The sequence below is a fragment of the Marinomonas sp. AWM4_232 genome, assembly GCF_056158325.1.
Map to the genome: position 1 here is coordinate 2,513,187 of NZ_JBSWTA010000001.1, position 115,343 is coordinate 2,628,529.

The following is a 115,343-nucleotide window of genomic DNA, read 5'->3' on the forward strand; positions in this document are numbered from 1 at the left end:
CTGTATTCACATTAAAATCGCGCTTATCAATATCTCCAAAATAAAAGAATACTTCCCCGTCTCGGCTATGAATCATCGAACCGATACTATTTTTGAAAGTTTGGCGGCTTCGCAAATCACCTAAGAAGGCTTGTGATGCAAAAATAACGATATCATTTTTCTGAACTACAAAGGTGCTGTATAAATCTTTACTTTCTTCAAAACCTATCGACTTTACATGAGGGCGGTCGATATTATTCTGAAGTGCAAGGGGTGCTTTAATTCCACTCAAATGCCCTGTTATTAAAGAGCAAGTCACTTCATTACCTTTAACTCTACCGATATCTCCAATAAAGTAATATTTTCTAATAAGGTCGCTTTGTATGGAGAGCTCTGAAGGGGAACACTCTGTAACATTTGAGCTTTCTAAGCGTTCAATCGCCCTGTCGGATTGAAATGCTAAGCGCTCTAACTTCTCAAAATTAAATTTCGAGTGAGCTTCTAGCTCAGGTCGATCGAAATGAATGATGATGATATGCAAAACAATGAATGCACAACACATAAACACGCTAAGAAAGAGTAGGTAGCTAAGTATGACTCCTTTCCGCTTTTCTCTATTCGCAATAAATGCAATGATGTTTTCGTTTTGCATGCAGACTAAGAATCTCTTACTTTCAAACTAATCATATCAATACATTAACATAGTCCATTAAATGAGCTTTCTAAACAAGTCGTTAGACGGTTTAACAATAAATAACATTCTAAAGTGCTAAATAATCTGAAACACTAGTCAGTTCCGCTAACAAGGCAGGACTGGCTAGTATTTGAGCCCTATTTACTAGGCTCTCGAGTGAAGATAACGAAGCTCAACGAGTCAGCTTATCTTTTTTATAGTCAAGAGCGCTTTCTTCACAAGGCCCTTTAATGCTTACCACTTCATGGCGCTTTTTCAACATGATGTAGATAAAGCAGCTAAAGTAGAGGCTGATCACCAAGGCACCCACCCACTCAATTTTTAGGAAGTTGAGTTGGAATAAGAGTGTCAGCGCACACATTAGAACCAAGTTACACACGATGTAAGGCATTAAACCGAAGCGTTCAACGGTAAGGTTTAGATTGTCTGTATAAAGTCGGATCAATGAATCCAATGAGTTCACAACCATTAAGATTCCCACCACAATCATCATAACGTTGATAAAGCCAGCGACCTGTAACCCTTCCATGTGATAGTGATAAAGGATGGTGAACCAGACTCCAATGGCTACGGATGGGAAAACCATCATCGCCAACAGTAATTGCCAAGTGCGAATACCGCTGACAAAACGTGCTGTGAACTGTCCTATCATGATGCTCCAAGAGAACCACCAGAATAGGTAGAACGCATGATAGTCATTTAGAGGTAGCATAAATTGATAAATGTTCGTGAAGTATTCGCTGATTAGCCCAGCATTGCTGAGGAAGTCTTCTGGATGGCCATTATCGGTCATATAAGCTCTAAACCACATAATCACGATTAACGCGATAAACAGAAAGCTAGAGCCTAAGCTTAAGAGCCTTAACAGTTTCATACTACTGCTTGAATACACTGCCAAAGCAATCGAAGCCAAAACGATCAAGTAGAAGGTGGGGACTACGGATTCACCATCGCCAATTTGAGGCAAATACCAAGGCAAGTTTACGAGCAGCAAGTAAGCGGTGAATGCACAGGTGCCGATGATGACGATGTTATTAATCAGCTTCACCAGTGGTAGTTCAAAGAATTTCACTCTTGGCTCGATGATGCAGAAGTAAAAGCAAGTTAGAAAATAGAAGCCCCAGATCAAAAAGGCCCAGTAGCCGAACTCAATCGCTAATGGATTGGCGAAACTGTATTCTGGGCTCTCTGTCAGATTTGCGTAGCCTGCAAATTCAGTAAGAGGAAACATGATCAACCCCACATCCAGCCCAGATGTGAACAGAATTGCGATAAAGGTAAGGGTATGTACTGGCGTGACGCCAACGCATTTGATATTCCACCATTTCAGTAGAATGACCGCGATAGCGGCAAAAGAGAAAATCAGACCGGACGATAAAAGGAGATTCATACAGCACCAGTTTTTTTAATTAAACGTTTAATTAAAAAAAGACTATAAGATGATTGGATGTATTTCAATCATGCGAAAAAGAGGGCAATGTGAATAGTGAAGTATAAAAAGTCCCATTTGATAGCCTAATACGTTGATTTGCTTATAAAATGAGTAGTTAGACGTTTGCGAGTACGAAGTCTTAAAATATTATGATTTTGAGGGTGAAATGAGTTTATTTAAGGGTTTTTAGGCCTTATTTACTGCATTTTGTGGCGTTAGAATTTCTATATTTTATTCTCTAATTATGTAGGTGGTTGCTTCTTCCTCGTCGTTTTTGATTCTTTTCAGTAGGGGGGCAAGGTTGATATTGTGTCGCATATAGCAGGAGTTATGGTCGTTGCTAGATAAATAAAATGCAATATCTGACCTCTGATGTTTTAGAAAACAAACTGTAAACGTGCAGGAGTTACTTATATTGAATACTTGAAGACGCTACACTAAGGGTTTAATTCATTAAGAGCTTTCGCTATGAAAACCATTCTTACAGCGTGTTTTGCGCTGATTTTAAGTGGCTGTGCCACTCTTTCAGAACTCTCCACTTACTCTATTTCTAACTCTGAGCTAGAGCAGGCGTTAGACAGCCAACTGGCTAAGCTTCAGACCAATGCCAATATTGGTGGCATTCCTTTGACCTTAGCAGTGGATGATATGTCTGTAGACATCGGCCCAGAAGGGCGTGATGTGGTGCAGCTTGGCACAGAGGCAACGGCAAATATCAGCGTATTTGGCTTTCAATATCCTGCCAAGTTGAATTTAGAGCTGGAAGGGACACCGTATTACGATAGCGAGAAAAAAGCGATCTTCGTACGTTCGTTAGCACTGTTAGACAGCACCATTGATGCAGGTGGTTATAAAGGCAACCTTGCGCCGTTGAGTAATGAAGTGATGATGTTGATTAATGGTTACTTAGCATCAAACCCAGTTTATACGTTAGATACGAGCAATGACGTGATGCGTTTGTTGTCGAGTGTGCCTCTCAATATGACGATTGAACAGGGGAAGTTAGCACTGCAACCACGTCAGCAATAATTAGATGTGATATTGGGTAATGATTAATGTCAATGCCGATGGCAATAAAAAAGCCCTGACTCAATTAGAGCCAGGGCTTTTTATTTAGTTAGCTTAAGCTGTACTAAAGAAGCTTGGATTACGCTACTGGTGTGATCGCGATATCGCCACCTTTCACACTTAAGTCTTCACTTGGTGGCGCAAAAGAAGTCAGGTTGATACCTTGAACCGCTTCTTTGTACTCATCAAGTGATGGGAAGCGACCAAGGATACAAGATAGAACCACCATAGGTGTTGAACCTAGTAACGATTCACCTTTTTTCTCAGCAGTATCTTCTACGACACGACCTTGGAACAGACGAGTTGAAGTCGCTATTACTGTGTCACCTGGCGAGGCTTTCTCTTGGTTACCCATACATAGGTTACATCCTGGACGTTCTAGGTACATGATGTTCTCGTATTCCTTACGAGCTGCTTCTTTTGGATTCACATCATCAAACTGGAAGCCAGAGTATTTTTCAAGTATTGCCCAATCACCTTCTGCTTTCAGCTCATCAACGATGTTGTACGTTGGTGGCGCAACAACTAGTGGTACTTTAAATGTAATAGGGCCTTTTTTCTCAAGGTTACGCAGCATGGCAGCAATGATTTGAATATCACCTTTGTGCACCATACAAGAACCCACGAAGCCTAGGTCGACTTTACGGCCGTCGTAGTAAGAAGCCGGACGAATCACATCGTGTGTGTAGCGCTTAGAAACGTCTTCATTGTTTACATCAGGGTCGGCAATCATCGGCTCGTCAATCGCATCTAGATCAACCACTACTTCTGCGTAGTATTTAGCGTTATCATCCGGAGCTAGGGCTGGCACTTCTCCAGATTTGATTTCAGCGATACGCTTGTCTGCAAGATCGATTAGGCCTTGAAGCATATTTGCTTCGTTATCCATACCTTTGTTAATCATGATCTGGATACGAGACTTAGCAAGTTCTAGAGACTCGATCATGGTTTCGTTGGTGGAAATACAAATAGAAGCTTTCGCTTTCATTTCTGCAGTCCAATCCGTGAATGTGAAGGCTTGGTCTGCAAGTAGAGTACCGATTTGAACTTCGATCACGCGGCCTTGGAATACGTTTTCGCCTTGGAACTGTTTCAACATCTGCGCTTGTGTAGCGTGTACGATGTCGCGGAAGTCCATGTGTGGCTTCATCTTACCCTTGAAGGTTACTTTAACAGACTCAGGAATCGGCATCTCAGCTTCACCAGTTGCTAGAGCCACCGCAACCGTACCAGAGTCAGCACCGAACGCTATACCTTTGGACATACGAGTGTGTGAGTCACCACCGATGATGATCGCACGATCATCAACTGTGATGTCGTTCAATACTTTATGGATAACATCTGTCATTGGTGCATAGACGCCTTTAGGGTCACGACCAGTGATAACGCCGAAGTTATTCATGAAAGACATTAGCTTAGGAATATTCGCCTGAGCTTTTTTGTCCCATACAGACGCTGTGTGACAGCCCGACTGATAAGCACCGTCTACTGTAGGAGATATAACTGATGCCGCCATTGACTCAAGTTCTTGGCAAGTCATTGGGCCTGTTGTGTCTTGAGAGCCAACAATGTTTACCTTAACGCGAACGTCAGAGCCAGTGTGAAGAGGTGTCTTAGACTTAACGCCTACAGCATTACGGTTAAAGATCTTCTCTACTGCTGTCAGACCTTGTCCTTCGTTAGAGATCTCTTTTGATTGTGCATATACTTCTGGAGCATCAATACCAAGTGTTTCCGCTGCAAAAGTCTGTAACTTCTTACCGAATGTTACCGCATAAGAACCACCCGCTTTCATGAATTCCACTTTTTGTGGTGTGAAAGAAGCGGATACGTCAACCAGCTCTTTGTCGCCGTTGTAAAGCTTCTTAGCCTTGGTATCAATCGTAAGAACAGTGCCCGTTGCAACAGAGTAAGCTTCCTCTAGTACTGGGTCTCCGTTTTCGTCACGAACTACGTTACCGTTGGCGTCAGTTTTCTTAACCCAGTTTTTCAAGTCAAGGCCGATACCGCCTGTTACACCAACAGTCGTTAAGAAGATCGGAGCGATACCATTGGTACCGGCAACAACCGGACGGTTATTTACGAATGGAATGTATGGAGAAGCTTGCTCGCCTGCCCAAAGTGCTACGTTGTTCACACCAGACATGCGTGAAGAGCCTACACCCATGGTACCTTTCTCAGCGATCAGCATTACTTTAGCATTAGGATGTTTTTTACGGAGCTCAACAATGTCTTTTTGAGCTTCTGGGCTGATCATACATAGGCCGTGTAGTTCACGGTCAGCACGCGAGTGAGACTGGTTACCTGGAGATAATAAATCAGTCGAGATATCACCTTCGGCAGCTACGTAAGTTACAACGTCAATCTTCTCAGGAATATCATCAAGTTTCGTGAAAAATTCCGCTTTCGCATAGCTTTCTAAAAGCTCTTTTGCGATCGCATTACCTGCTTTGTATGCAGCAGAAATACGATCATAGTCAGCGTCATATAAGAATACTTGAGATTTAAGTACTTCGCCCGCCGCCGCTGCTTGAGCGTGATCTGAAAGAGCGACATCCAATAGCGCAGCTACAGATGGGCCACCTTTCATGTGCGAAAGTTGCTCTAGAGCGAACTCTGGAGAGATTTCAGCGACGACTTCATTACCAAGAACGATGTCTTTTAAGAAAGCAGATTTTACAACTGCTGCTGGTGTTGTACCTGGCAGGGTGTTGTAGATGAAGAAGTTTAAAGAGTCTTCACGGTGTTCGTTAGCCGTATCTTTAATCTGCTCAATGATTTCAGATACCAATTCAGCACCGTCGATTGGTTTTGGTGCAAGACCTAGTTCGTTCTTGCGAACCTCAATTTCTTTTAAATAGTCAGTATAGTAACTCATAGCGCCAATTTCTCATTCCGATCCGGTTATGGTTGATTAACAAGATATTAAAAAGCGGCAAATAGCTCAATGGAAACTAATGACACAAAGTTAATACCCATCATCATTTAAAAAAATAAACCCATAATTATAGTAGGCGAATCGAAATAATATGCACGTTTGGAGGATAGGTTATTATAAGTGCCTGATATGCAAATAATTCTCAATAATATTTGAGAATTGTTATTGTATTTTGTTTTTGAAAGGTTTTGCTATTAAGAGCAATATATTGAAGCCGGAAAACAGAAGTCATGGGAGAAGCCATGTGGGCTGATTTTATTCAGCATCCATGGCTTTTAAAGGAAGCGATTATTCGTTTAGGAGCCAGATTTGAAAAGCTTTTTGATCACTCTTTGATGCCTTTGCAAACCAGAATCCGAGCATTTCAAAAGCTGTGCTCTCTGTTTTTGCCTGATGAGAGTGATCGACCATCCAGATGCGCATGTCTTTGCGCGTACTGACATCTGCTTTGTTATACCAAAACTTCAACATTTCTAGTTCTTCTGTTGCTGCAACGGTTTCACTTGCTGGTGAAGGGGTGTCTACTATTGGAGTTTTATAAGTGGCAGAAAACTCGCGAATGTCACGCTTGTAGTCTCGCAGCATTTGTACGCCTGACTGCTTTGGTAAAATATGTACTTCGTAATCGAGCTTGGCATCGCTCGCTTCATTTACCAATGTAATTTCTGGGGTTTTGGCGAAGGCTGCTGCATCGTTATTACGGAAAAAGTAGGGTGCTTCAAGCATGATTTCAGCATCTTGGGCAACATCGATCTCTATTATCATGGGCTCTGACTGAAACTGCTCAGCATTGCTGCCACCACCAATACGTTGGTTAAAGCGGACCACTACTTGGCGCTTACCTTCGTCTACATCGGTTTTAAAGTCTCCACCGAAGTTGCCCGGGCTTTTAAGGTCGACATACATAATTTCAAAATTTCTAGGGACTTCAAATGTGGCAGCATGAGTTGAAAAACTGAATATCCCTAACAAGGTTCCTATGACCTTAGTAACAGACTGTAACCTCACTTTAGTAGCTCCTATTAAAATCAAATGGTTATCGTGTACAGAAGTGAGTTAACCTACCACAAAGTGGTTTAAGCATTAGTTTTACAATCCTCTAATTTTTAAAATACTGAGTTTTATCTTTTTGCTGACATATTCAGTTTTAAAAGAGGAAACATAACAACTGTAAGTAGCCATATTTCTTAATAAACATGAATAGCCGTTGCGTGCGGCTTCAACCTACCACGAACTTGAGTGAGCAGATTGAAGCAACTCATTTAAACGGATCAATGGTCAATTTTTGTGATTTTTAAAAACAGAGTCTAGGAATTGGAGAGCTGCTGATACCTCATCATTAAAGGCGTTGCCACCATGCTGACCGTTTTCCACATATCTAACCTCAACAGATTCAACACCAGAACGCTTCTTCATCTCAGTATACAAACGTTCGGTTTGTAATGGAGAGACAACAAAATCTTGTTCACCGTGAACAAGCAAGCTTGGTGGAAGTTGAGTAGTTAAAGGAAGTTTTAGTAATTTACGATATGGGCTAGCAGCATCAGCAAGCTCTAAATTTTGAGCCACAGGTTGCCCAATTAGTAACGATTCAGGTGTTGGTTCCTGTGCTAAATTTCCGCGATCTGGTACGTCATCGTATTCTCTATCCGCTACGATATTTCTCAAATCAGAAGGTGCATACCATGAGACTAGCGCATCTAATCGTGTATTAGGGTTCTGAGCTTGATCAAATGCCGCCCATAGGGCTAGGTGAGCACCAGATGATTGGCCCCAAACAGCGATATGTTCTGCGTTATAGCCGTATTGGTCACCGTTTTCCCGAATAAAGTCAAATGCATTTCTTAAGTCCTTAAGCTGGGCAGGCCAAACTGCTTCGTTACTAAAAGTATAATTTATGGCTGCAACGGCATAACCCGCTTCCATAGCTTGTGGGATGCGGTTATAGAGTTCAAACTGAGTCTTATCATTTCGAAACCAACGGCCGCCGTGGATAAACACAATGATGGGTGGGTTAGCAGAGGATTTCTGGGAGTCAGGCAGATATAAATCAAGTTGATTTCTTGGTTTTTCGCCATAAGTTAGGTTTTGAATCAAATCCATTGCGTGAACGGCTCCTGAGCTAACTCCGACTAGAGTCATACTGATTAACATTTTTTTAAATGAGCTAATCAACGTCATAATCTGCTTATCCTTCTATGCTTGTGGTTGTTATTTTGATTTATATTGTAAACTGTTATCGGTATAAACAGTTTAAATGCTTCTGGCAAGAACACAACATGAGAAATGTATATCAGGGGAAACAGGTCTATACAGATTGGTAAAGTGTATGCGAAGTTTAGCAGCGTAGAAAAATTTGATTGTTGATTAAACAATCGATAAGTTCTTGTTTAAAAGAACTTATCGATTTGAACAGGCTTGATCTAGTTTATTGTATTAGACCATTTAGCTCCTGTAGCTCTTCGCTACACCAAATCTTACGTTTGAAACGAGGGTTTTTCGAAGACATATCAATTTTGTAAGGGTTTTGTTCTTCACTAAGAGGAAGATTAAGAATCTTACATAGTTCTTGGCCAAGCCATTTCTCAACTTTCAGAACGACCATCTTCTTACGCAGACGGCCTTGCTCGTCGCGGTTTAGAATCGTAGGTAATGTGTTCAGCGTTAAGATTTCACCTAGTGCTGGGTGCGCCATACGCTCACGACCTTCGTTACTAGCGTAGAAGTGTGACACAGCAAATACCATGCGCTCTGGGTTGATCTGCTTAAGGAACTGACAAGATTTGATGATGGTCGAACCTGTACGCACCATGTCATCGAACAATACGATGCTTGCGCCGTCTAGACCTTCAAAAGTGTGCTCGCTCTCTTTGTGTAGCGTGATTTCAACTTTACGTTCAGCAGTACGCTCTTTGTCCAACATGATGAACTTCGCTTTCGTTAGACCAAGCGTGTTGTACATTTGTTTAACAAAATCACGAGCACCTTTATCCGGTGCACACAGTACTAGGCCTTCACCCTCTTCACCGTAACTTAGGATGTTAGAATTTAGAAGGTAGTGAGCGTAGATGCCGTATGGGATTAGATTATGGAAATCACCGTCAAACACTTCATTGAAAATCTGCTGCACAGAGTCTGAGTGGTTGTGGATCGTCATGACCGTATCAACACCAGACAGCTTCAGCATTTGTGCGTACAGCTTAGCAGTGAATGGTTGGCCATCAAATTTCTTGATGTCCTTAATGTCACGTTCAAAGCTAGTTTTGCCCAGGTCTTTGCTTGGACCGCGGTCTTGAGCGCTGTAGAACAAATCTGGCTCAACTAGGACAACACGTGCTGCGCCGTTTTCTTTTGCTGCACGAGCAATGATGAAGTTCGCCATCGCTAATTCTTGGCGGCTTTGTACATGGCTTGTCGTGCTGACAATCACCACTGACTTACCTTCGAGCTTACGTCCGATGTTCTCGAAGTCCGCTTCGTCCGAGATAAAACGCGGGCAAAATTCGGAGTTCATAAATTGCTTCATACTGATGATATCAGCGATATCTTCATGCTGGCCCATCGCATATGCGACATCAATGGCAAAAGGGTTGTCAGAAGAGTTGCTAACAACAATAACGCTAGGTGACTGGCTGCTCGGCGAAGTCATGGACGATCCTTTATTAGAGGGAGGTGATTTTTCAGATATTTTAACATGGCTAGGTTAAGAAAATCCCTACTGTCATACCATCGACTTTAGTTCTAATTCGATTTTTTACAAAAACTGCGCCTTCACTTATGTGAATTTGGCTTGATCTACAAAACTCAGCCCCAATCACTATAAGTACCTTCACAGTAAAAGAGTTTTTCTATGTCTTTTAAAACAGTGGTTATAACTGGGGCAAGTCGTGGTATCGGCTTATCATTTGCTAAGCTTTATCAAGCGAAAGGCTATTGTGTCTATGCCGTGTGTCGTTCCGCCAGTGCTGAATTAAGTGCACTTGGTGTGAATGTGATTGAACATATCGATGTCACGAAAGACGAAGACATTGGTAAGTTAGCAAGCGCTTTAAGCGATGTGTCCATTGATTTGCTAATTAATAATGCAGGCATCCTATGTGATGAGCAGTTAGGTTCGATTGATAAAGACTCGATTCGCCGACAGTTTGAAACCAATGCATTGGCACCTCTTGCTGTCACGGAAGCCTTAATGAATAACTTTAGCGAAAACGCCAAGCTTGCTCTAATTACCAGTCGTATGGGGTCGGTCGAAGATAACACCAGTGGTGGCCGTTACGGTTATCGCATGTCGAAATCGGCTCTTAATATTGCCGGAATGTCATTATCTCACGACTTAAAACCACGCGGTGTGGCGGTGGCAATTTTGCACCCTGGGCTTGTCGGTACTGAAATGATCGGTGGTTATGGTGATATCACCCCGGATCAAGCGGCTGAGCGCTTAGCCGAGCGTATTGAAGCGCTTAATTTAGAGAATACAGGGACATTTTGGCATTCCAATGGTCAAGTACTGCCTTGGTAGAAATACCATACACAAAGGTTTGGATTGATATTCTATAATGCTGCAATTAAAGGATCTGAATATTAGGCAGTTAGAGTTGAGTAACTTAGATAAGCAAACCAAATTTTGGGTGATGTGCAGTGACTGTTTGGGACGGGGCAAAAGAAGCCGTCGTATTCGTAAGAAAGTTCGCCTAGAGTACCAAAAGGCATTAGAGGCGTTTAAGCAGGACAGTTCGAAGCAGCCAGAGCCGGTGAAGCCCAAAGGCCATTTAGAAATGTGTGCCAGTTGTTCTGGCTTGGGAATAGTGTTGTCGGATGAGGCGCTCCCTGTTAATGAAAGTCTTCCTAAAGTGGCTATCATTGGTGCAGGCATTGGTGGTATGGCTCTAGCGGTTGCCTGTAAACATCGTGGTATTCCTTTTACCCTCTACGAGCGTGACTCCAGCTTTGATGCTCGATCGCAAGGGTATGGCTTAACCTTACAACAAGCCAGTCGCGCTATTTCCGGATTAGGTATTACCGAGCTAGAGGAAGGTGTTGTCTCGACAAGACACATGGTGCACAACACAGAGGGTAAAGTCGTTGCTGAATGGGGAATGCGGCGCTGGCTTGAAGGGCAACCTAGTGCGCTCCCGAAACGCTCTAATATTCATATTGCTCGCCAGTCTTTACGTTTTCAGATGATGGAACAGTTGGGAGGGGATGACGAGGTACATTGGGGACACCAATTGGTCTCGTTTGATCAAACTAGATCGGATAAGGTGCAGCTGACTTTTTTGGTAAAAGGTGAGCAAACATGCGCGGAGGCAGACTTAGTGGTTGGCGCTGACGGTATCCGCAGTGTCGTGCGCCAGAGCATCATAGGTGATGAAACGACACCATTACGCTCACTGAATTGCATGGTGGTCTTGGGAATTTGTCCACTATCTTTATTGGGAGACTTAGAGTCAGAACTGTTGGACGGTGCCACCGTGTTCCAAACAGCCAATGGTAATGACCGTATCTATATGATGCCGCTTAATGCCGAGTCCGTTATGTGGCAGCTCAGTTTTCGTATGAATGATGATGAGGCCAAAGCGCTCAGTGAACAGGGTTCTGATGCCCTTAAAGCGGAGGCGATTCGACGCTTACCTTGGCATTCTCCAATCCCTGAGATATTAGCCGCTACACCAGCTGAGTTGGTGTCCGGTTATCCCGTTTATGATCGTGAACTGCTTACGGCTGAGCACTTTGCTAACAGTTCCAAAGCAACGTTAATTGGAGATGGTGCACATCCGATGACACCGTTCAAAGGCCAAGGCGCTAACCAAGCGATTCTGGATGCCTTATCGTTAGCACGAGAAATTACCAACGGCTGTTGGTCTGAAGACGTTTGGCGCAACAAAGGGCTTCGAGAAGCAGTACTTAATACCTATGAAGCGGAAATGCTTGAGCGCAGTGCTGTTAAAGTAGAAGGTTCCGCCGCCGCCGCTGAATTCCTGCACTCAGATGTTGTCTTAGAGCCGGTTGATCAGCCACGCCGGATGTCTCCGAAAAATTAGCGACGTAGAGTTGAGTTTCTTCGGATTAGAGCGAAAAATTCGAAAGTTCGAACTAATCGTTACCATCAAAAATAGGCGTTGGACGTTTGTTTTCATCAATGGCGACAAAGTTGAAAACGCCTGTGATGGCTTTCTCACGCTTATCACTGTATAGCTCTTCCAAGAAAATGTTCACTTCCACTTTTAATGAAGTGCGGCCAACGTGAATTACACGCGCAACAAGTTCGACTAGAATGCCTGAAGGGATAGGGCGTTTGAAATCCACTTGCTCCGTTGAGATCGTAACAACCTGTTTACGGGCGAAACGGGTCGCAGCGATGTAAGCCACTTCGTCCATCCATTTTAATGCTTCACCGCCAAATAAAGTGTCATAGTGGTTGGTTGTGCTCGGAAACACCATTTTTGCAACACGTGTTTCTGAAATCTCTTCACGCTTTTGAATTAGTAGAGTATTCATCATGAGGTTACTGCTCTCTCGTAAATCAGTGGTATTACTGCTTCTAGGGGTTCTGCTCGTTAGTTGCGACCGCCGTTTTGCGCCAGAAGGTTTATTAGAAAACTACGTCAAGGATTTGAATCGATCTGAGTTCGTTCAGATCGAATTGGGCTCCACGAGTTCTATGCTACCTTTGCCAGCCTTAAGAGATCGACAGCTAGCGCTGAGTCAGTTTGATGTAGGCTTATTAGAGTTTTTGTCATTACAGCAATGTGATGTTGGTGCGGTGGCCGGACAGCGCAATAGTATACTGGGCCGTGTCATGGCCACAAGCCAGCGCTTTATTTATGAGCTGGACATCATTCGGGCGATACGTACCTGTGACATAGATGATATGGAGTTACGTACCAAGCTCTTAGATGTGGCGCAAACTAAGCAAAATGAGCTACCGCTGGCGTTTTCAAATGTGTTGTGGGCTGGGGATGAAACGCAAACGTTTTTCAGTTTGGCTAATGGCTATTTACCCTTGTCTCCAGAGTCTTCTCAATATCAGGCACTGATTGCCGCTTTACAGCACCTCAATCAAATCCAAACTCACCTACAAGATGTGCCCAACATTCGTAGCGCGGATATTGAAGCCGACATGAAGGCTATTTATGAAAGTGAGTATTTAGGGAAATTGCTATTTAGTGTGGTGCATTTGCACGATTATCTTGACCAGATCACACAAGCTCTAGCGCCGCTGAGCCTGAGTCAGGCAGTTTGTGGCCCGCCGCTGAATTTTCTAAAGCAGCAGTTTGAAGCTCATTATATTAAGGTGCTGCAACCTTATATGGCGCGTATCAACAAAGTGGCTTATCAGGTTTTACCTTTGATCCATTCTTTGGGCGTACAGAGTCCAATAAATAGCCCTGAATGGCGCGCCTTTATCCATCAATTTGATTATCAAAACTCTGACAGTGCTTGGCAGGCGTATCTTCAGGCCTCGAGAGAGCACGGCCGAGCTTGGAGTCAAATCTTTGCAGTATGTGGCGAGTCTGTTGGTTAGGCTTGTGTAGAAATCAGGTTATCAACCGCCGCAACGGCATCATAGGCTGCGAGGTTACCTTGAGCGAGAGGCTCGTGACTGAGTGCTTTGAGCAGGGCTAAATTCGCAGTCGGGTTGGCGCCGATGTTACCTGAGAATTGAATGGGGCGAGTAACGGCATGAGGCTCATGCTTGCTCAACGTGTCTTCTTGATTGTGAATACTAGGGCCTGGCTGCGTAAAGAGACTCATGAGCAGCGCAAAGTTGGCGTTACCGGAAACTCGGCCACCAGCTTTCACCTCATGGGTTAATTGGGTCTCTAAAACGTCTCTAATATTCATAATGTTCACATCTGACTGTTAGAGTGGTTATCGGCTTTTTATAAGAAACTTTAATAAAGTCAGCAAATTAAGCTAAAGTTTTTCATAGACAGAACGTTTATAAGAGTATTGAATATCGAAACACATTGCGCAAAAACTAGACACATGCAAAAGGATCGTGTTTATCTGGCAAAGCGCCTCACGCTGAGACACTGATTAGGTTGATTGGATGCATTCTATTGATGAGCTGATCGAGAACGTTAGACATAATGAGCAGATTGCGATGAAGTTTTTCGACATCGAACGCTGCATTTTGTCTATTGGACGTTGCGATCAATTTGTATCGACACTGACGAAAGAAGTGCAAAAGCAGTTCAATGTGCCGTTTGTATGGGTCAACTTGATCAACGAAGCGCCGCTATCACATTTGGTGGAAACTCTAGAAAAAACGGTCGGCTTAAAAGACAGAGTGCTGTTCACCCGACGCAGTGCGATGATCGATGCCATTGGTGTTGGCAACAAGACCGTGTTAGTGAATCAAGATATTGGCCGCTATTGGGAAGTGATTCCCCAAGCCTACCGCTCCATTATTGGCTCAGTGGCGGTCTCTCCTTTAACAATTGATGGTGAGTTAGTCGGATTGTTTTGTCAGGCAGATCAAGATCCCGCTCGTTACGATCCTAGTGCCAAGGACACCTTTTTACTGGATCAGCTCTCAATCAAAATCTCTATTTGTCTAAGTAACGTGACCGCAAGGGAGAAGCTAGAATACCTAGCTACCCGCGATCCATTAACGGGATTGTTAAATCGCCGCCAACTCGAGTTAATGCTAGAGCGTGAATTTGCCCGTTGTAAGGGACAAAACCGCGATTTAACCGCCGTTTTTCTAGATTGTGATGCATTTAAGTCGATCAACGATACTTTAGGCCACAATTGTGGCGACGAAGTGCTAGAATACATAGCGAAACGTCTTTTGAAGCATGTGTATAAACAAGGTTTAGCGTTCCGCTTTGCGGGAGATGAATTTGTGTTTGTGATGCCGGGCAAGAGCTATGATCAAGCAATGAGTATTGCTGAGTCGATTCATGATTATTTACAATCGAACCCGCTGCGCTACAAAAACAACTTAGTTCCCATTACCGTCAGCTACGGCGGAGCAAGCGTTTTATCTGACGCCCCAACCAGTTATAAACATCTGCTGAAATTAGCGGACGAACGCCTCTATAACTACAAAAACAATCGCAAGCGATCTGTTCCTACGAAAGTCTTCAAATTTCTGAATAAAATTCGCTAATATGTAATTAAATTACACTTGAGACGGGATTATTTTTGTTTTCTGGTGTTTTTACACGCTTTTTCGTTGTAAAATTTCAAAAAAATTAAAACTCCAAAGAGGTTTACTATGTCTCATGCTTTGATCGCAGATTTGGGAGGGACGAACGCACGTTTTGCCTTAGTGCCCATCAACCAATATCTGCCGCAAGAAGTAAGTGTTTATTCTTGCAAAGAGTACCAGTCTTTTTTTGATGCTGTGTCCGCTTATGTTGATCAATGTAGTGTAAACTTCGATTCTATCGATGCCATTGTGCTAGCGATTGCTGGCCCGGTTAACCAAGATGTTATCCGTTTCTCAAACAATCCTTGGCACTTCACTCGCCAACAGATCCAAGACCATTTCGGTCACGACAAGAAAATCGCCTTACTTAATGACTTTGATGCGATTGGTCACAGTCTAGAGGTCATTCCGAAGGAAGAGCTGATCCAAATTGGTGAGCCTTCTGAGATCGATCCGAAAGCTGCCTCATGGGTGCTGGGGGCTGGAACCGGATTGGGTGTGGCGTGCGTCGTACCACAAGAGAATGGTGCCAACATTGTCTTGCCTGGCGAAGGTGGTCATGTTGATCTCGCCACGTGCAATGACCAAGAAGATTATATTTTGCGCTTTTTACGAGAGCGTCATAAACGTGTCTCAGCTGAGCGTGTACTGTCAGGTATGGGACTGGAAAATATTTATGAAGCTTTGGCCCACCGCCAAGGCATTGAAAAGCGTTTAACTGCACCAGAAATTGGTGCCGCGATTGAAGCAGGTAATGATCCACTAGCAGAGGCCACATTGGATCAGTTTTTTACCTTCCTTGGACGTGTGACAGGGGATCTTGTCCTATCGGTTGAAACACGTGGTGGTGTTTACATCGCTGGTGGTATTGTGCCTCGTTATCTTGAACAAATTAAAGGCAGCGCGTTCCGTGACGCGATGCAAGACAAAGGTCGTATGAAAGCGTTTGTATCACCTATTCCTACCTTTGTTGTAATGTCTGAATACCCTGGGCTGATGGGATGTGCTAACTACGCATCGTATCTTGTTAATCAAGCCTAACTGAACCGGAGAGAAAATGATGAAGGCAAGTTTAAAAGCCTGTGATGTGGTGATTTTTGGTGGCGGTGGCGACTTGGCCATGCGCAAGCTTCTTCCAGCTCTCTATCATTTGGACCAAGACGGTCTGCTGGCGAAAAATACTCGCATCATCGGCGCATCACGTCGTGATATGAGTGCTGAAGATTACCAAGCAAAGGTTCGTGAAGCGCTAGACGAATTCGTACCGAAAAGTGTTGGCGACGAGAAAACTTGGCCACGTTTCAAAGAGCGTTTGAGCTATGTTTCCGTAGACGCTCAACAAGAGTCAGACTTCGCTCGTTTCAACGATAGTGGTGTGGGTTCTGACGACAAAGATGTGGTGTTCTATCTAGCGACTTCACCTGACTTGTTCGGTTCTATTTGTTCTTCTTTAGCCAACCATGGCCTAAATGAAGAGCGTATGCGTGTGGTACTTGAAAAGCCATTGGGTCGTGATTTGACGTCTTCTCGTGCGATCAACGATGAAGTGACGCAGAACTTCGGCGAGAAACAAATTTTCCGTATCGACCATTACCTTGGCAAAGAAACAGTACAAAACCTATTGGCGATCCGCTTCGGTAACACGCTGTTTGAACCGCTTTGGTCAAGTGCGCACATCGATAACGTACAGATCACAGTGTCTGAAACCGTTGGCGTAGAGGGCCGTTGGGGCTACTACGACAAAGCCGGTGCGCTACGTGACATGGTTCAGAACCACCTTGTGCAATTACTATGTTTGGTGGCGATGGAGCCTCCAGGTCGTAACGATGCTGACTCAGTACGTGATGAAAAAATCAAAGTATTGAAAGCTCTGCGTCCGATCGAAGGTGCCAACGCTTACACGAAAACCGTACGCGGTCAGTATGCGAAAGGCATGATTAACGGCAAAGAAGTAAAAGGCTACTTTGACGAAGAAGGATCAAATCCTGAGTCTCGTACAGAGACATTCGTGGCGCTTCGAGCTGATATTGATAACTGGCGTTGGGCCGGTGTTCCGTTCTACCTACGTACTGGTAAGCGTCTAGGTCAGCGCTATTCTGAAATCGTGATTCAATACAAAGCGATTCCGCACAGCATTTTTAATGATGAAAGTAACCGCCAGCTACAGCGTAACCAATTGATCATTCGTCTTCAGCCTGAAGAGAAAATCTCGCTAACGGTTATGAATAAAGTACCGGGTGCCGGTGAAGGTATGAACCTTCAGCCAGTAGACTTGAACCTAAGTTTGAGTGAAGCCTTCCAGAACAAACGTAGCCCAGAAGCTTATGAGCGTCTGTTGCTTGATGTGATGCGCGATGATGCAACTCTGTTCATGCGCTACGACGAAGTAGAAGCGGCTTGGAAATGGGTAGATGGCATCATGGCCGCTTGGAACCAAACCAGCGAGCGTCCAAAAGAATACGCATCAGGCTCTTGGGGGCCAGCTGCGTCCATGGCATTACCAATAAAAGATGGCCGTAACTGGCACGACTATTAAGCAAAAGGGGATTTACCTATGACGACTTACACAGCAGCTCAAGTCATGACTGCCACACCAGTTGTTCCAGTGATTGTTGTAGACGATGTAGAACAAGCGGTAAACCTAGGTAAAGCGTTGGTTGCAGGTGGCGTTCCAGTTCTTGAGGTAACACTTCGTACGGAAGCCGCGTTGGAAGCGATTACGGCTCTTCGTAAGGAAGTACCAGAAGCGATTGTTGGCGCTGGCACGGTTTGTTCACGTGAGCAATACATTCAAGCGGTTGAAGCGGGTTCTCAGTTTATTATCAGCCCAGGGTTAACGCCTGATCTGTTAAAAGTAGGCAAAGAATATGATATTCCTTATCTACCTGCTGTGGCGACGATTTCTGATATTTTGCTAGGCCTTGAATACGGCTACGACCATTTCAAATTCTTCCCAGCGGAAGTGAATGGTGGTGTGAAAGCCCTTAAAGCATTCTCAGGCCCACTGCCGCAAATCCGTTTTTGCCCAACAGGTGGCATCAATGAGAAAAACTTTAAAGACTATCTAGCCCTAGACAGCGTGCTATGTGTGGGTGGCTCTTGGATCGTGCCGACTGATCTTGTTAAAGCAGGTAAATGGGACGAGATTACTGAATTAGCGAAGTCTGTTCAGCAGTAATTACCCATTTTTATTGAGCTATGAGAATGCCTCACGATTTTCGTGGGGCATTTTTTTGCTCTGAAAATACTTCAAGCGATAATAGAGGCTACACACTTAAAGGATGAGTCACATGCCTGAATTGAAAACATTAGGGTTATTTTTGATCACAGCGTTGGCCGAAATAGTAGGGTGTTATTTGCCTTACTTATGGCTGCGTGAAGGGAAAAGCATTTGGCTGTTGTTGCCTGCTGCGTTGAGTCTGATGGCCTTCGCTTGGTTGTTAACGCTTCATCCAACGGCCTCAGGGCGTGTTTATGCGGCCTACGGTGGCGTCTACATTTTTAGTGCGGTGATGTGGCTTTGGTTGGTGGATGGTATTCGCCCCAGCACATGGGATGTTGTTGGTTCTTTAGTCGCTGTGCTGGGGATGGCCATTATTATGTTTGCACCAAGGTCCGCTTAGTAAAGCGTTCCATGAGTAAGTAGTTCGTTAGGCAAAACGGCTTTCAAGATAATGAATGATTTCTTTAGAATCATACATCCACTGGACGTTGCCGTTTTCTGAAATACGTAAGCAAGGGACTTTTACTTGACCGCCGCCAGATTGCAATTCTTCACGGTAAGGAGAGCCTTCAGAAGCACTGCGCTTCTCAATAGGAAGGTTGAGCTTGTACATAGCGCGTCGAGTTTTAGTGCAAAACGGGCAAGCTGTGAATTGGTATAAAGTTAGGTCTTTAGCCGCTTCGTTGACAGCTAATTGTTCTGCCTCAGGACGCTTCTTTTTGCTCCCACGCGTTACCACATCGACCAATACAATAAGGCCGCCTAAAAGGTTGCGAATCAACTTTACCAAGTATTTCATCTCGTACTCTCTGTTTCACTGGAATGTTCGGGGGCTCATTCTAACGATAAAGTCGATGTGGTTTAAGTAGTGGAACGCTTAATTTTTAATCTGAGCAACGATGGCATCTACACGCTCTGGCGATAGTGCAATTTTAGAGCGTAAGCGTGGGTACTTTTGTTCAATGACGTTGATATTACTTGCGTTTCCAACTTGAATAACCCCAATCATGCCCATCATCAAATGCGGCGGGCAGTAATACAGGTGAACCCCTTCTTGCGCAAGGTTTAACGTGTAGGTCTCATTGAGCGGGCTAGTCCACTGTTTGGCTTGCTCAGGAACCACGTAGGATTTGGCATTATGACCCGATTGTGTTGGTACAAAGGTGACAGTATCACCGACTTGAGCATGGACGTAGCTGGGTTCAAATACCATGGAACCGGCGTCACCGTAGTTTAACATTTGGATTTGCCAATCTTTGGCAGAGGCGAAAGAAGAGAGCAGCGCTAGACACAACAGAGAAAGTATTTTGGACATTCTTAACCTCATCAGAAATTTTTGATGGAACACTCGATAGCGTCAAAGACTAGACACTATCGAGTGTTAGGAAAATGCTGTGAACAGGGCTTATTTCGTCAGGCTGACAGCAAATGTTCCTGAAGGCGTTACAGGTAGGTAACGCTGGTAGAAATCTAGGTAGTTTTGTTCAGGCGTTAGGTCGGCAAACAGCTCTGGGTATTGAGCTTTGGCGATAAATTGCAGCATGCTACCGTCCAGAATGGTACGCGAAGCGCCTTGATAAATACCGTATACGCGCTGAGACTTAACAGCGCTTAGGTCTTCCCAACCAGGGCGTTTGGTAAAGCCTGCAAGACGTTGTTGCGCAACCTTACGATCGATGCCTTGGCCCATCACCATAGCGTCTGATTTTTTACCGCTTTCGGTACCTGCGATGAAGATCACTTCAGGGTTAGAGGCAATCACTTGTTCAGGGTTAATCGGCCCCCACCATTCCACAAACGGCGCAGCGATGTTATCACCACCTGCGCTAGAGACCATGGCACCCCACATGTTTTTGCCGTAGGTAAATGAGTACTCACTTGGGCCTTGGTTACCGAACTCAATGTAAGTGCGTGGTTTCTTTAAACCTGCGTCTGCAATCTTAGTGTGGATATCCGTAACCAGAGTCTCGTACTCGTCAGCGATTTTATCTGCTCGAGTTTCTTGGCCAGTTAGTTCACCGATGATGTGTGTACTTTGTAAATGGCGCTCAAGAGTTTGCGCATTGTAATCCACCACAACGATTGGAATGCCTGCATCTTCCAGTGTATCAACGTCCATACCTAGGCCTTTGTACTGCCAATCAGCTAGTAGTACAACATCAGGATTTAGGCTGAGCACTTTCTCTACTGAGAAAGTTTGTGATTCGATTTCACCTACGTCTGGGATGTCTTTTAGGGAAGGGCGGTAGTCTGTGTAAAGCTTCCAGCTCGCTGGGCGCCATGCTTCCCATGTATCACGGGAAATACCGACTACGTTGTCAAAGGCTTGCTCTGTACCGATGGCCATATAGTCTTCAGCATAAAAACCTAAGACAACACGTTGAGCTGGGACATCAATGTCGACGGAACGGCCTAAAACATCCTTGATAGTGGTCATTTCGGCTTGTGCAGCACCACTTATCAAGGCGGCACTTAGGGCGGCTAGAGCAAAGATTTTCATATGATCCTAATCCTATTGGCGTGTGAAAGCTAAGAAATGGCGTCATTAAACATTAGGATTGGTTTTTATGCAAATAATTCTCGTTATTGATTTGCATCTTGTTTGTTGGTTTTGCGTTTGATCAATTCTATTAGCTGAATAGTACAAAGCAGCCATTAGTCTGCACCTACACATTCTAAGAACTGATTTAATATTTGGTTAAACTGAGCGCCACGTTTTGTGGTGAGATTAATTTCTGATTCGAAATAATATTGCTGGGGCAGTAAGGCTTTCATGCGACCTTTAGATACCCAATATTCTGCGTAGTGCTCTGGCAAAAAGCCAATGTAAGTCCCTGTGAGTATCAAGAAAGCGATACCTTCGTGATCTGATGCCGTCGCACAGCAGTTTAACTTTTGATGCATGGCGATGGCATCAGGGGTCATTCGGTGACTTGTTACCACTGTGTTGCTGTGGTTCAAAGTGGACTGGTCAGGTTGCGGTTGCATGAACAATGGGTGTTGGTCGCTACAAAATAAATAGTAACGCTCGGTGTAAAGTGGGCGATACTCAAGCCCAGACACTTTATTGGTAGAGGGTACTGCTCCTACGTGAAAGCGACCATCGATCACGCCTTTTTCAATGTCGCTCGGTGTGGACATGGTAATGTTGATGTTAATTTTGTCACTCAAAGCACGCACATCCTTCAGTGCATGTGTGATACGCATATGCGGTTGTGTGACGAGGTTATTTACCAACGCGATGTTTAAATCGCCACGTAGATCATTGTTGATCTGATTCACATCACTGCGGAATTGCTCTATCGATGCCAAGAGCACTTCCGCTAGATTAAGCACCGCCTCACCTTCTTCAGTAAGAGTAATGCCACCTCTGCCTCGATGGCAGAGTTTCATATCTAAGCGCTTTTCTAAGTCACTCATTTGAATAGAAATAGCTGATTTAGTGATGCCTAAAATCGATTCTGCTGCGGTATAGCTGCCACACTCAATCACGGTTTTAAACAAACGAATCAGCTTGATATCAAAATCGGTAATTTGATTAATGATGGCGCGCTTCTTTTTGTTTTGCATTTACTTAACCTGAGTGTAGTAAGTTTGTATTTAACTTAACTTAAATCCGTGAGAAAAAATAGCTGTACCAACTTACGGAGTGTTTCACAATGAGTCTGTTTCAATTTTCAAATGGTGAGTCGGCTGACCTTAGCGCACACTGGATGCCGTTCTCTGCTAACCGTCAATTTCATCAGACGCCTCGTATCATCACGCAGGCTTCAGGCTCATGGTTTAAAGACAAAGATGGCCGTGATATCTACGACTCTTTATCTGGCCTATGGACCTGTGGTGCCGGTCACTCTCGCGCAGAAATTCAAAAAGCCGTCGCTGAACAATTAGGCACATTAGATTACTCGCCTGCGTTCCAATTCGGTCATGAGCTGTCTTTTAAATTGGCTGAGCGCATTGTTGCCAAAACCCCCGCAGGCCTTGATCACGTGATCTTCACTGGTTCTGGTTCTGAAAGTGCGGACACTTCGTTGAAGCTTGCGCGTGCATATTGGCGTGCCAAAGGTAAGCCAAGCAAAACCAAGCTGATTGGTCGTGCTCGCGGCTACCATGGGGTAAACATTGGCGGTACTAGCCTAGGTGGCATTAACGGTAACCGTAAAACATTTGGTCAGCTGTTCGATGCCGATCATATTCCCCACACACTTCAGCCAGAGCTAGCGTTTACAAAAGGCATGGCGCAGACCGGTGGTGTTGAGTTAGCCAATGAATTTCTGAAACTGATTGAGCTGCATGATGCATCGAACATCGCCGCGATTATCGTTGAGCCAATGTCTGGTTCAGCAGGTGTGATCGTACCGCCAGTTGGCTACTTACAGCGTCTACGTGAAATCTGTGACCAGCACGATATTTTGCTGATTTTTGATGAAGTCATTACAGCGTTTGGTCGTATGGGGAAATGGACTGGTGCAGAGTTTTTTGGTGTCACGCCGGACATTATGAACACTGCTAAGCAGATTACCAACGGTGCGATCCCTATGGGGGCGGTGATTGCCTCTAAAGAGATTTACCAAACCTTTATGGAGCAAGATCTAGCAGGACATGCCATTGAATTTGCTCATGGTTACACCTACTCAGCGCACCCAGTGGCCTGTGCGGCAGCGTTAGCAACACTGAATCTTTTAGAGCGCGATCACTTGATTCCACAATCAGCTGAACTTGCACCGATTTTCGAAGACAAGCTTCATGCACTCAAGGGTACCAAGCACATAGTCGATATTCGCAACTGTGGTTTAGCGGGGGCATTGCAGATCCAGCCTAAAGACGGTGATCCAACTGCCCGTCCTTACCAAGCGATGTTGGCATTGTGGGACAAAGGTTTCTACGTTCGCGCTGGCGGTGACACGTTGCAATTTGGGCCAACGTTCAATGCCCAAGCAGAGGATTTAGAGCGCTTGTTTAGCGCTGTTCACGAGACATTGCAGTCTTTGGATTAAGTTTTACACATTTGATTTTTGACGAGTTAAGAAAAGGTATTGAACACAATGGAAACAGTAACGCATTTGATTGCCGGCGAAATGGTCAGCCACAGCAACGAAACAATTGAAGTTTTTAACCCTGCAACCGGTGCCGTAACGTGCCTAATGGAAATGGGTAATCAAGAAACAGTAGAGCAAGCTATTCGTGCAGCGGAAGCCGCATTACCTGCTTGGAAGAAAACGCCGCCGCTAAAACGTGCTCGTGTGATGTACCGTTTTAAAGAGCTGTTAGAAGCCAATAAAGACACCATCGCTAAAATGATCAGCGAAGAACATGGTAAAACCGTGCCGGATGCGCTGGGTGAATTACAGCGTGGTATTGAAAATGTGGAGTACGCTTGTGGCGCGCCGGAGTTTTTGAAAGGTGAATACTCCAGCACAACAGGTCCAGGTATCAACGCTTGGAGCGACAGCAAACCAGTCGGTATTGTTGCAGGTATCACGCCATTCAACTTCCCTGCGATGGTGCCACTGTGGATGTACCCGCTAGCGATTGTGTGTGGTAACTGTTTCATCTTAAAACCTTCTGAGAAGGATCCAAGCTCTACTCTTTACATCGCTAAGTTGCTAGACGAAGCGGGTCTACCAAAAGGGGTGATGAGTGTCGTCAACGGTGGCAAAGATGTGGTGGATGCTTTGATTCAAGCGCCACAAGTAAAAGCGATGAGCTTCGTTGGTTCCACGCCAGTCGCGGAATACATCTACTCACAAGGCACAGCGAACGGTAAGCGTGTGCAAGCGCTAGGTGGTGCGAAAAACCACGCGATTGTCATGCCAGATGCAGAGTTGGACGGCGCTGTCAGCGCATTGATGGGCGCTGCGTTTGGTTCTTGTGGTGAGCGTTGTATGGCCATTTCTGTTGCCGTGTGTGTGGGTGATGAAACCGCTGATCGCTTGATTGCAAAACTAACTCCTCAAATCCATGAGTTACGCGTCGGTGCCTATACTCAAGAGGGTGCTGAAATGGGGCCACTGATTTCGAAAGAACACTTCGAGAAAGTGACGCAATACGTCAATGAAGGCGTAGCAAGTGGCGCTAACTTGTTGGTTGATGGCCGCAGTTTAAAAGTAGAAGGCCATGAAAACGGCTACTTTATTGGCGGTTGTCTATTCGACAATGTGACCACGGACATGAGCATTTACAAAGAAGAAATCTTTGGCCCAGTGCTATGTGTGGTTCGCGTGAACAGCCTTGAAGAAGGTATCGCTTTGATCAATGAACATGAGTACGGCAACGGTACTTGTATCTTTACTCGTGACGGTGAAGCGGCCGAACTGTTCTGCGACGAAGTGGAAGCCGGCATGGTGGGTGTTAACGTACCTCTTCCTGTACCAGTAGCTTCTCACAGTTTTGGCGGCTGGAAACGTTCTTTGTTCGGTGACCTGCATGCTTACGGTCCTGATGGCGTACGTTTCTATACTCGCAAGAAAGCCATTAGCCAACGTTGGCCGAAACGCGCTTCCCATGAAGCGGCGCAGTTTGCTTTCCCAAGCCAGCAGTAGTTGATGTACCAAACCTCCGGGGCAGGATAGTGTGACTGTTATCTGCTCAACCTTGAATGGCGTTGTCTCTTAGAGATAGCGCCATTTTTTATGCTATTGGCTGACCAACTGGTCAAGCGCTTTTGGCTAACTTTCCTTTTAACTTTAGGTTTAAACCAATTCAACTTGGTGCTAGCTACAGAGTTAAAGACCATTCGTAGATACTTGCCGACTTTCTTTTGAAGCTATCGTGACCAACGGGAGTTAGGTGCATGTCTTTGCGAATATTTTCTGTCTTGTTTTTAGCAACTGTCTTAGTTGGCTGTACGGCTGAGGCGGATTCAACGGTTGCTACGCAGCCCCCAGCTCAGCCTGTTGATGTGGCAAAAGTGGTTTATGCCCAATACAGTCCTGAGTACACCTTTACCACACGTTTAGAATCGCCCCAGCAGGTGGATTTACGTCCGCGTGTGTCAGGCGTCATTGATGCGGTGTCGTTTAAAGAAGGGAGTCGCGTCAAACGTGGTGACCTATTGTTCAAAATCGATCCGCGACCCTTTTCAGCTGAAGTTGCTCGCCTGACCGCAGAGTTGAATCGCGCGCAAGCGGCTTTAAGCCAAGCGCAATCCGAAGCAGATCGCGCCAAAAGCTTACAAGGTCGTAACGCGATGTCAGCGGAGCAAGCGGAGTCGAGAGTTTCCCTTGCACAGCAGCGTCGTGCCGAACTTGCCTCCGTGCAGGCTGCATTGGAAGCTGCTCTGTTAAACCTGCAGTTTACCGAAGTACGTGCGCCGATTGATGGGCAAGTTTCAAATGCTTTCATCACTGTGGGTAACAACGTTCAAGCGGGCCAAAGTGTGCTAACGACGTTAGTCGCGACAGACTCTTTGTATGCGTACTTTGATGTGGACGAGCGCACTTGGAACAGTGCTTTCTCTCAAGTCAAAGCAGATGGTCAAACTAAAGCAACGATGATGCTGTCTGGTCAAGCTCAGACGGAGTATCAGGGCTACCTAGATTTCATTGATAACCAGATCAATGTTGAGAGTGGCACTTTACGTGTTCGAGCTTTGTTTAAGTCAGACAGTGAAGCGCTTCGCCCTGGAGCCTTTGCACGTATCCAGCTGCAAGCAGTGGCTAGCCAGCCAACTATTTTAGTCCCAGATCGCGCCGTTGGAACCGATCTAGAGAATCGTTTTGTATTGGTCGTAAATCAAGACAATGTTTTGGAATACCGCCAAGTACAGCTAGGCCGTAGAGAGGGGGATTTACGAGTGATTGAATCTGGCTTACAGCCTAATGAGCGCATCGCGGTTAACGGTCCAGCTCGAGTGGGACCAGGTATGACCATTGCTCCTAGGGATGTGTCGATTAAAACGGCTGAGTTGGCCTTAGCATCCGCTAAACCATCGGCGTAACAAGAGCTTTTCTAACATGAAATTCAGTCACTTTTTTATCAGTCGACCTATTTTTGCGGCGATGCTGTCTTTGCTGATTCTGATCGGCGGCGGCATTTCCCTATTTCAGTTGCCTGTCAGTGAATACCCAGAAGTTGTCCCACCGACTGTGGTCGTGACGGCCAACTATCCTGGTGCTAACCCTAAAGTCATCGCTGAAACCGTTGCCGCGCCTTTGGAACAAGAAATGAATGGTGTGGAAAACATGCTGTACATGTTTTCTCAAGCGACGACCGATGGACGCATGACTCTAACCCTGACGTTCGCTTTGGGAACGGACTTGGATCGTGCTCAGGTACAAGTGCAAAACCGTGTCTCCAGTGCTTTACCAAGATTGCCAGAGGAAGTGCAGCGACTTGGGGTGGTTGCCGAGAAATCGTCGCCTAACTTAACCATGGTGGTGCACCTGTTTTCGCCTGAGGGTGATCGCGATATTAGCTATCTATCAAACTACGCAGATATTTATATCAAAGACGCTTTGGCGCGTTTGCCGGGCGTGGGCGATGTGCAGATGTTCGGTGGTGGTAAATACTCCATGCGCTTGTGGCTTGATCCTGATGCTTTAGCTTCCCGTGACTTGATTCCAAGTGATGTGGTGCAGGCCGTTAGGGAACAAAACCAGCAAGTCGCTGCGGGCAGTTTAGGTGCTCAACCCGTTTCTAACGACAGTGAATTCCAAATCTTATTGAATGTGAAAGGTCGTCTTGAAAGCATTGATGAATTTGAAAAAATCATCGTTCAAGTCAATGATAATGGCGCTATCACACGTCTAAAAGATGTGGCTAGGATCGAGCTTGGGCAGGATTCCTATTCTCTTCGTGCGCTTCTGAATGGTCAAACTGCGGTCGCCATTCCTATTTTCCAGCGACCAGGTTCGAATGCCATTGAGTTGTCGAACCAAGTTCGAGCGCAAATGGACGAGTTGTCCCAGAGCTTTCCTCAAGGGGTAGACTATGCAATCGCTTACGACCCAACAGTCTTTGTGCGTGGCTCCATTGATGCGGTGATCAATACGTTACTGGAAGCGATTGTCCTCGTCGTAATTGTGGTGATTCTATTCCTACAAACATGGCGCGCCTCGATTATTCCATTAATTGCCGTGCCTGTTTCCTTAGTTGGTACTTTTGCCGTCATGCAGTGGCTTGGGGTCTCAATCAACACCTTGTCTTTGTTTGGCTTGGTTCTAGCCATCGGTATCGTGGTGGATGATGCCATTGTAGTGGTGGAAAACGTTGAGCGTAATATCGAACATGGATTGTCGCCTGTGGCTGCCACTCGACAAGCTATGAGTGAGGTCACCGGACCAATCATAGCCATTGCTTTAGTGCTGTGTGCGGTGTTTATTCCAACAGCGTTTATACAGGGCTTAAGTGGCCAGTTTTACAAACAGTTTGCCTTGACGATCACGATTTCGACACTGATTTCTGCGTTTAACTCACTAACCTTATCGCCTGCGTTATCCGCTATTTTGCTGCGCTCTCATGATGCCAAGCCTGATGCGTTAACACGTTTAATGAACGCCATATTTGGTCGTTGGTTGTTTACACCGTTTAACCGCCTATTTGATCGTGGTGGGCGAGCTTACGAGAAAGGTGTGAAAAAGCTGATCCGTTTAGGTGTGGTGGTTGGCGTTGTATACGTGGGCTTGCTTGGCGGCACGTTCAAATTATTCGATGAGGTGCCAGGTGGTTTTATCCCGATTCAGGATAAGCAGTACTTGGTTGCGATTGCTCAGTTACCAGACGCGGCAAGTTTAGATCGAACAGAAGCCGTGGTACGTGAAATGGAACAAATTGCATTGGCGACACCTGGTGTCATGCAAACTGTGTCATTCCCAGGCCTTTCTGTGAATGGTTTTACCAATAGTTCAAACAGTGCCATTGTCTTTGTGACACTGGATGAGTTTGCTGAGCGTAAAGTGCCAGAATTGTCTGCTGGAGCCATTGCAGGCCAATTGAATGGCCGCTTCAGCACCATTGATGAGGCATTTGTGGCGATCTTTCCACCGCCGCCTATTTTGGGGCTTGGTTCGACTGGGGGCTTTAAACTACAGATTGAGGATCGTGCCAGCCTAGGCTTTGATGCCTTGTTTGCCAATCTGCAAAAAGTCATGAATGCGGCTTACCAAGATCCAGCCTTAACCGGCGTATTCTCAAGCTTCCGTATTCAAGTGCCGCAAATGGACATTGAAGTGGATCGCGAGCAGGCTTTATTGCAAGGCATTCCCTTGGATCAGGTATTTGAAACACTGCAGATCTATTTAGGTTCAGCGTACGTCAACGATTTCAATTTATTTGGCAAAACCTATCAGGTAAATGCTCAAGCTGAAGCCGAACATAGGGTAGACCCTGAGCAGATCTTGCGCTTAAAGGTTCGCAATAATGCTGGAGCGATGGTGCCGTTGGGATCGATTCTAACCGTGGAGCCAACCATTGGTCCGGATCGTGTGATGCACTACAACGGTTACCCTACTGCTGAGTTAAATGGTAATCCAGCACCCGGGTACAGCTCGGATCAGGCACAGGCGGCCATTGAGAAAATTCTAAATGAGCAGCTTGATAAAGGTATGGCGTTTGAATGGACAGAAGTGACGTACCAACAAATATTGGCAGGTAATACTATGGTGTATATCTTCCCGTTGGTGGTACTGCTTGTGTTTATGGTGCTGGCAGCACAGTACGAGAGTCTCACGCTGCCGCTAGCGATCATTTTGATTGTACCGATGACCATTTTATCTGCTTTAGCAGGCGTATGGTTAACGTCAGGGGACAACAATATTTTCACTCGGGTAGCCTTAATCGTACTGGTTGCTTTGGCCAGTAAAAATGCCATCCTGATGGTTGAATTTGCGCGTGATAAACGTCATCAAGGTGAGTCTCGCTTAGAAGCGATACTGTCTGCCTGTCGTTTGCGTTTACGTCCGATCCTGATGACATCCATTGCCTTCACCGCAGGCGTTGTGCCATTGGTGTTGGCTACCGGCGCAGGGGCAGAAATGCGTCAAGCGATGGGGGTGGCTGTATTCTCTGGCATGATTGGTGTTACGGTGTTTGGTTTATTGTTTACACCGGTTTTCTACATGGCCATGACCGCTTTGGAACGAAAGAAGTCCTAGTCAAAAGAATAGTGATGACTCTGTAAAAAGGGGGGCTCCAATTTTGGAGCCCCCTTTTGTTTTTTATAGATTGTGAATCATATCTTCGAGTTCATGAGGACACTGGTCTTTTACATTCGCCAGCATGTAATCAATAAACACACGGGTTTTGGCTGGTAGGTAATGTCGTGAAGAATAGTAAATCATGACGCGGATTGGATCGGCTTCGTAGTCTTTCAAAATACGACGAAAACCACCTTGCTCTAGGCATGTTTCATAATTGCCGACGCCAACGGCGGCAATACCGACACCCATCTCCACGGCGGTCATGGCAGCTGAGAGGTTGTTGACGATTAGATTGCCTTCCGGTTCCATTTGAATTTGCTCACCGTCGATTCGAAAATTCCAGATTTTCTTTCTTCCAGTGGTGTCTGAACGGTAGGCAATGCAGTTGTGTTGTAGCAGATCTTGCGGGCAGCTAGGTTCGCCATATTTATTGATGTATTCACGACTGGCAACCAGTACTGGTTGTAGTGAGTAAAACTCCCTAGCAATCAGGGCACTATCGATATTGCCTAAGACACCAATACCAACATCGGCTCCTTCTTTAACGAGATCCCCCATACGGTCGTCAAACTTTAAGTCCAACTCAATATCAGGGTACTTCTTCAGAAAATCAGGCACTAACGGCAGTACAAACATGCGTCCAAAGCTGTCCGGAAGATTCACTTTCAAACGTCCATGTGGGGCTTTTTGCTTGTCTGTACTGAGACGAATTTGATCCTCAAGTTGCTCTATCAAATGCCCGGTGCGTTTGTAGAGTTCCTGACCGTCTTCGGTCAAGGTGAGGGAGTGAGTAGAGCGATGAAACAGTCGTAATTCTAAGTTTTTCTCAAGCTGCGAAATGGATTTACTGATGGCGGCCGAAGACACGCCCAGTAATCTTGCTGCACTGGAGAAACTGCCGTTTTTCACCACCGTGTTAAAAATATTTAGCTGGTTTGGAATCATTGACGGGCCTTCCAAGAAAAAAATAAAGCCAAGCGGAAGAGGGTCCGTAGGGGCTTCTGATTGACTGAAAATTATACCATCTTCATGCTTAGTTTGGCGGATTTAATGGACTCTAATGCCGAGTTAAATGAGGAAAAAAGCGGGCTTAATTTATGAATTGATAGGCTTATCTATGGCTTTTCACAGAGAGTATGTCAGGCTGAATAGATCAACGAAAAATAGGAGGTGGCTATGCAGTTTAGTCGATTTCAATTTCGAAAGTGCGCTGAGTCTAAGGACAAGAATCGCGACTTTATCGCCGAAGAACCTATTTCCCTAGATCAAGCAGCGCAAGAGTATGCGGTAAAATATGATGAGCTCAACTTTTGGCAAAAATGTAAACGCTATGCTAATCGCATCGGGCGAGCGGGATTAGAGAAAGTATTCAGCCTCTATTATGCCACCCAACATAAGGACTGTACCCTAGCACAAAAAGCAGCAATCTATGGGGCGTTGGGGTATCTGCTCACGCCGATTGATGTGATCCCCGACTTGACGCCGTTTTTCGGTTACAGTGATGACATCAGTTTGATCAGCAGTGCCTTGATTGCTGTGGCTTCTTTAATCGATGAGGGTGTCAAAGAAAAAGCTAAGGTCAAAGTGGAACAATTAATGGGAGAAACGGAGTCAGAATGAAAACAATCGGATTATTAGGTGGTATGAGCTGGGAAAGCACACAGGGATATTATCGGGCCATTAATGAGGGGGTGAAAGAAGCCCTAGGCGGTCTTCACTCTGCCAAGGTGGTTCTGAATAGTGTGGATTTTGCTGAAATAGAAGCCTGCCAACAAAGTGGAGACTGGCGCAAGGCCGGAGAGATACTGGCTCAAGCTGCCCAAGGAGTCGAAGCAGCGGGAGCGGACTGTCTGCTAATTTGTACCAACACCATGCACAAAGTGGCAGAGGACATTGATGATGCGATCTCCATTCCACTTATCCATATCGCAGATGCCACCGGTGAGGCTTTAAAGCAAGCCGGCGTTAAACGGGTCGGGCTGCTGGGGACCGCATTCACTATGGAGCAAGGCTTTTATAAAGGACGTTTAAGCGAGCGGCACGATCTAGAAGTATTGGTGCCCAAATCAGAAGATCGGGCTTTGATCCACCGAGTGATTTTCCAAGAGCTATGCGTTGGCATTACAACGAATGCCTCAAAAGCTGAATACTTGCGCATTATTCAATCGTTAAAAGAGCAGGGCGCCGAAGCGGTGATACTAGGATGCACTGAAATTGGCATGCTGGTCACCCAGGCTGATACCGATACTCCGTTGTTTGATACCACTGAGATTCATGCGGGCGCAGCGGTTACTTTTGCATTAAAGTAAATAATCCATTAACTATCTGGTTTTCTTTTGCCATATTTGATCCTTAAAAGCGTGCTATGTTTAAGGTCTATTGTTAATAACCATGTTTACAACACATCTGAGGGATTACCAGTGAAAGTATTAGCCTTTGCTGCAACAAACCACAAAGCATCAATCAACAAACAACTAGTGACTCATGCGGCCAACATTGTGGCGCAAAATACGGGTGCTGAAGTTGAAGTGCTGGATCTAAACGATTACGAATTACCGCTCTATAGTATCGAGCGCCAAACGGAAAACGGTATGCATCCGTTGGCTCAACAGTTCTTCGATAAAATTGGTGCAGCGGATGCGGTGCTGATTTCATTTGCCGAGCACAATGGTTCTTATGCCGCAGTGTACAAGAACTTATTTGACTGGGCGTCTCGTATCGATATGAAGGTATACCAAAACAAACCAACCGTTTTATTGTCAACTTCCCCTGGTCCTGGTGGTGCTGGAAACGTGTTGGCGGGGGCAGTGAACTCAGCGGGATTCTTCGCAATGGATTTAAAAGGTAGCTTGTCTGTGCCTTCATTTAACGACAACTTCGATACGGATAAAGGTGTTTTGGTCAACGAAGAGTTGTCTGCAAAACTAAAAGACATACTAGCGACACTAGGTTAATGATTTAGTCGTTGCGAGCTTTACAGTAGCGGTGTTTAGGGTATGAAAAAGCGGCTTTTTAGCCGCTTTTTTTGTATTAACGCCCTCATCTTTATTTGATATTGGTTTTCATTTGATACTTGTTTTTACAAATTTTATATGGATAATGCTGGCTCGAAATTTGAATATAAAATGGACAATTTGATATGGATACTTCAGTTTCTACTGATGAACGCATCAGTTATATTTCATTTACGGCCAGTAAATGGGAATACTTCAAACTCTGGATTGTTAATATGGTTTTAACAGTCTGCACCCTCGGTATTTATAGTGCCTGGGCCAAAGTACGTAATACTCAATATATCTATGGACATACTCAAGTCGAAGGTCATCGTTTGCAATATTTAGCAACTCCCATGCAGTTGCTAAAAGGGCGTTTAATTGCTTTGATCTTCTTTATTGCGTATTCGGTGCTGAGCTCTTTGATTCCAATGTTAGGTTTGCTTTTAGCGCTATTGGTTTGGTTGGCATCACCTTATCTCATGTATCAAGGTCTACGCTTCAATTTGCGCCAAACGGCTTATCGCAACGTTCGTTTTGGTTTTGCGGGTTCAGTTAAAGGCGCTTATGTAAATTTTTTGCTGCTTCCATTATTGTCCATATTGACACTTGGTCTGGCGCTTCCTTGGGTTCTATGCAGAATCAATCGCTATATTTACAATAATTTAAAGTTCGGTGAGCATGCATTTACGGCAAATCTTAGCGGCAAACTTTTTTACAAAGCTGCTTTAATTGCATTTCTGACTTTCTTAATTCCTGTAATTATTCTTTTCGTTGTAGCTTTTCAAATGCTCCAGTCTAGTGGTCCATCCTTTGCGATGATTATGACCAGTTATGTTATGTTTTTTGTAGCTTTCGGTGTTTACAGCGTCATGGTTCGTAACCACATTCTAAATGCGCTTGAAGCACATAACTTGGTTAAGTTTGAATCTAATTTACGTTTAGACAGTTATCTTGGTGTGATGGCCACGAATGCTTTGATCGTTACTTTTACGCTTGGTTTAGGTTTTCCGGTTGCAGAAGTTCGTCACAAAAAAATGCTGGCTGATGCCACTAGGGTGCATTTGTATCCTGAAATTGATAATTTGGTGGCGTCCTCTGGAGAGCTAGACTCTGCCTTAGGAGAGGAGCTTTCTGGCTTCTTCGATAGTGATTTGTCGCTAACCTAGCGGATGATTAAATTATGCAGGTTGCCTCATCGATAAAGGTAAAAGGGCATTTTCAGTACGCAGCATCGTCACAAGTCGATGCTGCTGCGCTGACTTTAGACCTTGAAAGTGATCAGTTGACCGTTTTCCATTACTCCTCAGACGAAGTTCTACATAGCAATCGCTATTCTAACTGTACGATGTCATCACGATTACCCAGTATCCCTATGACATTGTACTTTGATGATGGTGCTAGTTTTATCCCCGATAACCCTGATTACTGCTGGCCTAATAGTCGCAGATCTTCATCGTTTATCTATTGGCTAGAGACAAAGTGGCATTATGGTGCTTTAGCGATAGCTCTGATGGTTGTGTTTTTAATCGGTATGGTCAAAGTGGCGATACCTTTTGCATCCTTGCAAGTTGCAACAGTGATGCCTGATTCTATTTCACAGGAAATGGGGCAACAAAGTCTAGCCATTCTAGATGAACTGTATTTTGAAGAGTCTAGTTTAAGCCCAGACGCTAAGTTTCAGGTTATGGCTAGTTGGAATGAGTTGTTTAAGCAATTTGATTTCCCTAAAGAGAAGTATGAATTGCAGTTTCGCGACTGGAATCTAGGGCCAAATGCGTTCGCTCTGGCGGATGGAACGGTCATTGTCACTGATGGTATTGTTGAGCTGATGCAAGATGATTTGCATTTATTGGATGCAATATTGCTACATGAGATTGGTCATGTTGAACATCGACACAACCTACAGGCTGTGATTCGAACAACGATTACGACTGTACTTTATTCGACTATGTTTGGCGATATAGAGGGGGCAGGTGAAGTCATTTTAGGGGCGGGGGTTGGCGTAGTTGATTTATCATTCTCCCGTGAAATGGAAAGAGAAGCCGATCAATTTGCCTACCAACACTTGCTTGCCATGGGGCGGTCAGCCGACGACTTCGCTAACGCTTTGCGTAAATTGAGCACAGTCTACTCTAGTGTTGATGAAGAGGGTTGGGGATATCTACAGTCCCATCCAGATGTTGAAGAGCGTATAAAGGCAAGACCACAGTAGTGGTCTTGCCTTTAATTTATTACAAGTTTTCTTCGGCAAATTCTGCCAAACGGCTTCGTTCGATGCCATTCACATGCATGATACTGGTGTATTTAAAGGCCTTACAACGTTCTACCAAATAGGTTAAACCTGAGGTAAGTGGGGTGATGTATTTGTTATCAATTTGGGCAAGGTTGCCTAAAACGATGATTTTTGAGTTCGCTCCCACACGAGTGACGATGGATTTCAACTGAAACTGTGTTAGGCCTTGAGCCTCATCAACAATGATTAACGCGTTATTGAATGAACGGCCACGCATAAAGTTTAGGGATTTGAACTGGATGTTGGCTTTTTGTTTGACGTAGTCAATGCTGCTGACGGCATGCTCATCGCTGCCGTGTAGAATCTCAAGGTTATCGTCAAAAGCTGCCAACCAGGGGGCCATTTTCTCTTCCTCGGTTCCGGGCAAGAAACCAATGTCTTCGGCTAAAGGCGGTGTGGAGCGCGCGACGATAATTTTATTAAAGCGTTTTTCTTCCATGGTCACATGAAGACCATAAGCAAGCGCTAACAATGTCTTACCAGAGCCTGCAGGCCCCGTCATAATCATCATATCGCTGTTGTCGTGACGCAGAAGATAGAACGCCATGGCTTGTTCTAGATTGCGAGGGGTGATGCCCCAGAAAGATTGGTGCATTAAGCTTGAGCGATTGATATCGAGTAAGTACACATGGCTGTCATCAATATTCACTACAAAGCCACTGAACTCATCGTTGTCTATTACAAACATATTTAAATAGAGTTCTTCGGGAAGCTCAGATCTGGAAATCTTATGGACCGTATGAACGCCGTGGGTTTCGGTGGAGACATTGGAAATACTATCCCAGAAGCGCCCTTCAATACTAATGTAACCTTTGTTTAGTAGGTCAACGTCGTCTAGCACTTTGTCTTTGCGATAATCTTCTACACGCTCTAAGCCTGAACCTTTGGCTTTGATACGCATGTTGATGTCTTTAGTAACGAGGCAAGCGCTGGCTCTAGGGTTGGTGGCTTGAAGGCTTAATGCAACGTTGATAATACGATTGTCGTTGGCATGATTATGATTGCCATTTAAGAAGGGGACATTGTCCAGTTGCGTGATTTGTTGGTCTGGATAAATAGCCAGAGTGCCATTGCCTTTACTAATTTGTTCGCAGTCTGGTGAATGTATTGGAACGCCATTTTGCAATTCTTTTGGGCTAGCATCCCCGACTATTTTATCAATGATGTTGATGGCTAGGCGTGCTTCTCGGCTAACGTCTTTATCTCTGCGATCCTTTATCTCGTCCAACTCTTCGAGCACTGTCATGGGAATGACGACTTTGTGTTCCGCAAAGGCGTAAATGGCCATTGGGTCATGAAGTAAAACGTTGGTATCTAACACATAGATCTTTTCCATGGTACTTCTCTCCTCTATATAGAGATAAAAATCCATTCACTGTGTACTTATATTCTTATCGGGAAGGGCCTCCGCTTCATTTGAGAGTATTTTGAGTGTATGACAAAAATGCGACAAGCGCTAAGTAGCGCAACAAATTTATACAAAGTGATGGTCAATAAAAAAGCCCCAATCGCAATACCGATTGGGGCTTTTAATGTGCTTATGCGTGAGTAAAAAATTACTCGTCTAGGAAGCTACGTAGATGCTCAGAGCGGCTTGGGTGGCGTAGTTTACGTAGAGCCTTCGCCTCGATCTGACGAATACGCTCACGAGTTACGTCGAACTGCTTACCCACTTCCTCAAGAGTGTGGTCAGTGTTCATATCGATACCGAAGCGCATGCGCAATACTTTTGCTTCACGAGCAGTTAGACCTGCAAGAACCATAGTCGTTGATTCTTTTAGACCTTCGATGGTTGCGGTATCGCTTGGTGATACTGCGCCATCGTCCTCGATGAAATCACCTAGGTGCGAATCTTCATCATCGCCGATTGGTGTTTCCATAGAGATCGGTTCTTTAGCGATCTTCAGTACTTTACGGATCTTGTCTTCTGGCATGTCCATGCGCACAGCCAACTCTTCTGGCGTCGCTTCACGACCCATTTCCTGAAGCATTTGGCGAGAGATACGGTTCAATTTGTTGATCGTTTCAATCATATGCACAGGAATACGAATGGTGCGCGCTTGGTCAGCAATCGAACGCGTGATGGCCTGACGGATCCACCAAGTTGCATAGGTCGAGAACTTGTAACCACGACGGTATTCGAACTTATCTACCGCTTTCATCAGACCGATGTTACCTTCTTGGATCAAGTCCAAGAACTGTAGACCACGGTTGGTGTATTTCTTAGCGATCGAGATAACCAGACGTAAGTTTGCTTCAACCATTTCTTTCTTAGCACGACGAGCACGTGTCTCACCGATAGAAATACGACGGTTGATTTCTTTCAATTCAGCCACTGATAAACCAGTGTCTTTTTCGATGCCGCGTAGTTTACGCTGGCAACGCATAAATTCTGCTTCGTTTTCACGAAGGCCATCCGCGTATGATGCACCTGAATCAATGCACTCTTGAATCCAGTTAGGGTTCGTTTCATTGTTCGGGAAACGCTTCAAGAATTCTGTGCGAGGCATCATTGCTTTGCGAACACAAAGTTGCATGATCAAACGCTCTTGCTCACGCAGTTTGCCCATTCGAGAGCGAATACGATCTATCAAATCATCAAACAGTTTTGGTGCTAGCTTGATCGGCGCGAACATGATGCTTAGTTCTTCTTGCTTAGCCGCCACTTCTGGCGTACCGCGTTCATGCTGCTCAAGCAGAACTAGAAGCTCTTTGTAAACACGACGGATTTCACCGAAGCGTAATGCCGTTTCCTCTGGGTCAGGGCCGCTTTCTGTTTCGCTGTCATCGTCATCGCTGTCATCATCGTCGTCAGAATCATCATCACTGTCTTCTTCGACTTCTTCTTCAACGCTTTCTTCAAGCTCTTCGAAGACAGGTTCTTCACCATCACCATCGATAAAGCCGCTAAAGATATCGCTTAAACGACCTTCTTCTTCCAATGTTCTGTCGTAAGTGTCGAGTAGTAAATCTACCGCACCTGGGAAGTACGACAATGCCGCCATCACTTCACGAGTACCTTCTTCGATACGCTTCGCGATAGCGATCTCTCCGGCACGAGTAAGCAGTTCAACGGTACCCATTTCACGCATGTACATTCGTACAGGGTCGGTGGTGCGGGTCACATCACCTTCTACTGCGGCTAATGCCGCGGCTGCTTCTTCAGCAGCATCATCATCTGTTGAATCACCTTCTTCCATCAGAAGGCTTTCTTTATCAGGCGCGTATTCAGAAACCACGATGCCCATGTCATTAATCATGGCAATGATTTCTTCAACCTGCTCTGGGTCAGAAAGGTCATCAGGTAGGTGGTCATTAACTTCGGCAAAAGTTAAATAACCTTGTTCTTTACCTTTGGCGATCAGCTCTTTAAGACGTGACTGTTGAGTGTCTGGCATTCGACAACCTATCGTTTAGAAATTCGTTTGGGAGATTAGCAAGCCGCGTATTATAACAAAAAACTTGGATTTTATCCAGATATTCTCTCGACAATTGGGCAATAATTAGTCAATCATTTTGATTTCTTTCTGCGCAACTGTTCCATTAAAGCACGGAGTTCTTGCTGTGTTTCAGGATTGTTTATGGCGTCATTACCACGGCTTTTCAACCGTTGGATACTAGAATTTAATCCTAAGGCTTCAGATTGCAGTGTAATCCAGTCCTCAACTTCCTGTTTTGCGTTGGCGATTTTTTGTTTCGTCGTGGCGTCCGGATGATTTAATAGAGCGTAGACAGTATCTAGTAAGGCCTGATTTTTCTCTTGAATAAGGAAGTGGCCAGTATTGTGACTTGGGTGCTTAGAGAAATAACGCCAAACACGACTAAACGCTTGGCGATCCGGTGTTTCACCTGACAACAGTGGGTCTGGAACATCCACTTCTTGAGCAATGGCTGGATGCATCAGTAGACATAAAGTGGCATGAGCAATCCGTCCTAATTTAGGCTGCATAGAGAGTGGGGCAAAGGTCTCTTGGTTTTGCCACTTACCCTTTCCTTTCCATTGGCCTTGTCTCTTCTTGCCCTTAAAGCCTTTGTTGTTAAAGCCTGGCTTTTGGGTCTGCGCTGTTTGAGCAGGCACCATTTGACCGTCATCAGGGTAAGGTTGGTAGCCTGCATCATCGTAGCCGTGCGGTGCGTAGCCATCGTCCATTTGATCATAGCCATAATCATCGTAATGATTGTTGTCAGAGGCTTGCGGCGCGTATTGGCTTGGCTGTGAATGGTCGTATTGTTTTGGTGCTGGGGCCGCTGCAGCTAATGTGTCTGAGCTCAGACCAGACTGCTCTGATAGCTGCTTGATTAATAATGAACGTAAGGTTGCTTCCGCTGGAATGCTTTGAATAAGTGACATTGCATTCTGGGTAAACTGTGCTTCGCCTTCTTCATCGGCCAAAGTCACCAAAGAGCGTGCATGCTCAAACAACACGTGTGCTAGGGAAGAGGAATCTTCTAATAGATTCTGGAAGCCTTCGGCGCCTTCTTTACGAACCAGTGAATCTGGGTCTTCTCCTTCCGGTAAAAATAAGAAGCGTACTTGCTTACCGTTCTGGATAACTGGAAGAGTCGCTTCTAATCCGCGGATGGCGGCCGCGCGTCCGGCTTTGTCCCCATCAAAACAGAGTGTGACTTTATCGACCAGTTTGAACAGTTTTTTGAAGTGTTGGCTGTTTACCGAAGTGCCAAGAGTCGCCACGGCATTGGTGATACCGTACTGTGCCAGTACGATAACATCCATGTAGCCTTCCACAACGATGATATGGTCTAGCGTTGTGGTATTTTGCTTGGCTTCATAAAGACCATAGAGCTCAAGATTTTTATGGAAAACAGGGGTTTCTGGAGAGTTTAAATACTTCGGCTTCTCATCGCCAAAAGCACGCCCACCAAAGGCGATGACGCGACCGCGAGTGTCACGAATCGGGAACATGATGCGATCACGAAAACGATCGTAGTAATGTCCTGCCTGTTCTTTCTTTTCGATCAGCATACCGCCTTGCAGTAGCTGCTCTTGTTGCTCGGCACGTGTGCCCAGCTTTTTCAGTAAATTGTCCCAGCCAGGCGGTGCAAAACCAAGGCCGTAAACTTTGGCGATCTGTCCAGTTAAGCCACGATCATTGGCTAGGTAGTGGCGTGCTTTGTCTTTGTGTGGGCTTTGGGTGAGTTGCTCTTGGAAGTAGGTCGCGCACTCACTTAAACGCTTGAGTAGTTCACTGTTTTGCTCATAACGGTCTGGAACGCCTTGTTCACGTGGTACTTCCATACCCGCGTCTTTGGCCAGGACTTCAATTGCTTCAACGAAATCTAGATGGTCATGTTCCATGACAAAGGAGATGGCATTGCCACCCGCACCACAACCAAAGCAGTAGTAAAACTGCTTATTTGGATTAAGGCTAAAAGAAGGGGATTTTTCGTTATGAAACGGACAAAGAGCGGAGTAGTTTTGGCCGGTCTTTTTTAAGGTGATACGAGACGCAACCACATCAGTGATGTCGGTACGAGCCAATAGCTCATCAATGAATTGATCCGGTATGCGTCCCGCCATGGTCTTGGTATTAACCTAGTAGCGCTTTAACTTGTTTGCTAACAACCGACATGTCACCACGACCTTGTACTTGCGGCTTAACAATGGCCATTACGGCTCCCATTTGCTGCATGCTGGTTGCACCTGTTTCAGCAATGGCTGCTTTGACGATGTCAGTTACTTCTTCCTCGGTAAGTTGTTGCGGTAAGAATTCTGCAATGACGTCCATCTCTTTCTTTTCGATTTCCGCTAGATCTTCACGGCCACCGTCGGTGAACTGTTGGAAAGAGTCTTTACGCTGTCTAACCATCTTATCCAGAATTGCCAATACGCGATCATCTTCCACTTCGATACGTTCATCAACTTCTACGCGTTTGATTTCAGCTTGGATAGAACGAATGATGGTAACGCGCTCTTTTTCTTTGGCACGCATAGATGTTTTAAGAGTATCGGAGATCAATTTTTTCAATTCTGACATGGTTGTCTTCCTCAGGAATGGGCAATCGTGTTATTGAAACAAAAAAAATCGGCTAGTTATAGAACTAGCCGATTTCTTATCGTAAAGCTTTTCAACTCTACTGCAATCGGTATTGCTTAAAATTAAGCAATGAGCAATTGCTTAGTACAGGCGTTGGAATTTCTTCTGTTCGCGAGATACTTTCTTAGCGTGACGCTTAACAGCTGCAGCTGCTGCGCGCTTACGTAGAGTCGTTGGTTTTTCATAGCACTCACGGCGACGAACTTCAGCTAGGATACCTGCTTTTTCGCAAGAACGCTTGAAGCGACGTAGTGCAATGTCAAATGGTTCGTTATCTTTAACTTTAACTGCTGGCATATCTATTTACCTATAAAAAATTTAGTCGTTTGTATACACAAAACGGCGCGAATCATACCGATTTTTCAACATAAAATAAAATGGTACGAGCCGTAATGTGCGGCTTTCACAGTGTGTGTACCCAAATGTTGTACAAAAATTCTCTTTGGGTGCCCCTAAACTTAGTGATCCCTAGCTCTGATTATAGAGTCTTAATAGGGAGAGGGACGGGAAAAAATCACCTGCCTTTTAATTAAACGATCAAATCGGGCGGCATTGTACAGTAATTGCCCTGCCATTGTCTAATGCTTTCCTTACTTGCTTTGTTATCTACAGCAATACTCTCTACGTTGTCTACGCAGTTTGAGGTACAATGATTGCATTAGCGAACAGCGTAGGAATACCATGAAAGTTTTAGGCTTAGAGACGTCTTGTGACGAGACCGGTATCGCCATTTACGATACTGATAAAGGTCTTCTGACCCATAAGATCTACACTCAAATTGCACAGCATGCGGAGTACGGCGGTGTTGTGCCGGAATTAGCATCACGTGATCACGTGCGCAAAACCTTACCTTTAATCGACGAAGTGTTGGCGGATGCTAACCTGAAAAAGTCGGATCTGGATGCAGTGGCTTACACCTCAGGCCCAGGCCTGGTTGGAGCATTGATGGCGGGGGCGACTATCGGACGCTCTATGGCATATTCCTTAGGCATTCCTGCTTTAGGTGTGCACCATATGGAAGGCCACTTGCTGGCGCCGATGCTGGAAGAAAAGCAGCCTAAAATGCCGTTTATTGCATTGTTGGTATCAGGTGGCCATACACAATTAGTGCGTGTTGATTCGATCGGGCAATACAAGCTCTTAGGTCAGTCTCTAGACGATGCAGCTGGTGAAGCATTCGATAAAGCCGCGAAGATGATTGGTTTGCCCTATCCTGGCGGCCCTTACATTGCGAAGTTGGCTCAGACTGGTAATCCGGATGCGGGGATTAAGTTTCCGCGCCCGATGACAGACCGTCCAGGTTTGGATTTTAGTTTTAGTGGCTTGAAAACAGCGTTTCTAACGGCTGTGCACGATGCGTTGGATCGTGATGGTTTCAATGATCAATTCCAAGCGGACATCGCTTTGGCATTTGAACAAGCCATTGTTGATACCTTAGTGATTAAGTGTCGTCGAGCACTTGAACAAGAAGGTCTGACGCAACTTATTATTGCTGGTGGTGTAAGCGCGAATAAGCGATTGCAAAGTCAGTTGGAAACTCAGTTGGCGAAAATTAACTCAAGTGTTTTTTATGCCCGTCCTGAGTTTTGTACCGATAACGGTGCCATGATTGCTTATGCCGGCGCTCAGCGATTGTTGGCCGGTCAGCATTCGCCTTTAAATCTGTCGATCCGTGCCCGTTGGCCGTTGTCAGATTTACCTGATATCAATGAGGAAGTGTAAGCATGCAAGATATCGTGTTTATTGAAGGTCTGCACACCAAAGCGGTCATCGGTGTGTACGAATGGGAAAAGGTGATCTGGCAAGATTTGGTATTTGACGTGGAGATAGAGCACGACAATCGTGTGCCCGCCGCCAATGACGATATTAACAAGACATTGGATTATGAAGCGATTTCAAATGCCATCACTGGCTTTTGTAAAGAGCACCAATTTGAGTTGATTGAAACGTTAGCTGAACGCTTGTGTGCGGTCCTGATTGATCGCTTTGGTCTTACCTCAATCACTATGACATTGCGCAAACCTGGCGCAGTGCCAGCTGCTCGCGCCGTTGGTGTAAAGATTCGCCGTAGCGCCTAGCTAGACTTTTAACAGGAGCGGATTGTTAAGCTTTGCAATGGCTTCAATCCGTGCTTGTTTTAATGCTTGCCCCAATTCTGCCCCAGAAAATCCCTGCTTCATTAAAGTTTGTGCATTAACTTTCGCGATGCTGGCGCGAAGAGCTAGCCAATGTTTTGCTTCCGTTTCGGTCAAATGGGCCAAAATGCTGATGAGCTTTTCAAATGGCTGTGGCTTCTTGATCGCTGCAACACTGCTTAACCAAGCTTCCCAAGTCACGCTATCCAATGGCAATGTATTGGTTTCAATAAACAATCGGCTTTGTTCGCTGAACCAGCTGAATTGGTTAGGTGCTCGTAAATAGGCGTTAAGCTCGGTCAGCGCCGCGACAGGTGTCTCAGCGGTGATTAAGCTCCAGCGAGCATGCTTGTCCCATTGTTTTGCAAGTTGCTTTGTATGGTATGCCAGTTTAGGGAAGAGGTGCTCAAGTGCACCGACTTCTTGCAAAACGTCAAAATATACTTGGGCATGGTCGCTTTGCAGGGCATTTTCGGTTTCACGCCAAACACGCTCAGGTGTCAAACTGTTGAGCTCACCTGATTCTGCGATGGCTGCCATCAGAGCTTTTGTTTCTGGCGCAATGTGAAAGCCAAAACTCGCGAAGCGTGCCATAAATCGTGCCACGCGCAGTACTCGAAGCGGGTCTTCAATGAAAGCATCCGATACATGACGTAGCACCCGTTTTTCAAGATCTTGTTGGCCATGAAAAGGATCAATTAAGACACCATCATCTGTTTTGGCAATGGCGTTGATGGTTAGATCCCGGCGCTCGAGGTCTTCTTCTAGGCGAATATCAGGGGCAAAGTCGCACACAAAACCTGTGTAGCCAATACCTTGCTTACGCTCTTTGCGGGCCAGAGCGTATTCTTCTTTGGTTTTAGGGTGAAGAAAGACTGGAAACTGCTTACCAACTTGTTGGAAGCCTTGCTGCAACATATGGTCTGGGGTGGCGCCTGTCACAACCCAGTCTTTGTCTTTCACTGGTAAGCCAAGTAACTCGTCTCGAACTGCGCCACCAACGAGGTAGACCGTTGCTTTTGGCAGCATTAACCTTGCTCGCACTGCTCAGGGAACATGGCGCTCCATTGGCTAAAGCCGCCATTTAATGAATAAACTTCTTCGAAGCCTTGGCTGGCTAAGAATTCCGCTGCGCCTTTGCTGCTGTTGCCGTGGTAGCAGCAGACAATCACAGCTTGGCTTTTATTGCTTTCTTCAATAAACGCTTGAACGTTATCGTTGTTCAGGTTGATAGCAGTGTTCATATGGCTGGTTTGAAAACTCACCGCATCGCGGATGTCGACGACGATGGCATTGTTTTCTAGTAGGGGAAGGGCATCATTGATATCGATACAAGAATAGGTGCTCATGGTTCTCTCAATTAATGTTACAAGGAGTGCTGAAACGCTGGTTATCATCCAGTCGTAAAGCTGTCAGGGCTCCACCCCAAACGCAACCAGTGTCCAATGCATGGACATTAGGCGTTTGAGTTATGCCTTCTAATGCTGCCCAGTGACCGAATACGACACGTGTGTCTTTTGGTAGTCGGTTAGGGAAGGTGAACCAGGGCTGGTACCCTTGACGGGCGCTCTCCGGCCCTTCTTTGGATTTTAGATCTAGCTTGCTGTCAGCACGACAAAAACGCATACGGGTCAGGTAGTTGGTAATGGCTCTTAAGCGATCCATACCGTTAAGTGACTCTGACCATGTATCCGGTTTATTACCATACATGACCTGAAGAAATTCCTCCAGTTGCTCTGAACGCAACACGGTTTCAACCTCGCGGCTGTAGCGAAGAACGTCTTCTATATCCCAACATGGCGGAACCCCAGCATGGGTCATCAGCACATTAAAATCAGGATCATAGTGAGCCAGGGGCTGCTGCCTTAGCCACGTCATCAGTTCGTCACGGTCGCTGGCTTGCAGGATGTTCATTAAGGTATCACCACGCTTTAACGTAGCAAAACCGTGGGCAACGGCTAACAAATGTAGATCGTGATTACCCAGCACAACTTTGCTTTTCTCCCCTAGAGAGCTTACAAAGCGCAACGTTTGTAGACACTCTTTGCCGCGGTTTATTAAGTCGCCTGCAAACCAAAGAGTATCGTTCTGATCGTCATACTGGATTTGTTCAAGGAGCTTCAGGAGGGGAGTAAAACAACCCTGCAAGTCTCCGATGACGTAAGTTGCCATATTTCGCCTTAGTGAACTTTATTGGGTACCGCTAACGTGAACGGTGGGATCGGTGCATCAAATTCGCTACCGTCCTCACTTTGAAAACGGTAGCTACCATGCATTACGCCTACTACCGTATCAATAACTGTGCCACTTGTGTAATCGTAGGATTCGCCAGGCGCTAACAGAGGGTATTCACCGATGACGCCGGCACCTTTGACCTCTTGAACCTTCTCATCACCATTGGTGATAATCCAATGGCGTGATAAAAGTTTAGCGCTCTCAGTACCACAGTTGGTCATGGTAATGTGGTAGGCAAATACATAGCGGTCATCTTCAGGCACGGATTGCTCTGATAAGTATTCCGTACGGACTGTGACGATAATGTCTTGCTCAGGCAGCATGATTAGCCTCTTTTGCTCACAAGGTTGGCAATACGGACGAAGTCGTCTACATCCAAACGTTCTGGGCGTAAGCTTGGATCGATGTCTAAGGCTGCAAACTCCTCGTCGTTGAGGACCCCTTTGTAGTTGTTGCGAAGCGTTTTACGGCGCTGCTGGAAACCAATTCGTACCATGTCTTCAAGCATTTTTAGGTCTTGAGCGACACAAGGTAGCGTTTTATGAGGCACCATACGAACGATTGCCGAATCTACTTTTGGTGGCGGGTCAAAAGACTCAGGTCCCACAATAAACAGAGACTCTACGCGACAATAGTACTGCGCCATCACACTTAAACGACCGTACAGGTTGTCACCTGGGCGTGCCGCAAGGCGGTCGACCACTTCTTTTTGTAACATAAAATGCATGTCATCGATTTGCTCAGCAAAACTGAGCAAATGGAAGATCAGCGGTGTTGAAATGTTGTACGGTAGGTTACCCACCACGCGAATGTTGCCGTCCTGTGCCAGACTGGAAAAGTCGAATTTCATGGCATCGGCTTCATGGACGTTTAAGTCTGGGTAACGGAATAAATTGACACGCAAAATAGGAATCAAATCGCGGTCTAGTTCCACCACATCCATGCGTTTCGTAGCACTGATGATACCTTCCGTCAGTGCACCTTTACCTGGGCCGATTTCAACAACGCGCTGGCCCTCTTTGGGTGCAATACAAGCGACGATACGGCGGATAATGCCGACATCATGAAGGAAGTTTTGGCCAAAGCGCTTACGGGCTTTATGGGGATGTGATTTACTCATTTAATGTCTTTTTTGGGCGTTAGTTGCCATGGTAATGGCGTTTTCAATGGCAACCTTCAAGCTGCCATCACTTGCTTGTCCGGTTCCCGCAAGATCGAGAGCCGTTCCGTGATCAACGGAAGTTCGGATAATCGGTAGGCCAAGGGTGATGTTCACCGCATTGCCAAATCCTGAGTACTTTAACACAGGTAAGCCTTGATCGTGATACATGGCAAGAACACAGTCTGCTTGTTCAAGGTACTTGTTCTGGAACAAGGTGTCAGCAGGGAGTGGACCGATCAAGCTAATTCCCTCTTCGCGTAGCTCGTTGAGCGTTGGGGTGATGATCTCTATTTCTTCACGGCCAAGGTGGCCGTCTTCGCCAGCATGAGGGTTTAAACCACATACCAAGATACGTGGTTGGTCACAGCCGAAACGTGTTTTTAAATCCTGATGCAAAGCACGTGTAACGGTTCTAATGGTATCAGGTGTGATGGCTGCTGGAATGTCTTTTAGGGGAAGGTGAGTCGTCACCAATGCAACACGCATGGCTTGACTGGCAAGCATCATCACGACTTTCGGGCTGTCACAAAGGTCTTGGAAAAACTCGGTGTGTCCCGAAAAGTGTACCCCTGTTTCGCACAACACACCTTTGTGTACAGGTGGTGTTACCACTGCATCAAAGTCGCCATCTAGGCAACCTTGACCAGTGATTCGTAATGTCTCTAGTACATAAGGAGCGTTTGCTACATCGAGCTTGCCGCATTCCACGTTTGAGCCCAGCAAGGTTGGCAGAATTTGCACTTGCCCAGCTTGATGATCACTGATCTGAGTGAGATCGTTGCAAACTTTGATCTCCAACTCTAAACCAAGCTGTTGTGCTCGTTGCCGAAAGAGCTCTGGATCTCCGACGACGACCAATTGCGCAGCAAAGTTGTCTTGCAACGCGCTCAGAATAATATCTGGGCCAATACCAGCTGGTTCGCCAGATGTGATGGCAATGCGAGGGCTCACGTAATACTCCTAAATTTAGTCGTCTTTACGGTCGATGAAGGCATCGGCACGTAGTTCAGACAACCATGTGTTCAAGGCGAAATCTTGTTTTTGTGCCATGATGGAGCGTTCAGCATTACGACGTTTTACTTTATCACTGATGTCGTTTTGACGACGGCCATCCACTTCTAGAATATGCCAGCCGAACTGAGAGCGGAAAGGTGCGCTAATATCGCCAACTTCCGTTTTATTCATCATGTCCTCAAACTCAGGCACCATGGTTCCTGGTGTTACCCAACCTAGGTCACCACCTTGCAAAGTAGAGCCTTGGTCTTCGCTGTATTGTTTTGCAATGTCAGCAAAGTCAGCACCTTGCTCAAGGCGTTGATAAAGCTGCTCAGCTAAAGCTCGAGTTTGCTCATCATCGCGGATTTCATTTGGACGCAGTAGCAAATGGCTAACCTTGGTTTCTTGCTGGTATGCCACGTCTTGCGAGCGCTTATCAACTACCCAAAGTAGGTGGAAGCCAGCATTACTTTGTAGCGGTCCTACTAGGCTTCCCTGTGTTTGTTTATTGATCGCTTGGGTGAATAGGCGCGGTAACTCATTTGCTTTGCGCCATCCTAAGTCACCACCTTGAATCGCAAACTGGCCTTCTGACTGAGCAATCGCTTGATCAATAAAGTCTTTTTCCGTGTCGATTCTGCTGGCAATATCTTCGATCTTAGCACGAGCTTGTGCGACATCGCTGGCTCTAATTACAATGTGGCGCAAGCGGAATTCTGCTTGGTTTTGACCGCTACTTTGTTGGTTCTGTAGGAAGTCATCGATTTCTTGCTCAGTGACGGTAATACGCGACTGTGCAACCTGCTGACGAGCTTTGCTGATAAGCAGCTCATTCTCAATTTGTTGACGGTAACGACCATAGTCAACGCCTTGATTTGCCAGAATATTTCGTAATCCAGCTAGATCAGTGTTGAAATTGCCGGCAACCGTCAAGATGGCTTTATCCACTTCTTGGTTGCTAGCACGAATGCCTTGTTTGCGAGCATAGTTTACTTGTAATGCTTCTTCGATTAGTTGGTTTACTATCTGGCGATGAATGCTGTCAGTAAGTACGCCACCGGGTACGCGGTCTTTTACTACTTGGAAGCGGGCAGTGACATCACTGTCGAGAATAGGGCGTGAATCAACGACTGCCGCTAGACCGTCAATTTTTACAGGCTCTGCCGAAACGGGCGCTACAGACCATACTGCAGACGTCACTAACAGTGAGCAAATAAGCTTTTTATACATCATTAATATCCGACCTTGCCTTGGTTCCAATAGTCATCAGCAATGGTAGTTAGATCAGAATTCGTCTGATCTACGCCGCTGAGACTGCGTAAAATAAATTGTATGAATACTCCTTCGTCAAAAATACCATCATCATCGCGCCAGCGTTGATAACTGAAGGAGGTTTTTATACAGCAGTTTTCATAGCCAAACCCTTCCACTTGAGCGGTGTGTTCGCGCTCAACCCAGTCGTAGGATTGTTGATGAAAGAAATGCCAATTGTCGTTAATCGGGATAATGGCACCGAAACCAGACTGCTTGGTCATGTCGGTCTCATCTTCATCATATAGATATGAAAAACTAAGATTGAAAACAATGCCACTATCTGGTCGATATTTCAGTGCGGTTTGCGCAAGATCTACACGATTGTCATCAAAATCATAGTTTAAGTGGTTGGCAAGCGTAAAACGGTCACCATTGTAAGTGGCACTAGAAAGTACGGCGCTGTGACTGCTGTCATCCACAACTGAGCCAGTATCACCCTCTAGGCCAACTTTACGATCAGCCAAGTAGAACACCTGGCCACCTTGTAGAGTCCAGCGATTAACATTGTTGCTATCGTAGAAGCGGCTCTCAAGACCGAGTGCAACTTGCTCGGTATCACCGATGCGGTCGTTACCACTGAAGCGACGATGAGAAAAAGCTTGCGCATAGGTCATGTCCATTTCATTCGCGTCGAAGTCAGGGATGTCAGACTGATCTTGATAAGGCGCATTAAGGTATTGCACCCTTGGCTCCAATGTTTGGCGCCACTGATTTTCCAACGAACGATCAAATACCACACTGGTATCTAGGTAATAGGTTAGATGATTTACTTCGGCATCACTGTCTTGACGACTATCGTAGTCGTGCAGTGAATAGTTGCGGTATTGATGCAGCATACCTGCAGTGATGTCACCCCAAGCGTTACCGAATTGCACGTTAAAGTCTTGGTTCAGGGCCAAACGCTGTCCATCTTCACCGGTTTCATCTGGCTCGTAGAAGTCAGTAAATTCTACATCAGGTTGATAGCTATAACGTGTATCAGCATAACGATAAGAAGCACTGACCCGAGGCATCCACTCTAAAGGCTGATTTTCGGTTAGGTCAGGAGTCTGATAGCGCTTTACTTGAACATTCGAACTAAAATTACCTAGGTCATAACGAGCAAATGCTGTTCGAACGTAGTTATCTTTTTCTTGAATTGAGGTGTTATTTACCTCTGGCTCACGGTTTTCCGTAGGGTTACCCTCAAGATTTACACCAACGTTTAGATTTTTTGTCAGCTGCTGGTTGCTTCGTAATGCCCGTAAGGTGCCCTCGTCACCATTTTCATCATAGAATGTCGATTGTTCGAAGACAGTCGTGCCGTATTGGCTTAGGTGTCGGATTTCGATATCAAGGCCTTGGCCATACTGGTCTTTATCGGCATCATCCGATCCTGCGACAGGGATGACCAGATTTGGGGTCACGGTAGCATCGTAATCAGGGGCTAGGTTCAGATAGTAAGGTGCTGAGAGGGTTATGCTTTTACCGCTAAAGCCAAAACTTGGGAATAAGAAACCAGATTGACGACGCTCATCTAGGGGGAAGCGCAACCACGGGAAATAGAATACCGGAATATCATGAACACGAATCTGCACGTGCTTTGCTGTGCCAAAGCCGCTGTCAGGGTTCAGTTCAATGCTGGAGCCGTAAAGTGTCCAGCTGTCTTGCCCTGGTTCACAGGTTGTGTAAAAGCCTTCTTTAATAAAAATAAGACCGTCTTTTGAACGAGCGATTTCACTGGCTTCACCGCGAATACGGCTGTCGTGAGCAAGGAACTTGGCATTTTCAAACTGAGCACTTTGATTGCCTTCGGCGGTACTTATATAGGCGCTGTCGCTGCGAATCAGCTGACCGCTGGCCCGAAGCGAGACTTCCCCTGCTGCTTGGTAATATTCATTCTGCATACCTTCAATTAGATCTGCATTCAGTTCCGATAGGGGTTGTCGAAGGGTGGCTGCCCCTTCCATATACAAAGTGCCTTGTTCATCGCGATAAATCATGTCTGCTAGCAAATGGGTGTTTTTATCATCCATTGCTTGCCAGCCGTCAATGTAAGCACCACGACAATATTGACTTAACGTCGCTTGCTGAGAAGGGCTAAGCGATTCTTTTGGTACCCAGTCCCATTCATTTGCCTCAGCCATAGGCAAGATGAAAAGACTTTGAAATAATAGCGCGTAAGAGCGTAAATGCTTTGGCATGCGGAGTATACTAAATCTCTATTACGTGCTAGCGCGAACATAGGCGCGGCACATGTCGGTCCATATTGGCGACAAATAATAATCTATGCGGCCCCTAAGGGGCTACCGATTCTGGAGAAATATCTTTATGTGGAAATGGGTTGGGGCGATCGTTGGTTTGTTGTTCGCGGGCTTTTTTGGATTAGTCGGCGGTTTTTTTGTAGGTATGCTGATCGATCGAGCCAAAGGAAACCAAATGGGTGGGCGCAGAACCGGAGCGTCTTTATTCGAGCAACAGCAAGTATTTTTCCAAACACTGTTCCAACTTATGGGACGTTTGGCAAAGTCTGACGGGCAAGTTTCTAAAGAAGAGATTGAGCTAGCTAAAGCTGTGATGCAGCGTCTACGCCTATCACCCGATGCGCAGCGTCAAGCTCAAGAACTGTTTAACCAAGGTAAAGCGCCAGACTTTAATGTTGACGCTGCGTTACAACGTTTTAATCGAGTAGTGGGCGCTGGCATGTTGCGTCGTTCATTACTTGAAGTATTGCTGTTGTCGGCCTATGCAGATGGCTATTTATCGCTTGAAGAGAAGTCTTTGCTGGGACAGATTTGTGCTCAACTAGGCATGTCCGAGGCAGAGTACAACAGTATTCATGAGCAGATTAAGCGTCAGGCGCATTTCCATCAAGGTTATCAGCAACAAGCATCTGGACAATCTTCTCCCGATCTTTTGAAGGCGGCTTATGAAGTCCTTGAAGTCAATGAGAGTATGAGCGATGCGGAAATTAAGAAAGCGTACCGTCGCCTGATGAGCCAGAACCATCCTGATAAACTGAGCTCGCAAGGTCTACCAGAAGAAATGATTGAACTTGCAAAAGAGCGTACGCAAGAAATTCAGTCCGCTTATGAAATGATTAAGAAATCACGTAAGTAAGATGTTCTGCCTAAGTCTGCATGGGTAAAAGCAAAATGGGGAGCCAATCGGCTCCCCATTTTTTTAGTCCAAAGGACTTTCATAGAAAAGAGATTTTTCGAATTCGGGTAGGGTTTTGCGCTGATTGGACTGGAGGGTGTTTTGCTTTAAAAAGCCCCACACCCGTTGTGTCAGACGCTTGTTACCTGTGGGATCAAAGCGCGCATCGGGCAGCGCATCAATTTGTATATAAGGGGCTCTTTGATTGCCGCGCTTATTAGCTGCTGCCTGTCGTTGTCGTGCAAAACGTGCATCGACATTGGTTCGATCAAAATAATAGTCCAGCGTAGGAAGCCTTAAGCGTTCAATGTTTTGGGCCAACTGGAAATCGCTGAGGGCTGTGGTGCTTCTAGGTTCAATTAAAACAAGTGCCTGATTCGTGGTGCCTCGCTCGGCAGTATAGCGCAGCGCATAGGCAGCACCACTGCGATAGCCTAGATAAGCCACTTGGTTATAGCCCTTTTCTTGGGTTAATGCGATGGCGGCATCGATGCGTGCGAACACTTGCGCTTCATTCGGTAGTTCAGCTGATGTCGATACGCCTGCATTGGCACTGTTCTCATCAGAGTCATTGGGCTCATTATTTGTCGTTTGAGCAACTTGTACGGGAGTAGCTCGGCCACCCATATCCGGTATTTCAATGGCTAACGTGCACCAACTGTGTCGTGGTAATGTTTCGCGAAGGGGGGACACCACTTGTGGCCAATCAGGGTGGCCATGATCCCCGTGTAATAGTATTAAGCAACCTTGGGGATCTCCCGTTTCCGCTTCGCGAAATAAACCAAGGAAAGACTCACCATCCGCTTCTAAGGTTTCTATCTCATGGGCATGGTTAGTAATTAGACGCTCAATCAAACCAGCAATTCTCGTTTGCTGGGGGGTTGGTATTACCCGTGGTACATCGCTTTGCGTGACGGCGGGAGCGGTGTTACTGGTTTCGTCTTCACCTTCAGCCCAAACGTTCTGCAACGTCAGTATGAGCAAACAAGTGGTTAGCGTTATTTTCTTCATTGAATCCAATACTTATGCAATGGGCCTTGTTAGAATATTGCGCAAACAACATTCTGTCACTGCCGGAGACAAATATGAAAGACTTTCTTATTGCACCGTCTATTTTAGCGGCTGATTTTGCGCGCTTAGGAGAAGAAGTAGACAACGTACTGGAAGCCGGAGCGGACATCGTTCACTTTGATGTTATGGACAACCATTATGTTCCAAACCTAACCATTGGGCCGATGGTGTGTCAGGCGCTGCGTAAACATGGTGTGACAGCGGACATTGATGTTCATTTAATGGTGAAACCCGTTGATCGTTTGATTGGTGACTTCATTGAAGCGGGCGCCAGCTACATTACTTTCCATCCTCAAGGTAGCGAACACATAGACCGCTCATTACAAATGATCCGTGATGGTGGCTGTAAATCTGGCCTTGTGTTTAACCCAGCGACACCTCTAGATGACCTGAAATATGTCATGGATAAGGTCGATATGATTCTACTGATGTCTGTGAACCCTGGTTTCGGTGGCCAGAAATTTATTCCAGGTACGCTTGATAAACTTCGCGAAGCGCGTCGCCTGATCGATGAAAGCGGTTACGATATTCGTCTGGAAGTCGATGGCGGTGTGAGCGAGAAAAATATTGCCGAGTGTGCAGCAGCCGGTGCCGATACTTTCGTTGCAGGGTCTGCGATTTTCGGTAAACCAGACTACAAAGCTGTGATCGATCAGATGCGTGCTGAGCTCGCCGGTGTAAAGCAATGAAAACGCCGAAACACTTAAAACGCTTATTCGAAGATTGGCCTGAGTTAGTCTGCTTTGACCTGGATGGCACGTTAGTGGATAGCGTGCCTGATATCGCAGCAGCGATGGATAAAAGCCTAGTTGCTATGGGCGCTTCTCCAGCAGGTGAAGAGCGTGTTCGAGGCTGGGTAGGTTATGGCTCTGCCAAGCTTGTGCAACAAGCAATGGAGTGGGCTAACCTGCCAGCAGAGCGTATTGAAGAAGGCTATAAGTTGTTTTTAAAAGAGTACTTTGACAACTTAGCTGGTAGCTCAACGCTGTATGCCAATGTGGAATCTATCCTCAAAGCGTTTAAATATCAGAAAGTCCCCGTCGCCTTGATTACGAATAAGCCGAGCTTGTTTATCAAGCCGTTGTTGGATCATTTTGGTATTTCGACTTACTTTAGCTGGATGTTAGGCGGTGATTCATTGGCAGAGAAAAAACCGTCGCCATTGCCGTTATTGCATTGTATGGAAGACATCGAAGCGGCTCCTGAGAAGTGCTTGATGGTAGGGGATTCACTGGCGGACTACCGTGCGGCGAAAGCAGCGGGTTTCAAATGCGCCTTAGTCACTTACGGTTACAACCACGGTGTCGACCTCAAAGAACTAGAAGCCGATGTGCTGATCGACGATCTTGCTGAATTGCTAATGTGATCTAGCGCTAGCTTTGTTTGATAATTTTAATAAATGGGTAGGTAATTGTCGTAATAGGCATGACCTACCCATTTTTTTTGGCTAGAATCCAGACCGCTTACACTTTGAACGATGATGTAATTGATGTTGCAAATATTCCTAATCCGAACGAACGAGCTGGCACGCATAGGCCTTTTGGCCATGTTATTGCTAACGTTTGGCCCTTTGGTAGGACAGATTAGCGCTGCATCCCATCAAGCAGCCATGGCTGATTGGATCTGTGGTGATGACATTGCCATGGACAATATGTCTCACGGACAGCATGGCGCCGACCATGAACATGCTTGGTATGAGCAGTGTGAATACTGTTCACTCGTTCAGCACTTTCCTTTCTTAAGTGTTTACACACCTGAATTCACCGCCGCCAATGGCCTCGTGGAGTTAGGTCCCGTTATACCGATATGCAGCGCCTTTCGTAATAAGGCTTTGTTTGCTCATGCCCCCAACCGCGCCCCGCCAGTTCTGATCAGTTAACGTTTTTTGGATTTTTATTAACTGATTTAGAGATGTCATCATGACCCAATTTTTTGATGCTGGACAATTACGTCCAGAGAATACTGCTCGCCCTCAATTTATATCTCGTCGTCCAGTGTGGGCGATAGCGCCTCTGACCATAGCTGTGATCTTTGCGAATCAGGCCATGGCTCAGGAAGAGGCTTTATCGAATGCGATAGTTGTCAGCGCTCCAGAAATCGAAGCGCCAGTGGTCACTCGTGTAAATTTAGATGAAACTCCTGTGCTGCAATCGGCCACCGATGGTGCGACGGTGTTGGCACAAATTCCGGGCTTTTCTGCAATTGGCAATGGTGGTACCAATGGCGATCCTATCTTTCGTGGAATGTTTGGCTCTCGTTTGGCAATTTTGACCAGTGGCGCGCAGATGGCGGGCGCTTGTCCTAACCGCATGGACAACCCGAGTGCTTACATTAACCCATATTCTTACGATGAAGTGGAAATCGTCAAAGGCCCACAAACGGTTCTATGGGGGCCAGGCGCGTCTGCGGCAACAGTGCGTTTTGAGCGAGCTAGGGAGGACTTCTCTGAAAAGAATTATCGATTGGATGCCAGTGCTTTGGTTGGTTTCAGTGGACGTTTTGATCGTTACCTTGAAGGCGCCGTGGGCAATGAAAAGGGTTATCTGCGCTTAGAGGCAAATTCATCGCAAGCGGATGATTACGAAGATGGTAACGGTGATGTGGTGCCTTCTGAGTGGGATAAGTGGAACACCAGTGCGGTGGTTGGCTGGACGCCAGATAAAGACACGCTTTTGGAATTGGAAGTTGCTCGTGGAGATGGTGAATCGAAATACGCGGGGCGTTCTATGGATGGCACTAAGTTCCTACGTGAAACCGCAGCATTGCGTTTCGAAAAACAAAATCTCGGCGAATACTGGCGCAAGCTGGAAGCACAATTTAACTACGGCTACGCCGACCATGTAATGGATAACTTTACCCTACGTGAACCTCCAATGATGCCTATGGCAATGGAATTAGACCGTCGTACTCGCAGTGGTCGGGTAGCCTCTACTTGGGACTGGAGCGACTACTCAATAATCCTTGGGGTGAATGCTAAAGAAGAAGAGCATCGTCGTGGCTTAAATACGACGAACGTGATGACGGACTATAGCAGTGAACAAGCGGGAGTGTTCTCTGAACTGACTTGGTTTATGAATAATACCCAGCAAGTGGTTTCAGGCCTGCGTTTTGATCGTGTCAGTGCCACCGATGAATTGACGTCTACGGCGACGGCAGGGCAAGAGCGTTCTGATAATCTGGTGAGTGGTTTTGTTCGATTGGAAAGCGACCTGAGTAACATGCCTGCGACCACCTATATTGGCTTAGGGTATGTTGAACGTTTTCCTGATTACTGGGAAATCAAACCAGGTAATGCAAGTTTATCGGGGGATGTGAATGCCTTTGCTGGAGTACAACCTGAGAAAACGACGCAGATTGATCTAGGAATTAATTACCAAGTAGATGATCTAAGCTGGTGGCTGTCAGGCTATGCTGGGATGGTCAACGATTACATCTTGTTTGATTACTCAAATGATACACAAGTGGGCAATGTCGATGCACTTATTGCAGGGGCGGAAGCAGGGGCTCGTTATCAATTATCCGACAATTGGAGCACAAATGGCTCGATCGCTTATGCGTGGGGTGAAAACCGTGATTCCAATACAGCGTTGCCACAAATTGCACCTTTGGAAGCGAAGCTGGGGTTAACTTATGAACAACAGGCTTGGACGCTGAACTCAGTGCTGCGTATGGTTGCGAAGCAAGACCGTGTGGCGCTTGATCAGGGTAACGTTGTAGGGTATGACTTCGCGGAGTCGTCAAGCTTTGCCACCTTTGATATCAATGGTGAATACCGTTTGAGTCCGGTGGTGACATTGCGTGCAGGGATCGACAATTTATTTGATCGTACCTATAGCGAACACTTGAATAAAGCGGGTAGCTCAGTGTTTGGTTACGCTGCTGATACCGCGTTTAATGAGCCTGGACGCACTGTGTGGTTGGGAGTAAACGCTAGCTTTTAATGTCGTTGTTAGACTGATTTTCTCATAAAAAAGCCCACCGGGGGCGGTGGGCAAGAGTCGCTAACCAGCAGAGAGTGACGGTTAACTAGCGTGCGACGGAGCATCTCGGTCAGAGATCAGGTTACTTCATGTAATCATGAAGGTTATCAGGGGTAACCAGTTCAAAAGGAATCCAAATATTTCGTTCTACTGATTGGCCTTTTGCCATTTGATAGGCGGATAGGACAGCAACTTCTCCTTGCTTCGTTGCATTTTGGAAAACGGTGATATCAAGTTCGCCGTTTTTCATAGCAATAAGTCCATCTGATGTCGCATCGATACCGGCAATGACGACGCTATTCATATCACGGCCACTTGCTTCAATCGCCTGAATTGCACCGATAGCCATTTCATCATTGTTGGCAATAACGGCATCGTATTCCATACCTGATGTGATCCAGTTGGTCATCAAATCGTAAGCCTGAGTGCGTGACCAGTTTGCAACTTGTTTGTCGATGATTTTAATGCCTTCGCATTCAGGTCTTTTAATCACATCCTCAATGTCTTTGGTTCGAGTATGTGCAGCATGATTCTCTAATGGCCCCATCAAAACCAACGCGTTACCTTTCCCGTTCAGTAACTTACAGACCTGTTCAGTTTCTAATGTGCCAGAGTCAAGCTCATTGGAGCCAACGAAAGAAGTTTGCTGTGGCAGCATATTGATGTCGATTGGTGGGTGGTTAACGTAGACAAGAGGGATACCTGCTTCGTCTGCCATTTGGGTCATAGCAACGGTCGTGTCACCGTCTACAGCGTTAACAACAATTCCATCAACACCACTTGCAATAAAGCTTTGTACTTGGTTTAACTGGCGCCCAATGTCTAGATTGGCGTCTTCAAATTGTAAGGAAATATCTTCATTTTCTGCTGCTGCTTTCTTCATTCCATCCATCAAAATATCTAGGAATGGATTATCAAACGATGTCATGGTGATACCAATATTGGCACTGTGTGAGTTGATAGATAGAGTGGCGGCAATTAACCCTGCGCTAAGTGAAGCAGCTTTTTTGAGATTCATGATGACCTTCCTTATTTTTATTGGGTGTGCAGCACTCGCAATGAGTGCTGCTAGTGGGTATTACTTCATGGTTGGCATTGAGAATTCAGCGCCAGCGCGAAGACCTGTTGGCCAGCGAGCTGTCACGGTTTTCATGCGAGTGTAGAAGCGTACGCCATCTGGTCCATGCATGTGCAGTGGGCCGAACAGTGAGCGTTTCCAGCCACCGAAGCTGTGGAATGCCATGGGTACTGGGATTGGCACGTTAACACCGACCATGCCCACTTGGATTTCTTCACAGAATTGACGTGCTGTATCGCCATCACGTGTGAAGATAGAGGTACCATTGCCGTATTCGTGGGAGTTGATCATTTCAACCGCTTCCGCGTAGCTGTTAGCGCGTACCACACATAGCACAGGACCGAAGATTTCTTCTTCGTAAATGCGCATGCCTTTTTTCACGTTATCGAATAACGTTGGGCCTACGAAGTAGCCGTTCTCATGGCCTGGGTAGATAAAGTCACGGCCATCACGCACGATGGTGGCGCCTTCTTCAATACCCACACCGATGTAGTCTTTGATTTTTGCGCAATGCTCTTTCGAAATCACAGGACCCATGTGTGCTTCTTCTGGCAGACCAAGGCCTGGGCCAACGCGCATATTATCGATTTCTTGGCTTAGGCTGCTGATCAAGTTGTCTGCTACTTCGTCACCAACACACACCGCAACTGAAATGGCCATACAACGCTCACCAGCGGAACCGTAAGCAGCACCCATTAGTGAGCCAACCACTTGAGAAGGGTCAGCATCAGGCATAACGATCATATGGTTTTTCGCGCCGCCTAAAGCTTGAACACGCTTGCCATGAGCGGATGCCGTTGCGTAGATGTATTCTGCGATCGGGGTCGAGCCAACAAAGCTCACTGCTTGTACACGTTCGTCAGTTAATAGAACGTCGACAGATTCTTTATCACCGTTAACCACGTTGAATACGCCATCAGGCAGGCCCGCTTCAGTAAGTAGCTCAGCCAAACGTAGTGGCACAGAAGGGTCTTTCTCAGAAGGCTTCATGACAAATGTGTTTCCGCATGCGATGGCAACAGGGAACATCCACATTGGTACCATGGCCGGGAAGTTAAACGGTGCGATACCGGCACAAACGCCAAGTGGTTGCATTAGAGACATACTGTCTACACCACGACCAACGTTTAGGCTGTGCTCGCCTTTTTGAAGGTGAGGAATACCACAAGCAAACTCAACCACTTCTAGACCGCGAGTTAACTCGCCTTTCGCATCAGAGAACACTTTACCGTGCTCTTTAGTGATCATTTCAGCGATTTCATCTGCGTGTTGCTCAAGCAGCGCTTTGTATTTAAAAAGAACGCGGGCACGGTTAAGCGGCGTGACTTTACGCCAAGTTTCAAACGCCGTTTGTGCCACCGCAATCGCGTCACGGGTTTCGTCTGCACTGGAAAGAGCAACATTTAAGCTCTGTTCGCCAGTTGCTGGGTTGTACACTGGGCCCACTCGGCCGCTTTGGCTAGCCACATGCTGGCCATTGATAAAGTTTCCTAACGTATTCATTGCATTACCTTTTTGTTGTTGTCGCCTGATTCGGCAGGCGACCTTCACGAAATTAGTCGATTAGATCTAAGCCAGCTTCTTCACAGTATCGTTTTAAGCCTTCGGCGCCTTTGGTTGCGTAAGTCAGAGGGTGCGCAACCGCAGGATCTTGTTCCGCTTCCACCACTAACCAGCCAGAATAATTGCTTGCTTTTAACTGTTTAAACAAACGGCCGTAATCGATAAAACCATCACTTGGTACCGTGAAAGCGCCGTTCAGCATGGCACGTAAGAATGGAAGATCACGGTTTAGCGCATCCGCTAAAATCTCTTTGCGCATGTCTTTACAATGCACATGAACGATACGATCAGCATGGCGCTCTTGAACTGCGTACGGATCGCCTCCGGCAAAGGTCATATGGCCGGTATCTAATAGCAGGCCTACCGATGGACCGGTGTATTTCATTAGCAGCGCAACTTCTTCTTCGGTTTGAATTACCGTACCCATATGGTGGTGGTAGGCGATTTGAACCCCTTCAGAAAGAGTAAAATCAGCTACCTGTGTAAGCTTCTTACCTAGGTCTGCGATTTGCGCTTCGGTTAAGCGTGGGCGATGTGATAGTGGAGTGTCGATCTGCCCATGGATGCAATCTGTGATTTCACAGTACACCATGGCTTTAGCGCCAAGTGTTTTTAGTAGGTGTAAATGAGGTTTGATGGCCTCAATTTCCTCTTCGACACTGCGCGAAAGTAGCTCACCACTGAACCAGCCAGAGACTAGATCTAGACCATGGCTTTTCAGGATTGGACCAAGCACTTCAGGATCACGTGGGAATTTTTGTCCCAATTCAAAACCGCTAAATCCTGCTTGTTTACCTTCTGTTAGGCAGGTTTCGAGTGACGTGTCTGCTCCTAACGTAGGTAGGTCGTCATTGGTCCATGAAAGTGGGTTAATACCGATACGAACGCTCATTGTTATTCTCCGCTCAAAAAAGTGTTGGCATTAAAGGTTTTTAAATTGGCGAGCTTTATGCTCTTCGTAGACTTTGCGAGCATTTCTAACCTGCTCGCGCTCTGATACTTCTGCAATCGCTACATCCCACCAATTACCGCCGCTGTTTGTTACAATGCTTGGATCCGTGTCGATCTCAATTAAATAGCTAATTGGAGAGGCTTTGGCGCGAACCAGAGCGGCCTCAAGTTCTTCGATGGTGGTAACTTTCTCACCGTTAGCACCAAGAGCTTTGCCATGGGCTACGAAATCGGTTTTCGGTGCGCCTTCTTCAGTGGTTAAGCAGTCTTCCAGCATGTTATTGAAGCCTGGTCCACCACAGAACTGTTGTAGGCGATGGATACAGCCGTAACCGCGGTTATCGAGCACTACGAAGATGACTTTTAAACCTAACATTACTGATGTGGCAATTTCAGAGTTCATCATCAGGTAAGAACCGTCGCCAACCATGACATAGACTTCTGAGTCAGGGGCTGCCATTTTTGTACCAACGCCACCAGCGATCTCATAACCCATGCAAGAGTAGCCGTATTCCATGTGATAACCACGGCTGTATCGAGTACGCCATAGTTTTTGCAACTCACCTGGTAAGCCCCCTGCAGCACACACGACGATGTCTTGTTCACCGGCCGAGCGGTTCACTGCACCAACGACTTCGCCATCACTCGGAAGGGAAGTGCCGCGATCGCGAGTGGCATCTTCAACTGCTGCATGCCATGCCAGACGCTCTGTTTCCGCGCGATCTACCCAAGCACTGGCCGCTTCATGGCCTGAAAGCGCCTGAGTCAGCATCGGCAAGGTCAACTTAGCATCGCCGACCAATGAGACGGCTTTGTGTTTGACGGCGTCAAACGAAGCAACGTTTAGAGACAGTAACTTCGCTTCTGGGTTGATCAGAGAACGAGAGCCCGAAGCAAAGTCACCAAGGCGTGTGCCAACAGCGATGATCAGATCAGATTCAGCGCACAGACGGTTTGTGGATCCCGCACCGGTCACGCCAATTGAGCCCATGTTTTGTTGATGATCCCAAGGTAGAGCACCTTTGCCTGCTTGAGTTTCACCTACTGGTAATTTCAGTGCGCTGACAAACTCATCAAACTCACTTAGAGCACCAGAATAATGAATACCACCGCCTGCAATCACAACTGGGTTTTTGGCTTGTTTGATGAGCTCAATAGCTTGAGTCAATTCGAAGGCATCCGGTCCTTGGCGACGTAAGCGGTGTACTTTCTCTTCAAAGAAAGACTCTGGGAAATCAAACGCCATCGTTTGTACGTCTTGCGGCATGCCAAGTGTCACTGGGCCACATTCAATCGGATCAGTTAAAACACGCATGGCTTGTGGCAAGGAAGTCAAAAGCTGCTCTGGGCGTGTAATACGATCAAAGAAGCGGCTTACAGGGCGGAAGCAATCATTAGACGTCAGTGTGTAATCATGAAAATTTTCTACTTGTTGCAACACTGGGTCTGGCATGCGCGTAGCGAATGTATCACCTGGCAGGAACAGCACAGGAATACGATTTACGTGTGCCACCGCAGCAGCGGTCACCATGTTGACTGCACCAGGTCCAGCTGAAGCGGTACAAGCCATCATTTGTTGACGGTTTTTAGTTTTAGCGAAGGCGATGGCAGCATGAGCCATCGCTTGCTCATTATGCGCTCGGTAAGTGGGTAGTTGATCTTTTACGTGGTAAAGCGCTTCACCTAGGCCCGCTACGTTGCCGTGACCGAAGATCGCCCACACACCGGCAAACATTGGTTTGATGCCTTCGTCAGTTTCTACTTTTTGCGCCATTAAGTAGCGAATTACCGCTTGCGCCATGGTCAATTTAATCGTGTTCATCATGATTCCTTTATGCCATTCCTGTTAGTGGCGGTCTTTCCAGTAGGAAACCAACTCTAAGTAATTTGATACACATGCTTCGATTAGCTGCTCGTCATTAAAGCGTCCTGCTAACCACTCGCGGCTAGGCGCGCCAAAGATAGAACGACCAACGGCAAAGCCTTTTACAATGTCGAAGCCTGCACTGTTAGCAAAGCCTTGTTTCAGCTCGTCCATTGGCGCGTCAAGCCCCAACATCACTACGCCTCGGCAATGAGCGTCGAATTGCTGAATAATCTGAGTGAGGGACGTCCAGTTATTTGGTGATTGTGGCGGTAGTTTCCACCAGTCTGGCCTCACACCTAGGTTGTAAAAACGCTGTACAGATTCGGTGTACACGGATTCGTCGTGTTCTTTGTCACGTGGAGCAATGATTTCTAATAACAATTCATGTCCCGATGCGCAGCAGGCTTGGTAAAGCTCAATCACTTGGCGTTCCTGTGTTGCGCGCAGTTCTGCTTCGTCTTGGTTGTGGTAAAACACTAAACATTTAACGATGTGCTCTTTCGGCCAAGACTTCAAACGTGAGCCGATGCTTCGACCGCCTTCTAGTTCAATTGGGCGTGAACTTGGCAGCTCTACAGGACGACCAATCCACATATCCTTACCTGTGACATCATTCAAAGCATCTTGACCGTAGGTGTCATCAATGAGAACGCCGTACTGACTGCTGCCTATTTCTTTAACGCCCGCTTCAAGAGCTTTCACTAATAATCGTTTAAGTGTTTTGATTTTGGCTGGATCAACACCTTCTTCTTTGGCCATATCGAACAATTGTTTTCTATGGTCAAAGGCAAAAATGCATAGGTCTTGCCAGTCGTATGGCAAACGTTCAGTGGTCACTCGGTGCAAGTGATTCAGCTCTGTATCCAGGTCTGGACGTGGGATCTCGTGAGCATGCTCTAGGTAGTAATCCAGCTCTTCTGCACTTGGGATAGCCGGAGCGCAACCATGACGAGAAACAACCAAAGCACCGCAGGCATTGGCGTAGTTGCAGCATTGTTCTGGTGTTTCGCCACGGATCCAACCGCGAAGAAAACCACTCATGAAGGCATCGCCTGCGCCTAGAACATTGAGTACATCGACGCGTACGCCAGTGTGAACCACAAAGTCATCTTCACTAGCAGGGATGCTGCCTTCTAATACGGTACAGCCCTGCGCGCCAAGCTTAAGAACAATCGTAGCGTTGCTCAGCTCGCGAATTTTCTGCAATGCTGTAATCGTGTCGGTACTGCCACCTGCAATATGAACTTCTTCTTCTGTGCCAACGATAAGGTCGAAATCGCCCAGAATACCTTGTAGGTGTGTGGTGACCGCTTCATTTGAAATAAAACGTGTTTCGCCATCGCCAGGGTTGGTTAATCCCCAAAGAACAGGGCGGTAGTCGATGTCCAACACACACTTAGTTTGGCGTTCTTTAGCGTATTGAATAGCTTGTTTACTGGTGGCGTAAGTGCTCTCAGTTGAGAAATGGGTGCCAGTAATCACAAGAGCTTTGGCTGACCCGATGAAGTCGGCATCGAAATCTTCTGGGCTAACCGCCATGTCTGCGCAATCGTTGCGATAAAAAATAAGAGGGAAAGTGTCTTGGTCTTTGATGCCTAGGAGAACCAAACCGGTAAGACGTTGTTCGTCGGTAACAACATGGCTGGTATCACAACCCACACGATCCAGTTCTTCTTTTACGAAGCGGCCCATGTGTTCATTGCCCACACGAGTTAGCATGGCACTTTTTAGACCCAAGCGAGCTGTTCCATAAGCAATGTTTCCAGAGGAACCACCTAGGTATTTAGCAAAGCTTGAAACGTCTTCTAGGCGGCTGCCAATTTGCTCTGCATAAATATCGACTGCAGCGCGACCAAGACAGATTAGATCTAAGTTTTTATCGCTGGGCATGGTGCTCATTCTCCCGTGTCAGCTAAATTGTCTGATCCTTGAACTGCCCATTGAGTAAGACAGTGTGATCATTTGTTATTGTTAGTAAGTATGCTGTCTAGATTAGAATAAAAATTCTATTTTTTCAATTGTTTGGAAAATATTTTTTTAGGTTTTGTTTATAGGCTTTTTTATTAATTATTTTCAATTAAATCAATGTCTTATTTGTTTTTGTTTGCGCCGACAGTATTTCTTTATGAAATGGATCGGAATATTTATTCCAAAATAAGAAGCTCGAAAGCAGCATTTAGAACAAATAACATTCCCGTGGGGAAGCTTAACGATAAAACTCTGGTTTAGATGATCTCTATGGCAGATGCTCAAGAATCGGTACAGAGTTCCGGGTAAACTCGCGGACGGGTCCATCATTTAACAAAGTCAACTCGTGGTGACATTTCAATGTAGTCAAAGCCCATTTCTTTGGTCGCACGGCACAGCTGTTCCAAAGACAAATGGCGATGCATATACGGATCTAGTGCAATTTTCATCAGACTTCCTTCACAGAGATGCTTACGCCAGCGCTTTGTTCACGTATTGAATGCTGTCTTGCACGGCGCCTTCGATGTCTTGCAAGTTCCACACTTTTTCAGAGAACGGTTCAAATGAAACAGGGCCGTTAAAACCTGCATCAAGTAGAGTGCGAAGTTGTTCTACATTGCTAAGGCGATCTTTTTCACCCACTAGTACTCGATCTCCATCAAGCATGTCTTCAAAGGTAATGTCGTCTTCAAGACCAGAGATATGAACTAGGCCAGTACGTTCAGGGAAAAACTCGTCTTCTCCTGCGCCTTTGTGATGGAAGGTGTCGTGTACCAGTGAGAAACGCTCGCTTGCACCGATTTCATCAATGGCTTGCAGTGCAAGGCGCTTAGAACGAAGAGATGAGATAGGGAAGCCAAGTGGCTCAATAAAGCCGTGTAAATCAAATTCTTTCAATACTTTGGCAAGCTCAGTAAGAGCGTATTTGAGATCTTCGTAACTGACGGCTGTGCCGTCGTTGAGTGGGCAGCAGACCAGGCCTTCTGCGTTAGCGGCTTGAGCAAGCTTAGCCAACTCGCGAGTTTGAGCTTCGCGTTCGTCATTCCAAACATTGAAAGGGTAAAGGGCGTTGATAGAAAGGACGCGAATACCTAGTTCTTTGGCTTGTTGACCTGCTTTGAGGGCAGTGTCTAGGTCCGTAAGGCTGTTGTCACCCACGTCGTTTCGAAACTCAACTGTCTGTGCTTTGAGTTTGCCTGATAGGTCAAGAAACTCAGACACAGTGAAAGATGGGCAGACCATGTGATTTAAGCCAAAGCGTGGTTGCATAGACATATTGTTCACCTCTAGATAAAGGCGCATAAACCATGTTTTGACGGATCATGTTTTACGCAAAGTGGTTTTTAGAATTATTTTTCGTGATTGATACTAGCTAGGATGATTTTTTAACGTCAATCTAATGATGTCGTGATAGCATCAATTTCTATCAAAAAACATCAAAAACGTATTTGCGAAAAAAACACGTTAAATGATTCTTCCAATCCCTTGACAAAAATCCTGAATCAGTTCAAATTGGAACATATATTCTAAATGGTAATTTTTTTAGAATGATCGTATTCGAAATGTAAACAAACATTTCGTCTGTCTAAGCGACATGCTTAGACGCGTTTTACCGGAAACAATAAAAACAAATAGAACACTCAGTGTTCATTTTTCGAGGAAATCGCACAATGAAAAAACTAGCTCTTACGGCTATAGTTAACCCCGTGGATACGGATGCCACCATTTCTATTTCTGATGATGCTCAAGCGGCTGGCATTCCACTTATTTACGTTAACCGCCAACCAGTCAATGTTGATGATTTACTTCCTGATAACCAAGCGTTCGTCGCGTCTGATGAGCGAGTCTCTGGTACGTTACAAACACAAGAAGTCTTAAAGGTAACGTTGTTGTCATGATGGGGGAGTTAACTAACCAGGCAGCCTTGCAACGCACGCAAGATATCCATGACGTGATTGCAACGCCTGAATGTTCTGGACTTAAGGTTGTAGAACAGCAAACAGCGAGCTGGTCTCGTACATTAGGTAGCGACTTGATGACGAACTGGATTTCTGCAGGCATTCAATTTGATGTAGTGATCTCAAACAATGATGAAATGGCCATAGGTGCGATTCAAACACTTAAAGCAGATGGCCGTTCAATGGACGATGTAATTGTTGCAGGTATCGATGCGACAACTGATGCTCTAGCAGCGATGAAAACGGGTGACTTAGATGTGACGGTTTTCCAAAGCGCTGAAGGTCAGGGTCGAGGATCGGTTGATGCAGCTGTAAAACTTGCTAAAGGCGAAAATGTGGACCAGAAAGTGTGGGTTCCGTTTGAGCTTGTAACACCTGAAAATCTAAACAATTACCTAAAGTAATTGTTTCACCCGACGTAAAATAACAAGAGGAGGGATTGCGTTATGAGTAGCGCAGCAGTGGTGGAAGCCACGCCTACCAGTGGCGTAAGTCCCCAGGCGCAAAGCTCTGAGTACGTTCTAGAAGTCGTGGACGTACGCAAAGAGTTTCCTGGGGTATTAGCACTCGATAATGTCCAGCTAAAGATTCGGCCCGGAACTGTTCACGCTCTAATGGGGGAAAACGGTGCGGGTAAATCAACCTTGATGAAGGTGATCGCTGGTATTTATCAACCCGACCAAGGAGAGGTGCGCCTTCGTGGTGAGCCGGTTACCTTGGAAACTCCTCTTAAAGCTCAAGAATCTGGTGTCGCCATGATTCACCAAGAGCTGTTATTGATGAACTCCATGACGGTTTCGGAAAACATCTGGATCCGTCGTGAGCCTCGTAACAGTTTTGGCCTGATTGACCACGATCGAATGCGTGGCATGACGGTCGAACTCTTTGATCGACTTAACATCCGCTTAAACCCTGATGCTGAAATCTCAACCTTGTCGGTGGCTAACCGCCAGATGGTTGAAATTGCGAAAGCGGTTTCATTTAACTCAGATGTACTCATCATGGATGAGCCAACATCAGCGATCACTGAAACCGAGGTGGAACACCTTTTCGAGATTATTCGTGACCTACGCAAACGCGGCATTGGTATCGTTTACATCACCCATAAAATGAACGAGTTGTTTGAAATTGCGGACGAGTTCTCGGTGTTCCGTGATGGCAAATACATCGGTACGCACCTTTCTTCTGAAGTGACCCGTGATGATATCATCAAAATGATGGTGGGCCGTGAAGTTTCGCAAATGTTTCCGAAGGAAGAAGTTGAGATTGGCGATGTCTTATTGTCCGTTAAAAACCTTAGCCTAGAAGGCGTCTTTCATGACATTTCCTTTGATGTTCGTAAAGGCGAGATTCTTGGATTAGCAGGACTAGTTGGTGCAGGGCGCTCAAATGTTGCTGAAACGATTTTTGGTGTGACGCCTGCGACGTCTGGTCAGATCTTCATTGAAGGTGAAGAAGTTAATATCAAAAACCCACACGATGCAATCAGACAGGGCATGGCATTCTTAACGGAAGACCGCAAGGAAACAGGCTGTTTCTTACCGTTAGATATTCAAGAAAACGTTCAGTCAGCCGTGTTACACGACAACTATGTGAATAACGGTTTTGTCGATCATGCGGCTTTGGAAAAAGAGTCTGCTGAGTTGTGTAAAAAGCTTCGTGTGAAAACGCCAAGTATGCACGAGGTGATCGAAAACTTATCTGGTGGTAATCAGCAAAAAGTATTGATTGCTCGTTGGTTGCTAACCCATCCAAGAATTCTGATTTTGGATGAGCCTACCCGTGGTATCGACGTAGGGGCGAAATCTGAAATTCACGCCTTGATCTCTCAATTAGCCCATAAAGGTGTGGCTGTGATTATGATTTCATCTGAGTTACCTGAAGTGTTGGGAATGAGTGATCGAGTGCTGGTTATGCATGAAGGTCGCTGTACTGGGATCCTCAATCGTGATGAAGCGGACCAAGTGTCCGTCATGAGTCTGGCCGCTAAATAGTTTTTAATGACAAGAATAAGAGATTGATATGACTACTTTAAACAACACAGTTAAGCCTGCCGCAGGAGACACTGGGGCAGAAAAGCAGAAAAAGCCACTTCCACCAGAACTGAGTATCCTTGCTGTATTGGTGGGCATCTCAGTTATGTTTGAAATATTGGGCTGGATGTTTGTTGGGCAAAGCTTCCTGATGAATATGAGTCGAATTCAGATCATCGTATTGCAGGTTTCCGTAATTGGTATTATTGCCATTGGTGTCACCATGGTCATCATTACCGGGGGGATCGACTTATCTTCTGGCTCCGTCGTTGCCATGACCGCCATGATCGCCGCCACCTTCGCCCAGACCAGTGCTTGGCCAAAGGTGATCTTTCCGACGCTGACTGACTTGCCATTTGTTGTGCCGTTAATTGTTGGTTTAGGTGCTGGTGCGTTAGCAGGCTTTATCAATGGGTGGCTGATTACCAAGACGAAAATACCGCCATTTATTGCAACACTTGGGATGATGGTATCGGCTCGTGGTATCGCTCGCTGGTACACAGATGGTAGCCCTGTATCTGGTTTCACAAAAGACTTCGCTGCACTGGGTAACGCTCTAGATCGCTGGATGCCCGTTGTAATCTTCCTTGCAGTAGCGGTTACTTTCCACATCGTTATGCGTTACACCCGCTTTGGTAAATTCACCTACGCCATTGGTGCTAACCCACAAGCCGCTCGTGTATCGGGTATCAACATCGACATGCACCTTATCAAGGTCTACACCATTGCTGGTTTGCTAACAGGTCTGGCTGCGATGGTTGCCATTGCCCGTATCAAAACAGCACAAGCCGGTATGGGTTTGATGTACGAGCTAGATGCCATTGCGGCTGCCGTTATCGGTGGTGTGTCTTTGTCTGGTGGCCGTGGTCGCATCGCGGGAACCGTGATTGGTGCCTTGATTCTAGGTGTGATGCTGTCAGGCTTCACTTTCCTACGAATCGATGCTTACTACCAAGATATCATCAAGGGTGCCATCATCGTTGTTGCAGTAATCGTTGACCAACATCGTCAGGGTAAACTGAAGAAATCCACTTAGCGATGCTCCATCCAGGCATCCTTTTAAAGGCCAATCGCTCTGAGCGATTGGCCTTTTTTTATGGAGTCATCACAAATGTTAGGTTTGGAGTAGGGAAGCTAGAGAAGCGCTTATAAATTTTCAGCGACGTGCAATTCAACGGTAAGTTGAAGCGCTGGCTGAGGCGTGATGTGTTTTTGAGATAGGGCTTGCGTAAAGGTCTCAACCACTGCTTGAGCAATCTTGGAGACTGGTGTGGCAATGATCATATCGATACAGCCATCACTTAGGGCAAGGCGTGTGCTACTCATCAGTTCGTTACAAATTAAAGTAATGCTTTGGGCTTTTTGCGCTTCACGAATGGCTTTAATAATGCCTTCCACTCCGCCTCCAGCACTGTAAATCGCGCTGATGTTTGGAGCTTGTGCGATCAAGTCTTTGGTGGCTTGATAGGCGAGCTGGTTATCATCCAGATTGACTTGGGGCGCTAACAAGTTGAAGTCATGCTGAATTTCGCGGAAATAACTGATAAAGCTGATCTCCGCAATGTCCTGATTTAAGTAGCTGTGGCTGCCGAGCAAAATGCCCACATCCCCAGGTTTTGCTAAGCGATTGATTGCCCACGCAGCAGTACGCCCCGCTTTGCGGTTATCGACGCCAATATGACGTGTGCAAGTAGAGGTAGACAATGGCGAGAGCAGTGTCAGTACGGGAATGTTTTGCCCCGTAATACGTTCTACCTCTTGATTGAGTAGCAGGTGATCGAGGGCGACGACAGCCATCGCATCAGCGTGCTGGCTTTCTCGTTCCAACTGTTCAGTGATGTATTCCGGTGACACCTCATCCATAAAACGGATCGTCGTTTCAAAAACAAAGTCGGTTGCACGACTGCAAGCTGCTTCGATGGCTTTGCCTAATTCGACATAGAATTCATCATTGCTGCGTTGCAGCAGAATAGAAAGACGTTTTCTGGGTTTAGACTCTCGGACGCGCTGTTTTAGCAAGCCAGCGGCGTGATAGCCGATGTCTTCAGCTGCCAATAAGACGCGCTGAGCGGTCACTTCTCTGACTTTTGAGCGTTTATTCAGCACTCGGTCCACGGTGGCTGTGCTAACCCCCGCCGCAGCTGCTAAATCTTCAATAGTGGGGCGATTTGACATACACCAAGCCTAGTTGAAAGGTGAACAGTAGAGCAGGAGTTGGTTATTCCGCAGAGGAATTTTCATCGAAGGTATACCAATACTTCCATAGGCAGTAGAAAAACATGGCGGTAAAAATAACGCCCCAGAAAGGGTTACCAGTGAGCCATTCTAACGCGCTCCAACCAGCACAAAAAATAGTAATAGCGACACGTCGCCATTTGGGACGGAAAAAGTTCTGTTCGGCATCGTTCACGTTGTGATTCCTATTGTTATTTAAATTGACACACACGCACAAAGCTGTTGCTTCAACGGTACTATAAGATAAGTGAGTACTTAGTCTGCAACAAAATAGACACGGTATAGAGAAGTAAGTTAGAATTTTTATTCTAAAAATGCAACCCATTCATTTCCGTTGTTCGAAACGGACTAGAGTGCCATCTGAAGCCCATGATCTGGTGACTCTAAATAACGATAATAAAGAGAGTGTCCTATGTCTGATCTTACGCCAAAGTCTTTATCAGAGCTCAAAGAAACCATTAAGCGTGAACATCCTAATTTAAGTAAGCGTTTACGCCAAGTGGCTGAGTTCGTGATTGATTCCCCAAGTGATGTGGCTTTTGGTACGGTGGCGGTACTGTCTGAACAAGCAGGTGTTCACCCATCTACGTGGGTACGTTTTGCCAATTCATTTGGCTTCAGTGGCTTTACCGAGATGCAAAAGCTGTTTCAACAGAACTTGATGGAAGAGTCGCCAAATTATCAAGATCGTATCCGTTTGGCACGGGATGCTTTAGGAACGAATGATTCTGATCAATCTCCTTATCGATTGTTAAAACGCTTTTCTGACGCTAATGTGTTGGCGCTGCAACATTTAGCTGAGATTATTTCTACTGAAGAGCTGGAGCGTGCGATTGATGTATTAGCCAACGCTCATGCCGCTCACATCGTTGGGGTGCGTCGAGCCTTTGTAGTAGCGAGTTATTTTGCTTATGCACTACGTCATATTGATCGCAAGGCATATTTGGTGGATGGCGTAGGGGGAATGTATAAGGAGCAAGCCAGTACGTTAGACGAAAACGATGTTCTGATTGCGGTAAGTTTCCATCCCTACGCAGAGGAAACTCAGGTGGTGGCCAAGGCGGCCGCTGAAAAAGGCGTTCCTTTGATCGTGATTACTGATAACCAAATCAGCCCACTTGCGTCGATAGCGACGGTATCCTTTGTGGTAAAAGAGGCTGAAATCGACTCGTTTCGCTCGTTGTCTTCATCGTTAGTATTAGCTCAAGCGTTATCAATTGGTCTGGCCCACGAATTAGAAAAACGCGAGCAGTTGCCCCTAAAGAGTTAAGCGGCAGCGTTATGAAGTAAACAATAAAAATGCCAACCACGTTTACATGGTTGGCATTTTTAATCAGGGTAACTTTTATCAGAGTATCCTGCTTGGAGTCGAGTTTACTTAGCGCAATAATTTAGGCGCTTTTTTGCTTGGCCAAAATCTCTTTATCTCGCTCGATGATCCACTCGTGATCTTTATCGTTGTGGAAAATCCAGTTTCTCGATGGTCCCGCCATCACGTTCAGATAATAGGACTGATAACCGTGCGGTACGCCGACAGGATGGTAGCCTTCTGGCACCATCACCACATCCCCGTCTTCTACAGACATGGTTTCATCTAGGCTGCGATCATCAGTGTAGACTCGTTGGAACACAAACCCTTGCGGTGGATCGATTCGGTGGTAGTAGGTTTCTTCCAGCTGTGTTTCCGCTGGCGCCGCATCCTGATCGTGCTTATGTGGCGGATAGCTTGACCAGTTACCGCTTGGGGTGATGACTTCACACACCAATAAGCTATCGGCTGCCAAGTTGCCAAACAACACGTTGCACACATGGCGAGTATTGGTACCCACACCACGGGTTTCAAATTGGCAATCAGCAGGCGTGATTAAACGTGCTTGGTAATTGCCTTTGCCTGGTGCTTGGCAAACGGCTAACTCAATATCCGTCAATGCCGTGTATTCAATGCGATCCTGTGCTGGGGCGTACACAGCGTAAGGAGCTTTTTGATCAAATACTGATTCACGCTCGCCGATGTTTTCCCAACTCTGATCAGCGGTTGCCGCATTTGCTTTACCGCTTAGTAGTACGACACAGACTTCGTTATCTTGAGTTTCCATGGCAAACGTTTGGCCCGCTTTTAGGGTATGTGCCTGAAAACCTACGTATTGCCAGTTGGCGGATTCTGGGGTGATGTGTTGTGTCATGGTGCTATCAGAAGACAGCGTTTTTTTGGATAGAAGATTTGGCATGCTGGCATCCCTAGTCATTTATTTTTGTCGTATAGAAGAATGTGTTTGCTACCCCTAACCATAAACTATCGGATATTCTATAACAATTAAATTTTGGAATATTTATTTCATTTATTTTGTTTTTAATTATTTTAGGCACTCTTAGTCGGGACACCTCAAAAGAAATAGCGCCGCAATTAAAGGGAAGTGTTGGTGGGACCAGTAGTTGCTAAGAAACGGATGCTTCATTTATAGCCCGATCTTATGAGCTTATAGGACCGGGCTTTGTTTATTAAGGCAAGAGACGCTTATTTGGCTTTCTCTGATTCAGACGCTGCGTTTTCGCTTTGACCATCTAGGTCTTCAAACTCTGATGTTGGTGCATTCTCATTGAATAAGTGCAGAGTACGAGTGGGGAAGGCCACTTCGGCACCGTGTTTTTCGATGATCTGCATCGCTTGGAACAGAACATCTTGTTTGACTTCGTGGTACTTCGCCCAGTTTGTGGTGCGAGTGTAAGCATAGATAAAGAAGTCTAGAGAAGATGGGCCGAACTGGTTGAAGTTCACCATGTAGATCTCGTCACTGTCGATTTCTTCATGTTGACCAACCATGTCTTTGATTTCACTTAGAATTTCAGACAGCTTACTAAAGTCGCTGTAACGCACGCCGACCGTTTCATTGATTCGACGGTGCGACATGCGCGATGGGTTTTCGACGGAAATGGTCGAGAAGGTCGCGTTTGGCACATATAGAGGGCGCTTATCAAAAGTACGAATTCGAGTTTGGCGCCAACCAATGTGCTCCACGGTACCCTCGATGTTCTGATCCGGAGAGCGAATCCAGTCGCCAACCTTGAAAGGACGGTCCAAATACACCATCAAACCGCCAAAGAAATTGGCCAGTAAGTCTTTCGCGGCAAAACCCACGGCAATACCACCGATACCACCAAAAGCGAGGACGCCGGAGATGCTATAGCCCATCGTTTGTAAAATAACCAAAACTGCTGTGATGATGACTGCAGCGCGAAGTAACTTACTGATTGCACTGGCAGTCGTATAATCCACTGGCTTGTTCGTCGCTCGTCCTGATGTCATGGCATTTTCGATGCCTTTAACACAACGTAATAGAAACCAAGCAATAATAGCTATGACACCGATTTCTCTAACTTTAAGTACTATCGATGTGAAATTTTCATCTAGCTGTGTATCCGATATTTCTGCTGCGATACTTAAACCAACCAACCAGATAAATAACCGTAGCGGCGGCATGGCCGCTTCCACGATCATGTTGTCCCAAGGGTTACGCGTGCGCTGTAGTTTGTCGTCTACACGCATCAAAATACGATTTAAGATGAAGTTGATGAATAGTGTTGCAAAAACGACGATGAAGACTTTTACGATCCAGTGCATTTGATTGTCGCCCAGACCGAGGTAAGGCTGAATGGTTTCCCAAGTCATGTATTGAATCCTTGTTTATAGTAGTAGCAGTGTGCCTAAGCCTAAGAATGCAATGTATCCGGCGATGTCCGTTACCGTGGTCAATATCACGGAACCCGACAAGGCTGGATCGATTTTAAGCTTATCTAAAACGACTGGAATTATGACGCCAGAAAGTGCAGCCATTAAGATATTAATAACGATAGCCATCGCAATTGTGAAACCGAGCATTGGGCTATGGAACCACCAGAACACCGCAGCACCGATACATAAAGACCAGACAATGCCGTTTAAGCCACCGACTTGTATTTCTTTTTTAAGCAGGGAGCCTAAGTTCGCGCGGGTGATCTGACCTAGGGCCAAACCACGAACTATTAGGGTCAGAGTTTGGCTGCCGGCGATGCCTCCCATGGAAGCAACGATTGGCATTAATACCGCCAGTGCCACCACTTGTTCTAGGGTTGCTTCAAAGAGGCCAATAAATGCCGAAGCCATAAACGCTGTCAGTAGGTTAATCCCTAGCCAAATCCCACGGGATGCGGCACTGCGACGTACTGGTGAGAATAGATCCGAGTCTTCATCCAAACCGGTGTTAGACATTTGCGCGGCTTCTTGTTCTAAGCGGCGTGCTTCAAGAGCATGTCCCGCATGGAAGCGGCCGACCAGCAATTGGTTGCTATCGAGTACAGGAAGTGCTGACACTTCACTTTTCTCCAATAGGTCAGCTGCTTTGACTACATCCGTTTGCGCGTCGATAAATGGGTACTCTTCTTCCATAAAGCTAGAAACAGGCTCATGGGGCTGAGCGTTGAGAATAGAGCGAAGATGGACACAGCCGACCCAGCGTCCGGTTCGGTTCACCAAATAAAGGGTGTCTGAGTAGGGCGCAGACACGCGGCGGAATAAACGCATGGCTTCTGATACGCGTATTGTTTGAGCCGCGACAATTAATTCATGATCAACCCAACGGCCGGCTTCGTCTTCCTCGTAGGTCACGCCCTGTTGGTAGTATTCGCGCTGCTTAGCATCCATCTTCTTCAGCGCAATGTCGATCATCGGATCTGGTAGAGAGTCTGCAATCTCCAAAAGATCTTCTGCATCTACATCAGAGAATAGCTCGGCAATTTCGAGGTCATTTAGCTCTTTAAGAAGTAGCAGGCGTGATTCACCACGCATCTCAACCAAAATATCAAGGCGGTTGGTTTGTTTGATGCTATCCCAAACAAAGCGACGTTGAGAAACTGGAATCGATTCTAAGGCCAAGGCCACATCATCAGGGGGCATTGAACTGATGGCTTGATTGATGTCTTGGTTAGAAATGTTTTCTTGAGTTAATAACTCAATCAATTCTGCAATTGGGTTAGACACAATTGAGCCCCTTATACGTCTTAGATAGTTGCTTCAGTGTGAGTGAATTCGTCTTTATAATCAATGAACTAAGAGCGACAAACAGAGCTTAACCAGAGAAAATTATGGCTTAATTTAAAGTTTGCGCTCAGTAATCACAGTTAAGCTGTCAGAATCTTTAGGTTGGTGTACATAACCCAGTGTGGCGTTGGCATGTTCTCTCATAATGCCTTCCGCTCGAGTGCCGAGTCCATTCACAATGGCGTGGTAAACATGGTGATGCTGTTGATGTGCAAACTGGAATCGCCTAGCTTCACGCTGCATATTTTTTTTATCAAAGGCCAAGGCGCTGGAAGAGGCAAACGGCAGATGCTCATTACGGCTCAATGCGGCCTGGATAGCGGGATTATGAGCCGCTTCAATGACAATATCGTGAAAGCGCTTGTTCATTTGTTGATAGCGTTCAAGATCTGCCTCTTGCAGAGATTCAACATCTAGAATTTGATCGCCTTCTTCGAGCAACGATGCTAACGCTTGCTGATGCTCTAGAGACAAGCCGCGCTCAGCGGCTTGGCGTGCTGCCAGTCCCTCCAGTACTCCGCGTACTTCTACCGCCCCCATAATTTCTTCAACAGAAATGGAGCGTACTTCGTAGCCACGTCCAGCCAGTTTGGTGAGTAGGCCTTCTTGCTCTAATGCTCGAAATGCGATTCGAACCGGTGTGCGTGAAACCCCTAGCATTTCAGCGGTAGGAACTTCTGCGATACGACTCCCTGCGCTTAAAGCGCCTTCTAAAATCATCTGACGCAGCTCGCTCAAGACATTGGTTTGGTTTTTCTTCATAGATGCCGACTCGCCTTATTGGATCCATTAGTGGCTATATAATGAGTTTAATAACCAGATTTTAGCTTAAAATCTATTTATTGGATCCATTATGTGTTTTTTTAATGAGATAAATGGACCTTGTTAGGCTATATTGGATCCATTGAAGAACAAAAATAACACAATTAGGAGAAATCCATGAGCCAGCAAACGTTTCCAAAGAACACTTGGTATGTGGCCGCCATGTCGGAAGAGATTGGTACTGAGAAGCCATTAGGTCGCAAAATATGTGGCGAAAGCATTGCTTTTTATCGTCCATCGGAAAATGAAATTGCCGCAGTGCGGGACTTTTGTCCGCACCGTGGTGCTGCCATGTCGTTAGGCTATGTGGAGGATGGCTTACTGGTTTGTGGTTACCATGGTTTGAAAATGGGCGCTGATGGCAAAACCAAAGAAATGCCACTACAACGAGTACAAGGTTTTCCATGTATGAAGTCATTCGCAGTGGAAGAGCGTTATGGCTTTATCTGGGTATGGCCAGGTGACCAAGAATTAGCGGATGCAAGTTTGATCCCTGTGCAAGAGTGGGCAATCAGTGATGATTGGGCCTACGGTGGTGGTCTTTACCACATTCACGCGGATTACCGCTTAATGATCGATAACCTAATGGATCTTACTCACGAAACCTACGTGCATGCGTCCAGTATAGGTCAGAAAGAAATCGATGAATCGCCAGTGGATACAAAAGTAAATGGCGATGAAGTGATTACCAGCCGCACCATGGAAAACATCACCGCACCGCCATTCTGGCAATTGGCGCTAGAAGCTAATGGCTTACCCAAAGACGCGACAGTGGATCGTTGGCAGCGTTGTCGCTTTACACCGCCTTCTCATGTCATGATCGATGTGGGTGTCGCCCTAGAAGGTCATGGTGGCTTTGATGCGCCAAAAGATAAAAAAGCCAGCAGTATCGTAGTAGACTTTATTACTCCGGAAACCGAAGACACCATGTGGTATTTCTGGGGGATGGCGCGTAACTTCAAAGTCCATGACGCGGAGTTGACCGATAAAATTCGTGAAGGTCAGGGCGGCATCTTCCAAGAAGACTTAGAAGTGTTAGAGCGTCAGCAAGCCAACCTAAAAGCCTTCCCTGATTACGACTTGTTAAAACTCAATATCGACGCCGGAGGCGTGCAATCCCGCCGAGTGATCGAACGTATTATCAAAGCGGAAACTGCGGTTCAGATGACGCCCAAAGACGCTCCTCTGCAAACGATTTCGTTCTAAGGTGGTGTCATGATAGAAGTCGTAGTTTTAAATAAAGTCGACGAAGCCGCTGCTGTGGTGCGTCTGGTGCTAGGTAAAACCAATGAAACAGCGTTACCGCCATTTGAAGCGGGTGCACACATAGATATCAAATTACCCAGTGGCTTATTACGTCAGTACTCCTTGTGTCGTTTGCAATCGGATCCTCGTTATTACGAAATTGCAGTGCTAAAAGACCCAAAATCCCGTGGTGGCTCAGAAGAAGTGCATGGCTTAAATATCGGCGATGTGGTGCAGATTAGTGAACCAAAGAACCACTTTCCGCTACGCAATAAAGAAGCCAAATCTTTGTTGATCGCCGGTGGTATTGGCGTGACGCCGCTATTGCCAATGGCGCAAACCCTGCAATGCGCGGACACGCCATTTGAGTTTCATTACTGTGGCAAATCACCGCGTACGGCCGCTTTCAGTGAAACGCTTAAGCAGGCATCGTTTGCCGATAAAATGCATTTTCACTTTAGCAGTGAACCTCAAAGCTCGGGCCGCATGGATATTAAATCGGTATTGAGTCAGCATGTGGCCGATTCAGATCTCTATGTCTGTGGTCCTGCAGAGTTTATTGCCAGTGTGCTGGAACATGCAGAAGCGTTAGGCTGGCCGGAAGAGAAAGTGCATCGTGAATTCTTTGCGGCTCCAACTTTAGAGGCAGAGCATGCGGAAAATCATGTTTTCCAAATCAAAGTGTCCAGTACTGGGCAAGTATTCGATGTCGCTGCCAACCAATCCATCACCGATGTACTGGACGAACAGGCTATTTTTGTACCGGTATCTTGCTGCGAAGGTGTATGTGGCACTTGCTTAACCGATGTTATCAGTGGAGAGATAGAGCACCGTGATGTCTTCTTAAGCAAGCAAGAGAAAGCCGAAGGCAAGCAAATGCTGACCTGTTGCTCCCGCGCTAAAGCAGCGGGCGGTCTGATCGAATTGGATTTATAAGCTTCGATTAAACGATCATTCAAAAGCGCTGGGTTTAGGTCTGGCGCTTTTTGTTTCTGCGGTCTCCAGCTTGTTCCGATAAGTGTCTGGGATGACGACAAGCTGTAATTAGAAGTAAAACCAACCGGACGTAAGTTCTGGCGGGCAAACTACGCGGTAAAGAAAACGTCTACACCATTGGTGAGTCCCCGACGGTATCTTTATACGAGGCGCGGACCGAGCGCAACAAAATAGCCGAGCAGTTAACCAAAGAGCTAAATCCCAACATCGAAAAACGTGCTGAAGCCATCAAGGCACAATCACAGTACGACAACACCTTCCAAGCAGTATCTCAAGCCTATTACGAGCGAAACGTTAAAGACCTAAGCGCGTATTATGCCAAGCAATGGCAAACGATAATGCGTCAGGATATTTACTCTGTAATTAGTGATATGTCAGTCGCAACAATAAAGGTGCCGTACCTACTAGAAGTCATGGACAAGATAGAAGGGCGCGTGCTCCAACGGTCGCAATTCTTGCGCGTCAGTTTATGGGGTAAATATTCCGCTATGCTGGCCCGCGTTTAATGATCGAATCAGCCCCGACAGTATTTCTATACGGCGCGCTAAAGCGGGGCAATGTTCGACACAACCCGCCGATTGATCGTGAGGATATGCCTGTCTTCTTTGAGAAAATGTCTCAATACAACTGCTTCCCTGTCACCATCATTGCTGTTTACATCATGGCCCACATATTTGTTAGGACAAAAGAACTGGTGCTAATACGCTGGGATTGGATCAAAGATGACCTGATCATCTTTCCAGAAGATGTGATGAAGAAGGGAACAAAACACATCGTGCCGATCTCACCACAAATGCGCCAAATGCTAGATGTGTTAAGCGAATACACAGGGCGCCGTGAACTCATGTTCCCAAACGTGCGTGATCCAAAGCGTTCAATGAGTAAAACAACCATCAATGCCGTGCTAGAGCGCCTTGTTTTTGGTGGATTATTTATCGGGCATGGCTTTAGATTGACAGCATCGATACTATTAAACGAAATGGGCTATCGAGAAGACTTAATCGAACGTCAGCTTTCACACCAAGAGCGAAAAGGCGAGCACCGCGCATACAACCACGCAGAGTACTTAGAAGAGCGCAGGGTTATGATGAAATAATGATCTAAGTTTTTAATGCAGTTCAAACATAAAGAAATACTGAATATTGGATGAGGGATTTTATAGCAATGGATAAGACAGAGTTTTTAAAGACATTTGATTTTAAAGAAGAGTACTTCGACAGCTCTGAACTGGACTACAAGACGCTTTTGAATATCTACCATGATTTCAAAGAATCCATAGGTGACTTTGAGCAGGTTGCAACGCTTTTAGCAAATACAATTCAGAAGTATAAGTATGTGCACTCTGTTAGGTGGCGAGTTAAGGATGCAAAGGGGCTAATTAAAAAGATTGTAAGGAAAGCTACTCAAGGTAAAACTAAATACAAAGATATTTCAGTTGATAATTATACGGAAGTCATTACAGACTTAGTCGGAATTAGGGTTTTGCACCTTTTTAAAAAAGAGTGGGTTCATGTGTGTAATTTTATAGATGGCAAATGGAAAGGTGAGAAAGAGAAAATTGCCTACTATAAGCACGGAGATAGTGAAGAGCTTATTGAGTCGTATAGGAAAGCAGGTTACGAAACGGAGAAGCATGGGGCGGGGTACAGGTCCATTCATTTGGTGTTCGGAATTAATGTATTTGGCTATCCAGCACCAGTTGAGGTGCAAGTCCGTACAATATTCGAAGAAGCGTGGAGTGAAATGGATCATCAGTTGAGATATCCAGACCACAATGATGATGAAACTTTAATGGCATGGATAGACACGGTTAATACTCACGCAACAGGCGGTGATATTGCTGCTGAGAATGCTAGAGATTACTTGAATAGAAAAAAGGTAGAGTTAGAGCAAAGTAGACTTGAGCATCAATACATGTGGTCACAGGAGTTTGAAGAAAAAGAGCCTGAGTCTTTATGCCAAGATAAAAGTGAGTCAGAAACAGAAGAGCTTGAGCCGAGGCAAGAGCCTGTGGAGATAGAATGTGAGAACAACCCCAATGATGAGGTTGAGTCGCCGGCAAGTATTGATGGCATTGAGCGCGCACATTTGGCTTGGTTAGATGATCAGGAGAGGTATAAAGATAGCATTGAAAAATTATCAATGGCTGCATTATATTCAGATAGTCCTTATGAATCATTGGCTAAAAAAGTTGCCGATCAGTGGAAAGCTTTAGAGGTGTCTAAAGTAGAGAGTTTATCAAGCTATCAAGAGGATAAGTTGCATGAGTGGATGGGTAAACTAACTTCTGAAATTGATCATAAAGCTATGTTAGATATTGTTAACCCTGGGATTGATTATGATGCCTTTTCAGGGGCTATTAAGCGACTAGATTACGAGGCTGATTTTACTAGGCCTACTATATTGGATGATTTGAAAGAAGGCCAAAAAAGGATTGATGATATGCTTAAGGTGAAAGGCTTTAACATTGAAAATGATGACGAGAGCTAAGTCGAATCAGTCTTTATAAAATATAAAACCGCCTAGTTGCGGTTTTTTGCTTTGTAAGTATTCAACAAGAGCATTAATGAGTTCCGCCCAAGGCTAATCAAAAATTTAGTGTGTTGCGTCGCTATTTTGTAAATCATGGTAGCTATCAATATCAAAAAAGCTAATTGTTGATATTTCATGCCTATTCAAAGATGTCATGTATGGATATATAGGGTCTTGGTCTTGGGGCGTTTGGTAAGAGGTGGTAAAGACTATTCTTTTATCTTCTGATCTATGCCCACTTCTAATCGGATAGATAGTTAGATTGCTACTTGTCTCTAATGAATTTCCTGTTGATATAGGGACCTCGGTTAGTTGGCCAACATATATTTTTCCAGACCTTAACGTAAACAGTAATGGTCTACTTTCCAGCGCTGCTTGACTAAGCATTAGCATTTCTGGGTTGTCAGAGACCACTTTTCTTCTGAAGTGGTATTGGCTGTAATTTTTATACTTTTTGTTAGCCCAAACGTTGTGTGCGTATGCGCATGCTCCCGCTATTATCAAGGACAAAATAGTCGAGTAAAAAAGAATGGCTAATTCTGTGGCAGAGATAGAGCTTGTGGCAAAGGGTTGTACAGACAATACAGTAGCTTTGAAAAAGGTGTAATCGTAATCTTTTCCAAAAAATGAGGTCTTACCGTCGTGCAAGTTGTGTATGGCTGTAACTAGGGTAAGTGCTATTAGGAAGAAAGTAAGGCCCCAAACGAAGTATGTAAGATAGAGGTATTGACCATACTTTTTTTCGATCTTAATTTTTAGAAAGTTGTGAACGTGGCAGTAAAAATAGCCACAAAGAAGCATTGGTGCGATTAAGAGTAGACTCATGTTATTACGTGCTGAGTACTAGATGAGTTTGCAGCTTTCGCTATTGACTATTCATCATTTTTTGGGCTTTTGGAGAACAATGAGCATTCTTCGCAGAAACGTGAAGCGTCCCATTTCTAGAGATACGAGGCAGAGTACCATTCTTCTTTGATTCTTCAAGAATCTTCTGGAATGCTTCTTCTGACTTGCTCATTTTAAAGAATAGACGGCTAATAAAGCTCATGTCATATACTCCTTGAGTTGCATATGGCAGTGTTAATTTGGCTTAACAAGTTATATTGCACAATATTAATACAAGTGGGCAGTATTGCATAGAAAAATGAGCAATGAGATGAACCGGGACGAACGGTAAATAATGTGTACGAACAGCAAAAAGCAGCTAATCAGAGGCTTTTGCACATTCAAAAGCGCTGGGTTTAGGTCTGGCGCTTTCTCTAATGTTCTTGTCGCGCCACAAAATAGCGCTCATTCTGACAATCATGTAGTATTGACCGAGCTCAAATTCCCTCCTTCTAATATGCTGCCAAAAGCATGGCGGATATCATTGGGCTGATTATCTAAAAAGCTTTACATATCAGTGGTTTAAACTCTATGGTTCTGATGATCGACAACTACGATTCGTTCACCTATAACTTGGTGCAATATATTCGTGAGTTGGGCTATGAAGTCGGTGTGCGTCGTAACGACACTTTAACGATTGCCGAGATTGAGGCGTTGGCGCCGAGTCATATCGTTATTTCTCCGGGGCCTTGTACGCCGAATGAAGCGGGTGTGTCTTTAGAAACGATTCAGTATTTTGCGGGCAAAATCCCTGTGTTGGGTATTTGTCTTGGTCATCAGAGTATCGCTCAGGTATTCGGTGGTGATGTGATTCGTGCGAAAACAGTAATGCACGGAAAAACCTCAAAGGTGTACCATAAGGGGATTGGTGTGTTCCGTGATTTGCCTAATCCTTATAATGCGACCCGTTACCATTCCTTAGTGGTGAAGCAAGAAACCTTACCTGACTGTTTAGAGGTAACGGCGTGGACGCAAAACGATCAAGGTGAGCTGGATGAGATCATGGGCTTACGACATACAAGCATGAACATTGAAGGGGTGCAATTTCACCCCGAGTCTATTTTGACAGAGCATGGTCATGCTCTGTTAGACAACTTTTTCAAACATTAGGAGTTGGCTGGTGGAAATTAAACAAGCGATTGCCAAGGTGGTTAACAAGCAAGACCTCACTGGTGATGAAATGCGTGATGTGATGAATGGCATCATGACGGGTCAAGCAACCCCAGCACAGATCGGTGGTTTTTTAATTGGCTTGCGCATGAAAGGTGAGACCGTAGAAGAGATTACTGCAGCGGCTCAGGTTATGCGTGAGTTATCGACCAAAGTTGATTTAGGCGATGAAGCATTAGTTGATACCTGTGGTACAGGTGGTGACGGTGGCAATCTGTTCAACGTTTCCACGGCATCAGCTTTTGCAGTCGCAGCGGCCGGTGGTCGTGTGGCAAAACACGGTGGTCGTTCGGTTTCCTCTAAATCGGGCAGTGCTGATGTACTGGAAAAAGCGGGCGTGTATTTAGGCCTAAGCAGTGAACAAGTTAAGCGTAGCGTTCAAGAGTTGGGCTTAGGTTTTATGTTTGCTCCAAATCACCATTCAGCAATGAAGTATGCGGTCGGCCCTCGTAAAGAAATGGCAACGCGCACCTTGTTTAACTTGTTGGGACCGTTGACCAATCCTGCGGGAGCGAAGCGCCAAGTCATGGGCGTTTTTGGTAAAGAGTGGGTGCGTCCTATCGCAGAAGTTTTAAAAGCGTTGGGTAGTGAACACGTGATGGTTGTACATTCTGCTGATGGCTTAGATGAGATCAGTATTGCTGAGCCAACGTATGTTGCCGAGCTGAAAGACGGCGAAATCACGGAGTACGAAATTTCGCCAGAACAATTCGGAATTGAGCGCCAGCCGTTGTCATTAGTGCAAACGGTTGATGCGGAAAGTAGTCTAGAAATGTTAAAGACGGCTTTAGAAGGTAAGGGGAAGGAAAACGCGCCGCGTGATATTGTGTCATTGAATGCAGGAGCGGCGATCTACGTTTCTGGCGTAGCAGATTCCTTAGCAGAAGGTGTCGCGATTGCAGAAGATGTGATCTGTGGAGGCTTGGCTAAGATCAAGCTACAAGAGCTAGCGAGTTTTACTCGTTGCTACATGCCTGATGTAACAGAAACAGCGAACTAAAATAGAGAGCTATTATGCAAGTCGAGACTCCAACAATTTTAAAAAAGATCGTGGCGCGTAAGTACGAGGAAATCGCTGAACGCCAAGCTCGTACACCGTTTGCTAATCTTGAAATCGCTGCCGCAGCGGCCAACGCTCACAACCCAACACGTGGATTTGCCGCAGCCCTACGCAGCAAAATTGCGGTAGGCAAAGCGGGTGTGATTGCGGAAGTGAAAAAAGCCTCTCCAAGTAAAGGTATTTTGCGTGATCCGTTTTCTCCAAAAGACATTGCTGTGTCCTATGAAAAGGGCGGTGCGGCGTGTTTGTCTGTATTGACCGATCAAGACTTTTTCCAAGGCCACGAAGACTATCTAGTTGAAGCACGCAATGCCTGTTCACTGCCTGTGATTCGTAAGGATTTTATTGTTGATCCTTACCAGGTGATGGAAGCGCGTTCGATTGGCGCCGACTGTATTTTGTTGATTGCTGCTTGCCTATCTGGCAAAGAACTACTTGAACTAGATCAGATGGCTCGTGACCTATCTATGGATGTCTTAGTAGAAGTGCACAACCGTGCTGAGTTAGAGCTGGCATTGGAGTACACTGAGACTGAGTTGTTAGGTATTAACAACCGTGACTTGCATACCTTTGAACTGAGTTTGCAGCATACGTTTGAATTGATGAATGATGTGCCAAAAGATCGTTTGATCGTGACCGAAAGTGGCATTCACACTCCGGACGATGTGGCGGCGATGCGCGAAAACAATATTCATGCTTTCCTAGTGGGCGAAGCCTTTATGAAAGCAGACAATCCGGGCGAAAAGCTGGCGGAATTGTTTAAATAAGATTTGAGAGAAGAACGCTATGAAAACAAGTGTAGCTTGGCAAGAAGACGTACATTTTACTGCTGAAACGGGCTCTGGCTTTAAAGTAGAGATCGATGGCAATCAAACAGCAGGCCCTCGCCCGATGGAACTTATCCTAGCCGGTTTAGGCGGTTGTACTTCCTACGATGTGGTGAATATTCTGAAGAAAGCACGACAAGATGTGGTGTCTTGCGTGGCGCAGATTGATGCGGATCGTGCAGACTCAGTGCCTTCTGTATTTACTGAAATTCGTGTGCACTTTGTCGTAACGGGTCGCAAGATCAAAGAAAGTCATGTGGAGCGTGCGGTAAAACTGTCTGCGGAAGAGTACTGCTCAGCATCTCTTATGCTTGAGCGCGGTGGTGTGAACATTGTTCATAGCTACGAAATTATTGAAGTTGAGTAAGTCATTACTTACTTTAGATGTGAAAATGGCCTCTATTCGAGGCCATTTTTATTAGTAAATAGACGTTACGCTTGGCTGGTTTTCTTGCGGAAGTTACTGGGTGCAACGCCAAAGTAGTCTTTGAAGCAGTTACTAAAATGGCTAGAGCTGACAAAGCCGCTGGCAATGGCGACTTCAATAATTGGCTTGTTGGTCTGTTGCAGCAAACGACGAGCGTAGGTGATGCGCAGTTCAAGATAATAACGTGATGGACTGGTTTCGAGATGGTTCTGAAACAAGCGCTCAAGCTGACGACGTGAAACGCTAGCGTAATGTAATAGTTCTTCAAGAGTTAAAGGCTCTTCGATGTTGCTACGCATCAGCTCTAATACTTTCTTAAGCGCATCTGGGTACTTAGCTTCATCGGTCGGTTGTGGGATCGGGGTAATGGGACTTTCCGCGAGCTGATCACAGGTCAGGATCTCTTTCACCGCTCGTGCAATACGATTCCCCTGCATGTCTTCGACCAAAGAAAGCATCATTCCTAGAGCGCTCACAGGTCCAGAGCAGCTTAAAATCGACCCATCAATGATAGACGTTTCTTTGGCAATAGAGGTGTCTTGGAAATGCTCTTTCACATAAGGATGATTGTCAGGGTGAACGGCGATACGTCGTCCTTGAGTTAAACCAGCATGGGCCAAGGCAATTGAGCCATTCCATAATCCGCCCAAGTACGCGTCATTCTTTTGATGATTTTTAAGATACTCGGTTAACGCTGGTTGCTCAGCCAATTGGCAACGATAACCACCACATACGATTAATACATCGAACAACTGATTTGATGCGTTAAGAGCCTCTTCAACGCTGCTGCCTGTCGCAATTTCAATCCCCAAATCACTGACAACAGACGATCCTGTAAGGCTTAGGGTCGCGTAGTCAAACAGCTTTTCCGTTTGTACTAAGTTCGCCGTCACCAAAGCATCGACAGCGCCTGTAAAAGCCACCATAGAAAAGTGCTCCAGTAGCACAAAGCCAATCATGATTGGAGCTTTATCCTGGTCAGGCGTAATCACATGAGCATGATTGTGGTCTGCATGAGAGGGACTAAAGTGCTTTTTTTGAACAGATTGCGTCATGGTGAACGAGGGATCCTGTACGAATAGTGTTGCAGCAATTGTGCAAGTGTATGTGAAAGCGAGCACTAAGGTAAGGCTCAAACGCATAACTCTATGAAAAGACTGGCTCAAGGGCGCTCAAATTCACCGTATTTATGTCGTTTTACGACGTTTATTTTAGGTGTCGTAAATAACCATCTATTTGACGCAATCAAAAAAGTTACCGCTGAGGGGGTTTCATAGTATAGGTGGTGTAGGTTGGTTTTTCTGGTTTGGCAGGAGCGCTCCAACGTCTCCTTATTCACTACTGGTCTTCCGCTGGTTCTTTCTGTTGTAAGTCACTCAAGCATTGTGTCAATGCACGTGAGTTACGTTGAAGTGATGACTGCCTTCCGCTTTCCAGAATCGACTGAACATAAGTTTCATACGATCAACGCAGTGACAGAGCAAGTAAACGCGCTTTGCGCCGACTACCCAGTCTATCGCTAGTATTACCACTTTGTAATGCAGTCCCAAGAAGGTCTGCCATGATAAGGAGCTGACACAATGCAGCAGTATTCCGGATTTGGCTTGTTAAAGCACAGTCTAAGCCATCATGAAAATTGGCAACGGGTTTGGCGCAACCCGACACCGAAGAAAAAGTACGATGTCATCATCGTCGGCGGCGGTGGTCACGGTCTAGCCACAGCTTATTATCTTGCAAAAGAGCATAACATCACGAATGTTGCGGTGATCGAGAAAGGCTACTTAGGTGGCGGTAATACAGCACGTAATACGACGATCGTTCGTTCTAACTACCTCTGGGACGAAGCGGCGCATCTATACGAGCACGCTATGAAATTGTGGGAAGGTCTATCTCAAGATCTTAACTACAACGTGATGTTCTCTCAGCGTGGCTGTCTGAACTTGGGCCACACATTGCAAGACATGCGCGACATCGAACGCCGTGTTAATGCGAACCGTCTAAACGGTATCGACGGCGAGGTATTGGATGCGAAACAAGTCAATGAGATCGTGCCGATCCTTGATTGTTCTGACAATGCTCGTTACCCAGTCATGGGCGCGTCTTGGCAGCCTCGTGCGGGTGTCGCTCGTCACGATGCCGTGGCATGGGGCTTTGCTCGTGGTGCAGACATGCGCGGTGTGGATTTAATCCAGCAAACAGAAGTAGTCGATTTCATTATTGAAGATGGCACGGTTGTAGGCGTTAAAACCGATCGTTACGGCGATATCAAAGCCGATCGCGTAGGTTGTGTCACAGCGGGTCACTCTGGCGTGATGGCTGCTAAGGCAGGTTTCGAATTACCACTCGAATCTCACCCATTGCAAGCCTTGGTATCCGAGCCAATCAAGCCAATCCTAGACACTGTGGTTATGTCTAACCATGTACACGGTTACGCGTCTCAGTCAGACAAAGGTGACTTGGTGATCGGTGCGGGTATTGATGGTTACACAGGTTACGGCCAGCGCGGTTCTTACTCTACGATCGAACACACGATTCAAGCGATTGTTGAAATGTTCCCGATCTTTAGCCGTGTGCGCATGAACCGTCAATGGGGCGGTATCGTGGATACGTGTCCAGATGCTTGTCCGATCATTTCGGAAACCCCAGTTAAAAACCTTTTCTTCAACTGTGGTTGGGGGACGGGTGGTTTTAAAGCCACACCAGGGTCAGGCAACGTCTTTGCAGCGTCTCTTGCGAAAGGCGAAATGCACGAATTGGCGAAGCCATTCTCTATGTTCCGATTCCACAACGGCGCGCTTATCGATGAGCACGGCGCTGCTGGCGTAGCACACTAACGGGAGAGTTATTACATGTTTCTTATTTATTGCCCGCATTGTGGTGAGCACCGTGAAGAAGAAGAGTTTCACAATCACGGTCAGGCGCATATCGCTCGTCCACTAGATCCTGATTCTTGTACTGATGAAGAATGGGGTAACTACATGTTCTTCCGTAAGAACCCGAAAGGCTTGCATCATGAACTGTGGGTTCATGCGGCTGGTTGCCGTAAGTTTTTCAACGTTACTCGTAATACAGCAACGTATGAAATTAAAGAAGTCTACAAAATCGGCGAGCAGCCAAAAGTGGTTGAGTAAAGGGAGCGGATCATGTCTCAAAAAAATCGTCTACAAAGCGGTGGCCGAATTGACCGTTCTAAGCCACTGACATTTACCTATAACGGTAAGCAATTTAAAGGTTTTGCTGGGGATACCCTAGCGTCAGCATTGTTGGCAAACGGTGTTGATCTGGTTGGTCGTAGTTTTAAATACAGCCGTCCTCGCGGTATTGTGGCAGCGGGTGCAGAAGAGCCAAACGCCATCATGCAATTGGGCGCGACTGAAGCCACTCAGGTGCCGAACGTTCGTGCAACGCAGCAAGAGTTGTTCTCTGGGTTGGTAGCAGGTTCAACCAATGGTTGGCCAAATGTTGAAATGGACTTGATGGGATTAGTAGGCAAAGTTGGTGGTAAAATGATGCCACCAGGTTTCTACTACAAAACCTTCATGTACCCACAGTCTATGTGGGAAACCTATGAAAAAGTTATTCGCCAAGCGGCGGGTCTAGGTCGTTCTCCTAAAGAATACGATCCAGATATCTACGACAAGATGAACCAACACTGCGATGTGATGGTTGTTGGTGCGGGTCCTGCGGGTCTAATGGCTGCCTTGGCGGCGGCACGTGGTGGTGCTCGCGTAATCATCGCTGATGAGCAAAACGAGTTTGGTGGCAGTCTACTAAGTAGCAAAGAAACGGTTGACGGTAAAGCGGGCTCAGCATGGGTAGCGAGCGTCACGAAAGAGCTAGAAGCCAACGAAAATGTATTGGTGCTACCTCGCTCTACTGTGAACGGCTACCACGATCATAACTTCCTAACGATTCACCAACGCATGACGGAGCATCTAGCGGATCGTGCGCCGAATGGTCAGGTTCGTGCTCGTTACCACCGTGTGCGCGCAAAATGGGTGGTTCTAGCAACTGGTGCTCACGAACGTCCATTGGTGTTTGCAAACAACGACGTACCAGGTGTCATGGTTGCGAATGCGGTTTCCACTTACATTAACCGCTACGGCGTTGTGCCAGGTAATGAGTTGGTGCTGATGACAACCAATGACAATGCTTACCATACGGCATTGGATTGGCATGATGCAGGTCGCAAGGTGCAAGCCATTGTGGACACTCGTAAGAACCCAACTGGCCCTCTAGTGGATGCAGCCCGTGAGCGCGGCATTACTGTGATGGCTGGCTCTGCTGTGATTGATGTTCAAGGTAGCAAACGCGTATCCGGTGTATCGGTTGCCTCTATCAGTGAAGACGGTTCTAAAGTGACTGGCTCTGTTAAGAAGTTAAGCGCAGACACCGTTGCTTCTTCAGGTGGTTGGAGCCCAGTTGTGCATCTATCTTGTCACACGGGTTCTCGCCCAGTTTGGGATGACTCTGCGATTGGTTTTGTTCCAGGTAAAACCGTACAGCAGCAACTGACTGCGGGTGCGATCAACGGACACTACACAACCGCTGATGCCTTGTCTGAAGGTCTGCAAGCTGGTCAAGACGCGTTAGAAAAGCTTGGTCTAGCAAAAGCTGAAGTGGCATTGCCTGAGTCTGCACAAGTGTCTGAATCAAAAGCCATGGCGCTTTACCATATTTCACACACTAAACCGACATCACAAGCGCCTAAGCAGTTTGTTGATTACCAAAACGATGTGACTGCAGCAGGCATCGAGCTTGCGTGTCGCGAAGGCTTTGAGTCGATCGAGCACGTGAAACGTTACACGGCGATGGGCTTTGGTACTGACCAAGGTAAGTTGGGTAACATCAATGGTATGGCCATCGCAGCCAGCGCATTGAACCAAACCATTCCTGATACAGGAACAACGATCTTCCGTCCTAACTACACGCCGATCACATTCGGTGCGATCGTAGGCCGTGATTGCAAAGAGTTGTTTGATCCTGAGCGCTACAGTGCGATGCATAAGTGGCACCTAGAGCAAGGTGCTAAGTTCGAGGATGTAGGCCAATGGAAACGTCCTTGGTACTTCCCGAAAGCGGGCGAGTCAATGCAAGAAGCCTTGAACCGTGAGTGTCTAGCGACACGTGAATCGGTCGGTATTTTGGACGCTTCTACACTGGGTAAAATCGACATCCAAGGTAAAGACGCACGTGAATTCCTAGGTCGTGTTTACTCAAACGCGTGGGCGAAACTGCCAGTCGGTAAATGTCGTTACGGCTTAATGCTGAAAGAAGACGGCATGGTATTCGATGACGGTGTGACATCTTGTCTTGGTGAAAACCATTTCTTGATGACAACCACATCTGGTGGTGCTGCAACCGTGCTAACTTGGTTGGAGCTTTACCATCAAACAGAATGGCCTGAACTAGAAGTGTACTTCACTTCTGTTACGGACCATTGGGCAACTATGACGATTTCTGGTCCAAACAGCCGTAAGCTTCTAGAAGAGCTAACGGATGCGGATGTGTCGAAAGATAACTTTGGTTTCATGGACTGGAAACCGATGACTGTTGCCGGCGTTCCAGCGCGTGTGTTCCGAATCTCATTCACGGGTGAGCTGTCTTTTGAGATCAACGTCCAAGCAAACTACGGTCTGCATGTTTGGGAAAAACTGTTTGAACACGGAGCTAAGTACAACCTGACACCATACGGTACGGAAACCATGCACATCCTTCGTGCTGAGAAAGGCTTCATTATCGCAGGTCAAGATACTGACGGCTCTGTTCACCCTTACGATTTAGGTATGGGTTGGGCGGTTTCCATGAATAAGCCATTCAGCTTCATCGGTAAGCGTGGCATGAAGCGTGAAGACTGTGTCCGTGCTGATCGTAAGCAATTAGTTGGTTTGAAAACAGTGGATCCGAACATTGTATTGCCAGAAGGTGCACAAGGTGTATTCGATCCGACCGCTCCAATTCCAATGCCGATGGTGGGTCACGTAACGTCTAGCTACTGGTCTGCTAACTTAGGCCGCTCGATTGCGATGGGCTTTGTAAAAGGCGGTTTAGAAAAAATGGGCGAAAAAGTGTACTACCCATTAGTTGATGGCCGTGTCGTTGAAGCCGAGATTTGTAGCCCAATTTTCCTAGATCCAAAAGGGGAGCGTCAAAATGTCTGATGTAAAAAATGAAACAGTAACGGTATCAGTCATGAACCAGCTACCTGATGCATCCATTGTGGGTCAATCACCGTTGTTTCACGCTGATTTAGCAACCATCGCCAAGAAAGGTCCAAACACTGGTGGTGTAAGTTTCAAAGAAGAGGCGCTGCTTGGACACATTACCCTGCGTATGAATGCTGACAACGCAGAGCAAATGTCCGTCGTTGAGAAAGTGTTGGGTGTGGCTTTGCCAACCCAACCGCTGACATCTGTTAGTCAAGGCGATGTTGTCGTACGTTGGATTTCTCCAGACGAATGGTTGATCACTGTGCCAGGTTTGCAGGCTTTTGACATCGAAACGGCGTTCCAGCAGAACATGACTGGCCACTACCAAGTGGTTAACGTGAGTGGCGGTCAGACATTGGTGACTTTGTCTGGTAAGCATGCGAAAGACGTCATCAAAAAGTCTTCGCCGATCGATCTTCACCCTAGTGAATTTCCAGTAGGTAAGGTTGTCACGTCTGTTTTTGCGAAAAGCTCTGCTGTGATTCGCCGCTCCGGTGAAGAGACGTTTGAACTAGTGATTCGTCGTAGCTTCTCTGACTACCTATGGTTATGGATTCAAGATGCTAGCCGCGAATACGGCTTAGTAGTTGAAGCGTAATTCCTTCCCCTCCATACCAGCCGATTCGCCATGCGGATCGGCTTCTTCTAGAGAGAACATCCTATGAAAGCAACAACAAAACCATGGATCTTTACTGCGAACTGTCCAAGTGTGATTGGTACCGTTGATGTGGTCACTCGTTTTATGGCTGAAGCTGGGAACTACGTTGAAGAGATTCATTCGTTCGATGACCGTGAAGCGAATCGCTTTTTCATTCGAGTAGAGTTTTTCCCACAATCAGCGGATTTTACCCCAGAAGAGTTTACTGAGGAGTTTTCTGCCCGCGCTAAGCAATTCGAAATGGAGTGGGAGCTGACAGCACCGAACCATCGTCCACGTGTAGCGATTATGGTGTCTAAGTACGACCACTGTCTGAATGACTTGTTGTACCGCTACCGTACCGGACAGTTAAACATCGAAGTGCCCGTGATCATTTCCAATCACCCAGATCTAGAGTCGTTGGCACAGTGGCATAATATTCCTTACTACCATTTGCCGATTACGGCCGATACCAAGCCTGAGCAAGAGGCTAAGGTACGTGAGCTAATCGAAGAGTATAATGCTGAGCTAGTGGTGTTAGCTCGTTATATGCAGGTACTTTCATCGGAGATGTGTCAGTACTTAGATGGTCGTGCGATTAATATTCACCACTCATTGTTACCAGGCTTTAAAGGTGCTCGTCCTTATCACCAAGCATGGGAAAAGGGCGTGAAGATGGTTGGCGCAACGGCTCACTATGTGAACGATGATCTTGATGAAGGTCCAATCATCGCCCAAGGTATCCAAACAGTGGATCATGCGCATTATCCAGAAGATTTGGTCGCAAAAGGGCAAGATATCGAACGTGTAACATTGTTTAATGCGATCAAATGTCACGTTGAAAAACGTGTCTTCTTGAATGGCAAGCGAACGGTTGTTTTTGGGCGATAGATACAAACTTGGGTAGCGCTTGGCGCTATCCAACTTCTAATTTCCACTCTGCAAACCCTTCCCGTGCTCGCTCATACCAGTTTTGCTACTTGCGAAACTGAATAAGGCGTACAAATACTTGTAATTACATCAAAAAATCTGTATTTGTTTCTTATTGTTAACCTTGTTTCCAATTGGAAACTCTCTGGAGGCGTTATGTCTATCAGCGTATTTGATCTTTTTAAAATTGGCATTGGCCCTTCTAGCTCGCATACCGTGGGTCCTATGGCTGCTGCTGCCGATTTTGCCCAAACGTTGTTAGAGCGAAAACTCACGGAAGACACCGCTCGTGTATTGGTAGAGTTATATGGCTCATTAAGCGCGACTGGAAAAGGGCATGGCACAGACCATGCGGTCATCATGGGATTGATGGGCGAGCGACCACACAGCATTAACCCTGACTGTGTGACGGCGCGTATAGAAGCATTACTGAGTAGCCAGCGTTTAGTGTTGGCTCCTCAACACAACATTGAGTTCATTTGGGAGCGTGACATGCTCCTTTTAGAAGAGTCACTCCCGTACCATCCCAATGCCATGCGTCTAACGGCGTTTGATAGTGCAGGGACAAGTCTCTATCAAAATACCTATTACTCGATTGGTGGTGGTTTTGTCATTGACGAGTCAGAAGCTACCGCCGATGCGACCTTGGTGCCACAGGTCGATGTGCCTTATGACTTCAACACAGCCGTTGAATTGCTGCAAATGTGTCGAGACAACAAGCTTCGAATCAGTGAACTGATGATGGAGAACGAAAAGGTATTTCGTTCTGAGCAAGAAGTGCGTGACGGCCTGATGGATATTTGGGGGGCGATGAAAGACTGCATCGCGAATGGCCTGCATAAAGAAGGCATATTGCCTGGTGGCTTGAATGTCCGCCGTCGTGCAATGAGCCTGCATAAGTCTCTGATCCGTGCCACACGCCCCAACATTATCAGTTCTACCTTAAGTGCTATGGACTGGGTCAACTTGTACGCCCTAGCTGTTAACGAAGAGAATGCCGGTGGTGGTCGAATGGTCACAGCGCCAACTAACGGGGCGGCGGGAATCATCCCTGCGGTACTCATGTACTACATGGAGTTTGTACCAAATCCAACGGAAGAAAATGTGGTTGACTTCTTACTTGCTGCGGCAGCCATTGGTGTGCTTTGTAAGAAAAATGCCTCCATCTCAGGGGCAGAAGTAGGTTGCCAAGGGGAAGTGGGCTCTGCTTGCTCTATGGCAGCGGCAGGGCTTTGCGAAGTCATGGGCGGTACACCGCAACAGGTTGAGAATGCTGCTGAAATCGGCCTTGAGCATAACCTTGGATTAACCTGTGACCCCGTTGGTGGCTTAGTTCAAGTGCCGTGTATCGAGCGTAATGCGATTGCTGCGATGAAAGCAATCAATGCCACACAGATGGCGTTGCGTGGTGATGGCGAGCACTTTATTTCCCTAGATAAAGTGATTCGCACCATGCGTGATACGGGCAAAGATATGCAAGATAAATACAAAGAAACCTCCCGTGGAGGTTTGGCGGTAAACGCCATCGAGTGCTAATCCTCTGACAGGGATTAAAAAGCCTTGTGGCACGTTGTGCTACAAGGCTTTTCTGATTGGGCGTCAGTATAAATAGGTTGTTGGCGTTACAAAGACTTATTTGCCAAACGCTCAAGTGCGTCCAACAACCATTCTTTTTCAGAGTCGTCTTTTAGACACTTGGCCATTTCATTTTCGTAACGACTCACGCGCTCAACAGCGTTAGCAAAAAAACGGTTGCCTTCTTCGGTCATAAATAGCGCGTAGGAGCGACGGTCATTCACTGCTGGTCGGCGCTCTAGCAGATTTTTACCTTCTAGTTTATCTACTGCGGCAACCATAGCTGAGCGGTCATTACCTAATGCTTGCGCCACGGCTGTTTGCGTCAAACCTGGGTTGCGATCCACAATCGCGAGTACCGCAAACAGTCCAGGGCTAATGCCTAGATCCTCACAAACCTCACCAAATTTAGCGAAAAAGTTCATTTGGGCACGGCGCAATCGGTAACCTAGAAATTCGCCTAGTACACCAAAATCGATTTCTTGTTCGGACTTTTTGGAGCGGTCGTCTTGCATGTGTTGATTTCCTAGCATGAAAAAATTTAAGCGCAATATTGTATATCAATCTCTCAGGTTGGTGAAACTTATAACAATTGTTGATCTTATCAAGTTTTGAAAAATTGGGGCCTAATAGACCCCTTAATAAACGCGTTACAACGATTCTTAGATTTTCATTATGATTAGCCGATGGCATGGACGAGCCATAATGTGATGCCAGGGAACATAACTAACAAAGCAACACGTACGAAGTCCGATAGTAAAAATGGCACGACCCCTTTGAAACACTCTTTTAGCGGTAGTGACTGGTCAAAGGACTTAATAATGAAAATGTTCATGCCCACCGGTGGTGTAATCAGACCGACTTCCACGACGACTAGAGCAATGATTCCGAACCAAATCCCCAAGTCCGCTGTCGGAATGCCAAAATCCATCGCCATGATGATTGGGAAGTAGATCGGAATGGTCAGTAGGATCATGGCCAGACTGTCCAAGAAACATCCCATGATAAGATAAGTAATCAGCATGATCACCAAAATGGTATAGGCTGAAAGACCAGAGTTGGTCAATACCTCGACACCGATTTCTGGAAGCTTGGAAAGGGCGATAAACACGCTGAATAAGTCGGCCCCTAAGACAATGAAGAAAATCATTGCAGAGGATACGGCAGTACGAATCAAGCTGGCCAGTAACCCTTCCATTCTCATTTTGCCATGAGTAATGGCTAAGATGGCTGTTAGTACAACACCGACAGAGGCGGCTTCGGTAGGCGTGAAGATACCGAAGTAAATACCCCCTAATACGATTAAGAAGATCAAAGTGATGTGCCATACATCACGGGTTGATTTAAGCTTTTGTAGCCAAGTTGTTGCTTCACCACGAGGGCCAGAATTCGGATAAAGGCGAACATAAATGGCAATAGTGATCATGTAGCCAGCTGCAGCCAGAAAGCCTGGAATAAACGCTGCAATAAACATTTTCGAAATGTTTTGCTCTGTGAGTACAGCAAAAATAATGAGTACCATCGAAGGCGGAATCAAGATTCCTAAGGTACCACCGGCGGCCAATGCCCCTGCAGCTAAACTGCCAGAGTAATTAAGGCGGCGCATTTCAGGTAACGCCACTTTGCCCATTGTAGAAGCCGTTGCAAGAGAAGAGCCACAAATGGCACCAAACGCGGCGCAGCCAGCGACAGCAGCCATAGCAATACCGCCTTTTTGGCGACCCACCCAAGTGTTACAGGTGCGGAACAACTCAGTGGTAATACCGGATCGAGTGGCGAGTTCACCCATTAATAGAAAAAGTGGCACAACGGATAAATCGTAAGTCGAGAACTTAGCGACAGGCGCGGTACCTAGGTATTCCAATAAAGCTGGCAATCCACCAATAGCAACGTAGCCAATGGAGCCACACACCATCATGGCAAGAGCGATGGGAATTCGAATGCTCATCAGGATTAATAGAATCCCCATCATTAGAAACGCGAGCTGTACATTACTCATTCTGTTCTCCTACAGGGCTGCACATAAGTCGCTGGAGACCACATAAGGTGCAGACACTAAAACAGATCACTCCGACCACATAGACCCACCACATTGGGAGTTCTAGGATCATGGTTTGCTCATAATAGTCTTTGGATTCAAGGCCGCTTAATACCATGCGGTAGGCAAAAGCTGCGCTTACGAACGTAAAAATGAGATGACCTAATTGATCTAATAGATACAGTGTTTTTGGGCGGCAGTGTGCCGTGAACAAATCTACGATGATATGGCCTTTACGCAAATAACACTCTGGTAAGAAAAGGAACACGGCCATCGCGAGACCTACCTCGGTTAGCTCGTAGTCACCTTCTACTGATTGGCCAAAAAAAGTCCTGCCGATGATGCTGGCGACCGTAATGATCGCCAAGCACAGCATGATAAGACCCCCCAGTAGGGCAAAGCTCATCGAGACACGCTTTAACCCAACTTCAACAACATTCACAATGGATAGTTTCATGCTAAATCACCGACCAATGGTTACATTGACTCGTATTTCTTAATCAAGCTTTCCGCTTTTTCAAGTAAACGTTCTGCTTCATAATCGTCGTCATTCATGTCTTCAAGCCATTCTTCACGAACGGGTGCTAGCTTCGCTTTCCATGAGTCATATTCAGCTCCTTCAATGTAATCGAAGCTGTTGCCTTGTTTTACCGCGTAGGAACGAGCATGCTGCTCATAGTTGTCAAACAGGTTGCCGATGTGACCGGCTAGAGCGACACCAGAGTTATCGTCGATGACTTTTTGTAGATCCGCAGGCAGGTCGGCATACACGTCTTTATTCATAGCAAAGATAAAGAACTGCGTATAAAGACCACGATCGCCTTTAATTTCGGTGTGGTGTTTAACCAATTCGTAGATTTTAGTAGGAAGGACCACTTCGTAAGGCAAGACTGCCACGTCTAGTACGCCTTTTGAGATGGCGCTTGCCATTTCAGTGACAGGCATAAAAATGGTGTTGGCATCAAACTCTTTAAAACCTTCGGACATGATTTTATTTGGCGCGCGTACTTTTAAACCATCAAGGTCAGCACCAGTTTTAATCGCCTTTTCACGAGAGTGGAATGAACCTGGTGCATGAGTATGCATGGCAAGTAGATGAACGTCTTTCATTTCATCTTGCATCTCGGTTTCGGCATATTCCTGTAATGCCATAGAAGTAGCTTTAGCGGTACTCGGCATGAAAGGAAGTTCAAATACGGTTGCTTTAGGGAAGCGGCCTGGTGTGTAACCACCTACTGTCCAAGTGATGTCTGAAATGCCCTTACGAACTTGATCGAATAACTGAGGTGGCTTACCGCCAAGTTGCATAGCTGGGTACAGCTCGATATCAATGCGCCCGTTGGATTCCTTTTCCACTTTCTCAGCCCAAGGCTCTAGAAACTTGGAATGTGCCATCGACATAGGTGGCAAAAAGTGATGCAGTTTTAGGGTGAACTCTGCTTCTGCCATGGCGTTAACTGATAGTAATGTGCCCGCGATTAGCCCTAAGCTTTTGCGTCCAAGATATTTCATTTTCCACCTCACATTGTTTTTTTTATACGTGTTTTTATGGTTTTCGAGTCGACTCGATCACTGCGTCAAAGTCGATTAATACATTGTTTACATAAACTGTTTATCATTTCAACAATGTTTGTCATCAAATTTTCCTTACGCCCATCGAAAAAAAAGATAACTCATCATCTACTTTTAGATTATTTAACAATGTAAATCAAAATTATTTGTAAAATTAATTGTTGTATAGTACAACAAAAAGACTAAAACCAGTATTTCAAAATTGGTCCACCGAAACAATGCTAAAAATAGAAGGTGAATTATGAGTAAGGTGATCTCTCTCGAGCAGGCTGCTGGCCTAATTAAAGATGGTGACTCGGTCGCTTGGTCAACCATTGGTATGTCTTATTTTGCTGAGGCAGTAGCCAGTCATCTGGAGCAACGCTTTCTTACAACAGGTCAACCAAAGGGTCTTACTTTGATTCACGACTGTGGTTGTGGTGATGGTAAAGATGCAGGGATGTCGCATCTTGCCTATGAGGGGTTGGTGAAACGTCTGATTTCAGGCCATACGGGACAAGCCCCGAAAATGGCGGGCATGATCGTTGAAGATAAAATCGAAGGGTATTTGCTGCCGCAAGGTGTGCTAACTACCATGTGGCGTCAAATCGCTGGTAACAAGCCTGGTGTCATCACTAAGGTTGGTATGGGGACTTATGTGGACCCATTGCTGAGCGGTGGCAAGGTCACCTCTAAAGCAACCGATGATTTGGTGAAACGCATCGATATCGAAGGTGAAGACTGGCTACTTTATAAGAAATTCCCGCTTAATGTGGTTGTCATTCGTGCTACGACTGCAGATGAGCATGGCAACCTATCCGTTGAAGAAGAGGCACAGCTGGCGGAAATCTTGCCGATGGCACAGGCTGCGCGTAATAGTGGTGGCATTGTTATTGCGCAAGTTAAATACCTTGTCGAAGCAAAAACCATTAAACCAAAAGATGTCAAAGTGCCAGGCGTGCTGGTTGACTACGTGACGGTAGCGCCTGCTGAGCAGCACATGCAAACCATCACTACAGAGTACAATCCAAGCCTTGCAGGTAATGCTCGTATTCCTCTAAATGCCATTCCCCCCGTGCCTTTTGGCGAGCGTAAAATCATCGCTCGTCGCGCGGCGATGGAGCTTTATGACAATGCCATTGTAAACCTTGGGATTGGCATGCCAGATGGTGTGGCCTCGGTGGCAGCGGAAGAAAACGTGGCAAGCCGCTTTATGTTAACGACTGAGTTGGGGACTTACGGTGGTATTCCAGCGTCAGGTGGTGACTTTGGTGCGGCGTGGAATGCTGAGGCGATTATTGAGCATGAAGCGCAATTCGACTTCTACGACGGCGGTGGTTTGGACATTGCCTTCTTAGGTTTGGCTCAGGCGGATCAGAACGGAAATCTGAACGTTAGTAAGTTTGGCCCCAAAGTCGTCGGTCCTGGTGGCTTTATTAATATTTCGCAAACCGCTAAGAAAGTCGTGTTCTGTGGCACCTTGGTAAATGGCGCTAAGCTGTCGTTTGAAGGTGGCCAAGTGTCCGTCTTAGAAGAAGGCCGAACCCGTAAGTTTGTTGAGCAGGTGGATCATGTGACCTTTAGTGGTGAGTTTGCTCAAGCGAATAATAAGCCAGTGTTCTTTATTACCGAGCGTTGTGTGCTGGAACTACGTAAAGAAGGCGTGGTGTTGACGGAGATTGCGCCTGGCCTTGATCTTGAGAAAGACGTGTTAAGCATGATGGATTTTAAGCCTATCATTGCTGAAGACTTGAAAACCATGCCAGAGCAGATCTTCCAGGAGTCTTGGGGAGGTTTAGGTGAATTCATGGCTGGTTCTGCAAAATAACAATAAGGGTGATCTAAATGACGATGCAAAATGTAGAGATTCCATATGGTGCGTATTGGAGTACACCGTTTACAAAGTGGCAGGGTTCCTTGCAGTACCTGCATTCAATGAAATTCGCGGCCCACGTTGCAAAGCAAGAACTTGCTAAACGCTCAATAGATCCGACAGTGTTTGACTCCGGCGTACTGGGCATGACCATCAACCAGTATCAATCATTCAATGGTGCGCCTTGGCCACTATTTGATATTGGTGCCGTGCATACGCCAGGGCATGTGGTAAACCAAGTGTGTGCCACCAGTGCTCGTGGTCTATTTGCGGCGGCATCTGAAGTGATGTGTGGTATGGCCAGTGTGTCGCTATTGATGGCGGCTGATCGTTGTTCCAATGGCCCACATATTTTCTATCCGAATCCGCAAGGTATTGGTGGGGCGGGGCAGTCAGAAGATCAAGTGTTTTACAACATGATGAATGACCCGATGGGTGGTCATTCTATGATGCAAACTGGTGAGAACGTGGCCAAGCGTTTTGACATCACTCGTGAAGAATTGGACGCTGTTGCCCTACGTCGATACGAACAGTATCAAGAAGCTCTAAAAGACGAGCAAGCCTTCCAAAAACGTTACATGACACTACCTCTGTCTGTGCCAACGCCTAATTTCAAAAAAGAAGCGTGTGTGGTAACCGGGGACGAGGGGGTATTCCCAACCACAGCCGAAGGCTTGGCAAAGCTAAAACCAGTAATGGAAGGGGGAGTGATCACCTTTGGTAATCAGACGCATCCTGCGGATGGTAATGCGGCCATCATTGTTTGTCACAGTGACAAGGCGCAGGCGTTATCTACCAATAGCTCGATCAAAGTAGAGGTATTGGGCTTTGGGCAAGCGCGAGACGATTTGGCCTATATGCCAGCGGCACCAATTGAGGCGGCTAAGCGTGCTTTACACATGGCGGGCATTAGCATTGAGCAAGTTGATGCCATTAAAACCCATAACCCCTTTGCCGTGAATGATGTGGCATTAGCGAAAGCTTTGAATATTGATGTGATGCAGATGAACAATTTTGGCTGCTCGCTGATTTGGGGGCATCCACAAGGGCCAACGGGCTTACGTGCCATGATAGAAATGATTGAAGAGCTTGCCCTGCGAGGCGGTGGTTATGGCTTATTTACCGGCTGTGCAGCGGGTGATACAGGCATGGCAACCGTGATCCGAGTAACGGATCGATAGTACTTAGTACGCTCCATATTTAGCCACACACGTGTGTGGTTTTTTTTTGAGAAAAATATAAATAGTTGTGTTTGACATTTGTTTAGTAATACAACTATTATGGATTTAACAATTAATTCACGCTAAATAAGGCGCCTCAGCCATAAGCATAAAAACAAGAGGTAAGCGAATGACAACTTATCAATTTATCGAATTCTCAGTAGAGAATGGCATCGGTCATCTCCGATTAAATCGACCTGAAAAAAAGAACGCGATCAATGATTCACTTTGTTTAGAAATTGAACATGCGTTTATTAACCTTCCTGATGACGTCAACGTTATTGTCTTCTCTGGCGCTGGCCCTGAGTTCTGCGCTGGACTAGACCTTGCTGAACATAAAGCTCGCGAACCATTCGAAGTCGTTAAGCACTCCAATATGTGGCATCGCGTGTTTGGTCATATTCAAAACTCTGGCATCCCTGTGATTGCGGCCATGCAAGGTGCGGTCATCGGCGGTGGTTTGGAGCTGGCGATCTGTGCACACATTCGTGTCACAGAAAAGGGGACTTTTTACCGCCTACCAGAAGGCCGTCATGGCATCTTCGTTGGAGGTGGCGCATCAGTAAACGTGGCTCGTGTGATCGGCACTAGCCGTATGACTGAGATGATGTTGACGGGGCGTGATGTGGACGCGGAAGAAGGTTACCGCATTGGCTTAGGTCATTACGTGGTGGAAAACGGTGCATCGTTGGATAAAGCCATGGAACTTGCGGCGAGCATCGCGAAAAACTCGAAGTACTCAAACTGGGCAATGACCACAGGTCTAGCACACATCAGCAACATGGCCGCTGATGATGGTTTGTACACCGAATCGCTTATTTGCGGCATCACGCAAACCAGTGATGAAGTGAAAGCACGTATCGAGTCCTTCCTAAACCGTAAGAAAAAATAAGTCAGTACAGGAGTTTAATCATGCAAGTTCAAGGTCGTCACTTTGTTGTTACAGGTTCCGCGTCCGGTATTGGTGAAGCGGTTGCACGTCGTCTACATGGTTTAGGCGCAAGCGTTTCATTAGCGGACCTAAACGAAGAAGGTCTAAAGCGCGTCGCTGAAAGCTTAGGTGAGCGGGTACAGTTCGCGGTGACTGACATTTCTGATGAGGCATCGGTGCAAGCGTCTTTGGATCAAGCGGTTGCCACGTTTGGTGAAATCAATGGTTTGGTGAACTGCGCGGGTATTCCTGGCGCTGAGCGTGTTGTCGGTCGAGAAGGCCCTCATTCGCTAGCGGGTTTTGAGCGTGCACTGCGTGTGAACCTACTTGGAACGTTTAACATGATTCGCCTAGCTGCCGACAAAATGCAGCACAACGAACCGCAATCGACTACTGAGCGTGGCGTGATCATTAACACCGCATCAGTTGCGGCCTTTGATGGTCAAATTGGCCAGGCGGCTTATTCCGCATCAAAAGGCGGCGTGACGGCGATGACGCTACCGATCGCCCGTGAACTTGCACGCTTTGGTATTCGTGTGATGACCATTGCTCCAGGTATTTTCAAAACACCAATGATGGATGTGTTACCAGAAGAAGTGCAGCAGTCATTAGGTGCAGCGGTGCCATTTCCGCCACGTTTGGGCGATCCAGATGAGTTCGCCATGTTGGCACAGCAAATCATTGAGAACTGTATGTTAAACGGTGAAGTCATTCGTCTGGATGGCGCAATCCGTATGGCGGCAAAATAGGAGATCGATGATGAGCTACCAAGCCCCATACAAAGACATGCAATGGTTAGTTGAACAAGCCTATCAAACTCAACAACTTGGTAACCTTGAATCCTTACAAGACTTCGACCTGGATCTTGCAAACGCCATCATTGATGAGGCAAACAAGTTTGCGAGTGGCGTACTCGCTCCTCTCAACATAGTGGGTGACGTTGAAGGCTGTACATTCTCTGATGGTCAAGTAACCACGCCAACAGGCTGGAAAGACGCCTATGCGCAATTCCGTGATTCTGGTTGGATCGGGTTAGCACTACCCGAAGAATACGGTGGTCAAGGTTTGCCGAAGTACATTGCTCAGCCAGTGAACGAAATGTGGTTGTCGAGCAACCTAGCATTTGTCATGTTTGCGGCATTGGCGCAGGGTGGCTCAGAGATCCTACTGAAGTTTGGCTCTGATGAACTCAAAGCGCGTTATTTAACGCAAATTGTCACGGGTGAATGGACGGTAGCGATGGCGCTGACTGAACCCAATGCTGGCTCTGATTTAGGCGCGCTGACAACCAAAGCGATCCCTCAAACGGATGGCACTTACCAGATCAAAGGTCAAAAAATCTACATCACCTACGGTGAGCACGATATGGCCGAGAACATCGTCCATTTAGTATTAGCTCGTACGCCTGATGCCCCTGCAGGGAGCCGAGGCCTTTCTTTATTTGCGGTACCTAAATACCGAGTTAATGAAGACGGTTCTTGTGGTGAATTTAACGATATCCGTTGTACGGGGATCGAGCACAAAACTGGCCTTCACGGTAGCCCAACGTGTTCGATCAGTTACGGCGATAACGATAATTGTGTCGGTGAATTAATTGGCAACCTAAACCAAGGTCTGATGGCGATGTTCGTGTTGATGAACGAAGCTCGCTTAAGTTGTGGTATGCAAGGTGTTGGGCTAAGTGAATTGGCGCTTCAGAAAGCTCTGCAATATTCGCAAGAACGTGTGCAAGGTGCGGGATCTAATGGTCAACGCGTTGCGCTTATTGAGCACCCTGATGTGAAACGCATGCTTCTTAATCTTCGTTCGGAAAGCTTTGCCCTGCGTTCATTGGGTTATCAAATCGCTGCTTTGATTGATGTAGCCGAGCAATCCAAGGATGCTGAAACTGCACAAGCAGCGGAAAATCGCATTGCCTTACTAACGCCTATCTTTAAAGGTTTTGCTACGGAGCAAGTCAATGAATTAGCGGGCGACGCCATTCAAGTTTATGGTGGGATGGGGTTTATAGAAGAAACGGGCATCGCACAAGTGATGCGCGATGCCCGCATCACAACCATCTACGAAGGTACAACAGGTATCCAAGCGAAAGATTTATTACACCGCAAGATTCGTATGGACCAAGGTCGCTGTATCAGTGATCTGATAGCTGATATGCGAGACGTTGTTGAAAGTAATCCCGATAGTGTTATTAACCTGCGCTTAGGGCAAGCATTAAATCAATTTGCACATGTATTGGATAGCAAAGTACTCAATCCAAGTGCCGACTTAGCTCAATTAGACGCCGTAGCTGTACCATTATTAAATGCTTTAGGGGGAATCTGCTGTGCTTGGCAATTGGCTAAATTAGCGCAGCAAGCACAAGCAAGCAAAGCTCAGGATGAGGTTTTCTTTAGCAATGTCGTAGCGCTGGCGGAGTTTTACAGCGCTTACAAGCTGCCTCATGCTCAAGCGGCTTTGACGACTGTTCTAGAGGAGCAAAATGGCGTCGGAAACTATGAATTTTAGTTCCTAATAAATAGGGACATAACCTTCTTTGAACGAACAAAAATAAAAAGTTTCAGGAGAATAAAATGACCAGCGAATTCCATCCAATTAAGGTGGTGAGTCACTCTGTTGCGATCGAGAAACGGGATAACGGAGAACAGATTGTTCAATGTAAAACACCTCTTGCAGAATATGCTCGTTGTTTGACCGATCGTCTTGTTCATTGGGCAGAGGAAACGCCTAATACAGTGTTCATTGCACAACGAGACGATAGTGGCGAATGGGAACGTTATACCTACGCTGAAGCGCTGACTAAAGTTCGCCAACTCGCATCATGGCTATTAGAGCAGCCGGTTTCCCCAGAGCGTCCTATTGCCTTTTTATCGGGTAACAGTTTAGAGCATTTGATGTTAGCCATGGCGGGGTACTACATTGGCGTGCCTCATGCCCCGATTTCACCGGCCTACTCGTTGGTTGCCACTGACTACGCCAAGTTAAAGCACGTTGTTGAGCTACTGACACCTGGCCTGATAGTAGTGGATAAACTGGCTCCGTATGAAAAAGCGATTAAAGCCGTGGCGGGCGCCGATATCCCTGTGGCGGTGATGTATGGCGATACGAATGCAGAGCAGATTGAAAATCCTACTGTTTCCTTTGCATCGTTTTGGGAACATGAAATCGTCTCTGGGATTGAACAATGTAATGCTGAAGTCACAGGGGATACCGTTGCTAAAATACTGTTTACTTCTGGTACAACCGGTATGCCAAAAGGCGTCGTGAACACCCACAAGATGCTTTGTGCGAATGCGGTGATGATCCGTGACACCATGGCTTTCCTTTCGGAAGAACCGCCTGTGATGGTGGATTGGTTACCTTGGAATCATACCTTTGGCGGCAATCATAATGTCAGCATTGCATTGTACAATGGCGGCTCTTTCTACCTTGATGACGGTAAGCCAACCGAAGCACACTTTCATAAAACATTGAACAATCTCGCTGAGATTTCTCCGACAGTGTATTTCAACGTGCCCAAAGGCTTTGAGCTGCTGGTTAAGAAACTTAAACAAGACGATGAGCTGGCTCGTAAATTCTTTTCACGACTTCAGTTTATGTTTTTTGCCGCCGCGGGCATGGCGCAGCATATTTGGGATGACATTGATGCGTTAGCCATTCAGTACACTGGCAAGAAAATCCCGATGCTGACAGGGCTTGGTGCGACTGAGACAGCGCCATCGGTGACCTTTGCTTCCATTGAAGAGAGCGCATCAGGCGTGATTGGAAAGCCAGCGCCTGGCGTGACCCTGAAGTTAGTTCCCAATGAAGGCAAGTTAGAAGCCCGTGTAAAAGCTGTAACCGTGATGCCTGGCTATTGGCGCCAACCTGAATTAACCGCCAAATCGTTTGATGAAGAAGGCTTTTATTGTCTGGGTGATGCCTTCGCTTATTTGGATGAGAGCAATCCTGATCGTGGTTTCAGATTCGATGGACGCGTATCAGAAGACTTCAAATTAGACAGTGGCACTTGGGTCAGTGCTGGAACGCTTCGTGCGAAGTTTATCAGTGCCTTTGCGCCATGGGTTCAGGACATTGTTTTATGCGGAACTAATCGCGCTGACATAACTGGTTTAGTGTTTCCAGACTTGGCCCAGTGCCGCGCCCTGATTGGTGAGGAATCCGCGCACCTATCTGATGAAAAAGTCGTTCATCATCCGAAAGTTCGAACTATATTTCTAGAGAAGCTGAAAGCATTTGCTGCTCAGGGAACGGGCAGCTCAACTGTAGTCGCACGAATTCTTTTGCAGCATGAAGCGCCTTGTTTGGATGCACATGAGGTCACAGATAAAGGCTCGTTAAATCAAAGAAATGTTCAGGAACATCGTGCTGATCAAGTGGCTGAACTTTATCAAGAGCCTCATTCTGTCAGTGTAATTAGCGTTTAATGTTATTGAAGAATGCCAGTATAGAAGCGACTCTTAAACGGTAGTTGGCGTTTATTGTTATAAGAAAAAGTATATCTAGGTGACAATTATGAAAGTATTAGTCGGTGTCAAACGCGTCATTGATTACAACGTGAAAGTGCGCGTCAAATCAGATAACACAGACGTGGATTTAAGTAATACCAAAATGGCGATCAATCCATTTTGTGAAATCGCAGTAGAAGAGGCCATCCGTTTAAAAGAGGCGGGTATCGCAACCGAAGTCATCGCGGTTAGTGTGGGCTCCAGTGCGAGTCAAGAGCAGTTGCGTACTGCCATGGCATTAGGTGCGGATCGCGCTATTTTAGTCGAAACAGAAGACACAGCAGAGCCACTAACAGTTGCTAAAACTTTTGCCAAATTGATGGCAGACGAAGGGGCTGAATTGGTCATTTTAGGCAAGCAGTCCATTGATTCAGACAACAACCAAGTCGGTCAAATGTTAGCAGCACTGACAAAACGCCCACAGGGTACGTTTGCTTCAAACGTGTCTGTTGACGCTGGACATGTGGCAGTCACTCGAGAAATTGATGGGGGACTGCGTACGGTTAAGTTAGCGCTACCAGCCATCGTGACGACCGATTTACGTCTGAATGAACCTCGTTTTGCCAAGTTGCCAGACATTATGAAGGCAAAGCGCAAGCCGCTTGAGACGAAAACGTTTGCGGATTTGGGTGTGGAAGTAAAACAACACATTCAGCTTGATAAGGTGGAAGCACCTGCTGCGCGCCAAGGTGGTGTGAAAGTGGGTTCCGTAGATGAGCTTATCCAGAAATTGAAAGACGAAGCGAAGGTGATTTAATGGCTACTTTACTTATTGCAGAACACAACGGTACAGAATTGGCTCCTGCAACGCTAAGTGCTTTGACGGCTGCGCAGCAGGTTGGTTCGGACATTACTGTATTAGTGGCTGGCGCGAATGTTAAAGCGGTTGCGGATGAAGTAGCTCAGTGTTCGGGTGTGAGCAAAGTGCTGCTCGCTGAAGGTGACAGCCTTGCTTACGATTTAGCTGAGAACTTGAGTGAATTGATTCTATCTGTGGCAGGCGATTACTCGCATATCATGGCGCCATCTAACTCTGTTAGCAAAGATGCGATGCCACGGGTTGCAGCCTTGTTAGATGTTGGACAGCTATCGGACATCACCGCGGTATTAAGCGACGCACAATTTCAGCGCCCAATCTATGCTGGTAATGCCATTGCCACCGTTACTTCTAACGATGCTGTGAAAGTCATCACAGTACGTGCGGCAGCATTTGATAAAGCCGCAGCGACAGGTGGTTCGGCTGCAGTGGAAACATTGGCTGCGCCTGCTGACAGCGGACTATCAAGCTGGGTAAACGACGAACTAACGCAATCTGAACGTCCTGAATTGACCGCTGCAGAGCGTATTGTATCCGGTGGTCGAGGTGTGGGAAGTGGTGAGAACTTTGCACTGCTTGAAGCCTTGGCAGATAAGTTGGGCGCGGCCGTGGGGGCTTCCCGTGCGGCAGTGGACTCTGGCTTTGTACCAAACGATATGCAGGTGGGACAAACTGGTAAGATCGTCGCACCAAGCCTTTACATGGCCTTCGGTATTTCAGGTGCAATCCAGCATTTGGCCGGTATGAAAGACTCGAAAGTCATCGTAGCTGTCAACAAAGATGAAGAAGCGCCGATTTTCCAAGTGGCTGATTACGGTTTAGTGGGTGACCTGTTTGATGTGTTACCTGAGCTAACCGAAAAATTGTAAGTCACTTGTCATTAGAAACTTAAGCGCTAAATAAAAAGAATAAGAGGAGTGCAATTATGCGTGAATCGATGGAGTTTGATGTTGTCATCGTGGGCGCAGGTCCTTCTGGTCTGTCGACCGCCATTCGTTTGAAGCAACTTAATGCTGACCTAAATGTATGTGTGCTTGAAAAAGGGTCAGAGGTCGGTGCGCACATATTATCCGGTGCCGTGCTAGAGCCTCGTGCCTTGAACGAGCTATTCGACAACTGGCAGGAGTTGGGTGCTCCTCTTAACACCCCTGTGACCAAAGACGAAGTTTACCTATTAAAAGATGGTGAACTGAGTAAAGAGTTACCCCATGCATTGGTTCCCAACACAATGAAGAATGATGGCAACTACATTGTTAGTGTTGGCAACTTATGTCGTTGGTTAGCAGAGCAGGCCGAAGGTTTGGGCGTGGAAATATTCCCAGGCTTTGCAGCAGCAGAGATTTTGTATCATGAAGATGGTCGCGTGAAAGGCGTTGCCACAGGTGATATGGGGGTATCAGCTTCCGGTGAGCAACTCGCAACCTATATGGAAGGTATGGAGCTGCATGCCCAGTACACGGTCTTTTCGGAAGGTTGTCGAGGACACTTAGGCAAGCAGTTAATCAGCAAATTTAACCTTGATGCCGCGGCAGACCCACAGCACTATGCCCTAGGCATCAAAGAGCTGTGGCAAATTGATCCTGCTAAACATCAACCTGGACTTGTACTGCATGGTGCTGGCTGGCCTCTTGAAGAAGCCAGTGGTGGTTTCTTCTTATACCACACGGACAATCATCAGGTGGTGGTAGGGTTGATTGTTGATCTGAATTATAGCAACCCTTGGATGAGCCCTTATGAAGAATTCCAACGTTTAAAACATCATCCGGTGCTTAAGCAGTATCTAGAAGGTGGCGAACGAGTGTCTTATGGTGCTCGTGCGATTGCTAAAGGTGGTTGGAATGCCCTGCCGACAATGACTATGCCGGGGGCTTTGTTGGTAGGTTGTGATGCTGGTACCTTAAATGTGGCCAAAATCAAAGGCACACATACCGCCATGAAGTCAGGCATGGTTGCCGCAGAAGCGATTAATAAGGTGTTAGCAGACACTAGTTTATCGATTGGCGACACATTTAACGCTCTGTTTGACGATTCATGGCTAAAGCAAGAGCTATACAGCACGCGCAATTTTGCGCCAGCTATGCATAAGTTCGGTACTTTCTGGGGTGGAGCATTTAACTTCGTTGATCAGAATTTATTGGGCGGTAATATGCCGATCACGCTTCATGATACGTCTCTTGATCATGCGCAATTGCAAAATATCGCCAGTGCTAAAAAGATCGATTATCCAAAACCTGATGGCAAACTAAGCTTTGATCGTCTTTCATCTGTATTTTTATCTAATACCAACCATGAAGAAGATCAGCCTTGTCATTTAACGCTTGCAGACGACAGCATCCCAACAGGCAGTAACCTAAGTCAGTTTGCTGAGCCAGCACAACGTTATTGTCCTGCTGGTGTATACGAGATCGTAGAGAAAGAAGCAGGTCCATCATTACAAATCAATGCGCAAAACTGTCTGCATTGTAAGACCTGTGACATTAAAGACCCAGCGCAGAATATTACTTGGGTAACACCCGAGGGAACGGGGGGGCCTAATTACCCAAATATGTAATAAATTTCCGTAAGAGTAGTGTGATCCCGCTTGATACAGCCAGCTTCCGCTGGCTGCTTTTTTCTATTCAGTTAGACACATCTGACATATTGTCCATAACATCCCAACAAGCACCGAGCGTATGGTAGTCCACTTTCCCCATTGGCGATTTCTCTTTGGTGATTTTATCGCCATTACGCGCCACAATGCGGAACCATGCACCGTGAGTATGATCGATCAAATGGTCCCAACTGTATTGCCAAAGTGTTTGGTACCAGTCGAGATAGGTTTGCTCACCAGTCACTTTGTATAAACGGTAAGCCGCTGCAATTGCCTCTGCTTGGACCCAGAAGTATTTCTGAGCATCGGCAAATTCGTAGGTTTTCGGTGCGAAGCCATAGACTAAACCTCCGTGCTCTTTGTCCCAGCCGTATTTAACCGCTTGATCAAACAGACTTTTAGCGCGTTCAACATACCATGACTCAGGGCTCAATTGGTGTAATTGCAGTAGCAGTTTGGTCCACTCCACTTGATGGCCTGGTTGAAACCCCCATGGCTTAAACAAGTCGTCCGGCTTATCAATGTTATATTGCCAGTTCGGTTGCCAATCTTGATGGTAGTGTTCCCAAATCATGCCGCCGGCTAGGTCACATAATTCTCCAGCAAACTTTTGCGCAAGGCGTTTAGCGCGTTCTAAGAAACGTTGATCGCCAATGGCTTTATAGGCCGCGATAAAAGCTTCGCACATATGCATATTGGCATTTTGACCGCGGTATGGGTCAAGAGTCGTAAGCTCCCCCGAGCGCTCGTCTGCATAGGCGTTGTGATCAGGTTGATAGAAGTTGTCATCTAGCCATGAATACAGGTCTGAAAGCTTATTTTTTGCATCGACGATACCAGCCATATGGGCATGCGCATAAGCCAACACCACAAATGCATGACCATAGGCCATAGCGGTTTTGTCGATGGTATCGCCTAGCATCCAAGCATAGTGATTTGAGTTCGCTAGATAATGCTCTTGCTCTATAAAGGCTAAACCATCTCGAGCCCAATCCGCATAATGATCTCCGTAACCACGACGGTAGGCTTCAGAATAATTGAATACAAAGCGTGTGGACGACACCAAGTGACGGGTGTTAGGGTCAAATACTTGACCATCGTCGAGAAAATTCTGAAAGAAGCCACCCGCAGGGTCTTTCACGACCGGTTCGTAGAACGCCAATATGTCTTTTGTGTGAGAGAATAAAAAGTCGTGAGAGGAATAATCCATTGTCATGGTTATACTTCCTTAAATAAATTGTGTATTTTTGTTGTAAGGAACTACTATGGAATTTGACAGTATAAACTGTCGCACAGGGTTTCGAGACTGCTACAGTTACAAAGTGTGCGATGAGATAAGCTGGACGCACCTATTGATTTGAGATCTTCGCCTTAATGAATTGGCTAACCCAAATGTTTACCACAAGTGTCGACCCTGCACTTCTTGTTGAAGGGCAGTATGACTCTCCACTGGTGATTTTGTCCATACTACTTGCTTCCAGTGCCTCATTTTTTGCACTGAGGTTAGCAGAAACAGCTCGTCATATCGTATTGGCTCGATACCGGCATATTGCTACGGCAACTGGCGCTCTGATTTTAGCAGGTGGTATTTGGAGTATGCATTTTGTTGGCATGCTGGCGTTCAAAATGCCACATCATATGGGATACGATTGGTTTTTAACGGTTATTTCATTAATTCCGGCATTCGTTGCCAGCTTAATCGTTCTTAAGTCGCTTATATACGTTCAAGAAAAAGATGCGTTGTCGTTAACGTTGACCATTCGTAATGGCGTTATCGTGGGGGCTGGAATTGGTGCCATGCACTATTTAGGCATGGAAGCGATGGATACGCATCTAAGCTTAAAGTACAACCCGTACTTATTTATATTGTCGGTTATTCTTGCTGTTGTCTTAGCTTGTGTAGCTTTATTGGCTCGTCGCGCTATAAAACGCACTTTTCCAAATATGCCCACAGTGCTCACCAAGCTGCTCGTTGCCTCAATCATGGGGGGAGCAATTTCTAGCATGCATTATACTGGCATGGCGGCCGCTTATTTTATTAAGGATTCAGCTTCTAGCTTAGTAGAGTTGTCGCAACCTGACAGTAGTGAGCTAGGTTATGCAGTATCTATTTTTTCGTTTTTGATTTTTATTTTGGCCATGAATGTTAGTTCTCAGCTACGCTATCGTCAGCTATTGACTGAGCAAACAGCCAGCGAAGCTCGTACACAAGCGATTTTGGATACTGCGACAGATGCCGTGTTTACAATTAATAACCAAGGGTTAATACAAGAGTTTAACACGGCAGCGCAAAACATTTTTGGGTGGACGGAATGCGAGGCTACTCAAAGACCAGTAGATATTTTGTTTCCAGATAAAAATACGTCTGAATACGATGGCTTTCTTGTAGACTATTTTTCCGGTGCAAATGAAAATGTTGTGAATTCAAATACGGAGCTAATGGCGCGGGATAAAAAGGGACGACTTTTTCCGATACAATTAGGGGTAGGTAAGATTCATTTACCTGATGGAGAGCTACTCTACGTTGGTTTTGCTTCTGATATTTCTCATCGCAAAGAAATGGAAGAGCGAGTTTCCAAGAGTGAAGAACGCTTGAGTTCTTTGATTCGAAATATACCTGGAGTATCGTTTCGTTGTTTGCTGGATGACAATTGGACGGCATTATTTCTTTCAGAAGCTATCTATGACTTAAATGGTCATCGTGCTCAGGAGTATTTAGAAGGAGCACTGAGCTTTGGCTCTTGGCTCCATCCTGAAGATCAAGACAGAATTTCAGCATTTTTCGAAGAGGCTGTGGGAAGCCAAGATCGTTATGAAATAGAGTATCGAGTGTCTCACAAAGATGGTCATATTATTTGGGTTTTAGAAACCGGTACTATTGTTTATGACGAATCAAAAAACGCTAAATGGATCGATGGCGTTATGTTGGACATTACAGCTCGAAAAGATATGGAACAGGAATTAATTGAAGCTAAAATCCGAGCGGAAGAAGCTGCTGAATCCAAAGCATCTTTCCTTGCCAACATGAGTCATGAAATTCGTACGCCCATGAACGCTATCATTGGCTTTAGCAGTATCTTGTTAGATTCATCATTGCCCACTCAAACTCGTAAACACCTACAGACTATCAATCAGTCTGCCCGGTCATTATTACATTTACTGAATGATATTTTAGACAGTGCAAAGTTAGACAAAGATAAACTTGAATTAGATATCAAAGCATTTAGGCTTTCAACGTGTGTAGACACAGTCATATCAACACTTTGGCTCCAAGCAAAGAATAAAAACCTTTCCTTGAATTTAGAGGTCAGCCCAGAGTTACCTCAGGTTGTTCAGGGAGCAGAAGATAGAATTAGACAGGTATTACTGAACTTAGTAGGTAATGGTGTCAAATTTACAGAGTCAGGTTCTGTAGTTTTGAAAGTATTTCCGTCACCAACGCTTTCAGGTTTCACTCGTTTCTCTGTCTACGACACCGGAATGGGGATTCCGAAGGAGCGAGTTGATACGATTTTTGAGGCGTTTACACAAGCTGATGCTTCAATGAGCAGAAGATTTGGTGGAACTGGGCTTGGTACAACCATATCAAAGCAACTGGTAGAGTTAATGGGAGGGAAAATCTATCTTGAAAGCACGCTTGGCGAAGGTAGTTGCTTTTATTTTGACATTCCGTTGCCCGAGGCTGATGAAAGTCTATTAACTCAGAGTAATCAGCTATTAGACTTACCGCCTTTAAATATCTTAGTTGCGGATGACATTGAAGAAAATTTAACACTCTTGAATATTATGCTGACGAGACATGGACATTCTGTTCACTTGGCTAAGGACGGTTTAGAGGCTGTTGAATTGTTTAAAACAGTGCGCCCTCAAGTTATTCTGATGGATATTCAAATGCCAAATATGGACGGTTTAGAGGCAGCACAGAGGATACGAACATTCGAAGAGACAATGGGGTTAGAAAAAACTCCCATTATTGCGCTAACTGCAAGTGTGTTATTAGAAGACCGTGTTGAGGCTAGAAATGCTGGAATGAGTGGTTTCGCTAATAAACCCGTTGATTTGGCGCAATTGATCCAAGAAATTGCCAAAGCTTTAGCGCTTGATGCAAGTGAGTTAGCATCCGTAATGCAAACAAGCTCTATAGCTTGGTCACCAACATATCATGTTGTCCATTTAGCAAAAGGTATTGAACTTTGGGGTGAATACGGCCTATATGTGGCTGAGCTGATTAAGTTTTATCATAAAAAGAAAGGCCTTCTTGAAAATCTGCAAGAGCACTTAGGACAGAAGAATTGGAGCAAGCTTACAGAACGTGCGCATGCTCTAAAAGGCTTAACTGGGAATCTTGCGCTGCTGCCACTTTATCATCATTTTTCTGTTCTTGAGAAAGCGGCCGCAGAGCATAACTTAAGTGAGGCAGCTTCGACTGTTACGCAAATTGCAATGGTGTGGCAAGAACTTGCTGATGATATAAAAAGCTTAGAGCTAACCTTGGAGCCTATTAAGGAAGAGACCGTCTTAAATGGCAGTCTAACGCTTGAAGAGCAGACAAAAATGCTAACGGAGTGGCTGCACATTACTGAGTCTGGTGAGATTAATGATGAATTAACTCAAGCTATATTATTGGGTGCCCGTTCTGATATTGAGTCTTTAGTGCGCCAAGCAGCTCATGCTCTGGACGAATTTGAGTTTAAAGAGGCTATTCAATTTATTAACCAAGCGCGCGCTTTGTTACTTCAATAAAGGAGTCGTAATATGAGCCTTT

The 115,343-nt window shown here is 46.0% G+C and carries 104 protein-coding genes (2 of these 104 cut by a window edge); 57 read left to right on the forward strand and 47 right to left on the reverse strand.

The features are described from left to right. Positions 1-631, reverse strand: partial view of an EAL domain-containing protein gene (locus ACXAC1_RS11895; protein ID WP_475061659.1) — the start only. The gene continues 989 nt to the left of window position 1, outside the view; the window shows 631 of its 1,620 coding nt (coding positions 1-631); it begins with the start codon at positions 629-631; the stop codon falls past the left edge of the window. 214 nt (positions 632-845) lie between these two features. Continuing rightward, a complete protein-coding gene (locus tag ACXAC1_RS11900) occupies positions 846-2,063 on the reverse strand; it encodes a BCCT family transporter (protein WP_475061660.1) in 1,218 nt (405 codons plus the stop codon). Positions 2,064-2,573: 510 nt separating this feature from the next. Here ACXAC1_RS11900 and ACXAC1_RS11905 point away from each other — a divergent pair. Further along, complete coding sequence (locus ACXAC1_RS11905) at positions 2,574-3,134, forward strand: YceB family lipoprotein (RefSeq protein WP_475061661.1); 561 nt, start codon at positions 2,574-2,576, stop codon at positions 3,132-3,134. A 118-nt stretch (positions 3,135-3,252) separates the two neighbouring features. Here the strand turns inward: ACXAC1_RS11905 and ACXAC1_RS11910 are convergent, their stop codons facing one another. The 4 genes from ACXAC1_RS11910 to ACXAC1_RS11925 form a co-directional block, all read right to left on the reverse strand. After that, positions 3,253-6,051: a bifunctional aconitate hydratase 2/2-methylisocitrate dehydratase gene (locus tag ACXAC1_RS11910; protein WP_475061662.1), complete on the reverse strand. Its 2,799-nt coding sequence runs from the start codon at positions 6,049-6,051 to the stop codon at positions 3,253-3,255. A gap of 348 nt (positions 6,052-6,399) precedes the next feature. Continuing rightward, positions 6,400-7,119: a YccT family protein gene (locus ACXAC1_RS11915; RefSeq protein WP_475061663.1), complete on the reverse strand. Its 720-nt coding sequence runs from the start codon at positions 7,117-7,119 to the stop codon at positions 6,400-6,402. 270 nt (positions 7,120-7,389) lie between these two features. Then, positions 7,390-8,292, reverse strand: a complete 903-nt coding sequence (locus ACXAC1_RS11920) for an alpha/beta hydrolase fold domain-containing protein (RefSeq protein ID WP_475061664.1) — start codon at positions 8,290-8,292, stop codon at positions 7,390-7,392. Positions 8,293-8,539: 247 nt separating this feature from the next. Then, positions 8,540-9,760, reverse strand: coding sequence for a ribose-phosphate diphosphokinase (locus tag ACXAC1_RS11925; RefSeq protein ID WP_475061665.1), 1,221 nt, complete (start codon positions 9,758-9,760; stop codon positions 8,540-8,542). Between the two features lie 201 nt (positions 9,761-9,961). On the opposite strand from ACXAC1_RS11925, the gene ACXAC1_RS11930 reads away from it, so the two are divergent. Beyond that, positions 9,962-10,630 carry an SDR family oxidoreductase gene (locus ACXAC1_RS11930; protein WP_475061666.1) on the forward strand — a complete coding sequence of 223 codons (669 nt, stop codon included), beginning with the start codon at positions 9,962-9,964 and terminating at the stop codon, positions 10,628-10,630. A 37-nt stretch (positions 10,631-10,667) separates the two neighbouring features. Next, a complete protein-coding gene (locus tag ACXAC1_RS11935; protein WP_475061667.1) occupies positions 10,668-12,152 on the forward strand; it encodes an FAD-dependent oxidoreductase in 1,485 nt (494 codons plus the stop codon). A gap of 52 nt (positions 12,153-12,204) precedes the next feature. On the opposite strand, the gene ACXAC1_RS11940 is transcribed toward ACXAC1_RS11935, so the two are convergent. Beyond that, a complete protein-coding gene (locus ACXAC1_RS11940) occupies positions 12,205-12,612 on the reverse strand; it encodes an acyl-CoA thioesterase (RefSeq protein ID WP_273106217.1) in 408 nt (135 codons plus the stop codon). Between ACXAC1_RS11940 and ACXAC1_RS11945 the strand changes: the two genes are divergently transcribed. Then, positions 12,611-13,636: a DUF3080 family protein gene (locus ACXAC1_RS11945; protein ID WP_475061668.1), complete on the forward strand. Its 1,026-nt coding sequence runs from the start codon at positions 12,611-12,613 to the stop codon at positions 13,634-13,636. The two genes, ACXAC1_RS11940 and ACXAC1_RS11945, sit on opposite strands and share 2 nt — an antisense overlap. Here the strand turns inward: ACXAC1_RS11945 and ACXAC1_RS11950 are convergent. Further along, positions 13,633-13,956: a hypothetical protein gene (locus tag ACXAC1_RS11950; RefSeq protein ID WP_475061669.1), complete on the reverse strand. Its 324-nt coding sequence runs from the start codon at positions 13,954-13,956 to the stop codon at positions 13,633-13,635. The genes ACXAC1_RS11945 and ACXAC1_RS11950 overlap by 4 nt on opposite strands. A gap of 208 nt (positions 13,957-14,164) precedes the next feature. On the opposite strand from ACXAC1_RS11950, the gene ACXAC1_RS11955 reads away from it, so the two are divergent. The 5 genes from ACXAC1_RS11955 (at position 14,165) to ACXAC1_RS11975 (ending at position 18,894) form a co-directional block, all read left to right on the forward strand. Next, positions 14,165-15,229: a sensor domain-containing diguanylate cyclase gene (locus ACXAC1_RS11955; protein ID WP_475061670.1), complete on the forward strand. Its 1,065-nt coding sequence runs from the start codon at positions 14,165-14,167 to the stop codon at positions 15,227-15,229. A gap of 108 nt (positions 15,230-15,337) precedes the next feature. Then, positions 15,338-16,312 (forward strand): glucokinase, encoded by a 975-nt coding sequence (gene glk, locus ACXAC1_RS11960; protein WP_475061671.1) that lies wholly within the window; start codon positions 15,338-15,340, stop codon positions 16,310-16,312. A gap of 19 nt (positions 16,313-16,331) precedes the next feature. Beyond that, positions 16,332-17,807 carry a glucose-6-phosphate dehydrogenase gene (gene zwf / locus ACXAC1_RS11965; RefSeq protein ID WP_475063820.1) on the forward strand — a complete coding sequence of 492 codons (1,476 nt, stop codon included), beginning with the start codon at positions 16,332-16,334 and terminating at the stop codon, positions 17,805-17,807. 18 nt (positions 17,808-17,825) lie between these two features. Further along, positions 17,826-18,449, forward strand: coding sequence for a bifunctional 4-hydroxy-2-oxoglutarate aldolase/2-dehydro-3-deoxy-phosphogluconate aldolase (locus tag ACXAC1_RS11970; RefSeq protein ID WP_133563418.1), 624 nt, complete (start codon positions 17,826-17,828; stop codon positions 18,447-18,449). 112 nt (positions 18,450-18,561) lie between these two features. Next, complete coding sequence (locus tag ACXAC1_RS11975) at positions 18,562-18,894, forward strand: YnfA family protein (protein ID WP_133563416.1); 333 nt, start codon at positions 18,562-18,564, stop codon at positions 18,892-18,894. 27 nt (positions 18,895-18,921) lie between these two features. Here ACXAC1_RS11975 and ACXAC1_RS11980 read toward each other — a convergent pair whose 3' ends face one another. The 4 genes from ACXAC1_RS11980 to ACXAC1_RS11995 all read right to left on the reverse strand — a co-directional run bounded on the left by ACXAC1_RS11980 (position 18,922) and on the right by ACXAC1_RS11995 (position 22,064). Next, entirely contained in the window at positions 18,922-19,293 is a 372-nt protein-coding gene (locus tag ACXAC1_RS11980; RefSeq protein ID WP_475061672.1) for a glutathione S-transferase N-terminal domain-containing protein, read from the reverse strand. Positions 19,294-19,371: 78 nt separating this feature from the next. Further along, positions 19,372-19,809, reverse strand: a complete 438-nt coding sequence (locus tag ACXAC1_RS11985; protein WP_475061673.1) for a pseudoazurin — start codon at positions 19,807-19,809, stop codon at positions 19,372-19,374. Between the two features lie 90 nt (positions 19,810-19,899). Then, a complete protein-coding gene (locus tag ACXAC1_RS11990; protein ID WP_475061674.1) occupies positions 19,900-20,994 on the reverse strand; it encodes an ABC transporter substrate-binding protein in 1,095 nt (364 codons plus the stop codon). Positions 20,995-21,149: 155 nt separating this feature from the next. Then, positions 21,150-22,064, reverse strand: coding sequence for a LysR family transcriptional regulator (locus ACXAC1_RS11995; protein WP_228189836.1), 915 nt, complete (start codon positions 22,062-22,064; stop codon positions 21,150-21,152). An 89-nt stretch (positions 22,065-22,153) separates the two neighbouring features. On the opposite strand from ACXAC1_RS11995, the gene aptA reads away from it, so the two are divergent. The 4 genes from aptA to ACXAC1_RS12015 all read left to right on the forward strand — a co-directional run bounded on the left by aptA (position 22,154) and on the right by ACXAC1_RS12015 (position 29,587). Then, on the forward strand, positions 22,154-23,491 hold the full coding sequence (aptA, locus tag ACXAC1_RS12000; RefSeq protein ID WP_475061675.1) for an omega-aminotransferase AptA: 1,338 nt from the start codon (positions 22,154-22,156) through the stop codon (positions 23,489-23,491). A gap of 48 nt (positions 23,492-23,539) precedes the next feature. Continuing rightward, on the forward strand, positions 23,540-25,036 hold the full coding sequence (locus ACXAC1_RS12005) for a CoA-acylating methylmalonate-semialdehyde dehydrogenase (protein WP_475061676.1): 1,497 nt from the start codon (positions 23,540-23,542) through the stop codon (positions 25,034-25,036). Between the two features lie 251 nt (positions 25,037-25,287). Next, positions 25,288-26,433 (forward strand): efflux RND transporter periplasmic adaptor subunit, encoded by a 1,146-nt coding sequence (locus tag ACXAC1_RS12010; protein WP_228189838.1) that lies wholly within the window; start codon positions 25,288-25,290, stop codon positions 26,431-26,433. A gap of 16 nt (positions 26,434-26,449) precedes the next feature. Then, positions 26,450-29,587 carry an efflux RND transporter permease subunit gene (locus ACXAC1_RS12015; RefSeq protein ID WP_475061677.1) on the forward strand — a complete coding sequence of 1,046 codons (3,138 nt, stop codon included), beginning with the start codon at positions 26,450-26,452 and terminating at the stop codon, positions 29,585-29,587. A gap of 63 nt (positions 29,588-29,650) precedes the next feature. Here the strand turns inward: ACXAC1_RS12015 and ACXAC1_RS12020 are convergent, their stop codons facing one another. Next, on the reverse strand, positions 29,651-30,577 hold the full coding sequence (locus tag ACXAC1_RS12020) for a LysR family transcriptional regulator (RefSeq protein WP_055463829.1): 927 nt from the start codon (positions 30,575-30,577) through the stop codon (positions 29,651-29,653). 231 nt (positions 30,578-30,808) lie between these two features. Between ACXAC1_RS12020 and ACXAC1_RS12025 the strand changes: the two genes are divergently transcribed. The 5 genes from ACXAC1_RS12025 (at position 30,809) to ACXAC1_RS12045 (ending at position 34,840) form a co-directional block, all read left to right on the forward strand. Next, positions 30,809-31,252: a YkvA family protein gene (locus ACXAC1_RS12025; protein ID WP_055463828.1), complete on the forward strand. Its 444-nt coding sequence runs from the start codon at positions 30,809-30,811 to the stop codon at positions 31,250-31,252. Further along, entirely contained in the window at positions 31,249-31,941 is a 693-nt protein-coding gene (locus ACXAC1_RS12030) for an aspartate/glutamate racemase family protein (RefSeq protein ID WP_475061678.1), read from the forward strand. Before ACXAC1_RS12025 ends, ACXAC1_RS12030 begins: the two co-directional genes overlap by 4 nt. Positions 31,942-32,052: 111 nt before the next feature. Beyond that, positions 32,053-32,586: an NADPH-dependent FMN reductase gene (locus tag ACXAC1_RS12035; RefSeq protein ID WP_475061679.1), complete on the forward strand. Its 534-nt coding sequence runs from the start codon at positions 32,053-32,055 to the stop codon at positions 32,584-32,586. A gap of 185 nt (positions 32,587-32,771) precedes the next feature. Beyond that, on the forward strand, positions 32,772-33,794 hold the full coding sequence (locus ACXAC1_RS12040) for a YjgN family protein (RefSeq protein ID WP_475061680.1): 1,023 nt from the start codon (positions 32,772-32,774) through the stop codon (positions 33,792-33,794). A gap of 14 nt (positions 33,795-33,808) precedes the next feature. Continuing rightward, positions 33,809-34,840, forward strand: coding sequence for a M48 family metallopeptidase (locus tag ACXAC1_RS12045; protein ID WP_475061681.1), 1,032 nt, complete (start codon positions 33,809-33,811; stop codon positions 34,838-34,840). A 19-nt stretch (positions 34,841-34,859) separates the two neighbouring features. On the opposite strand, the gene ACXAC1_RS12050 is transcribed toward ACXAC1_RS12045, so the two are convergent. The 5 genes from ACXAC1_RS12050 to rpsU all read right to left on the reverse strand — a co-directional run bounded on the left by ACXAC1_RS12050 (position 34,860) and on the right by rpsU (position 41,274). Then, positions 34,860-36,257, reverse strand: coding sequence for a PhoH family protein (locus tag ACXAC1_RS12050; protein WP_475061682.1), 1,398 nt, complete (start codon positions 36,255-36,257; stop codon positions 34,860-34,862). 220 nt (positions 36,258-36,477) lie between these two features. Continuing rightward, positions 36,478-38,319 (reverse strand): RNA polymerase sigma factor RpoD, encoded by a 1,842-nt coding sequence (gene rpoD / locus ACXAC1_RS12055; RefSeq protein ID WP_475061683.1) that lies wholly within the window; start codon positions 38,317-38,319, stop codon positions 36,478-36,480. A 113-nt stretch (positions 38,320-38,432) separates the two neighbouring features. After that, the gene (gene dnaG, locus ACXAC1_RS12060; RefSeq protein WP_475061684.1) at positions 38,433-40,460 is read right to left on the reverse strand and encodes a DNA primase; all 2,028 of its coding nucleotides are present in this window, start codon (positions 40,458-40,460) and stop codon (positions 38,433-38,435) included. A 10-nt stretch (positions 40,461-40,470) separates the two neighbouring features. After that, positions 40,471-40,917, reverse strand: a complete 447-nt coding sequence (locus ACXAC1_RS12065) for a GatB/YqeY domain-containing protein (protein WP_475061685.1) — start codon at positions 40,915-40,917, stop codon at positions 40,471-40,473. A gap of 141 nt (positions 40,918-41,058) precedes the next feature. Next, positions 41,059-41,274, reverse strand: a complete 216-nt coding sequence (gene rpsU / locus ACXAC1_RS12070) for a 30S ribosomal protein S21 (protein WP_055463821.1) — start codon at positions 41,272-41,274, stop codon at positions 41,059-41,061. A 384-nt stretch (positions 41,275-41,658) separates the two neighbouring features. On the opposite strand from rpsU, the gene tsaD reads away from it, so the two are divergent. Together tsaD and folB are read left to right on the forward strand one after the other, a co-directional pair. Next, positions 41,659-42,699, forward strand: a complete 1,041-nt coding sequence (gene tsaD, locus ACXAC1_RS12075) for a tRNA (adenosine(37)-N6)-threonylcarbamoyltransferase complex transferase subunit TsaD (RefSeq protein WP_475061686.1) — start codon at positions 41,659-41,661, stop codon at positions 42,697-42,699. A gap of 2 nt (positions 42,700-42,701) precedes the next feature. Continuing rightward, positions 42,702-43,055 (forward strand): dihydroneopterin aldolase, encoded by a 354-nt coding sequence (folB, locus tag ACXAC1_RS12080; protein ID WP_475061687.1) that lies wholly within the window; start codon positions 42,702-42,704, stop codon positions 43,053-43,055. Here the strand turns inward: folB and ACXAC1_RS12085 are convergent, their stop codons facing one another. The 8 genes from ACXAC1_RS12085 to ACXAC1_RS12120 are packed head-to-tail and all read right to left on the reverse strand — an operon-like array spanning position 43,056 to position 51,002. Continuing rightward, a complete protein-coding gene (locus ACXAC1_RS12085) occupies positions 43,056-44,141 on the reverse strand; it encodes a tRNA nucleotidyltransferase/poly(A) polymerase-related protein (RefSeq protein ID WP_475061688.1) in 1,086 nt (361 codons plus the stop codon). It abuts the gene before it with no gap. Beyond that, positions 44,141-44,461, reverse strand: coding sequence for a thiosulfate sulfurtransferase GlpE (gene glpE, locus ACXAC1_RS12090; RefSeq protein ID WP_133563378.1), 321 nt, complete (start codon positions 44,459-44,461; stop codon positions 44,141-44,143). Before glpE ends, ACXAC1_RS12085 begins: the two co-directional genes overlap by 1 nt. Positions 44,462-44,468: 7 nt before the next feature. After that, positions 44,469-45,284 carry a symmetrical bis(5'-nucleosyl)-tetraphosphatase gene (locus ACXAC1_RS12095; protein WP_475061689.1) on the reverse strand — a complete coding sequence of 272 codons (816 nt, stop codon included), beginning with the start codon at positions 45,282-45,284 and terminating at the stop codon, positions 44,469-44,471. A gap of 8 nt (positions 45,285-45,292) precedes the next feature. Continuing rightward, positions 45,293-45,670, reverse strand: coding sequence for a Co2+/Mg2+ efflux protein ApaG (gene apaG, locus ACXAC1_RS12100; RefSeq protein WP_133563374.1), 378 nt, complete (start codon positions 45,668-45,670; stop codon positions 45,293-45,295). 2 nt (positions 45,671-45,672) lie between these two features. Further along, on the reverse strand, positions 45,673-46,467 hold the full coding sequence (gene rsmA, locus ACXAC1_RS12105) for a 16S rRNA (adenine(1518)-N(6)/adenine(1519)-N(6))-dimethyltransferase RsmA (RefSeq protein ID WP_133563372.1): 795 nt from the start codon (positions 46,465-46,467) through the stop codon (positions 45,673-45,675). Continuing rightward, entirely contained in the window at positions 46,468-47,460 is a 993-nt protein-coding gene (gene pdxA / locus ACXAC1_RS12110; protein WP_475061690.1) for a 4-hydroxythreonine-4-phosphate dehydrogenase PdxA, read from the reverse strand. 15 nt (positions 47,461-47,475) lie between these two features. Beyond that, on the reverse strand, positions 47,476-48,738 hold the full coding sequence (locus ACXAC1_RS12115; protein WP_475061691.1) for a peptidylprolyl isomerase: 1,263 nt from the start codon (positions 48,736-48,738) through the stop codon (positions 47,476-47,478). Continuing rightward, complete coding sequence (locus ACXAC1_RS12120) at positions 48,738-51,002, reverse strand: LPS-assembly protein LptD (RefSeq protein WP_475061692.1); 2,265 nt, start codon at positions 51,000-51,002, stop codon at positions 48,738-48,740. The genes ACXAC1_RS12115 and ACXAC1_RS12120 overlap by 1 nt, the downstream gene beginning before the upstream one ends. Positions 51,003-51,129: 127 nt before the next feature. Between ACXAC1_RS12120 and djlA the strand changes: the two genes are divergently transcribed. Beyond that, on the forward strand, positions 51,130-51,918 hold the full coding sequence (gene djlA / locus ACXAC1_RS12125; RefSeq protein ID WP_475061693.1) for a co-chaperone DjlA: 789 nt from the start codon (positions 51,130-51,132) through the stop codon (positions 51,916-51,918). Between the two features lie 63 nt (positions 51,919-51,981). Here the strand turns inward: djlA and ACXAC1_RS12130 are convergent, their stop codons facing one another. Continuing rightward, on the reverse strand, positions 51,982-52,968 hold the full coding sequence (locus tag ACXAC1_RS12130) for a DUF3530 family protein (RefSeq protein ID WP_475061694.1): 987 nt from the start codon (positions 52,966-52,968) through the stop codon (positions 51,982-51,984). Between the two features lie 74 nt (positions 52,969-53,042). On the opposite strand from ACXAC1_RS12130, the gene rpe reads away from it, so the two are divergent. The 4 genes from rpe to ACXAC1_RS12150 all read left to right on the forward strand — a co-directional run bounded on the left by rpe (position 53,043) and on the right by ACXAC1_RS12150 (position 56,969). Next, positions 53,043-53,717 carry a ribulose-phosphate 3-epimerase gene (gene rpe / locus ACXAC1_RS12135; protein WP_475061695.1) on the forward strand — a complete coding sequence of 225 codons (675 nt, stop codon included), beginning with the start codon at positions 53,043-53,045 and terminating at the stop codon, positions 53,715-53,717. Continuing rightward, positions 53,714-54,394 carry a phosphoglycolate phosphatase gene (locus tag ACXAC1_RS12140; RefSeq protein WP_475061696.1) on the forward strand — a complete coding sequence of 227 codons (681 nt, stop codon included), beginning with the start codon at positions 53,714-53,716 and terminating at the stop codon, positions 54,392-54,394. Before rpe ends, ACXAC1_RS12140 begins: the two co-directional genes overlap by 4 nt. A gap of 123 nt (positions 54,395-54,517) precedes the next feature. Beyond that, positions 54,518-54,907 carry a DUF2946 domain-containing protein gene (locus ACXAC1_RS12145; RefSeq protein WP_475061697.1) on the forward strand — a complete coding sequence of 130 codons (390 nt, stop codon included), beginning with the start codon at positions 54,518-54,520 and terminating at the stop codon, positions 54,905-54,907. Between the two features lie 40 nt (positions 54,908-54,947). Further along, positions 54,948-56,969, forward strand: coding sequence for a TonB-dependent copper receptor (locus ACXAC1_RS12150; RefSeq protein ID WP_475061698.1), 2,022 nt, complete (start codon positions 54,948-54,950; stop codon positions 56,967-56,969). Between the two features lie 121 nt (positions 56,970-57,090). On the opposite strand, the gene ACXAC1_RS12155 is transcribed toward ACXAC1_RS12150, so the two are convergent. From ACXAC1_RS12155 to ACXAC1_RS12185, 7 genes are all read right to left on the reverse strand, one after another. Next, a complete protein-coding gene (locus ACXAC1_RS12155; protein WP_475061699.1) occupies positions 57,091-58,026 on the reverse strand; it encodes a sugar ABC transporter substrate-binding protein in 936 nt (311 codons plus the stop codon). Positions 58,027-58,086: 60 nt separating this feature from the next. Then, positions 58,087-59,589, reverse strand: a complete 1,503-nt coding sequence (locus ACXAC1_RS12160; RefSeq protein WP_133563358.1) for a CoA-acylating methylmalonate-semialdehyde dehydrogenase — start codon at positions 59,587-59,589, stop codon at positions 58,087-58,089. A 52-nt stretch (positions 59,590-59,641) separates the two neighbouring features. Further along, positions 59,642-60,541 (reverse strand): myo-inosose-2 dehydratase, encoded by a 900-nt coding sequence (iolE, locus tag ACXAC1_RS12165; protein ID WP_475061700.1) that lies wholly within the window; start codon positions 60,539-60,541, stop codon positions 59,642-59,644. A gap of 30 nt (positions 60,542-60,571) precedes the next feature. Then, complete coding sequence (gene iolD, locus ACXAC1_RS12170; protein ID WP_475063821.1) at positions 60,572-62,422, reverse strand: 3D-(3,5/4)-trihydroxycyclohexane-1,2-dione acylhydrolase (decyclizing); 1,851 nt, start codon at positions 62,420-62,422, stop codon at positions 60,572-60,574. A 24-nt stretch (positions 62,423-62,446) separates the two neighbouring features. Continuing rightward, entirely contained in the window at positions 62,447-64,357 is a 1,911-nt protein-coding gene (locus ACXAC1_RS12175; RefSeq protein WP_475061701.1) for a bifunctional 5-dehydro-2-deoxygluconokinase/5-dehydro-2-deoxyphosphogluconate aldolase, read from the reverse strand. Positions 64,358-64,761: 404 nt separating this feature from the next. Beyond that, positions 64,762-64,884: a hypothetical protein gene (locus ACXAC1_RS12180; protein ID WP_475061702.1), complete on the reverse strand. Its 123-nt coding sequence runs from the start codon at positions 64,882-64,884 to the stop codon at positions 64,762-64,764. 22 nt (positions 64,885-64,906) lie between these two features. Continuing rightward, positions 64,907-65,710 (reverse strand): TIM barrel protein, encoded by an 804-nt coding sequence (locus ACXAC1_RS12185; protein WP_475061703.1) that lies wholly within the window; start codon positions 65,708-65,710, stop codon positions 64,907-64,909. Between the two features lie 395 nt (positions 65,711-66,105). Here ACXAC1_RS12185 and ACXAC1_RS12190 point away from each other — a divergent pair, with 395 nt between their 5' ends. The 4 genes from ACXAC1_RS12190 to ACXAC1_RS12205 are packed head-to-tail and all read left to right on the forward strand — an operon-like array spanning position 66,106 to position 69,462. Continuing rightward, entirely contained in the window at positions 66,106-66,333 is a 228-nt protein-coding gene (locus ACXAC1_RS12190) for a hypothetical protein (protein WP_475061704.1), read from the forward strand. Beyond that, positions 66,330-66,797: a substrate-binding domain-containing protein gene (locus ACXAC1_RS12195; protein WP_475061706.1), complete on the forward strand. Its 468-nt coding sequence runs from the start codon at positions 66,330-66,332 to the stop codon at positions 66,795-66,797. The genes ACXAC1_RS12190 and ACXAC1_RS12195 overlap by 4 nt, the downstream gene beginning before the upstream one ends. A 42-nt stretch (positions 66,798-66,839) precedes the next feature. Continuing rightward, positions 66,840-68,387 carry a sugar ABC transporter ATP-binding protein gene (locus tag ACXAC1_RS12200; RefSeq protein WP_475061708.1) on the forward strand — a complete coding sequence of 516 codons (1,548 nt, stop codon included), beginning with the start codon at positions 66,840-66,842 and terminating at the stop codon, positions 68,385-68,387. 28 nt (positions 68,388-68,415) lie between these two features. Continuing rightward, positions 68,416-69,462, forward strand: a complete 1,047-nt coding sequence (locus ACXAC1_RS12205) for an ABC transporter permease (protein WP_475061710.1) — start codon at positions 68,416-68,418, stop codon at positions 69,460-69,462. A 110-nt stretch (positions 69,463-69,572) separates the two neighbouring features. Here ACXAC1_RS12205 and ACXAC1_RS12210 read toward each other — a convergent pair whose 3' ends face one another. Further along, complete coding sequence (locus ACXAC1_RS12210; protein ID WP_475061712.1) at positions 69,573-70,601, reverse strand: LacI family DNA-binding transcriptional regulator; 1,029 nt, start codon at positions 70,599-70,601, stop codon at positions 69,573-69,575. A gap of 43 nt (positions 70,602-70,644) precedes the next feature. After that, positions 70,645-70,836 carry a hypothetical protein gene (locus tag ACXAC1_RS12215; protein WP_133563335.1) on the reverse strand — a complete coding sequence of 64 codons (192 nt, stop codon included), beginning with the start codon at positions 70,834-70,836 and terminating at the stop codon, positions 70,645-70,647. A 237-nt stretch (positions 70,837-71,073) separates the two neighbouring features. On the opposite strand from ACXAC1_RS12215, the gene ACXAC1_RS12220 reads away from it, so the two are divergent. Beyond that, on the forward strand, positions 71,074-71,931 hold the full coding sequence (locus tag ACXAC1_RS12220; protein ID WP_475061715.1) for a MurR/RpiR family transcriptional regulator: 858 nt from the start codon (positions 71,074-71,076) through the stop codon (positions 71,929-71,931). 121 nt (positions 71,932-72,052) lie between these two features. On the opposite strand, the gene iolB is transcribed toward ACXAC1_RS12220, so the two are convergent. The 4 genes from iolB to ACXAC1_RS12240 all read right to left on the reverse strand — a co-directional run bounded on the left by iolB (position 72,053) and on the right by ACXAC1_RS12240 (position 76,497). Continuing rightward, positions 72,053-72,889 carry a 5-deoxy-glucuronate isomerase gene (gene iolB, locus ACXAC1_RS12225; protein WP_475061716.1) on the reverse strand — a complete coding sequence of 279 codons (837 nt, stop codon included), beginning with the start codon at positions 72,887-72,889 and terminating at the stop codon, positions 72,053-72,055. A gap of 287 nt (positions 72,890-73,176) precedes the next feature. Next, positions 73,177-74,328, reverse strand: a complete 1,152-nt coding sequence (locus ACXAC1_RS12230; RefSeq protein WP_475061718.1) for a mechanosensitive ion channel family protein — start codon at positions 74,326-74,328, stop codon at positions 73,177-73,179. A gap of 15 nt (positions 74,329-74,343) precedes the next feature. Next, positions 74,344-75,675 carry a magnesium transporter gene (locus ACXAC1_RS12235; RefSeq protein WP_475061720.1) on the reverse strand — a complete coding sequence of 444 codons (1,332 nt, stop codon included), beginning with the start codon at positions 75,673-75,675 and terminating at the stop codon, positions 74,344-74,346. 114 nt (positions 75,676-75,789) lie between these two features. Continuing rightward, the gene (locus ACXAC1_RS12240) at positions 75,790-76,497 is read right to left on the reverse strand and encodes a GntR family transcriptional regulator (protein ID WP_475061721.1); all 708 of its coding nucleotides are present in this window, start codon (positions 76,495-76,497) and stop codon (positions 75,790-75,792) included. A gap of 177 nt (positions 76,498-76,674) precedes the next feature. Between ACXAC1_RS12240 and ACXAC1_RS12245 the strand changes: the two genes are divergently transcribed. From ACXAC1_RS12245 to ACXAC1_RS12265, 5 genes are all read left to right on the forward strand, one after another. Continuing rightward, a complete protein-coding gene (locus ACXAC1_RS12245) occupies positions 76,675-77,763 on the forward strand; it encodes a Rieske 2Fe-2S domain-containing protein (RefSeq protein ID WP_475061723.1) in 1,089 nt (362 codons plus the stop codon). A 9-nt stretch (positions 77,764-77,772) separates the two neighbouring features. Further along, complete coding sequence (locus ACXAC1_RS12250) at positions 77,773-78,738, forward strand: PDR/VanB family oxidoreductase (RefSeq protein ID WP_475061725.1); 966 nt, start codon at positions 77,773-77,775, stop codon at positions 78,736-78,738. Between the two features lie 287 nt (positions 78,739-79,025). Next, positions 79,026-79,304: a phage integrase central domain-containing protein gene (locus ACXAC1_RS12255; protein WP_475063822.1), complete on the forward strand. Its 279-nt coding sequence runs from the start codon at positions 79,026-79,028 to the stop codon at positions 79,302-79,304. Beyond that, positions 79,304-79,894 carry a tyrosine-type recombinase/integrase gene (locus ACXAC1_RS12260; protein ID WP_475061727.1) on the forward strand — a complete coding sequence of 197 codons (591 nt, stop codon included), beginning with the start codon at positions 79,304-79,306 and terminating at the stop codon, positions 79,892-79,894. Before ACXAC1_RS12255 ends, ACXAC1_RS12260 begins: the two co-directional genes overlap by 1 nt. Positions 79,895-79,962: 68 nt before the next feature. After that, a complete protein-coding gene (locus ACXAC1_RS12265) occupies positions 79,963-81,288 on the forward strand; it encodes a RelA/SpoT domain-containing protein (protein ID WP_475061729.1) in 1,326 nt (441 codons plus the stop codon). 907 nt (positions 81,289-82,195) lie between these two features. Here the strand turns inward: ACXAC1_RS12265 and ACXAC1_RS12270 are convergent. After that, positions 82,196-82,378, reverse strand: coding sequence for a hypothetical protein (locus ACXAC1_RS12270; protein ID WP_475061731.1), 183 nt, complete (start codon positions 82,376-82,378; stop codon positions 82,196-82,198). A 368-nt stretch (positions 82,379-82,746) separates the two neighbouring features. Here ACXAC1_RS12270 and ACXAC1_RS12275 point away from each other — a divergent pair, with 368 nt between their 5' ends. From ACXAC1_RS12275 to ACXAC1_RS12290, 4 genes are read left to right on the forward strand one after another with little or no spacing between them, the layout of a single operon-like run. Further along, a complete protein-coding gene (locus tag ACXAC1_RS12275; RefSeq protein WP_475061732.1) occupies positions 82,747-83,325 on the forward strand; it encodes an anthranilate synthase component II in 579 nt (192 codons plus the stop codon). 10 nt (positions 83,326-83,335) lie between these two features. Then, entirely contained in the window at positions 83,336-84,385 is a 1,050-nt protein-coding gene (trpD, locus tag ACXAC1_RS12280; RefSeq protein ID WP_475061733.1) for an anthranilate phosphoribosyltransferase, read from the forward strand. A 14-nt stretch (positions 84,386-84,399) separates the two neighbouring features. Further along, complete coding sequence (trpC, locus tag ACXAC1_RS12285) at positions 84,400-85,212, forward strand: indole-3-glycerol phosphate synthase TrpC (protein WP_475061735.1); 813 nt, start codon at positions 84,400-84,402, stop codon at positions 85,210-85,212. 19 nt (positions 85,213-85,231) lie between these two features. After that, positions 85,232-85,639, forward strand: a complete 408-nt coding sequence (locus ACXAC1_RS12290) for an OsmC family protein (protein WP_475061737.1) — start codon at positions 85,232-85,234, stop codon at positions 85,637-85,639. A 65-nt stretch (positions 85,640-85,704) separates the two neighbouring features. On the opposite strand, the gene ACXAC1_RS12295 is transcribed toward ACXAC1_RS12290, so the two are convergent. Then, a complete protein-coding gene (locus tag ACXAC1_RS12295) occupies positions 85,705-86,754 on the reverse strand; it encodes a GlxA family transcriptional regulator (RefSeq protein ID WP_475061739.1) in 1,050 nt (349 codons plus the stop codon). 237 nt (positions 86,755-86,991) lie between these two features. On the opposite strand from ACXAC1_RS12295, the gene ACXAC1_RS12300 reads away from it, so the two are divergent. From ACXAC1_RS12300 to ACXAC1_RS12330, 7 genes are all read left to right on the forward strand, one after another. After that, complete coding sequence (locus tag ACXAC1_RS12300; RefSeq protein ID WP_475061741.1) at positions 86,992-87,222, forward strand: hypothetical protein; 231 nt, start codon at positions 86,992-86,994, stop codon at positions 87,220-87,222. A gap of 57 nt (positions 87,223-87,279) precedes the next feature. Beyond that, positions 87,280-88,533, forward strand: coding sequence for a sarcosine oxidase subunit beta family protein (locus ACXAC1_RS12305; RefSeq protein WP_133563296.1), 1,254 nt, complete (start codon positions 87,280-87,282; stop codon positions 88,531-88,533). Between the two features lie 15 nt (positions 88,534-88,548). Continuing rightward, on the forward strand, positions 88,549-88,830 hold the full coding sequence (locus ACXAC1_RS12310; RefSeq protein ID WP_133563294.1) for a sarcosine oxidase subunit delta: 282 nt from the start codon (positions 88,549-88,551) through the stop codon (positions 88,828-88,830). 12 nt (positions 88,831-88,842) lie between these two features. After that, entirely contained in the window at positions 88,843-91,860 is a 3,018-nt protein-coding gene (locus tag ACXAC1_RS12315; RefSeq protein ID WP_475061742.1) for a sarcosine oxidase subunit alpha, read from the forward strand. After that, positions 91,853-92,506: a sarcosine oxidase subunit gamma gene (locus ACXAC1_RS12320; protein ID WP_475061744.1), complete on the forward strand. Its 654-nt coding sequence runs from the start codon at positions 91,853-91,855 to the stop codon at positions 92,504-92,506. The genes ACXAC1_RS12315 and ACXAC1_RS12320 overlap by 8 nt, the downstream gene beginning before the upstream one ends. Before the next feature lie 63 nt (positions 92,507-92,569). Continuing rightward, positions 92,570-93,436 carry a formyltetrahydrofolate deformylase gene (gene purU, locus ACXAC1_RS12325; RefSeq protein ID WP_475061746.1) on the forward strand — a complete coding sequence of 289 codons (867 nt, stop codon included), beginning with the start codon at positions 92,570-92,572 and terminating at the stop codon, positions 93,434-93,436. A 195-nt stretch (positions 93,437-93,631) separates the two neighbouring features. Then, the gene (locus tag ACXAC1_RS12330) at positions 93,632-95,011 is read left to right on the forward strand and encodes an L-serine ammonia-lyase (protein WP_475061748.1); all 1,380 of its coding nucleotides are present in this window, start codon (positions 93,632-93,634) and stop codon (positions 95,009-95,011) included. 86 nt (positions 95,012-95,097) lie between these two features. On the opposite strand, the gene ACXAC1_RS12335 is transcribed toward ACXAC1_RS12330, so the two are convergent. The 4 genes from ACXAC1_RS12335 to ACXAC1_RS12350 all read right to left on the reverse strand — a co-directional run bounded on the left by ACXAC1_RS12335 (position 95,098) and on the right by ACXAC1_RS12350 (position 98,600). Beyond that, complete coding sequence (locus ACXAC1_RS12335; RefSeq protein ID WP_133563285.1) at positions 95,098-95,565, reverse strand: MarR family winged helix-turn-helix transcriptional regulator; 468 nt, start codon at positions 95,563-95,565, stop codon at positions 95,098-95,100. 164 nt (positions 95,566-95,729) lie between these two features. Then, positions 95,730-97,049 (reverse strand): TRAP transporter large permease, encoded by a 1,320-nt coding sequence (locus ACXAC1_RS12340; protein ID WP_475061750.1) that lies wholly within the window; start codon positions 97,047-97,049, stop codon positions 95,730-95,732. Further along, positions 97,042-97,545 carry a TRAP transporter small permease gene (locus ACXAC1_RS12345; protein ID WP_475061752.1) on the reverse strand — a complete coding sequence of 168 codons (504 nt, stop codon included), beginning with the start codon at positions 97,543-97,545 and terminating at the stop codon, positions 97,042-97,044. The genes ACXAC1_RS12340 and ACXAC1_RS12345 overlap by 8 nt, the downstream gene beginning before the upstream one ends. 20 nt (positions 97,546-97,565) lie before the next feature. After that, positions 97,566-98,600, reverse strand: a complete 1,035-nt coding sequence (locus ACXAC1_RS12350) for a TRAP transporter substrate-binding protein (RefSeq protein WP_475061754.1) — start codon at positions 98,598-98,600, stop codon at positions 97,566-97,568. A 301-nt stretch (positions 98,601-98,901) separates the two neighbouring features. On the opposite strand from ACXAC1_RS12350, the gene ACXAC1_RS12355 reads away from it, so the two are divergent. From ACXAC1_RS12355 to ACXAC1_RS12395, 9 genes are all read left to right on the forward strand, one after another. Beyond that, on the forward strand, positions 98,902-100,467 hold the full coding sequence (locus ACXAC1_RS12355) for an acyl CoA:acetate/3-ketoacid CoA transferase (protein WP_475061755.1): 1,566 nt from the start codon (positions 98,902-98,904) through the stop codon (positions 100,465-100,467). Positions 100,468-100,484: 17 nt separating this feature from the next. Next, on the forward strand, positions 100,485-101,693 hold the full coding sequence (locus ACXAC1_RS12360) for a thiolase family protein (protein WP_475061757.1): 1,209 nt from the start codon (positions 100,485-100,487) through the stop codon (positions 101,691-101,693). 169 nt (positions 101,694-101,862) lie between these two features. Further along, entirely contained in the window at positions 101,863-102,624 is a 762-nt protein-coding gene (locus tag ACXAC1_RS12365) for a crotonase/enoyl-CoA hydratase family protein (protein WP_475061759.1), read from the forward strand. A gap of 20 nt (positions 102,625-102,644) precedes the next feature. Next, complete coding sequence (locus tag ACXAC1_RS12370; RefSeq protein ID WP_475061760.1) at positions 102,645-103,412, forward strand: 3-hydroxyacyl-CoA dehydrogenase; 768 nt, start codon at positions 102,645-102,647, stop codon at positions 103,410-103,412. 7 nt (positions 103,413-103,419) lie between these two features. Then, positions 103,420-105,171, forward strand: coding sequence for an acyl-CoA dehydrogenase family protein (locus ACXAC1_RS12375; protein ID WP_475061761.1), 1,752 nt, complete (start codon positions 103,420-103,422; stop codon positions 105,169-105,171). 65 nt (positions 105,172-105,236) lie between these two features. Further along, positions 105,237-107,090: a feruloyl-CoA synthase gene (locus ACXAC1_RS12380; protein WP_475061763.1), complete on the forward strand. Its 1,854-nt coding sequence runs from the start codon at positions 105,237-105,239 to the stop codon at positions 107,088-107,090. 88 nt (positions 107,091-107,178) lie between these two features. Continuing rightward, positions 107,179-107,928 (forward strand): electron transfer flavoprotein subunit beta/FixA family protein, encoded by a 750-nt coding sequence (locus ACXAC1_RS12385; protein WP_475061765.1) that lies wholly within the window; start codon positions 107,179-107,181, stop codon positions 107,926-107,928. Further along, positions 107,928-108,857 carry an electron transfer flavoprotein subunit alpha/FixB family protein gene (locus ACXAC1_RS12390; protein WP_475061767.1) on the forward strand — a complete coding sequence of 310 codons (930 nt, stop codon included), beginning with the start codon at positions 107,928-107,930 and terminating at the stop codon, positions 108,855-108,857. Before ACXAC1_RS12385 ends, ACXAC1_RS12390 begins: the two co-directional genes overlap by 1 nt. Positions 108,858-108,913: 56 nt before the next feature. Further along, a complete protein-coding gene (locus tag ACXAC1_RS12395) occupies positions 108,914-110,539 on the forward strand; it encodes an electron transfer flavoprotein-ubiquinone oxidoreductase (RefSeq protein ID WP_475061768.1) in 1,626 nt (541 codons plus the stop codon). A 67-nt stretch (positions 110,540-110,606) separates the two neighbouring features. Here ACXAC1_RS12395 and ACXAC1_RS12400 read toward each other — a convergent pair whose 3' ends face one another. Then, positions 110,607-111,794 (reverse strand): AGE family epimerase/isomerase, encoded by a 1,188-nt coding sequence (locus tag ACXAC1_RS12400; RefSeq protein ID WP_475061770.1) that lies wholly within the window; start codon positions 111,792-111,794, stop codon positions 110,607-110,609. Positions 111,795-111,970: 176 nt separating this feature from the next. Between ACXAC1_RS12400 and ACXAC1_RS12405 the strand changes: the two genes are divergently transcribed. Both ACXAC1_RS12405 and ACXAC1_RS12410 read left to right on the forward strand, forming a co-directional pair. Continuing rightward, positions 111,971-115,321, forward strand: coding sequence for an MHYT domain-containing protein (locus tag ACXAC1_RS12405; protein WP_475061772.1), 3,351 nt, complete (start codon positions 111,971-111,973; stop codon positions 115,319-115,321). 12 nt (positions 115,322-115,333) lie between these two features. Beyond that, positions 115,334-115,343, forward strand: partial view of an HD domain-containing phosphohydrolase gene (locus tag ACXAC1_RS12410; protein WP_475061774.1) — the start only. Its footprint extends 992 nt past the window's final position; 10 of the gene's 1,002 nt are visible here — the first part of the coding sequence; it begins with the start codon at positions 115,334-115,336; the stop codon falls past the right edge of the window.

Excerpts from the sequence above, each read along its gene's own strand:
- ACXAC1_RS12345 (WP_475061752.1), bottom strand. The coding sequence starts at position 97,545 with ATGAAACTATCCATTGTGAATGTTGTTGAAGTTGGGTTAAAGCGTGTC.
- iolB (WP_475061716.1), bottom strand. The coding sequence starts at position 72,889 with ATGCCAAATCTTCTATCCAAAAAAACGCTGTCTTCTGATAGCACCATG.
- apaG (WP_133563374.1), bottom strand. The coding sequence starts at position 45,670 with ATGCTGCCTGAGCAAGACATTATCGTCACAGTCCGTACGGAATACTTA.
- ACXAC1_RS12290 (WP_475061737.1), top strand. The coding sequence starts at position 85,232 with ATGAAAACAAGTGTAGCTTGGCAAGAAGACGTACATTTTACTGCTGAA.
- ACXAC1_RS12335 (WP_133563285.1), bottom strand. The coding sequence starts at position 95,565 with ATGCAAGACGACCGCTCCAAAAAGTCCGAACAAGAAATCGATTTTGGT.
- ACXAC1_RS12365 (WP_475061759.1), top strand. The coding sequence starts at position 101,863 with ATGACAACTTATCAATTTATCGAATTCTCAGTAGAGAATGGCATCGGT.
- ACXAC1_RS12370 (WP_475061760.1), top strand. The coding sequence starts at position 102,645 with ATGCAAGTTCAAGGTCGTCACTTTGTTGTTACAGGTTCCGCGTCCGGT.
- djlA (WP_475061693.1), top strand. The coding sequence starts at position 51,130 with ATGTGGAAATGGGTTGGGGCGATCGTTGGTTTGTTGTTCGCGGGCTTT.
- ACXAC1_RS12040 (WP_475061680.1), top strand. The coding sequence starts at position 32,772 with ATGGATACTTCAGTTTCTACTGATGAACGCATCAGTTATATTTCATTT.
- ACXAC1_RS12340 (WP_475061750.1), bottom strand. The coding sequence starts at position 97,049 with ATGAGTAATGTACAGCTCGCGTTTCTAATGATGGGGATTCTATTAATC.
- ACXAC1_RS12205 (WP_475061710.1), top strand. The coding sequence starts at position 68,416 with ATGACTACTTTAAACAACACAGTTAAGCCTGCCGCAGGAGACACTGGG.
- folB (WP_475061687.1), top strand. The coding sequence starts at position 42,702 with ATGCAAGATATCGTGTTTATTGAAGGTCTGCACACCAAAGCGGTCATC.
- ACXAC1_RS11955 (WP_475061670.1), top strand. The coding sequence starts at position 14,165 with ATGCATTCTATTGATGAGCTGATCGAGAACGTTAGACATAATGAGCAG.
- ACXAC1_RS11945 (WP_475061668.1), top strand. The coding sequence starts at position 12,611 with ATGAGGTTACTGCTCTCTCGTAAATCAGTGGTATTACTGCTTCTAGGG.
- ACXAC1_RS12140 (WP_475061696.1), top strand. The coding sequence starts at position 53,714 with ATGAAAACGCCGAAACACTTAAAACGCTTATTCGAAGATTGGCCTGAG.
- ACXAC1_RS12130 (WP_475061694.1), bottom strand. The coding sequence starts at position 52,968 with ATGAAGAAAATAACGCTAACCACTTGTTTGCTCATACTGACGTTGCAG.
- ACXAC1_RS12390 (WP_475061767.1), top strand. The coding sequence starts at position 107,928 with ATGGCTACTTTACTTATTGCAGAACACAACGGTACAGAATTGGCTCCT.
- ACXAC1_RS12020 (WP_055463829.1), bottom strand. The coding sequence starts at position 30,577 with ATGATTCCAAACCAGCTAAATATTTTTAACACGGTGGTGAAAAACGGC.
- ACXAC1_RS12185 (WP_475061703.1), bottom strand. The coding sequence starts at position 65,710 with ATGTCTATGCAACCACGCTTTGGCTTAAATCACATGGTCTGCCCATCT.
- ACXAC1_RS12230 (WP_475061718.1), bottom strand. The coding sequence starts at position 74,328 with ATGACTTGGGAAACCATTCAGCCTTACCTCGGTCTGGGCGACAATCAA.
- ACXAC1_RS12275 (WP_475061732.1), top strand. The coding sequence starts at position 82,747 with ATGGTTCTGATGATCGACAACTACGATTCGTTCACCTATAACTTGGTG.
- ACXAC1_RS12095 (WP_475061689.1), bottom strand. The coding sequence starts at position 45,284 with ATGGCAACTTACGTCATCGGAGACTTGCAGGGTTGTTTTACTCCCCTC.
- ACXAC1_RS12380 (WP_475061763.1), top strand. The coding sequence starts at position 105,237 with ATGACCAGCGAATTCCATCCAATTAAGGTGGTGAGTCACTCTGTTGCG.
- ACXAC1_RS11920 (WP_475061664.1), bottom strand. The coding sequence starts at position 8,292 with ATGACGTTGATTAGCTCATTTAAAAAAATGTTAATCAGTATGACTCTA.
- ACXAC1_RS12315 (WP_475061742.1), top strand. The coding sequence starts at position 88,843 with ATGTCTCAAAAAAATCGTCTACAAAGCGGTGGCCGAATTGACCGTTCT.
- rpoD (WP_475061683.1), bottom strand. The coding sequence starts at position 38,319 with ATGCCAGACACTCAACAGTCACGTCTTAAAGAGCTGATCGCCAAAGGT.
- ACXAC1_RS12150 (WP_475061698.1), top strand. The coding sequence starts at position 54,948 with ATGACCCAATTTTTTGATGCTGGACAATTACGTCCAGAGAATACTGCT.
- ACXAC1_RS12200 (WP_475061708.1), top strand. The coding sequence starts at position 66,840 with ATGAGTAGCGCAGCAGTGGTGGAAGCCACGCCTACCAGTGGCGTAAGT.
- ACXAC1_RS12250 (WP_475061725.1), top strand. The coding sequence starts at position 77,773 with ATGATAGAAGTCGTAGTTTTAAATAAAGTCGACGAAGCCGCTGCTGTG.
- ACXAC1_RS12195 (WP_475061706.1), top strand. The coding sequence starts at position 66,330 with ATGATGGGGGAGTTAACTAACCAGGCAGCCTTGCAACGCACGCAAGAT.
- ACXAC1_RS12295 (WP_475061739.1), bottom strand. The coding sequence starts at position 86,754 with ATGACGCAATCTGTTCAAAAAAAGCACTTTAGTCCCTCTCATGCAGAC.
- ACXAC1_RS12065 (WP_475061685.1), bottom strand. The coding sequence starts at position 40,917 with ATGTCAGAATTGAAAAAATTGATCTCCGATACTCTTAAAACATCTATG.
- ACXAC1_RS11975 (WP_133563416.1), top strand. The coding sequence starts at position 18,562 with ATGCCTGAATTGAAAACATTAGGGTTATTTTTGATCACAGCGTTGGCC.
- ACXAC1_RS12375 (WP_475061761.1), top strand. The coding sequence starts at position 103,420 with ATGATGAGCTACCAAGCCCCATACAAAGACATGCAATGGTTAGTTGAA.
- ACXAC1_RS11985 (WP_475061673.1), bottom strand. The coding sequence starts at position 19,809 with ATGTCCAAAATACTTTCTCTGTTGTGTCTAGCGCTGCTCTCTTCTTTC.
- dnaG (WP_475061684.1), bottom strand. The coding sequence starts at position 40,460 with ATGGCGGGACGCATACCGGATCAATTCATTGATGAGCTATTGGCTCGT.
- ACXAC1_RS12220 (WP_475061715.1), top strand. The coding sequence starts at position 71,074 with ATGTCTGATCTTACGCCAAAGTCTTTATCAGAGCTCAAAGAAACCATT.
- ACXAC1_RS12180 (WP_475061702.1), bottom strand. The coding sequence starts at position 64,884 with ATGAAAATTGCACTAGATCCGTATATGCATCGCCATTTGTCTTTGGAA.
- ACXAC1_RS12145 (WP_475061697.1), top strand. The coding sequence starts at position 54,518 with ATGTTGCAAATATTCCTAATCCGAACGAACGAGCTGGCACGCATAGGC.
- ACXAC1_RS11935 (WP_475061667.1), top strand. The coding sequence starts at position 10,668 with ATGCTGCAATTAAAGGATCTGAATATTAGGCAGTTAGAGTTGAGTAAC.
- ACXAC1_RS12120 (WP_475061692.1), bottom strand. The coding sequence starts at position 51,002 with ATGCCAAAGCATTTACGCTCTTACGCGCTATTATTTCAAAGTCTTTTC.
- ACXAC1_RS12010 (WP_228189838.1), top strand. The coding sequence starts at position 25,288 with ATGTCTTTGCGAATATTTTCTGTCTTGTTTTTAGCAACTGTCTTAGTT.
- aptA (WP_475061675.1), top strand. The coding sequence starts at position 22,154 with ATGAGTCTGTTTCAATTTTCAAATGGTGAGTCGGCTGACCTTAGCGCA.
- ACXAC1_RS12395 (WP_475061768.1), top strand. The coding sequence starts at position 108,914 with ATGCGTGAATCGATGGAGTTTGATGTTGTCATCGTGGGCGCAGGTCCT.
- ACXAC1_RS12155 (WP_475061699.1), bottom strand. The coding sequence starts at position 58,026 with ATGAATCTCAAAAAAGCTGCTTCACTTAGCGCAGGGTTAATTGCCGCC.
- ACXAC1_RS12245 (WP_475061723.1), top strand. The coding sequence starts at position 76,675 with ATGAGCCAGCAAACGTTTCCAAAGAACACTTGGTATGTGGCCGCCATG.
- ACXAC1_RS11905 (WP_475061661.1), top strand. The coding sequence starts at position 2,574 with ATGAAAACCATTCTTACAGCGTGTTTTGCGCTGATTTTAAGTGGCTGT.
- ACXAC1_RS12085 (WP_475061688.1), bottom strand. The coding sequence starts at position 44,141 with ATGCTGCCAAAAGCAACGGTCTACCTCGTTGGTGGCGCAGTTCGAGAC.
- ACXAC1_RS11970 (WP_133563418.1), top strand. The coding sequence starts at position 17,826 with ATGACGACTTACACAGCAGCTCAAGTCATGACTGCCACACCAGTTGTT.
- ACXAC1_RS12025 (WP_055463828.1), top strand. The coding sequence starts at position 30,809 with ATGCAGTTTAGTCGATTTCAATTTCGAAAGTGCGCTGAGTCTAAGGAC.
- ACXAC1_RS11930 (WP_475061666.1), top strand. The coding sequence starts at position 9,962 with ATGTCTTTTAAAACAGTGGTTATAACTGGGGCAAGTCGTGGTATCGGC.
- ACXAC1_RS12330 (WP_475061748.1), top strand. The coding sequence starts at position 93,632 with ATGTCTATCAGCGTATTTGATCTTTTTAAAATTGGCATTGGCCCTTCT.
- ACXAC1_RS12210 (WP_475061712.1), bottom strand. The coding sequence starts at position 70,601 with ATGTCAAATCGCCCCACTATTGAAGATTTAGCAGCTGCGGCGGGGGTT.
- ACXAC1_RS11940 (WP_273106217.1), bottom strand. The coding sequence starts at position 12,612 with ATGATGAATACTCTACTAATTCAAAAGCGTGAAGAGATTTCAGAAACA.
- ACXAC1_RS12190 (WP_475061704.1), top strand. The coding sequence starts at position 66,106 with ATGAAAAAACTAGCTCTTACGGCTATAGTTAACCCCGTGGATACGGAT.
- ACXAC1_RS12030 (WP_475061678.1), top strand. The coding sequence starts at position 31,249 with ATGAAAACAATCGGATTATTAGGTGGTATGAGCTGGGAAAGCACACAG.
- ACXAC1_RS11990 (WP_475061674.1), bottom strand. The coding sequence starts at position 20,994 with ATGAAAATCTTTGCTCTAGCCGCCCTAAGTGCCGCCTTGATAAGTGGT.
- rpsU (WP_055463821.1), bottom strand. The coding sequence starts at position 41,274 with ATGCCAGCAGTTAAAGTTAAAGATAACGAACCATTTGACATTGCACTA.
- ACXAC1_RS12270 (WP_475061731.1), bottom strand. The coding sequence starts at position 82,378 with ATGAGCTTTATTAGCCGTCTATTCTTTAAAATGAGCAAGTCAGAAGAA.
- rpe (WP_475061695.1), top strand. The coding sequence starts at position 53,043 with ATGAAAGACTTTCTTATTGCACCGTCTATTTTAGCGGCTGATTTTGCG.
- ACXAC1_RS12405 (WP_475061772.1), top strand. The coding sequence starts at position 111,971 with ATGTTTACCACAAGTGTCGACCCTGCACTTCTTGTTGAAGGGCAGTAT.
- iolD (WP_475063821.1), bottom strand. The coding sequence starts at position 62,422 with ATGAACACGATTAAATTGACCATGGCGCAAGCGGTAATTCGCTACTTA.
- ACXAC1_RS12240 (WP_475061721.1), bottom strand. The coding sequence starts at position 76,497 with ATGAAGAAAAACCAAACCAATGTCTTGAGCGAGCTGCGTCAGATGATT.
- ACXAC1_RS11900 (WP_475061660.1), bottom strand. The coding sequence starts at position 2,063 with ATGAATCTCCTTTTATCGTCCGGTCTGATTTTCTCTTTTGCCGCTATC.
- ACXAC1_RS12400 (WP_475061770.1), bottom strand. The coding sequence starts at position 111,794 with ATGACAATGGATTATTCCTCTCACGACTTTTTATTCTCTCACACAAAA.
- ACXAC1_RS12175 (WP_475061701.1), bottom strand. The coding sequence starts at position 64,357 with ATGCCCAGCGATAAAAACTTAGATCTAATCTGTCTTGGTCGCGCTGCA.
- ACXAC1_RS12320 (WP_475061744.1), top strand. The coding sequence starts at position 91,853 with ATGTCTGATGTAAAAAATGAAACAGTAACGGTATCAGTCATGAACCAG.
- ACXAC1_RS11950 (WP_475061669.1), bottom strand. The coding sequence starts at position 13,956 with ATGAATATTAGAGACGTTTTAGAGACCCAATTAACCCATGAGGTGAAA.
- zwf (WP_475063820.1), top strand. The coding sequence starts at position 16,332 with ATGAAGGCAAGTTTAAAAGCCTGTGATGTGGTGATTTTTGGTGGCGGT.
- glk (WP_475061671.1), top strand. The coding sequence starts at position 15,338 with ATGTCTCATGCTTTGATCGCAGATTTGGGAGGGACGAACGCACGTTTT.
- ACXAC1_RS12045 (WP_475061681.1), top strand. The coding sequence starts at position 33,809 with ATGCAGGTTGCCTCATCGATAAAGGTAAAAGGGCATTTTCAGTACGCA.
- ACXAC1_RS12260 (WP_475061727.1), top strand. The coding sequence starts at position 79,304 with ATGATCGAATCAGCCCCGACAGTATTTCTATACGGCGCGCTAAAGCGG.
- ACXAC1_RS12350 (WP_475061754.1), bottom strand. The coding sequence starts at position 98,600 with ATGAAATATCTTGGACGCAAAAGCTTAGGGCTAATCGCGGGCACATTA.
- ACXAC1_RS12360 (WP_475061757.1), top strand. The coding sequence starts at position 100,485 with ATGACGATGCAAAATGTAGAGATTCCATATGGTGCGTATTGGAGTACA.
- ACXAC1_RS11925 (WP_475061665.1), bottom strand. The coding sequence starts at position 9,760 with ATGACTTCGCCGAGCAGCCAGTCACCTAGCGTTATTGTTGTTAGCAAC.
- ACXAC1_RS11910 (WP_475061662.1), bottom strand. The coding sequence starts at position 6,051 with ATGAGTTACTATACTGACTATTTAAAAGAAATTGAGGTTCGCAAGAAC.
- glpE (WP_133563378.1), bottom strand. The coding sequence starts at position 44,461 with ATGAGCACCTATTCTTGTATCGATATCAATGATGCCCTTCCCCTACTA.
- ACXAC1_RS12355 (WP_475061755.1), top strand. The coding sequence starts at position 98,902 with ATGAGTAAGGTGATCTCTCTCGAGCAGGCTGCTGGCCTAATTAAAGAT.
- ACXAC1_RS12310 (WP_133563294.1), top strand. The coding sequence starts at position 88,549 with ATGTTTCTTATTTATTGCCCGCATTGTGGTGAGCACCGTGAAGAAGAA.
- ACXAC1_RS12160 (WP_133563358.1), bottom strand. The coding sequence starts at position 59,589 with ATGAATACGTTAGGAAACTTTATCAATGGCCAGCATGTGGCTAGCCAA.
- ACXAC1_RS12015 (WP_475061677.1), top strand. The coding sequence starts at position 26,450 with ATGAAATTCAGTCACTTTTTTATCAGTCGACCTATTTTTGCGGCGATG.
- ACXAC1_RS12385 (WP_475061765.1), top strand. The coding sequence starts at position 107,179 with ATGAAAGTATTAGTCGGTGTCAAACGCGTCATTGATTACAACGTGAAA.
- ACXAC1_RS12050 (WP_475061682.1), bottom strand. The coding sequence starts at position 36,257 with ATGGAAAAGATCTATGTGTTAGATACCAACGTTTTACTTCATGACCCA.
- ACXAC1_RS12115 (WP_475061691.1), bottom strand. The coding sequence starts at position 48,738 with ATGATGTATAAAAAGCTTATTTGCTCACTGTTAGTGACGTCTGCAGTA.
- ACXAC1_RS11995 (WP_228189836.1), bottom strand. The coding sequence starts at position 22,064 with ATGCAAAACAAAAAGAAGCGCGCCATCATTAATCAAATTACCGATTTT.
- ACXAC1_RS12265 (WP_475061729.1), top strand. The coding sequence starts at position 79,963 with ATGGATAAGACAGAGTTTTTAAAGACATTTGATTTTAAAGAAGAGTAC.
- trpC (WP_475061735.1), top strand. The coding sequence starts at position 84,400 with ATGCAAGTCGAGACTCCAACAATTTTAAAAAAGATCGTGGCGCGTAAG.
- tsaD (WP_475061686.1), top strand. The coding sequence starts at position 41,659 with ATGAAAGTTTTAGGCTTAGAGACGTCTTGTGACGAGACCGGTATCGCC.
- rsmA (WP_133563372.1), bottom strand. The coding sequence starts at position 46,467 with ATGAGTAAATCACATCCCCATAAAGCCCGTAAGCGCTTTGGCCAAAAC.
- purU (WP_475061746.1), top strand. The coding sequence starts at position 92,570 with ATGAAAGCAACAACAAAACCATGGATCTTTACTGCGAACTGTCCAAGT.
- ACXAC1_RS12305 (WP_133563296.1), top strand. The coding sequence starts at position 87,280 with ATGCAGCAGTATTCCGGATTTGGCTTGTTAAAGCACAGTCTAAGCCAT.
- ACXAC1_RS12005 (WP_475061676.1), top strand. The coding sequence starts at position 23,540 with ATGGAAACAGTAACGCATTTGATTGCCGGCGAAATGGTCAGCCACAGC.
- ACXAC1_RS11980 (WP_475061672.1), bottom strand. The coding sequence starts at position 19,293 with ATGAAATACTTGGTAAAGTTGATTCGCAACCTTTTAGGCGGCCTTATT.
- iolE (WP_475061700.1), bottom strand. The coding sequence starts at position 60,541 with ATGAGCGTTCGTATCGGTATTAACCCACTTTCATGGACCAATGACGAC.